Source organism: Streptomyces sp. NPDC001594, from assembly GCF_042893675.1.
Classification (GTDB): Bacteria; Actinomycetota; Actinomycetes; order Streptomycetales; family Streptomycetaceae; genus Streptomyces.
In genome coordinates this window covers 1-92010 of record NZ_JBIAVB010000025.1, presented here as the reverse complement: position 1 = coordinate 92010, position 92010 = coordinate 1, and the positions used below count along the sequence as shown (strand labels likewise).

Below are 92010 nucleotides of genomic sequence, written 5' to 3'. Positions count from 1 at the left end.
TCCCTCGCCTGGGGCCTGTGGGCCGGCGTCGGCGGCATGGGCGACACCCTCACCGACGAGGACGTCGAACGCATCGGCCGCTCCGGCGTCCGCCCGCTCACCGTCGACCAGGGCCTCGCCCTCTTCGACGCCGCCCTCGCCACCGACGAACCCCTCCTCGTCCCCGTCCCCCTCGACCTGCGCACCCTGCGCACCCGCGACCACGTCCCCGCCCTCCTGCGCACCCTCGTCGGCACCACCCGGCGCCGCGGTACCGCCGCGGCAGGAGCAGGTACCGGCTCCTCGCTGGCGGACCGGCTGACGGCGCTGGGCCGGACCGAACAGCGGGCGCTCCTGCTGGACCTCGTGTGCACGCGGGCCGCCGCCGTCCTCGGGCACGGCGGCGGCGGTGCCGTGGACGCCGAGCGGGCCTTCCGCGAGCTGGGCTTCGACTCCCTCACGGCGGTCGAGTTCCGCAACCTGCTGATGGCCGAGACGGGTGTCCGGCTCTCCTCGACGGTCGTCTTCGACCACCCCAACCCGGCCGCCCTCGCCGAGTTCCTGCGGACCGAGCTGGTCGGCGAGGACACCGAGGTGCGCTCCGCCGCCCCGGTGGCGGCCGGCGACGACGAGCCGATCGCGATCATCGGCATGAGCTGCCGCTACCCGGGCGGTGTGGAGACCCCCGAAGACCTGTGGCGGCTGGTAGCCGAGGGCCGGGACGGCATCTCCGGATTCCCGGAGAACCGCGGCTGGGACCTGGAGGCGATCTACCACCCCGACCCCGAGCACCGGGGGACCTCGTACACGCGTGAGGGCGGCTTCCTGCACGACGTGGCCGAGTTCGACGCGGAGTTCTTCGGGATCTCCCCGCGCGAGGCCCTCGCGATGGACCCGCAGCAGCGGCTGCTGCTCCAGGCCACCTGGGAGGCCTTCGAGCGGGCCGGCATCGACCCCAAGGCGATGAAGGGGTCCCGTACCGGCGTCTTCGCCGGGCTGATGTACCGCGACTACCTGACGCGGCTCTCCTCGATCCCGCAGGAACTCGAAGGCTTCCGCGGCACCGCCAGCAGCGGCAGCGTCGCCTCCGGACGCGTCTCGTACCTGTTCGGGCTGGAGGGCCCGGCGGTGACGGTCGACACCGCCTGCTCCTCCTCCCTCGTCGCCCTGCACCTCGCGGCGCAGGCGCTGCGGCGCGGGGAGTGCACGATGGCCCTCGCGGGCGGGGTGACCGTGATGTCCTCGGCCGGCACCTTCGTGGAGTTCAGCCGGCAGCGCGGACTGGCGGCGGACGGCCGCTGCAAGTCCTTCGCCGAGGGCGCCGACGGCACGGGTTGGGGCGAGGGCGTCGGCATGCTCCTCGTGGAACGGCTCTCGGACGCGATCGCGAACGGCCACCCCGTGCTGGCCGTCGTCCGCGGCTCCGCCGTCAACCAGGACGGCGCCAGCAACGGCCTCACCGCCCCCAACGGACCCTCCCAGCAACGCGTCATCCGCCAGGCCCTGGAGGCGGCCGGTCTCACCACCGCCGACGTCGACGCCGTCGAAGCCCACGGCACCGGCACCAAGCTCGGCGACCCCATCGAAGCCCAGGCCCTCCTCGCCACCTACGGCCAGGAGCGTACGGACGGCGAACCGCTGTGGCTGGGCTCCGTCAAGTCCAACATCGGGCACACCCAGGCCGCCGCCGGTGTCGCGAGCATCATCAAGATGGTGCAGGCCATGCGCCACGGGGTGCTCCCCCGCACCCTGCACGTGGACGCCCCCTCCAGCCACATCGACTGGTCGGCGGGCGCGGTCGAACTCCTCACCGAGGACCGCGCCTGGCCCGAGACCGGCCGCGCACGCCGGGCGGGGATCTCCTCGTTCGGCATCAGCGGGACGAACGCCCACGTGATCCTGGAGCAGGCCCCCGAGCAGGAGCCGGCCATCACGACCGCCCGGCCGCCCGCGGACGGCGCCTTGGTGCCCTGGATGCTCTCGGGCCGTTCGGCCGAGGCCCTGCGGGCACAGGCCGAACGCCTGCTGGCACATGTCGAGGCGCGGCCCGAGCTGGCCGTCGCGGACGTGGCGTACTCCCTGATGGGCCGGTCCGAGATGGAGCACCGCGCGGTGGTCGTGGGCCGGGACCGCGAGGAGTTCCTGGCCGGTCTGCGCACCCTCGCCCGCGACGGCGCCACCACGGCGGCTCCGGGTACCGCGAGCGCGCCGGGCAGGGGGCCCGCGGTGCTGTTCACCGGGCAGGGCAGCCAGCGGATCGGCATGGGCCGCGAACTGTACGAGGCGTTCCCCGTGTTCGCGCAGGCCTTCGACGCCGTCTGCGCCGAACTGGGCGGCGAGCTCAAGGAAGTCGTCTTCGGCGAGGACGCGGAGGCCCTGGACCGCACCGGAACCACCCAGCCGGCGCTGTTCGCCGTCGAGGTCGCCCTCTACCGGCTGGTCGAGTCCTGGGGCGTCGTCCCGCGGTTCGTCGGCGGGCACTCGGTCGGCGAGATCGCCGCCGCGCACGTCGCCGGAGTCCTGTCGCTGCACGACGCGGCCGCCCTCGTCAGCGCACGCGGACGCCTCATGGAGGCGTTGCCGGACGGTGGGGTCATGGTGTCCGTCCGGGCGGGCGAGGAGCAGGTCATCCCGCTCCTCGTCCCCGGCGCGGCGATCGCCGCCGTCAACGGGCCGGAGGCCGTCGTCCTCTCCGGCGCCTGGGAAGCCGTCGAGGAGGTCGTCGCGCTGCTCACCTCCCTGGACGTCAAGTCCAAGGCCCTGCGCGTCAGCCATGCCTTCCACTCCCCCCTCATGGACCCCATGCTGGAAGACTTCCGCACCGCCATCGCGGGCCTGGACTTCCACCAGCCGACCATCCCGTTCGTCTCCGCCCTCACCGGCGGCCTCGTCACCGACGAGATCGCACAGCCGGACTACTGGGTCCGCCACGTCCGCGACACCGTCCGCTTCCACGACGCGATCCGCACCCTGGAAGCCGAAGGCGCCACCACCCTCCTGGAACTGGGCCCCGACGCCGTCCTCACCGCCATGGCCCGCCCCTGCCTCACCGACGAGAGCACCGCTCTCGTCCCCACCCTCCGCCGGGGCCGCGACGAGGTGCAGAGCCTGACCGCTGCGGTCTCCGAGCTGCACCGCCACGGTGTGGACCTGGACTGGGAAGCCCTCTGCGGGATGTCCGTCGACTGGGACACCTTCTTCGCCGAGTCCGGTGCCTCCCGCGTCGACCTGCCCACCTACGCCTTCCAGCGGCAGCGCTTCTGGCTGGAGGACGCCGCCCCGCAGGCGCCGCAGGACGTGGAGTCGGTCGGGCTCAAGGCGGCCGGGCATCCGCTGCTCGGGGCCGCGATCGCCCTGCCCGACTCCGACGGGGTGATGTTCACCGGACGGCTGACGGTCCGGGCGCAGGCCTGGCTCGGCGACCACCGGGTGATGGGGAAGACGGTGGTGCCCGGTGCGGCCGTCGCGGAGCTCGCGGTGCGGGCCGGTGACGAGGCCGGCTGCGGTTTCCTGGACGAACTGACCCTCGAAGCCCCCCTCGTCCTCCCCGAGGACGGCGGTGTCCAGCTGCGCGTGCTGGTCGGGGAGGCGGCGGCCGAGGGGCCGGGCTCGCGCCCGGTCACGGTGTTCTCGCGGTCGGAGGACGCCCCCGAGGACACGCCGTGGACGCGGCACGCCTCCGGTTCGGTGGCCCCCGGCGGGTCGGCCGCCGGGGAGGCCTTGACCGTGTGGCCGCCGGCCGGGGCCGAAGCACTCGACACGGACGGCCTGTACGAGGCCCTCGACGCGGCCGGACTCGCCTACGGGCCCGTGTTCCAGGGCCTCAAGGCCGCCTGGAAGCTCGGCGAGGAGGTCTACGCCGAGGTCGCCCTCCCCGAGGAGGCCACCGCCGACGCCACCCGCTACGGCATCCACCCCGCCCTCCTGGACGCCGCCCTGCACGGCATCGGCCTGGGCACCTTCGTCACCGGCGACGGCGGGGCCCGACTGCCCTTCGCCTGGACGGGACTCTCCCTCCACGCCACCGGGGCCACCGCCCTGCGCGTGCGCATCGCCCCCGCCGGGACGGACTCCGTCGCGCTGACCCTCGCCGACCAGACCGGCGCACCCGTCGCCACCGTCGACTCCCTCGCCCTGCGCGCCGTCACCGCCGGACAGCTGGAGGACGGCTCCCTGCGCGACGCCCTGTTCCGCCTCGACTGGGCCGCCCCGGCCCTCGAAGCGGATGCCGGGGCGGGCGGCGGCACGTGGGCCGTGCTGGACAGCGGGGACGGATACGCCGCCACGGCCCTGCGCCGGGCGGGCGTCGGCTTCGACGTCTACGCGGGCCTCGCGGAGGCGGGTGCCGCGGCCGTGGCTCCGCAGGTGCTGGTGGTGCCCGTGGAGGGTGCCGCGGAGGCCTCGGCGGAGCAGGTGCGGGAACTGGTCGGGCGGGTCCTGGAGCTGCTGCGGGACTGGCAGGCGGACGACCGGTTCGCCGGGACCCGGCTGCTGCTGCTGACCTCGGGCGCGGTCGTCGCCCGGGCGGGGGAGGCCGTGCACGATCTCGCGGCGGCCGCCGTGTGGGGTCTGGTGCGTTCCGCGCAGGCCGAGAACCCGGGCCGGATCGTGCTGGCCGACGGGCCGCGCCCCGGCCACGCGGGCGGCGCCGGCCTCGGCTGGGACCTGCTGCCCGCCGCCCTGGCGGGCGACGAGCCGCAGCTGGCGCTGCGCGGCGGGGAGTTCCTCGTGCCGCGGCTGGCGCGGGCGCTGGCCTCGGAGGCGCTGGCCGCGCCCGCCGGTGCGGGGTCCTGGCGGCTGGACGTGCGGGGCCGGGGGACGCTGGAGAACCTGGCGCTGGTGCCCGCCCCGGAGGCGGACCTGCCGCTCGGTGCCGGACAGGTGCGGATCGGGGTCCGGGCGGCCGGCCTCAACTTCCGTGACGTGATGCTCTCGCTGGGCCTGTACCCGGGCGAGTTCGTGCTCGGCGGCGAGGGCGCGGGCGTGGTCCTGGAGACCGGCCCCGGGGTGACCTCGGTGGAGCCGGGCGACCGGGTGATGGGCATCTTCGACGGGGCGTTCGGGCCGGTGGCCGTCGCCGACGCGCGCAGCGTGCACCGGATCCCGAAGGGGTGGACGTTCGCCCAGGCCGCGGCCGTGCCGATCGTGTTCATGACCGCGTACTACGGGCTGGTGGACCTGGCCCGGGCGCGGCGCGGGGAGCGGGTGCTGATCCACGCGGCGGCCGGTGGTGTCGGCATGGCGGCGGTGCAGCTGGCCCGGCACCTGGGGCTGGAGGTGTACGGCACGGCGAGCCCCGGCAAGTGGGACGTGCTGCGGGCGGCGGGCCTGGACGGGGCGCACGTGGCGAACTCGCGGACCCTGGACTTCGAGGGCGCGTTCCTGGAGGCCACCGGCGGGCGGGGCGTGGACATCGTCCTGGACTCGCTGGCCCGGGAGTTCGTGGACGCGTCGCTGCGGCTGCTGCCGGGCGGCGGCCGGTTCCTGGAGATGGGCAAGACCGACATCCGGGTGCCGGCGGAGGTCGCCGGGGCGCACCCGGGGGTGGAGTACCGGGCGTTCGACCTGGTGGACGCCGGTCCGGAGCGGATCGGCGAGATGCTCGCGGCGCTGGTGGAGCTGTTCGAGAGCGGGGAGCTGTCGCCGCTGCCGGTGACGACCTGGGACGTCCGGCAGGCGAAGGACGCGTTCCGGTACGTCAGCCAGGCCAGGCACACCGGCAAGGTGGTGCTCACCGTCCCGGCGGGCTTCGACCCGGACGGCACGGTGCTGGTCACGGGCGGTACGGGCACGCTGGGCGCGCTGCTGGCCCGTCACCTCGTGCGGGAGTACGGGGTGCGGAACCTGCTGCTGACCAGCCGGCGCGGGCCGGGGGCGTCCGGGGTGGCGGAGCTGACGGCCGAGCTGGCGGAGCTGGGTGCGCGGGCGGAGGTCGTGGCGTGTGACGTGGCGGACCGGGAGGCGCTGGCGGGGCTCCTCGCCGGGATCCCGGCGGCGCACCCGCTGACGGCGGTCGTGCACACGGCCGGTGTGCTCGACGACGGGATCCTCGGGTCGCTGACCGGGGAGCGGCTGGAGGGGGTGCTGCGCCCGAAGACGGGGGCGGCGCTGGCGCTGCACGAGCTGACGCGGGACCTGGACCTGTCGGCGTTCGTGCTGTTCTCCTCGGCGGCCGGGGTGTTCGGCAACCCGGGGCAGGCCAACTACGCGGCGGCGAACGCCTCCCTGGACGCGCTCGCGCTGCACCGGCGGGCGCTGGGCCTGCCCGCGGTGTCCCTGGCCTGGGGCATGTGGGAGGAGGCCAGCGCGATGACGGCCCACCTGGACGGCGGCGAGCGGTCGCGGTCCGCGCGGGGCGGCGCCGGGGCGCTGGGCTCCGAGGAGGGGCTGGCCCTGTTCGACGCGGCGTTCGCGGACGGCGGGGCGGTGCTGGTGCCGGCGCGGCTCGACCTGCGGGCGGTGTCGGGGGCGGCCGGTCCGGTGCCGCCGCTGCTGCGGGGTCTGGTCCGTGCGGCGGGCCGGCGGGCGGCGGCCGCGGTGCGGCAGCGGCCCGGCGGGGTGTCGCCGGCGGAGCGGCTGGCGGGGTTGTCGCCGGTGGCGCGGGAGCGGGAACTGCTGGAGATCGTCCGGGAGAACACGGCGGTGGTGTTCGGGCACGCGAGCGGTGAGACGGTCGACGTGGCGAAGCCGTTCAAGGCGCTGGGCATCGACTCGCTGACCGCGCTGGAGCTGCGCAACCGGGTGACGGCGGCGACGGGGCTGCGGTTGCCGCCGACGCTGGTGTTCGACTGCCCGACGCCGGCGGCGCTCGCGGAGCGGCTGCTGGAGGAGTTCGCGGACGCCGGTGCCGGTGCCGGTGCCGCGGCCGGGGAGCCGGCCGGGCCGGCGGCGGTCCTGGCGGAGATCGACCGGCTGGAGGCGGCGATCGGCGCCGTGAACGCGGCCGACGAGGCGGCGGTCGGCGCGCGGCTGCGGGAGCTGCTGGCCGCCTGGAACGGCCGGACGGCGCCGGCCGCGCCGGACGCCGCCCCGGCGGACCTCGACGGGGCGACCGCCGAGGACCTCTTCGACCTGCTCGACGGCGAGCTGGGAACGCTCTGACGCCACTCCCCAAGCCGCACCCCTCGCAAGTCCGACCCCTGTTGGAGCGATCGCACGTGACGAACACCAGCCAGACCAACGAGGCCAAGCTCCTCGACTACCTCAAGCGGGCCACCGCCGACCTGCGCGAGACCAAACGCCGGCTCGCGGAGGCGGAGGACCGGGCGGGGGCCAAGGAGCGCGAGCCGATCGCGATCGTCGGGATGAGCTGCCGCTTCCCCGGCGGCGCCGGCTCGCCCGACGGGCTGTGGGACCTGGTGCGGCGCGGCGGGCACGGGCGGACGCCGTTCCCGGAGAACCGGGGCTGGGACGTGGACGCCCTGTTCGACGAGGACCCGGCCCGGCCGGGGACCTCGTACGTGCGGGAGGGCGGGTTCCTGCACGAGGCCGTCGACTTCGACGCCGGGTTCTTCGGGATCTCCCCGCGCGAGGCCCTCGCGATGGACTCGCAGCAGCGGCTGCTGCTGGAGGGGGCGTGGGAGGCGTTCGAGGACGCGTCGATCGATCCGGTGTCGGTGCGGCAGACGGACGTCGGGGTGTTCGCGGGGGTCATCCACCACGACTACGTGACCCGGCTCGCGCGGGTCCCCGAGGGGTTCGGCGGCTATCTCAGCACGGGCAGCGCGGGCAGTGTGGCCTCGGGCCGGATCGCGTACACGCTGGGCCTGGAGGGCCCGGCGGTGACGGTCGACACCGCCTGCTCCTCCTCCCTCGTCGCCCTGCACCTGGCGGTGCAGTCGCTGCGGCGCGGGGAGTGCACGATGGCCCTGGCGGGCGGGGTCACGATCATGTCCTCGCCGGGCGCGTTCGTGGAGTTCAGCCGGCAGCGCGGGCTCGCCCCGGACGGGCGCTGCAAGTCCTTCGCGGACGGCGCGGACGGCACGGCCTGGGGCGAGGGCGTCGGCATGCTGCTGGTGGAAAGGCTCTCGGACGCGGTCGCGAACGGGCACCGGGTCCTGGCCGTCGTGCGGGGTTCCGCCGTCAACCAGGACGGGGCCAGCAACGGGCTGACCGCGCCGAGCGGGCGGGCGCAGCAGCGGGTCATCCGGCAGGCCCTGGAGAGCGCCGGGCTGGGTCCGGCCGACGTGGACGCGGTGGAGGCGCACGGGACGGGGACGCGGCTGGGCGACCCGATCGAGGCGCAGGCGCTGCTCGCGACGTACGGGCAGGGCCGGGCGGCGGGGCTGCCGCTGTGGCTGGGGTCCGTCAAGTCGAACATCGGGCACACGCAGGCCGCGGCCGGGGTGGCGGGCGTCATCAAGATGGTGCAGGCGATGCGGCACGGCACGCTGCCGCGGACCCTGAACGTGGACGCCCCGTCGGCGCAGATCGACTGGTCGATGGGTGAGGTGGAGCTGCTGACGCGGGAGCGGCCCTGGCCGGAGACGGGCCGGGCGCGCCGGGCGGGGGTGTCCTCGTTCGGGATGAGCGGCACCAACGCGCACGTGATCCTGGAGCAGGCGCCGCCGGTGGCCGCTGAGGAAGGGGCTGCGGCGGAGCCGGTGGCGGGCGTGGTGCCGTGGGTGCTCTCGGGCCGGACGGGGGAGGCGCTGCGGGCGCAGGCCGACCGGCTGGCCGGGCACCTGGAGGCGGCCGCGCCGGCCCGGCCGGCCGATGTGGGGTTCTCGCTGGCGACGGGCCGGTCCGCGTTCGAGCACCGGGCGGTGCTGCTGGGCTCCGGTCCGGAGGAGTTCCGGGCGGGGCTGGCGGCCCTGGCGGCCGGTGAGGCGGCGCCGGGGCTGGTGACGGGGTCGGCCGAGACCGGCGCGTACGGCAGGGTGGCGTTCGTGTTCCCCGGGCAGGGCGCCCAGTGGGTGGGGATGGCCGTCGGACTGCTGGACGCCGAGCCGGTGTTCCGGGCCCGGATCGAGGAGTGCGCGGCGGCCCTCGCCCCGCACGCCGACTGGTCGCTGCTGGACGTGCTCACCGGCCGGCCGGGGGCGCCGGGCCTGGAGCGGGTGGACGTGGTCCAGCCGGCGCTGTGGGCGGTGATGGTGTCGCTGGCCGCGCTGTGGCGGGCGTACGGGGTGGAACCGGCGGCGGTCGTCGGGCACTCGCAGGGCGAGATCGCGGCGGCCGTGGTCGCCGGGGCCCTGTCGCTGGAGGACGGCGCCCTGGTCGTGGCCCGGCGCAGCCGGGTCCTGACGGAGCTGTCGGGGCGCGGCGGGATGATGTCGGTGGCGCTCTCGCACGAGCAGGTCGCCCTCGACGTGGCCGGCTACGCGGGCCGGATCGCGGTGGCCACCGTCAACGGGCCCGCCGCGACGGTGGTGGCGGGCGAGCCGGCCGCGCTGGAGGAGCTGCGGGCCCGGTACGAGGCCGAGGGGGTGCGGGCCCGGGTCGTCCCCGTGGACTACGCCTCGCACTCCCCCCAGGTGGAGTCGATCCGGGAGCGGCTGCTGGAGGTGCTGGCGCCGGTGCGGCCGCTGCGGCCGGAGCTGCCGCTGTACTCGTCGGTGACCGGCGAGGTGGTGGAGAGCGCCGTCCTGGACGCCGGGTACTGGTACGAGAACCTGCGCCGCACGGTGCGCTTCGAGGGGGCGGTGCGGGCGCTGCTCGCCGACGGGCACCGCTACTTCGTGGAGGTCAGCCCGCACCCGGTGCTGACCCTGGGGGTGACCGAGACGCTCGACGCGGTGGCGGGGGCGGGGGGCGCGTCCGGGCGGACGGCCGTCGTGGAGTCGCTGCGCCGCGACGACGGTGGCCCGGAGCGGTTCCTGGCGTCGGTGGCGGAGCTGTACGTGCAGGGCGGGCCGGCCGACTGGCGGCCCGCGTTCGCGGCGCACCGGCCGCGGACGGTGCCGCTGCCGACGTACGCGTTCCGGCACGAGCCGTACTGGATGCACGAGGCCCCGGGCGGCGAAGGGGCGGGCACGTCCGGGATGACGGCGACGGGCCATCCGCTGGCCGCGTTCCGGCTGGACCTGCCCGAAGCCGGTTCGGTGCTGTTCACCGGGACGGTCTCGGCGCGCAGCCACCCGTGGCCGGCGGGGGCCGAAGTGCCCGTGGAGGCACTGGTGGAGGCGGCTCTGGCGGTGGGCGGGGCGGTCGGCCTGCCGGAGGTCGCCGAGGCGGCCGCGGGGGCCGCGCCGGTGGTGCCCGAGCGGGGCGGGATCCGGCTCCAGCTGCTGGTGGGGGTCCCGGACGAGGCGGGCCGGCGCGGGCTGACGGTGGTGTCGCGGCCGGAGGCGGCGGACGGGGAGGAGCCGTGGGTACGTCACCTGACGGCGTCCCTGGCCCCCGGCCGGGCGCCGGCCTTCCCGCCGCCGGCCGGCCCGGCCGGCGGCTCCGGCGCGCCGGCCGGCGCGGGCGCGGCCTCCGGCCCGGGCGCGGGCGCCGGCGCGGTGGGAGGCGGAAGCTGGTCGCGGGTGTGGCCGCCCCGGGAAGCCGAGCCGGTGGAACTCGACGAAGAGCACCCCCTGCTGGAGCGGACCTGGCGGCGGGGCGAGGAGTTCTTCGCCGAGGCCGCGCTGCCGGCCGGGCTGGTGGAGGAGGCCGCGGCGTACGCCCTGCACCCGCTGCTCCTGGAAGCCGCGCTGCACCCCGTACTGGCCGCCGCCGAGGGGCCGTTGGCGCCCGCCGCGTGGAGCGGTACGGCCCTGTACGCGACGGGTGCGTCCGCGCTGCGGGTGCGGGCGGTGCGCGGGGCGTTCGGGGTGGTGGAGCTGGAACTCGCCGACGCCGAGGGCGGGCCGGTGGCGGCCGCCACGGTGACCCTGTCGGCCCGGGCGGAGGGCGCCGCCCGCGGCGGACGCCCCGTCACCCCGCTGCACCTGGTGTGGGAACGGGCCGCCGAGGCCCCCGAGTCGGCCTCGTCCGTGACCCGTGCCCTGGTCGGCGTCCCGGTCGGCGGCGTGCGGGGCCCGTCGATCCTGCCGGACTGCGACGGGGCACCCGCATACCCGGACCTGTCGGCCCTGCTGGCGACGACCAGGACCACAACCGCGGCCGGGCCTGCGGCCGCAGGCCCGACCGGAACCAAGGCCGGGCCCCAGCCCGGCGCCCGGACCGGGCCCGGGGCCGAGGCCGGGACCGGGGCCGGGACCGGGGCCGCCGCTGGTTCCGGGGACGGGAGCGGGGTGCCCGGGCTGCTACTGGTGCCGGTGGCCCGGGACGGCGTGGCGCCCGAGGTGTCGGGGGCTCGGGTGCGGGCCGCCGTGGACGGGGTGCGCGAGCTCGTCGGGCGATGGCTCGGCGAACCCCGGTGCGCCGGCAGCGCGCTGGCCGTCGTGACGAGCGGTGCCGAGGCGGTGCTGGACGGGGAGGGCGTCCCCGACCTGGCCGGCGCCGCCGTGCGCGGCTTCGTGCGCTCGGTGCAGGCGTGGCTCGCCGAGGAGGGGACGCGCCGCCTCATGCTGGTGGACGTGGACGACAGCGACGCGAGCCGCAAGGCCCTGGTACGGGCGCTGGGCGGCGAGGAGCCGGAGCTGGCGCTGCGCGACGGAGTCGCCTACGCCCGGCGCCTGGCGCGCGCCGAACCGGTCCCGCCGGGGCCCCTCGCCGACGCCCCGGAGCCGGTCCGGCTGAGCGGCGCCTCCGACGGGCCGTGCGCCGAGGAGGCCGCCCGGCAGCTGGCCGAGGGGCACGGCGTCCGGCTGGCGGGACCCGGCGAGGAGGCCGCTGCCATCGTCCACCTGGCCGGGCCGGACGGCCCGTCGCTGGAGGCCGCCGTGGACGCCGCGCTCGCCCTGGACGGGCACCCCACCCCCCTCGCCTTCGTCACCAGCGTCGGCGGCGCCGTAGGCGCGGGCTGCGCCGAGGAGACCGCCGTCCTGGGCGCGTTCCTCACCGCGCTGGCCGCCCGCCGCCGCGCCGCCGGACTGCCCGCGGCCGTACTGGGCTGGGGCGCGGACCCCGAGGGCACCCCCACGGGCCTGGCCGCGCTGCCCGGGGCGGCCGGGGCGGCACCGCTCGGGCACGCGCTCGCCCGGAGCCTGACCCTGGTCTCCGCCCGGGCCGACGCGGGCCCGCTGCGGGCCTCGGGCCGGCCGGTGCCCGCGCTGCTGCGCACCCTGGTGCCCGCGGCGCCGCGCCGGGCGGCCAACCGGCGGGCGGCCGACGACGGGCTCCCGCCGCGCGACCGGCTCGCGGCACTGCCCGCCGCGGAGCGGACGGCGGCGCTGACGGCCCTGGTGCGCGGCCGGGCGGCCGCCGCGCTCGGGCACGCCGACGCGGAAGCGCTGTCCGTGGAGCGGTCGTTCACCGAGCTGGGCTTCCAGTCGCTGACCGCCCTGCAGCTGGTCCGTTCGCTGCGCGAGGCGACCGGGCTGACCATCGCCCCGGTCACCGTCTTCGACCACCCGTCGGTGACCCGGCTGGCCGCCCACCTGGCCGGGCTGCTCGGCGCGGCCCCGGCCGAGGAGGCCCCCCGGCCCGCCGGGGGCACGTTCGCCGGGCTGCTGCGGGGCGCCCACGCGCAGGGCCGTACCGCCGAGGGCGCGGCGCTGCTGATGGCGGCGGCCGAGCTGGTGCCCGGCTACGACTCCCGCGCCGGGGTGGAGCACTGGCCGGCCCCCGCGGAGCTGGCACCGCACCGGGACGGCGCGGCGGGCCTGTTCGCGTTCCCGTCACTGGGCGCGGCCTCCGGCCCGCACGAGTACCTGGCGCTGGCCGGTGCCCTGGCGGGCGGGCGGGGCCTGACGGTGCTGGCGCACCCCGGGTTCGGCGGCGAGACGGTGCTGCCGCGCAGCCGGCAGGCGCTGGTCCGGGCCCAGGCCGAGGCCGTCGCCGAGGCGGCGGGTACGGCGCGGCCGGTGCTGCTGGGGCACTCCTCCGGCGGCTGGATCGCGCACGCCGTGGCCCGGGAGCTGCCGGAGATCGGCCGGGAGGCGGCGGCGGTGGTGCTGCTCGACACGTACGCGCGTGCCGAGGGCCCGCACGGGCTGGCGGTGCTGACGGAGCGGCTCCTCGATCCGGACGGCCCGCTCGGGGTGCCCGACGACGGGCGGTTCCTGGCGATGGGCGGCCACCTGCGGGTGTTCGCCGACTGGACGCCGGAGCCCGCGGCGGCGCCGACGCTGCTGGTGCGGGCTTCCGCGTCGGCGGCCTCGGCCGCGGCCGGCTGGGAGTACGCCGACCACGTGGCGGAGGTGGCCGGCGACCACTTCTCGCTGCTGGGCGCGGACGCGGGCGCGGTCGCGGCCACCGTGGACGCCTGGCTGCGCAAGGTGGCCCGCTGATGGCGGCGGCCGGGCGGCTGCTCGCCGTCTCCGACCTCCACGTGGTGTACGCGGAGAACCGGCGGCTGGTCGAGGAGCAGCTCGTGCCGACGTCCCCGCGGGACTGGCTGCTGGTGGCCGGGGACGTCAGCGAGACGGCGTCGGAGATCGAGTGGGCGCTGGGCCTGCTGCGCGAGCGGTTCGCGCGGGTGGTGTGGACGCCGGGCAACCACGACCTGTGGACGCCGAAGGACGACGCGGTCTCGCTGCGCGGGGAGGCCCGGTACGCGTACCTGGTCGAGCTGTGCCGGTCCCTGGACGTGCTGACCCCGGAGGACCCGTACCCGGTGTGGGAGGGGGCGGGCGGCCCGGTGGCCGTCGCCCCGCTGTTCGTCCACTACGACTACTCGTTCCGGGCGGCCGGGCTGACGAAGGAACAGTCCCTGGCCGCCGCCCACGCGTCGGGGGTCGTGTGCACGGACGAGTTCCTGCTGCACACCGACCCGCATCCGGACGCCGACAGCTGGTGCCGGGCGCGGGTGGCGGCGACGGAGGCCCGGCTCGACGCGGTGGACCCGGCGCTGCCGACCGTCCTCGTCAACCACTACCCGCTGGTGCGCGAGCCCACCGACGTGCTGCGCTACCCGCAGTTCGCCCAGTGGTGCGGGACGACGCTCACCGCGGACTGGCACCTGCGCTACCGGGCGGCGGCCGTGGTCTACGGGCACCTGCACATCCCGCGCACCACCTATTACGACGGGGTGCGCTTCGACGAGGTGTCCATCGGCTATCCGCGCGAGCGGCGGGTGCGCGGTCTGCCGCGCGGGGTGCTGCGGGACGTGCTGCGGCCGCACGAGGGCGGGGCCTGAGGGGTTCTCCGGGGGTTCTCGAGCGGGGGGCGAGCCGGTGCTGGTGCCCTGGGGACGCGGCGCGGGCCGCCCCGACGGACGAGAGAACGGACCCTTCCCCATGGCGGACCCCCAGGCTCTGCGCGACCTGTGGCTCAGGCAGTACCACCCGGCTCCCGAGGGCGGGACCACCCTGGTCTGCTTCCCCTACGCGGGCGGGGCCGCCAGCTACTACCACCCGCTCTCCGAGGCCCTGGCGCCCGGAGTGCGGGTGCTGTCGGTGCAGTACCCGGGCCGCCAGGACCGCCGCGCCGAACCGGTCCGCACGGACCTGCACGCCCTCGCCGACGAGATCGCGGAGGTCCTGTCCGCCTGCGAGGAGGGCCCGCTGGTCTTCTTCGGCCACAGCATGGGCTCCACGCTCGCCTACGAGACCGCGCGCCGGCTGCGGGAGGGCCCGTCCCCCGAGCAGCTGCTCGGGCTGGTCGTCTCGGGCCGCCGCGGCCCGGACACGGTCCGCCGGGAGACGGTCCACCTGCGGGACGACGCCGGGATCATCGAGGAGGTCGTCCGCCTGGACCGCGGCAGCGCCGCCCTGCTCGCCGACCCGGACATCGCCGGGATGGTGCTGCCGGCCCTGCGCGGCGACTACACGGCGGTGGAGACCTACGCGCCCCGGCCGGGGGCGCGGCTGGCCTGCCCCGTCAGCGTGCTGACCGGGGACGCCGACCCGCAGGTGACGGCCGAGGAGGCCGCGGCCTGGGCCGGGGCCACGGACGGGGCGTTCCGCCTCCGCACCTTCCCCGGCGGCCACTTCTACCTCAACGCGCAGCGGGACGCGGTGACCGCGGCCCTGGCCGAAGACCTGGCCGCGTTCGCCGCGCCGGCCCGCGTGTGACCCGCCACCCCCTCTTGGAGAATCAGTTGACCAGTGCACCCGCCCGTCCCTCGTTCGGGACGGTCATCCTCGCCGTGTCCCTGCCGATGTTCATGGTGGCCCTCGACAACCTGATGGTGACCAACGCGCTGACCTCGATCCGCGCCGACCTGGGCGCCTCGGTCGAGGACCTCCAGTGGATCACCAACGCCTACATCCTGGGCTTCGCCGGCCTGCTCCTCGCGGCGGCCGCGCTCGGCGACCGGTTCGGCCGCAAGCGCGTCTTCCTCACCGGCATCACCGCGTTCACCCTGACCTCGGTCGGGGGCGCCCTGTCCTCGTCCACGGAGGCGCTGGTCCTCTTCCGCGCCCTGCAGGGCATGAGCGCGGCCGCGGTGATGCCGCTGTCGCTGACGCTGCTCGCGATGGCGGTGCCGGCGGAGAAGCGGGGCGCGGCGATCGGCCTGTGGAGCGGCATCAGCGGGCTGGCGGTGGCCCTGTCGCCGCTGATCGGCGGTGCGATCACCTCCGGCCTCGACTGGCAGTGGATCTTCTGGGTGAACGTCCCGGTGGGCGTCGTGGCGGTCCCGCTGGTCGTCAAGGCCGTCTCGGAGAGCCGGGGCGCGCCGGTGAAGCTGGACCTGCTGGGCCTGGTCCTGGCCTGCGCCGGTGTGGTCTCCCTGGTCTGGGCCATCGTCAACGGGCACGAGAAGGGCTGGGGTTCGGCGCCGGTCGTCTCCGCGTTCGTGGCGGCCGTGGTCCTCCTCGCGGCCTTCATCGCCTGGGAGCGGAAGGCCTCGGCCCCGCTGCTGCCGCTGTCCTTCTACCGGATCCGCGCCTTCACCCTGTCGAACGTGGTCTCCCTGGCCGTGTACTTCGGCATGTTCGGCGCCACGTTCCTGATCGCCCAGTACCTCCAGACGGGCCTGGGCCACTCGGCGTTCGTGGCGGGCCTGTGGACGCTGCCGTGGGCGGTCATGCCGATGTTCATCGCCCCGCAGGCGGGCAAGCTGGCCGCGAAGGTCGGCGCGGGCCGGCTGATGGCGCTGGGCCTGGCGGTCTCCGGGGTGGGCCTGGCCTGGTTCGCACTGGTGGTCGGCGTCGGCACCTCCGACTGGGCGTTCGTCGGCCCGTTCGTCCTGGCCGGCGCGGGCATGGGCCTGGTCTTCGCCCCCACCGCGACGGTGGTCATGGGCGCGGTGGCGCCGCAGCACATGGGCAAGGCCTCGGGCGCCAACACCACGGTCCGGGAGCTGGGCGGTGCGCTCGGCATCGCGGTCCTGGCGAGCGTCTTCGCCGCCCAGGGCGACTTCACCGGCCAGCAGCGCTTCGTGGACGGGCTGGTGCCGGCCATCTGGATCGCGGTCGCGGTGGTCTTCGTGGGCGCCGTGTTCGCCCTGGCCATCCCGCGCCCGAAGGCGGCTCCGGCCCCGGCTCCCGCCCCGGCCCCCCGGGCGAAGCAGCCGGCCGACGCCACGGTGTGACCCTCCGCCGCTTCCCCACCCGTGCCACCGGATCGCGTCGATCCGGTGGCACGGCCCGTTTCAGCCGGACTTGCGGCGGAAGGTGCGGCTCTGGCCGTTGGGGCCGCTGGAGCCCTTGATCTTCAGGCGGTTCTCGTGGTGGGCCTGCTGGGAGCGGGCGCTCTGGGCCTTGCGCTCCAGTGCCTCGCGGAACTTGTCCTTGGCGTCGGGCTCGGCCGCGGCGGCCTGGTCTTCCGGGGTGTCGGTCATGGTTGCCTCCTGGGCCCGGACGTGCGGATGTACTGCCGGGACCCGTCAGTGTCGCAGCCCGGCGGGTACCCGGCGAACCATTTTGGATCAATGGCGTCATTCGGGATTCAGGAGACGGGACCCGCCGCCACCGGCTGGGACGCCGGGGCGCGCAGCACGGGCGAGCGCAGGCGGGTCACCGGGTCGCCGTCGGCGCGCAGGTCCGGGAGGGTCTCGGCGAGGGTGCGCAGGGCGGCCCGGGCGATGGGCTCGACCAGGTGCGCTGACAGCCCGAAGTGCAGGTCGGCGCAGAGGCCGAAGGGCGGGGCGGCCGCCGCCGCCAGCGGGTCGCGGTTGACGGCGGCGACGAGGAGGGTGACGCGGGCGCCCGCCGGAAGGGCGGTCCCGGCGAGGGTGACGGCGGAGCGCACCGCCCGGGACTCCAGCCGTACCGGGGGCGCCGTGCGCAGGGTGCGTGCGACGGCCTCCCCGGCCCGGTCCGGGGCCTCGGCCAGCCGCCGCCAGCCGCCGGGTTCGCCCAGCAGCAGGCGGACGGCGTTGGAGACGAGGACGGCGGTGGGTTCGGCCGCGCCGAGGGCCGTGATCCGCGCGGCGCGCAGGGTGTCGGCCGTGGGCCGGTACAGGGCTTCGGCCAGCAGGCCGGCCAGGGCGGTCTCGGCGGCCTCCCCGGCCCGCTCGGCGGCGTGGCCCTGCGGGCACAGCAGGCCGTCGAGGGTGTGGCGGCAGTCGGACAGCAGGCGGCGGAACGGCTCGTGCGCGGCCTCGGGCAGGCCCAGCTGTTCGGCGAGGACCGGGCTGGTCAGGCGGCGGGCGTAGTCCTCGGCGAGGTCGAAGCGCCCGCCGAGGTCCGCCAGGAGCCTGCGGGCCCAGGTGGCGGTCCGCTTCTCCAGCCGGCCGGCGTCCTCGGCCCACAGCAGGGGCCCGCCGAAGCCGGTGAGCGCGGCCAGCGGCCGGACCGAGGCCCGGTCGAGGGTGAGGACGGCGCTGCGGAAGGCGGGCGGGCCGCCGGCGGGGGTGGTGGCGGCGGGGCCGGGGGCGTCGAAGGCGGGGTGCGCGAGGACCTCCTCGGCGACGGCCCGGTCGGCCGTCACCCAGGTGTCCGCCAGGGTGCTGCGGTGGAGCGGGCCGAGGGCGCGGACGGCCTCCTCGGCGGCGTCGGGCGTGCCGGTGCCGGTGCGCAGGACCCGGGCGTACGGGTCGGCTTCGAGGGCGGCGAACCACTGCGCGGCCCGGGCGAGTTGGTTCCGGCGGGCCAGGCGGGCGGTCTCCCGGCCGCTGTCCCCGGTCAGCAGCTCGGAGCTCATGTTCCGCCCAGCATGCCATCCCGCCCGGCGCGGTGGCGCCGGACGCGCTGGCACCGGGTCAGGCGGCGGTGGCGGGGGCCTGCTCGGGCAGCGACTCGTACAGGCCCTGCTCCCGGGTGGCGAGGACGGCGATCTCCCGGGCCAGTTCGCGGAATTCCTCGCTGGTCACGGCGGCCCGGTGCGCGGCGGTGTCCTCCCAGACGGAGAGTTCCACGAAGAAGTTGGCGGTGCCGACCAGCCGGAGCGTCTGGTGGCTGACGCAGCCGGGCTGGGCGCTCACGAAGCGGGTGAGGCGGTCCTTGGCGTCGATGAAGCGCACGAGGTCGCCGTGGACGTTCAGCTTGTTGACGTAGGTCACCATGACGGCGCTCCTTGGATCGGTCTCCGGGGTCGGGCAGGTGGGGTGGGGCAGGGGGGCGGGCAGGTGGGGTCAGGCGGTCGCCTCGGCGGCCGCGCGGGAGCGGACGCTGCGGCGCAGCACGCTCCGTACGGGCTTGCCGACGGGGGTGCGCGGGACCGCGTCGATGGCTTCGACGCGGCGGATGCGTTCGAAGGGCGCCAGGCGCTCGTTGGCGCGGGCGGCGATCTCCGCGAGCAGGGGGGCGGGGTCGCCCGCGCCGCGCTCGCGCAGGACGACGCCGGCCCAGGTGACGGCCCCGTGCACGGCGTCGGGCCAGCCGACGACCGCGCACTCGGCGACCCGGGGGTCGGCGCCGAGGACCCGCTCGACGGCGCTGGGCGAGACGAGTTCCCCGTCGTGGAGGAAGACGTCCCCGAGGCGGTCGACGAGGAACAGCTCCCCGTCCGCGCCGATCCGGCCGACGTCGCCGGTGGAGAACCAGCCGTCGGGGCCGGCCGGCGCCTCCCCGCCGCCCAGGTAGCCGGCCATCAGCTGCGGGCCCCGCACCTGCACCTCGCCGGTCTCCCCCGGCGGCAGCGGGACCCCGGTGTCGGGGTGGACGACGCGGCATCCGGTGCCGGGCACGGGGGTGCCGACGGAGCCGGTGCCGGTCGTGCCGTCGGGGCGCTGGCAGTGGGTGAGCGGGGAGAGTTCGGTCATCCCGTAGCCCTGGACGACGGGGACGCCGAGCCGGTCGGCGAGGGTACGGGCGGCCGCCGGGTTGAGGGCGCTGCCGCCCGAGAGGACCGCGGTCAGCCGGGGTCCGGCGGGCAGGCCGGGCAGCGGGCCGCCGCGCAGCCGCTCGTCGGCGGCCAGCCGGTGCAGGCGGGCGGGCAGCCCGTAGTAGTGGGTGGCGCCGGCCTCCGCGGCGAGGGCGAAGGAGGCCAGCGGGTCGGGGTCGGGGCACAGCACCTGGCAGGCGCCCGCGTAGACGGCCGAGTTCAGGTGCATCGGCTGGTACAGCGGCAGATGGTTGAGAGTGGTGGAGTCCTCGCCGAGCCGGTGGGCCAGGGCCGTCTGGACGGCGTTGGCGACGAGGTTGCGGTGGGTCAGCCGGACGCCCTTGGGGCTCGCGGTGGTGCCCGTCGTGAACTGGACGCAGGCCTCCGCGTCGAGGTCCACGGAGACGGCGGCGCGCGGGGTGGCGGATCCGGCGGCCGGTGCGACGGCGTCGAGGACGAGGTCCAGCGGGACGGCGGCGCCGGGCAGCGGGCCGCCGTCCTCGGCGCCGGTGACCAGCACCAGGGACAGGCTCTCGGGCCGGTCGGGCAGCGCGCACAGCGCCTCGGCGGCGGCCCGCGGGGCGAAGGCGAGCTCGGCGCCGGCGGCGGCGAGCACCTTCGCCGTCCGGGCGGGCGACAGCAGCGGGTTGAGGACGACGACGGTGTTGCCGCTGCGGACGGTGGCGTAGTAGGCGGCGGCGAACTCGGCGTCCAGGGTGTTCACGACGGCCACGCGCGCCCCGCGCCGGCCCACCGAGCACTCCAGGTAGGCGGCGATGCGGTCGGCGCGGGCGTCGAGCTCCCCGAAGGTGAGGGTCTGCGCGCCCACGCGCAGCGCCGGGGCCCCGGGGGCCCGCAGCGCCGCGCGGCGCAGCAGCCCGTCCAGCGGGAGGTGCGGCAGTCGCGGCAGTTCGGGATGGGCGGGTGTAGGCACGGCTCTGCTCCCCTCTGCACTGCGTCCCGACGGGCGGCAGGGCCCTCCCACGGTCCCCGCCCCCACTCGAAACCCCCTCCAGAACCACTCGAACCCCCCTGGCGCCGGCCTGGGTCCCCTCTCCGGAACCACTCGCACCCCGCCGGGAGCCACCCCACCGAACGCCGGCCCGCCCCCTCCGGAAGCCGCCGCACGCCCCCGGACGGCGCGAACGGCGCCCACGACCGGCGAACGCCCCCGGGCCGGCCCTGAGGACGCGTCCCCTCGGGCGCCGCCAAGACCCCCGCGCGTTCACGGTCGCCGACCGCAAGCGCCCCCAGGGGTCCGTCCCGTTCCGCGGAACGCCCCCACAGCCGTCGGCGCCGCCTGGGACAAGCCCCGCATACCTACTCGGCGAGCCGTCCGGCCACCCGGGGGGCCCGCTCTACGGGCGCCGGCGCGCGGCCGCCGTCAGGGCTGCGGCGAGTTCGTGGTCGGTGGGGGCGACCGCGACCGCCGGGCGGGCCCAGCCGTACGCGGCGACCCGGCCCGCGATCTGGTGCGCGAGGTCGGCGACCTCCGGGTACCCGCCCAGCACGACGGGCTCCCCGGCGGCCAGCGCCGGGGCCAGCGCGGCCAGGGCGGCCGAGGCCCGGGGGGCCACGGACAGCAGGGCCCGCTTCCCGCGCCGGCCGCGCACCAGGCCGTCGTAGCAGTCCTCCGCCGCCCCGGGCGGCCGCAGCAGGCAGACCAGCCCCGTCCCGGGGGCGGCCGCCGCGCGCAGGGTGCGCGGCACGGGGTCGGGGCGCGCGGCCGCCAGCGGCACCGGGGCCCCGTCCAGCAGCCTCAGCGCGTCGGTGACCGTGGCCCGGGGGTCCGCGTCGGCCGGGAGGCCGCGCAGCAGCCGGGCGGTCTGCCAGAGGATCTCGGCGGCGTCACCGTCGGCGATCCGGGTCCGGTCGTGGACGAGCGTCAGCAGCAGCCCGCCGTCCGCGTCGTGCCGGGCCGTCAGCACCAACGGCGTGCCCGTGTAGGCCTCGCAGTCCTCCGCGGGGAACGCCCCCCACGGCCCTTCCGGCCCCACCGGGAACGAGGGCCCCACCCCGGACTCGGACTCCGCCCACGGCCCCGCCAGGGCCCCGGGGTCCGTGAACGGCCCCGTCAGGAACGCAGGATCCGCGGGCAGAGCCGGTCCCGGAGGGCGGATGCCTTCGGGCAGGGGGTGGGGCGGCGACGGGAGGCGGGGTTCCCGTGGGGGGAGGAAGGCCAGCAGGGACTCCGTGAGCGGTTCGTACGGGTCGCGGCCCGACCAGCGGTGGACCTGGCCCGCCGAGACCCACTCGTACGCGGCGAGGTCGACGGCCCGCCCCGCGAGCACGGACAGCAGGTCCGCCAGGGTGCCCCCGGGGCGGACCTCCACGCCCACCGGCAGCGCGCCCTGCAGCGGCCCCGGCAGCCGGTCGGCCCCGTCGAGCGGGATGCCCCGGCCGGACACGGCGGCGCCGAACGCCACCGGGACCGGCCCCGGGCCGCCACCGTCGGCCGCCCGGTACAGCAGCATCGCCCACACCGCCTGGAGGGCGGTGCTCTCCGCGGCGCCCCGGGCGGCGGCCCAGGCACGCAGCCGGGCCGCTTCGGCCGGGGTGAGCCGCTGCCGGGCCCGGCCGTGCCCGCGCTGGTGCGTGGGCCGGCCGCGGTCGCCGGCCGGGAGCGTGGCGGAGCCCGCGGGCGGGGCGGCCCGGGCCCAGAACTCCCGGGCGGGGGCCCGGTCCCGGGCGCCGACCCACTGGAGGTGGTCGCGCAGGTCGGGCCGCCGCTCACCGCCCCGGGGGCGGCCGTCGGCGGCGTGGGCGCGGTGGAAGGCGCGGACCAGCTGCTCGGCGCCGACCGGGTCGAGGAACGCCCGGTGGTACGTGAGCAGGACCCGCGTCGAGCCGTCGGGCTCGGCCAGGAGGGCGATCCGCAGCGGGTCGGGCCGGGTCAGGTCGAACTCGCGCATCCGCTCGGCGGCGATCAGCGCCTCCCACCGGGCGCCGCCCACGGGGTGGCGGACGATCAGCGGACCGGCGGCCGGGTGGACGGCGAACCCCGGCAGCCCGGCCCCCGTCCCGGCCCCGGTGCCGGAGGCGGCCGGCGCCAGCCCGGTCCGCAGCACCGCCTCCTGGTCGGTGACGGCCTGCCAGGCCCGGGTGAACCGCTCGGCGTCGAACGGCCCGGGCAGCCGCCAGTGCAGCTGCCCGGTGTGCAGGCCGCGGCCGGGGTGGGTGAGGCCGTCGAGGAGCACGTCGACCTGAAGGGGGGCGGCGGGGTGGACCCGCGGCCGGGGTGCGGCGAGGGCCCGGGAGGCCGTGGCCCGGCGCGGGCCGTCGCCGGGGCGGCCGGTCACCGCCTCGCGCTCAGGCTCGGGACGGCCGTCTCCGCGTGCCGCCGGGCCAGGTGCAGGACGCGGGTGCTCGCGCCGCCCAGGGCGCGCCGTACGTGGTCGCGGGCCTGGGCGAGGTCGGCGCCCGGGCCGAGCACCGGCTCGATGTCCTCGGCGCGCAGCAGCACCCGGTGGCTGGCGATGGCGGTGACCCCGCTCTCGTCGGGGTCGACCGACCATTCGCCGGTGTGGGCGGCGAGCAGCCGGGGGGTGCGGGTCCGCTTGTAGACGATCCGCCCGGCGTGCGGGAGACAGACGCGTACGGACTCGCTGGTGTCGGTGGTGCCGTCGGCGGCCCGGGTGTCCATGGTCAGCAGCTGGACGCCCGTCCGGTCCTCGGCCACGTGTGCGCGGGTGACCTCGGGCAGGTGGGCGGGCCAGTCGCCGGCCCGGTACAGGAAGTCGTAGACGAGTTCCGGGGGTCCCTCGACGCGCACCGAGTCCTCGAAGGACAGCAGCAGGCCGTCCAGGGCGGTCCACTGCTCGGCGGTCCGCTTGAGCTGCTCGAGTTCGGCGCGGCTGTTGGCGTCGGTGGCGTCGGCGAGCCACCGGGCGCCGGCCTCGTCCCCGGCCGCCGTCGCGAACCGGTGGTGCAGGGTCAGCCGGGAGCGCCCGCCGGCGAGTTCGGCGACCTCCCAGCGGCCGGCCATGGCGGTGGCCGGGGGCGCCGGGACCTCCTGGTGGAAGTCGATGGTCCGCCGTGCGAGGTCCAGGGAGCGCCGGGACACCCAGGACGTGACGGTCCCGCCCGCGGTCGCCCACATCCCGAAGCGGTCGCTGGTCCCGTCGAAGTCCAGCCGCTCCACGTGGATGCTGGGCGGGACGAAAAGCGGCCACTGGGTCGTGTCCGCGAGCAGCGCGTAGACCACGCCTGCGGGGGCGGCCACGTCCACCAAGTACGACGTGTGCTGCACACGCTCACCTGACATCGGTCACACCTCTCTGCCTCGGTCCACCAACTTCGCGCGACCCGGCGGAGCTCCGCTCGAAAGGCCCTGGACCCCGGCTGCACGGGCCGTCCACGGCCCCTCAGGAGGCCTTGCGGGGGTCCCACGGCCCGTGCCGGGAGGGTCAGACGGCGGCTTCGGCCTCCGCCCGGTGGTGCAGTTCGCGGCGCAGGGACCGCCGCTCGGGCTTGCCCGCGGGGGTGCGCGGCACGGCGCCGAGGACCTCGACGCGCCGGATCTGCTCGTGCGGGCCGAGCTGTCCGTTGGCGGTCTCCACGATGGAGTCGAGGACGTCGAGCAGCCCGGGCGCGGTCGGGTCGTGCAGGACGAGGCCGAGCCAGACGACGGCGCCGTGGACCGGGTCGGGCCAGCCGACGACGACGCAGTCGGCGACCCGGGGGTCGGTGGCCAGGACGGATTCGACGGCGGTGGGCGAGACGAGTTCGCCGTCGTAGGAGAAGACGTCGTCGAGGCGGTCGACGAGGTACAGCTCGCCGTCGGGGCCGATGCGGCCGACGTCCTGGGTGGAGAACCAGCCGTCCTCCCCGGCGGCGGGCCCGTTCTCCCCGAGGTAGCCGGCCATCAGCTGGGGCCCGCTCAGCTGCACCTCGCCGGTCTCGCCGGGGCCGAGCGGGACGCCGGTGCCGGGGTGCACGACGCGGCAGGCGGTGCCGGGGACGGGGGTGCCCACGGAGCCGGTGCCGGAGAGGTCCTCGCCGGGCCGCTGGGAGTGGGTGAGCGGGGCGAGTTCGACCAGGCCGTACCCCTGGAGGACGGGGACGCCGAGCCGGTCGGAGAGCAGCCTGGCGTCCGCGGGGGCGAGGGCGCTGCCGCCGGAGAGGACGGCGGTGAGCCGGTCGAGGGCGGGCGGGGCGGGCAGGGGGAAGCCGGGCAGTTCGCCGGCGCCCGGGAGTTCGCCGTGGCGCAGGTCGGCGGCGAGCTGGTGCAGCCGGGCGGGCAGGCTGTAGAGGTGGGTGGCGCCGGTACGGGCGGCCAGGGCGAGGGCGGCCGCGGGGCGCGGGGCGGGGCACAGCACCTGGCAGGCGCCCGCGAGGACGGCCGAGTTGAGGTGCATCGGCTGGTAGAGCGGCAGGTGGTTGAGGATCACCGAGTCGGAGTCGAGCCGGTGGGCGGCGGCCGTCTGTGCGGCGTTGGCGAGCAGGTTGCGGTGGGTCAGCCGGACGCCCTTGGGCCGGCCGGTCGTCCCGGTGGTGAACTGCACGCACACGACGGCGTTCGGGTCGAAGGGGGTGTCCGGGTCGGCCTCGAACGGCTGCGGGGCGCGGCCCAGGGCGACGGACAGCGGCACGGCGTCGGCGGGCACGATACCGTCGGGCGCGTCGGTGACGACGATCTCGCGCAGCAGGGGCAGCCGGTCGGCGGTCTTGACGAGCTGCTCGGCGGCGGCGGTGGGCAGGAAGGCGATCTCGACGTCGGCCAGTTCGCAGACGCGGCGCATTCCGGCGGCCCGGATCAGGGGGTTGAGGAGGACGACGGTGTTGCCGCTGCGGATGGTGCCGTAGTAGGCGGCGGCGAACTCCTCGTCGAGGGTGTTGGCGACCCCGACGCGGGCCCCGCGCCGGCCGAGGGCGTGTTCCAGGTAGGCGGCGAACCGGTCGGCCCGCGCGTCGAGTTCGGCGAAGGTCCGCGTACCGTGGGGGGAGCGGAAGGCACAGGCGGCGGGGTCGCGTTCCGCGGCTCGGCGCAGCAGTCCGTCGAGCGGCAGCTCCCTGCGGCGGGTCGGTTGCGTGCGGCGGCTGAGGCGGTAGATCGGCACGGCGCGTCCTCCTGGTCGGGCTGATCGCTGGATCTCCGGATCCCTGATCGCTGATCCCGACGCATCACGGTCCGCACCTCCGGTGGAGGCCGCTTCGAAGGTGACTCGATTCCGCCGCCGTCGAGCGTTCCTCCGGCGGCCTTCGACGCCCGGGGCGGAGCCTGCGGGGACGCGCTCCGGCGGACCCGCACGTCCGGCGCCGCCGCATCCCTCCGTCGCAAGGGAAGTCACGTGGACCAGATCGTCGAGGCCCTGCTCTCCGAGGACGCCCGCCCCGAGGACTTCGGGGCGCTCGCGCTGCCGGAGGCGTACCGGGGCAACGTGGTGCGCCGGGACGAGACGGACATGTTCGCGGGCATGGCCTCGGCGGAGAAGGACCCGCGCAAGTCCCTGCACCTTCAGGAGGTGCCGACGCCGGAGCCGGGTCCGGGCGAGGCGCTGGTCGCGGTGATGGCGAGCGCGATCAACTACAACACCGTCTGGAGCTCGATCTTCGAGCCGCTGCCGACCTTCGGCTTCCTGGAGCGCTACGGCCGCCTCTCGGAGCTCACCAGGCGCCACGACCTGCCGTACCACGTGCTGGGCTCGGACCTGGCGGGGGTGGTGCTGCGCACGGGTCCCGGGGTGAACCGGTGGAAGGCGGGCGACCGGGTGGTGGCGCACTGCCTGTCGGTGGAGCTGGAGTCGGCCGACGGGCACGACGACACGATGCTCGACCCCGAGCAGCGCATCTGGGGCTTCGAGACCAACTTCGGCGGCCTGGCGGAGCTGGCCCTCGTGAAGTCCAACCAGCTGATGCCTAAGCCGGAGCACCTGACCTGGGAGGAGGCCGCGAGCCCGGGTCTGGTGAACTCCACGGCCTACCGGCAGCTGGTCTCCCGCAACGGCGCCGGCATGAAGCAGGGCGACAACGTCCTGATCTGGGGCGCCAGCGGCGGCCTCGGCTCCTACGCCACCCAGCTGGCGCTGGCCGGCGGCGCCCACCCGATCTGTGTCGTCTCCTCCCCGGAGAAGGCCGGGATCTGCCGCTCCATGGGGGCCGAGGCGGTCATCGACCGGAGCGCCGAGGGATACCGGTTCTGGAAGGACGAGCGGACGCAGGACCCCGGGGAGTGGAAGCGCTTCGGCAAGCGCATCCGCGAGCTGACCGGCGGCGAGGACGTGGACATCGTCTTCGAGCACCCGGGCCGCGAGACCTTCGGCGCCTCCGTCTTCGTCACCCGCAAGGGCGGCACGATCACCACCTGCGCGTCCACCTCGGGCTACATGCACGAGTACGACAACCGCTACCTGTGGATGTCGCTGAAGCGGATCATCGGCTCGCACTTCGCGAACTACCGCGAGGCCTGGGAGGCCAACCGCCTCATCGCCAAGGGCAGGATCCATCCCACCCTCTCCAAGGTCTACTCCCTGGAGCAGACCGGCCAGGCCGCCTACGACGTCCACCGCAACCTCCACCAGGGCAAGGTCGGCGTCCTCGCCCTCGCCCCCGAGGAAGGCCTCGGCGTACGGAACCACGAGCTGCGCGCCAAGCACCTCGATGCCATCAACCGCTTCCGCCTCCGCTGACGAAGCGGCGTTAACGGCGTTAACGCCGTTAACGACAGACCGCCCTCCACTTGCATGAACATGCATCCTTCTGCATACTCATCCCATGTCTAAGGTCCTCACCTCCCTTCCCGTCGGCGAGCGCGTCGGCATCGCCTTCTCCGGCGGACTCGACACCTCCGTCGCGGTCGCGTGGATGCGCGACAAGGGCGCCGTCCCGTGCACCTACACCGCCGACATCGGCCAGTACGACGAGCCCGACATCGCCTCCGTGCCCGGGCGCGCCCAGGCCTACGGCGCCGAGATCGCGCGCCTGGTCGACTGCCGCGCGGCGCTGGTGGAGGAGGGCCTGGCCGCGCTGACCTGCGGCGCGTTCCACATCCGCTCCGGCGGCCGCGCCTACTTCAACACCACCCCGCTCGGCCGCGCCGTCACCGGCACCCTGCTGGTCCGCGCGATGCTCGAGGACGACGTCCAGATCTGGGGCGACGGCTCGACCTTCAAGGGCAACGACATCGAGCGGTTCTACCGCTACGGCCTGCTCGCCAACCCGCACCTGCGGATCTACAAGCCCTGGCTCGACGCGGCCTTCGTGACCGAGCTCGGCGGCCGCAAGGAGATGTCGGAGTGGCTGCTGGCCCACGACCTCCCCTACCGGGACAGCACGGAGAAGGCGTACTCCACCGACGCCAACATCTGGGGCGCCACCCACGAGGCCAAGACCCTGGAGCACCTGGACACCGGTCTGGAGACCGTCGAGCCGATCATGGGCGTCCGCTTCTGGGACCCCTCGGTCGAGATCGACACCGAGGACGTGACCATCGGCTTCGAGCAGGGCCGTCCCGTCACGATCAACGGCAAGCAGTTCGCCTCCGCCGTCGACCTGGTCATGGAGGCCAACGCCATCGGCGGCCGGCACGGCATGGGCATGTCCGACCAGATCGAGAACCGGATCATCGAGGCCAAGAGCCGCGGCATCTACGAGGCCCCCGGCATGGCCCTGCTGCACGCCGCCTACGAGCGCCTGGTCAACGCCATCCACAACGAGGACACCCTCGCCCAGTACCACAACGAGGGCCGCCGCCTCGGCCGGCTGATGTACGAGGGCCGCTGGCTGGACCCGCAGGCCCTGATGGTCCGCGAGTCCCTCCAGCGCTGGGTCGGGGCGGCCGTCACCGGCGAGGTGACCCTGCGGCTGCGGCGCGGCGAGGACTACTCGATCCTCGACACCCAGGGCCCGGCGTTCAGCTACCACCCGGACAAGCTGTCCATGGAGCGCACCGAGGACTCGGCCTTCGGCCCGGTGGACCGCATCGGCCAGCTGACCATGCGCAACCTGGACATCGCCGACTCGCGCGCCAAGCTGGAGCAGTACGCGGTCCTCGGCCTGATCGGCAGCGGCAGCCCCGCCGTCGGCGCCGCCCAGGCGGCCGCGACCGGGCTGATCGGCACCATGCCGGAGATGCCGGAGGGCGGCGCCGAGGCCATCGCCTCGCGCGGCGAGGTCTCCGCCGACGAGGCGCTGCTCGACCGTGCCGCGATGGAGTCCGGCACCGACTAGCGGGCCCCGTACCCGGCCCCGCACCACGGCCCCCGACTGCCCGTCCGCCCCGCCTGTCCTCAGGCGGCGCAGGCGGGCAGTCCGCCGTGGTACTCGACCATCTCGCAGAACATCGTCTCCACGTCGAGCCGGTGCCCCGGCTCCGCCCCCCGCGCCTCCGCGTAGGCACGGTGCAGGTTGGGCACCAGCCGCTCGGCGTCGAGGAGCTCCGCGTACGGGCCGAGGTCGGCCTCCCGCGCGGCCTCCAGCGGGGTCAGCCCGGCCGCGAGGCCGTCGGCGGCCAGCCGCTGGAGCAGGTGCAGGTAGCCGGCGGTGGCGTCGAGCAGTTCGGGGCCGCCGACCGGTCCGTGGCCGGCGACGACGGTCCGCGGGCCGAGGGCGCGCAGCCGTTCGACGGCGGCGAGGGAGCCGGAGACCGAGCCGGTCAGGCAGAACGGCGTGGCCCCGGACATCACGATGTCCCCGGTGAACAGCACCCGCTGCCTCGGCAGCCAGACCACCGTGTCACCGACCGTGTGGGCGGTCCCCGGGTGGATCAGCTCCACCGGGAACTCCCCCGGGTGCAGGGTGAGCCGGTCGTGGAAGGTCAGCCCGGGCAGTTGCACCCGGACCTCCCCCCAGGGGACGTCCGGCCACAGCCGGGTCAGGTGCAGTCCGGCCAGTGCCATCTCGGCGCGCGCCGCCTCGTGGGCGACGACCAGGGCCCGGTCGGCGAAGAACCGGTTCCCGAACGTGTGGTCGCCGTGCGCATGGGTGTTCACCACGAAGCGCGGGGCGTGCGGGGTGAGCCGGGCGACCGCCTCCCCCAGGGCCCGGGCGCGGGCCTCGGTGGCGGCCGTGTCGACCAGTACGGGCCGGCCGCCGGCCGGGGCGATCAGGCCGGCGTTGTTCAGGCACCAGCCGCCGTCGGGCTGGAGGTAGGCCCAGACGTGCTCGGCCACCTCCTCCGTCCGGGGCCCGCCGCCCCTGCCGCCGCCGCTCACCGTCCCCGGACCACCATGGCCGCGTTGAAGCCGCCCCGGCCCCGTGCCAGCACCAGCGCCGTGCGCAGCCGGGCGGGGCGGCGCACCTCGGTCACCAGGTCGACGGGGCAGTCCGCGGCGGGCGGCCCGGCGTGCACGGTCGGCGGGATCACCCCGTCGCGCAGCGAGAGCAGGGCCGCGGCCAGGTCCAGGGAGGCGCCGCCCGCGGCGAGCCGGCCCGTCATGGTCTTGGGCGCGGTCACCGGGACCCCGTACGCACCGAAGATCTCGGCGAGGGCCTCGGCCTCGGCGCGGTCGGCCTCGCGCCGCCCGGCCGCGTCGGCGAAGACCACGTCCACGTCGGCGGGGGCCAGCCCGGCCTCGCGCAGGGCCAGCGCCGCGGCGTCGCGCAGCCGGGAGGGAGCGCCCGAGCCGGGCGGCGGGTCGAAGGTGGCTGCGTACCCGGCGACCTCCCCGTAGGGGCGGGCGCCACGCTCGCGGGCGGCGGCCGCGTCCTCCAGGACGAGCAGGGCCCCGCCCTCGCCGACGACGTGGCCGCCGGCCTCCGCGGAGAAGGGCAGGTAGGCGCGCTCGGCGTCCTCGGCGGTGCTGAGCTCGCCGGAGGCCAGGTGGGCGGCCCAGCCCCAGGGGCAGAGGGAGGAGTCCATGCCGCCGGTGACGACGAGGCGGATGCCCTTGCGGAGCTGGCGGCGGGCCTGGGCCACCGCGTCGAGCCCGCCGGCCTGCTCGCTGACCAGGACGCTGTTGGGGCCGCGCATCCCGTTGCGGATGGAGATCTGGCCGCTGTTGACGGCGTAGAACCAGGCGAAGGACTGGTAGGCGCTGACGTACTGGCCGCCCTTGCTCCACAGCGCCTGGAGTTCGCGCTGCCCGAACTCGTAGCCGCCGGCCGAGCTGGCGGTGATCACCCCGGCCGCGTAGTCGGGCAGCTGGGCGGGGTCCACGCCGGCGTCGGCGAGGGCCTCGTCGGCGGCGGTGAGGGCGAGCCGGGTCACCTGGTCGGTCTGCGGCAGCAGCCGGCCGGGCAGATGCTCGGCGGCGTCGAAGCCCTGGACCTCTCCGGCCAGCTTGGCCGGGTACGGGGCGGCGTCGAAGCGGGTGAGCGGGCGGATGCCGCTCTCGCCGCGCAGGACCGCGCTCCACCAGGCCTCGGTGCCCAGGCCGTTCGGGGCGGCGACGCCGATCCCGGTGATCACGGGCGCGGCGGAGGCGGCCGCCGACGACATCACGGGCGCGTCTGCGGTCTGCGTGCTCATGCGGCGGCTCCCAGGCGCGGGCGGGTCAGGATCATGGCGCTCTGGAAGCCGCCGAAGCCGCTGCCGACGCTGAGGACGGTGTCCGTGCGGTGCTCGCGCGCGGTCAGCGGGATGTAGTCCAGGTCGCAGCCCGGGTCGGGGTGGTGCAGGTTCGCCGTCGGCGGGACGGTGTTGTGCTCGATGGCCAGGGCGCTGGCGGCCACCTCCAGGGAGCCGATCGCGCCGAGCGAGTGCCCGATCATCGACTTGATGGAGCTGACCGGGGTCTCGTAGGCGTGCTGTCCGAGGCTGCGCTTGAAGGCGGCGGTCTCGTGCCGGTCGTTCTGCTTGGTGCCGGAGCCGTGGGCGTTGACGTAGTCGACGGCGGTGGCGGGCAGGCGGGCCTCGTCGAGGGCGACGGTGATGGCCTCGGCCATCTCGCGGCCCTCGGCCTTGAGGCCGGTCATGTGGTAGGCGTTGCCGCGGCTGGCGAAGCCGGCGATCTCGGCGTAGACGTGGGCGCCGCGGCGGCGGGCGCTCTCCAGCTCCTCCAGGACGAGGATCGCGGAGCCCTCGCCGAGGACGAACCCGTTGCGGGTGGCGTCGAAGGGCCGGGAGGCGGTCTCCGGGTGGTCGTTGCTGGGCGAGGTGGCCTTGATGGCGTCGAAGCAGGCCACGGTGATCGGGGAGATCGGGGCCTCGGTGGCGCCGGTGACCATCACGTCGGCGCTGCCCTCGCGGATCAGCTCCACGGCGTGGCCGATGGAGTCCAGGCCGGAGGTGCAGCCGGTGGAGACCATGGAGACGGGGCCCTGGGCGCCGACACGCCAGGCCACCTCGGCCGCCATCGAGCTGGGCACGAAGTAGTCGAACAGGTGGGGCACGGCGAGGGTGTGGTCCACCTGCCAGGTGGAGCCGCCCCCGCTCACCGCGTTGTACTCGTTGTCCAGGCCGGTGGTGCAGCCCACCGCGCTGCCCAGGGTCACGCCGGTCCGCGTGGGGTCCAGGGCCGCGGTGTCGAGCCCGCTGTCGCGGACCGCCTCGTCGGCGCTGACCAGTGCGAACTGGGCGGCCCGGTCGAGGCGGGCGGCCTCCTCGGGGGTGAAACCGTGGGCGAGCGGGTCGAAGTCGGCCTCGGCGGCGATCCGCGAGCGGAAGCCGGTGGCGTCGAAGAGGCTGATGGCGCGGGTGGCGGTCCGCCCCGAGGTGAGCCGGGACCAGTACGCCTTGGTGCCCACTCCCCCGGGTGCGACCACGCCGATCCCGGTGATGACGACGCGTCGGTTCATGGGGTGTCCTTCACGGTGAGTCCTTCGTCGGTACTGGCGGCGAGCCGGGAACGCACGGACGCGAGCAGCGCGTCGATGACGGTGGTGACGTCCGCGTCGCTGAGACCGGGGTGCAGGGGCAGGCGCACGGTGCGGTCCACCGCCCAGTCGCAGGAGGGCAGTGCGGCCGCCGGCGGCTCCCCGTCTCCGTCGGCCGGGAACCGGTGCAGGGGCGCGTGGTGGGAGGTCGTGTAGATCTCCTGGGCCAGCAGGTCGGCGACGACCCCGTCCCTGATGGCGGGGTCGAGCTGCACCCAGTACAGGCAGTCCGTGGACTCGTGGCCCTCGGGCAGCGGCGGGGGCGTCAGCAGCCCGTCGGTGCCGGCCAGCTCGCGGTCGTAGCGGGCGGCGATCTCGCGGCGCCGCGCCACCATCTCGGGCAGGCGGCGCAGCTGGACGGAGCCGATGGCGGCGGTCAGGTCGTTGCCGGCGATGCCGCGCCCGTACTCGGGCAGGTCCGGTTCGCCGGGCAGGGTGGCGTGGCCGAACCCGCTGGCGCGGACCAGGCCGCGGCGGGCGAGGAGGCGGGTGCGGGCGGCCCGTTCGGGGTCCTTCGCGTAGACCATGCCGCCGTCGCCGGTGACCAGGACCCGGCCGGGGTCGAAGCTCCACACGGCGAGGTCGCCGAAGGTGCCGGCGGGCAGGCCGTCGACGCGGGAGGCGACGGAGCAGGCGCCGTCCTCGATCAGGGCCAGGCCCCGTTCCCGGCAGCGCGCGGCGATGCGGACGATGTCGCCGGCGCGTCCGCCGTAGTGGAGGAAGAGGACCGCGCGGGTGCGGTCGGTGAGGGCGGCCTCGACGTCCTCCAGGGACGGGTTGAGGGTGCGCCGGTCGACGTCGCAGAAGACGGGGCGGCCGCCGCGCGCGGCCACGGCCTCGGCGGTGGCGGGCAGGCCGAGGGAGGGCAGCACGACCTCGTCGCCCTCCTGGAGGTCGAGGGTCTCGACGGCCAGGTGCAGGGCGGTCGTGCCGGAGCTGGTGAACACGACGTGGCCGGGCTCGATGCCCAGGTGCTCGGCGAAGGCCGTCTCGAAGGCCTCGGTGCGCCGTCCGCTGCCGAGCCTGCGGTCGTGGAACACCCCGGCGACCGCGTCGAGTTCCTCCGCCCCGACCTGGGGCTGAAACAAGTTGATCATGGTCGCCTCTCACGTGCGGGGGTCTCCCCGATCTTGTCGACCGGCGCTCGACGAACGATGGAGGACCGGTGGTCCCCCCGGTCGCGACGGGGCGGCCGAGACGCCTTCGAGTACCGCTCCATCGCGGTGACGGATCCTCCGCGTGCGCCACCTGTCGATTCACCGAGGAGTTCTCATGCCCGACCAGGCCCAGGTTCAGGACCAGACCAAGCGCGTCGCCGTCGTCACCGGAGCGACCAGCGGTATCGGCCTAGAAGCGGCCCGCACCCTGGCCGCGCAGGGGCACCGGGTGTTCATCGGCGCCCGCGACGCCGACAACGTGGCCCGTACCGTCAAGGAGCTCACCGCCGAGGGGCTGGAGGTCGACGGCGCGAGCGTGGACGTGCGCAGCGGCGAGGGCGTCAAGGCCTGGGTCGAGGCGGCCGTGGAACGGTTCGGCACCATCGACGTGGTGGTCAACAACGCCGGCCGCTCGGGCGGCGGCGTCACCGCCGACATCGCCGACGAGCTCTGGTACGACGTCATCGAGACCAACCTCAACAGCGTCTTCCGGGTCACCCGCGAGGTCCTGAACACCGGCGGCATGCGCGCGAAGAACCGCGGCCGCATCATCAACATCGCCTCCACCGCCGGCAAGCAGGGCGTGGTCCTGGGCGCCCCCTACTCGGCGTCCAAGCACGGCGTGGTCGGCTTCACCAAGGCGCTGGGCAACGAGCTGGCCCCGACGGGCATCACCGTCAACGCCGTCTGCCCCGGCTACGTCGAGACGCCGATGGCCGAGCGGGTCCGCCAGGGCTACGCGGCCGCGTACGAGACCACCGAGGAGGCCGTGCTCGAGAAGTTCCAGGCCAAGATCCCCCTCGGCCGCTACTCCACCCCGCAGGAGGTCGCCGGGCTCGTGGGCTACCTGGCCTCCGACACCGCCGCGTCCATCACCTCGCAGGCCCTGAACGTCTGCGGCGGCCTCGGCAACTTCTGAGCCCGCCCGACCCGCCCCGCCCGCCCGACCACGTACGCCCGTACGCGCGTCACGCCCGTACGACCCTGAACCCGAGGAGCAAGACCATGCCGCAGCCCGGCCTGCGTGAAGTGGAGCACGAGATCACGGTCTCGGCCCCGGCCGCCGCCGTGTACCGGTTGATCGCCGAGGTGCGGAACTGGCCGCGGATCTTCCCCCCGACCATCTACGTGGACCACATCCCGCAGGACGGGAACGAGGAGCGCATCCGGATCTGGGCCACCGCCAACGGCGAGGCCAAGAACTGGACCTCCCGCCGCACCCTGGACCCGGAGAAGCTGACGATCACCTTCCGCCAGGAGGTGCCGGCACCCCCGGTCGCCGCGATGGGCGGCACCTGGATCATCGAGCCCCTCTCCGAGGGCGAGTCCCGGGTGCGGCTGCTCCACGACTACCGGGCCGAGGACGACGACCCGCAGAAGCTGGAGTGGATCGACCGCGCGGTCGACCGCAACTCGCGCTCGGAGCTGGCCGCGCTCAAGACCAACGTCGAGCGCGCCCACGCCACCGAGGACCTGACGTTCTCCTTCGAGGACACGGTCCGCGTCGAGGGTTCCGCGAAGGACGTCTACGACTTCGTCAACGAGGCGGACCTGTGGCCCGAGCGGCTGCCGCACGTGGCGGTCGTCCGGCTGACCGAGGACACCCCGGGCCTGCAGGAACTGGAGATGGACACCCGGGCCAAGGACGGCTCCGTCCACACCACCAAGTCCTACCGGGTGACGTTCCCGAACGAGCGGATCGCCTACAAGCAGACGACCCTGCCCGCGCTGATGAGCCTGCACACCGGCTACTGGACGTTCGCCGAGGACGCCGAGGGCGGCCTGTCGGCCTCCTCCCAGCACACGGTGACGATCAACACCGAGAACATCGCCCGGATCCTGGGCCCCGAGGCGACGGTCGAGGACGCCAAGGCGTACGTCCGGACCGCCCTCAGCACCAACAGCACCGCCACCCTCAACCACGCCAAGGCCTTCGCCGAGCAGCGGGCCCGTCGATGACGGAGGGGACGCCCCGGGTCTGGTTCGTCACCGGCGCCTCCAGGGGCCTGGGACGGGCCGTCGCCGAGGTCGTCCTGGAAGCCGGGGACACCGTCGTCGCCACGGCCCGCCGCGTCGAGGCGCTCGACGGCCTGGCCGAGCGCTTCGGCGCCCGGGTCATCCCCATGACCCTGGACGTCTCCGACCGCGCGGCGGTGTTCGCGACCGTGGCCGAGGCCGGGGAGCGGGCCGGGCGGATCGACGTCCTGCTGAACAACGCGGGGTACGGGCTGGCCGGAGCGGTGGAGGAGGTCACCGAACGCCAGGTCCGCGACCAGTTCGACGTGAACTTCCTCGGCGCCCTGTGGACCACCCAGGCCGTCCTCCCGCTGATGCGGCGCCAGGGCTCGGGCCACCTCCTCCAGATGTCCAGCATCGCGGGCGTGACCACGTACCCGAACCTGGGCATGTACTGCGCCAGCAAATGGGCCCTGGAGGCGATGGGCGAGACACTGGCCCAGGAGGTCGCCGGCTTCGGGATCAAGGTCACCCTGATCGAGGCCGGCGAGTTCCGCACCGACTGGAGCGCGAGCTCCCTGGTGCGGGCCACGCCCAAGACCGCGTACGACGCCGTGCTGGCCAAGCGCCGGCACGGCCTGTCGGGCGCCTTCGCCCACCTCCAGCCGGGCGACCCGCGCCGGGCCGGGGCGGCCCTCCTCACCCTCGTGGCGGCCGAGGACCCCCCGCTCCGCCTCCTCCTCGGCACCACCGCGGCCGACCGCGCCCCGACGGCCCTGCGCGAACGCCTGTCCGTCTGGGAGGACTGGGCCCCCCTGGCCCCGACGACGGACTTCCCGCCGGCCCCGTACCCGGGCTGACGTCACCAGGGCACCGTTCCGCCGTCGTCGAAGAATCCGCCGGTCGGCCCGTCGTCGGGCAGGGTCGCGAGGCGCAGCGCGATCGCGGCGGCCTGGTGGGGAGTGCGGACGCCCTGGAAGCCGTTGAGGTCGGTGGCGGTGAAGCCGGGACAGCCGGCGTTGACCAGGATGCCCGTGCCGTCCAGTTCCTTGGCGTACTGGACGGTGACGGCGTTGAGGAAGGTCTTCGACGCCAGGTACGCGACCGGAACCGGGCCCATGTCGACACCGGGAGTGGTCTGCAGGACGAACGAGCCGACGCTGCTGGAGATGTTCACGATCCGCGGCGACGCCGAGCCGCGCAGCATCGGCAGCATCGCGTTGGTGACGCGGACGACCCCGATCACATTGGTCTCCACGACGCCTCGTAGGGTCGCGGGATCGACCGTGGTGGGCGTCTGCGGCATCCCGCCGGTGATGGCGGCGTTGTTGACCAGGACGTCGAGCCCTCCGGCGCGCTCGGCGATCAGCTCGGCCGCGGCGGCCACGCTCGCGTCGTCCGTCACGTCGAGCGCGACGCCGAACGCGTCCGTGCCGGCCGCGCGCAGCTTCTCCACCGCGGTGTCGCGGCGCCGCTGGTCCCGCGCGCCCACGCCGACGCGCCAGCCGAGGGCGCCCAGGCGCGCCGCGATCTCGTACCCGATCCCTTTGTTCGCACCGGTCACCAGCGCGATCGTCTGTTCACTCATGTCGTCAAGCCTGCTGCGGACCCGGGTGGGACGTCCAAGACCGACCGGGTGGGCGGCGATACCGCTCGGGTATGGGTCCTGGTGGCGCCGGATACGATGACGCGGTGGAGACGCGGGAGCTGCGGTACTTCGTCGCCGTCGCGGAGGAATTGCACTTCGGGCGGGCGGCGCAGCGGCTCGCCATGGCGCAACCACCGCTGTCGCGGGCGATCCGGCAGCTGGAGCGGCGGCTCGGAGTGCTGCTGCTGCACCGCACGGCTCGCGCGGTCGCCCTGACCGAGGCGGGGTCGGTGCTCCTGCGGGAGGCCCGGGCCGCGCTCGACGCGGTCGAAGCCGCCGAGCGCCGCACCCGCCGCGCGGCTGCGGAACTGCCCGGTGTGGTGCTGGCCGCGAAGGCCGGACCGTCCGGCGAACTGTTGTCGAAGCTGCTGGCCGCCTACGCCGCCGAGCCCGGCGCGGTCGCCGTCGAGGTGGTGCTGTGCGGGCCCGGCGAGCAGGAAGGGCTGCTGCGCGACGGCCGTGCCGACGTCGCCCTGCTCCACCGGCCCTTCGACACCACGGCCGGACTCGACACCGAGGACCTGTACACCGAACGGCAGGTCGTGGTCCTGCCCGCGGGGCACCCCCTGGCCCACCGACCCCACCTGTCGATGGCCGAGGTCGCCGCGCTGACGGACCTGCCCCTGCCTCGCTGGCCCCGGCGGGACGGGAGGTATCCGGACGGGCCCGGCCCGCAGGTGCGCGACCACACCCAGCTGTTCCAGCTGATCGCGCTCGGACGGGCCTGTGCGCTCGTGCCCGAGTCCCTCCGGGCCCACCTGCGCGACGGCCACGCGACGGTGCCGGTGCCCGACGCACCGGCCGTCACGACCGTCATCGCCTGGCCACCGCACAGCAGGTCCCGCGCCGTCGCCGACCTCGTCCGCACCGCGACACGCCTCTGGTGACCTGGGTCAGAGCCCAACCGCCTCGCGCAGGGCGTCGATGCGGTCGGTGCGCTCCCAGGTGAAGTCGGGGAGCTCCCGGCCGAAGTGCCCGTAAGCCGCGGTCTGCGCGTAAATGGGCCGCAGCAGATCGAGATCACGGATGATGGCGGCCGGACGCAGATCGAACACCTCCCCGATCGCGTCCTCGATCTTCCGCACCTCGACCTCGGCGGTGCCGAAGGTCTCCACGAACAGGCCGACCGGCTCGGCCTTGCCGATCGCGTACGCCACCTGCACCTCGCACCGCGCGGCCAGCCCGGCGGCGACGACGTTCTTGGCGACCCACCGCATCGCATAAGCGGCCGAACGGTCCACCTTGGACGGGTCCTTCCCCGAGAAGGCACCGCCCCCGTGCCGCGCCATGCCCCCATAGGTATCAATGATGATCTTCCGGCCGGTCAGCCCGGCGTCACCCATCGGACCGCCGATCTCGAAGCGCCCCGTCGGATTCACCAGCAGCCGGTACCCCTCGGTGTCCAGCTTGATCCCGTCCTCCGCGAGCTGCGCGAGGACGTGCTCGACCACATGCTCGCGGACGTCCGGGGTCAGCGCGTTCTCCAGGTCGATCTCGGTGGCGTGCTGGGTGGAGACCACCACTGTGTCCAGCCGCACCGGCCTGTTCCCGTCGTACTCGACGGTGACCTGGGTCTTTCCGTCCGGACGCAGATAGCGGAGGGTCGCGTTCCGGCGGACCTCGGACAGCCGCCGCGAGAGCCGGTGCGCGAGGTGGATCGGCAGCGGCATCAGCGCGGGCGTCTCATCACACGCGAAGCCGAACATCAGCCCCTGGTCCCCCGCCCCCTACCGGTCGAGCGCATCGCCATCACCCTCCACCCGCCGCTCGTACGCCGTGTCCACGCCCTGGGCGATGTCCGGGGACTGCGCGCCGATGGACACCGACACGCCGCACGACGCACCATCGAAGCCCTTCTCGGACGAGTCGTAGCCGATCTCCAGGATCCGCTCGCGCACCAGCTGCGCGATCGGCGCGTACGCCTTCGTCGTCACCTCCCCGGCGATGTGCACCAGACCGGTGGTGATCAGCGTCTCCACAGCCACGCGCGAGGTCGGGTCCTGGCGCAGCAGGGCGTCGAGGATCGTGTCGCTGATCTGATCGGCGATCTTGTCGGGGTGGCCCTCGGTCACGGACTCCGAGGTGAACAGACGACGGGACATACGGCTTCCTCCTGTGCACGGCCGAAAGCCCGACCGTCCCCGACCCCCCTGGAGCCCCGCTCGAACGCGACGCCCCGGCGCAGCCGGCACGGCGTCAGGCGACAACGTCCGTGACCCCGACCGGCGGTGGGCGGCCAAGCGGGCCGGGGAACGGCGCTAGCCTCTGGGAGCTGTTCCCCGGCCCCGCACGCGAGGCCCCTCCCGAAGTGAGAGTCAAGGAATGCGCGTTTCAGTGATCGGCTGCGGACACCTCGGCATCCCGCACGCGGCCGCGATGGCCGAACTCGGCCATGAAGTCATCGTCCGACTACCAGCAGACCGACCCCGCGGCCCTCGTCACGCGCCCCGCCACCCCCCTGCTCGTCGACTGCCGCACCACCCTCGACCCCGAGCCCTGGCGCACCGCTGGCTGGACCCTCCACCAGCTCGGACGACCCGGGAAGTAGCCGGGCCTGGCGGCTCAGACGGCCGCGCTTACCGCGAGGCGGTCGCCGCGGGAGGGGCTCAGGAGGCGGCCGTGCAGGTGTCTGAGCTCCGCGGAGGGCTCCAGGCCCAGTTCCTCGGCGAGCAGCCGGCGCACCTTCTGGTAGGCCTGGAGGGCCTCCGCGCGGCGCCCGGCGGCGCCGAGGGCGGAGATGAGGCGGCTGTGGAACCACTCGTTGAGCGGGTAGTCGTTGATGAGCTTGCGCAGCTCCGGTATGGACTCGCGGTGCCGGCCGAGTGCCTCCTGGGCCTCGATCCGGGTCTCGAAGGCCCTGATGCGCAGCTCTTCGAGGTGCACGATGTGCCCGGCGAGCACGTCGCCGGCCGGGAAGTTCGACAGGGCGGGCCCGCGCCACAGGTCGAGCGCCTGGCCGACCGTGCGCAGCGCCCGCTGCGGCTCCTCCTCGGCCAGTTCGTAGCGGGCCCGGGTGACGAGCCGCTCGAAGATCCGTACGTCGACCTCGGAGTCCTCGACCCGCATCACGTACCCGGACGGGCCGGTGACGATCAGGCAGCGGCCGGCGGGCGCCAGCTGCTCCTGGGTGAACATCCGGCGCGCGTGGTACACGTACGTCTGGAGCGTCGTGACGGCGCTGCGCGGGGGGTTCTCGCCCCACAGCTCCCGGATGAGGGCCTCGGCCGTGACGACCTCGCCGGGCCGGGTGAGCAGCAGCGCGAGCGTCTGGCACACCTTGGGCGTGCCCGGCTGGTAGGTCCGGCCGTCGTCGGTGACGATCTCGAAGGGGCCGATGAGATTGAAGCGCATGGAAGATGACTCCTCATCAGCGAGAAGAGCAAAAAAACAGGACGGCTGGAATCAATAGAAGTGTCTTGTGTGGGGAATGCGCACGTCAACGGCGGCGATGTCAGAACGCGGTCAAGCTGCGTCAGAATTGAGCCACCTACTGGCCGGTTTTTCCTCCACCGCCCAGAAGCAGAAAACACGAAAGACGGCCGCCCCGCCGGAATTATCCGGCGGGGCGGCCGTCCTCATTCGGGCCGCTCTCCCTTACTCAGGCACTCACTCGCCGAGCAGGTAGCGGATGTGCTTGACCAGCTCGCCGATGTCCTCGCGCAGCAGGCTGTAGTGGTCGGCGTCGAGGTCGATGACCGTCGGCGGCTCGGCCGAGTAGCCGCTGCTGTTCTCCAGGAACGAGTAGTCGTCGCCCACGGCCTTGAAGATGCTGATCGGCGCCTGGAGGGTGCGCTCGGCCAGCTCGTGGAAGGAGTACTCGAATTCGTAGGTCTGGCCCACGACCGAGATGATCCGGCGGGCGAGGTCGACGTCGATCCCCTTGAGTTCGCTGATGAACTCGGCGAAGGACGCCTCGTCCGTCACCGTCTCAAGGCACCGGTCCAGGTCCGGACCGGAAATCGTGCCGGTGAAGACGGAGAAGAGGATCGTGGTGTAGCCGCGGTTGGCGAAGGACGCCTCACGGCCCCACACCTTGCCGTTCTCGGCGCGCACCTTCGGGGAGCCCGGGGCGATCAGGAAGAGGTTGTCCACCTTCTCGCCGGCCTGCTCCAGCTGGTAGGCCGTCTCGAAGGCCACGCGGGCGCCGAAGGAGTAGCCCCACAGGGTGTAGGGGCCGGTCGGCTGGATCTCCTTGAGGGCCTCGATGTCCTTCTTGGCCATCTCGGTGATGGTCTCGTACGGGGTCTCGCCCTCGTTGATGCCGAAGGACTGGACACCGTAGAACGAGCGGCCGAGGCCGATCTCGCCGGCCAGGCTGCGCAGGTTCATCGGGTAGCCGCCCAGACCCGGCCAGCAGATCACGGGCCGCGCCTTGCCGGTCTCCGCGTGCAGGCGGACGAAGCGCGAGGACTCCTGCGCGACCTCGCGCTCCAGGCGGCGGGCCAGCTTCTCGATGGTCGGGGACTCCAGGACGCTCTGCAGCGGCAGGGAGACGCCCAGGCGGGAGTTGAGCTCGCGCACCAGGCCGACGGCGATCAGCGAGTTGCCGCCCGACTCGAAGAAGTCGTCCTGAACGGAGGCGTTCTCGCGGCGCAGGGCCTTCTCCCAGACGCCCGCGATCTCCTTCTCCGTCTCCGTGCGCGGGGCGACGAACGGGCGCTCCACGAGCTCGGCGTTGACCTGGTCGGAGGCGTCGAGCGCCTTGACGTCGATCTTGCCGTTGGCGGACAGCGGCAGCCGCTCGAAGACCACGACCCGGTTGGGGATCATGTAGTCCGGCAGGAAGCTGACGAGGTCGTCGCGGATGAGCTCGGCCGGACCGCGCATGTGGACGCTGTCCTCGCGCATGCCCTCGTGCTCGACCTGCTCGTCGCTGATGCGGCCGCCGACGAAGAAGTACATCGGGCCGCCCTCCACGCCGTTCTGGGCGAGGACGGCGTCCATGCGGCGCGAGGCCGGCAGCGGGTTGCCCGTCTTGGAGCTGTAGCCGGAGGACATGAAGCCCAGGTTCAGCCCGTTCATCATCAGGTGCTGGAGCTTCTTGCCCAGGGTGACGTACTTCAGCCACTCCTCCTCGGCGCGGCTGTAGACGCTGATGCCGAAGCTGGCGGCCTGGTACACCGACTGGTTGATCGCGATGACGTGCTTCTTGAGGACGATGTCGTCCGAGAAGCGGGTCAGCTCGCCGTTCTCGTAGCGGTACTGGCCCTCGGGCAGGCCGGCGATCTTGTTGCCGTGGGTCTGGACGTAGACCTCGGCGTGGTCCTCGCGCGGGCCCGCGTGCGGGACCAGCTCGAAGGTGCCCAGGTAGTAGTCCTCCTCGGCGACGTCGAGCAGGTCCTTGACCGCCGGCTCGTAGGCGCGGTCGTGGATGTCCAGGCCGTAGGCCGGCAGGATCTGCTCGAAGAGGCCGACCATGTGGCCGGTCTCGATCTCGAGGACCTCGACGATGTTGTTCTTGTAGACCGGCTCGATGCCGCTCTTCTTGCCGATGAAGTGGATCTGCGCCGTGGCCTTGCCGGTGGCCTCGCGCTCGCTGATCAGCACGAGCTGGTGGCGGACCGGCTGGTAGTAGTAGTAGCCCGGCTTGAGACCGCCGACGCCCTCCAGCTCGAAGTACATCTGCGTCGCGTACAGCGCGCCCGGGGAGGCGTAGCCGTACTTCGGCAGCAGCCGCTCCTCGCTGATGTACTGGCCGAACCAGCGCAGGATCTGGCCGAGTTCGGCGGGAGCCAGGTCGGCCGCCTTGCGCGAGTAGCCGGCGGTGACCGTGGCGCCGAGCAGGCCGAGGAGGTCGGCCTGGGTGACGGGGCCGCCCTCGTAGAAGCGGTACGTCTTGCGGGCGAAGACGCGGGCGCGCTGCTCGGGGGTGGGCTCGGAGCCCTCGAGGTCGAAGGCCGGGCGGGCGGCCAGCTCGGCGTCGTCGCGCAGGCCCGGGTTGGACAGCTGCGCCTTGACCTGGAGCTTGCTCTTCTTCGACGCGTGGTGGGAGCCGTGGTTGCCCTGGTCCATCAGGGCGGCTTCCTTCTCGCTGAGCTCGATGCAGGCGATCAGGTTCTGGAAGCCGGTGCGGCCGTCGTTCTTGACGATGACGGCGGCGTTGCGGACCCAGTCGTGGTTCTCGATCGCCAGGGAGATCTCGTCCAGCTCGACGCGGTAGCCGCGCAGCTTGACCTGGTTGTCGGCGCGGCCGGCGAACTGCACCGTGCCGTCGGCGTTCCACTGGCCGAGGTCGCCCGTCTTGTACAGGCGGACGGGCTCGGCGCCCTCCTCGATCTCGATCTCCAGGAAGCGCTCGGCGGTGAGGTCCTCGCGGTGCAGGTAGCCGCGGGCCAGCTGGATGCCGCCGATGTACAGCTCGCCTATCTCCCCCACGCCGACCGGCTTGAGGGTCTCCTTGTCCAGGATGTGGTAGGTGGTGCCGTGCACCGGGGAGCCGATGGAGATGGACTGCGGTCCCTCGTCCAGGTCGGCCGGGTCCACGGGGAACGAGGACGAGTTGATGGTCGTCTCGGTCGGGCCGTAGACGTTGATGAGCGCCCGGCCGGGCATCTCCTGCGTGGTCTGGATCGCGAGCAGGCGCGAGAGGGCCTCGCCACCGCTGAAGATCTGCTGGAGCGAAACGCACTCGGGGAACCGCTCGGTGTCGATCAGACCCTGGAGCAGCGTCGGGACGCACTGGAGGGTGGTCACGTTGTGCTTGACGATGGTCTCGATGAGGCCCTCGGGGTCGGCGTAGACGCCGGGTGCGCCCATGACGACGGTGGCGCCGTTGGCCGGGGAGAGGATCTCCCACTGGGCGGCGTCGAAGCTCATCGGGGTCTTCTGCAGGATGACCTTGCTGCGGTCGATCGCGTAGGTCTCGCGCAGCCAGCCGAGCTGGTTGACGATGCTGCGGTGCTCGATCATCACACCCTTCGGCTTGCCCGTGCTGCCGGAGGTGTAGATGACGTAGGCGAGGGTGTCCGGGCGGGCGCCGTCGCGGGCCGGGGCCTCGGTGCCCTCGGGGCGGACGAAGGCCTCGGACTCGCGCAGGGTCACGATGGTGACGTCCTGCGGGGCGAGCTCGCGCAGGCGCGACACCAGGCGCTGCTGCGCCAGGATGATCTTCGCCTGGCTGTTCTCGATCATGTAGCGGAGCCGGTCCTCGGGGTACTCCGGGGACAGCGGCAGGTAGGCGGCGCCGGCACCGAGGATGCCCCACGCGCCGACCATGAGGTCGATCGACGGCTCGACGAACAGGCCCACGCAGTCGTCCGCGGAGACACCGAGGTGCTCCAGGTAGTCGGCCAGGGCCGAGCTTCTGGACGCGAGCTCCCGGAAGGTGAGCTTGTCGTCCCGGTAGGCGACCGCGATCGCGTCGGGGTGCTCCGCCACACGCTGGGCGAGCAGGCCGGGCAGGGTGTTGGTCCCCTGGAGGGTGGGCTCGAGCACGCTGGTCTCCTGAAGAGTCATTTCCCGCTTCCTAACGTTCCGTTGTGGAGCACGGGCGCGGTCAGCGCCCCGGCTGCCGGGCTCCGGTGTGGAACGGGCCCGGCGGACGGCGCCGCACCGCGAAGCGTGGGGGGTGGCGTCCGCACGGGGCGGACGCCGCTTCGAACGCGGTGGGGCGTCGGTTGGCCGGGCTGCAGCCCGGCCGGGAGGTACCGAAGAACTGAGGGGCGCAAGGGCAAAGCCTCACCACCCGGAAAGACCGGAACGGCGCGGTGCGTGCGGCCGCCTCCCCCTTCGGACGGACGGGCCCCCATCGGGCCCGTCCGCCCGGGCGATCACCGGCTCTGCAGGAGCCGGGTTACTGATCCGTTCTCGAACACGGCCCGCGAGGCGCCCGCGATGAGCGGGGCGATGGACAGGACGGTGACCTTGTCCAGTCCGAGGGCCCCGGGCACCGGCAGGGTGTCCGTGAACACGAACTCGCTCACCCGCGAGTTCTTCAGGCGGTCCGCCGCGGGGCCCGAGAGCACCCCGTGCGTGGCCGCCACGATGACGTCCCTCGCCCCCTGGGCGAAGAGGGCGTCGGCGGCGGCACAGATCGTGCCGCCGGTGTCGATCATGTCGTCGACCAGGACGCAGACCCGGTCGTGCACGTCGCCGACCACCTCGTGGGCCGTGACCTGGTGGGCCACGTCCTTGTCGCGCCGCTTGTGGACGATGGCCAGCGGAGCGCCGAGGCGGTCGCACCAGCCGTCGGCCACGCGCACGCGGCCGGCGTCGGGCGAGACCACGGTGAGGGCCTCGCGGTCCACCTTGGAGCCGATGTAGTCCGCGAGGACCGGCATGGCGAACAGGTGGTCCACCGGGCCGTCGAAGAATCCCTGGATCTGGTCGGCGTGCAGGTCGATCGTCAGGATCCGGTCGGCGCCGGCGGTCTTGAGCAGGTCCGCCACCAGACGGGCCGAGATGGGTTCCCGGCCGCTGTGCTTGCGGTCCTGTCGCGCGTATCCGTAGAAGGGCAGGATGACGGTGACGCTCCGCGCGGAGGCCCGCTTCAGCGCGTCGATCATGATGAGCTGTTCCATGATCGACTTGTTGATGGGGGCCGTGTGGCTCTGGACCACGAAGCAGTCCGCACCGCGCACGGAGGCGTGGTACCGGATGTAGATCTCGCCGTTGGCGAAGTCGATCGCCTTCGTCTCGACCAGCTCCGTGCCCAGCTCCGCCGCGATGGCCTGGGCCAGCTCGGGGTGCGCGCGCCCCGAGAAGAGCAGCATCTTCCCGGAGTCGCTCACGCGGCGGTGCCGTCGAGCGTCGGGTAGTCGGTGTAACCGGTGTGGTCACCGCCGTAGAACTTGCTCTGGTCCGCCTCGGCCAGCGCGGCGCCGGTGCGGATGCGCTCCGGCAGGTCCGGGTTGGCGATGAAGGAGGAGCCGAAGGCGACGGCGCACGCGACGCCGGCCTCGAGCGCCGCCTCGGCGATCTCGGCGCTGACCGCGACACCGTTCTCCGGGTGCGGGCACAGCACGATGGTGCCGGTCCACTGGGCGCGCAGGGCCGCGATGTGGTCGCGGTTGGCGCCCTCGAGGATGTGCAGGAAGGCGATGGGCGGCAGGGCCGCGACGAGCGCCTCGTAGATGGCGTGCGTGTCGCCCTCGACGATGTCGTTGTACGGGTTCGACGGGGAGATGCGCACGCCGACGCGGTCGGCGCCGATGCGCTCGGAGACCGCCTCGATCACCTCGATCGCGAAGCGGATGCGGTTCTCGACGGAGCCACCGTACTGGTCGGTGCGCAGGTTGGTGTTCTCCGAGAGGAACTGGTGGAGCAGGAAGCCGTTGCCCGCGTGGATCTCCACGCCGTCGAAGCCGGCCTCGATGGCGAGCTCGGCGGCGTCCGCGTGCTCCTTGACGACCTCGGCGATCTCCTCGACCGTCAGGGCGCGCGGCTCGGGGTAGTCCAGCGGGCCCTGGGGGCCGTAGGCCTGGCCGGCCGCGGTGACGGCGGACGGGGCGACGGACTGGTGGCCGCTCGGGTAGAGCGAGGGGTGGCCGATGCGGCCGCAGTGCATGAGCTGCGCGACGATCAGACCGCCGTTCGCGTGCACGGCCTCGGTGACCGGCTTCCAGGACTCGGCCTGCTCCTGGGTGTGCAGGCCCGGGCTGTTGCCGAAGCCCTGACCGGTGACCGAGGGCTGGATGCCCTCGGTGATGATCAGACCGGCGCCCGCGCGCTGGCCGTAGTAGGTGGCCATCAGTTCGGTGGCCAGGCCCTCGGCGGTGGCCCGGTTGCGGGACATGGGCGCCATGACGACCCGGTTGCGGAGGGCCAGCTTCCCCAGGGTGACCGGCGCCAGCAGCTTCTCGGACATGTGTGTGTCTCTCCAGACTGAGTTCAACGCGTGGTGCGGTGGTGGTTCGAAGGGGCGGGTCAGCGCCCCGCGCGCTCGGCGAGGTGCGCGGCGTGCGCCACGGCCAGCCGGCCCGCCGCCTCGGCGCAGGAGGCGAGGACGGCCATGTTGGCCTTGGCGCTGCGGCCGTCGGTGGCGGCATCGACGGCGCGCATCAGGTACTTGGTGATGGCCTGGCCGGAGACTCCGTCGCGGGTGGCCTCGGCGACCGCGGCGCGGATGGCCGTGTCCACCTCGGTGGAGTCGATGGCGTCCTCCTCCCGGACCGGGGTGGTGATCAGGAAGGAGCTGTTGTTGCCGAGCGCCCAGTGCGCCTCGACGGCGCGGGCGATGACCTGTTCGTCGTCAAGGCGGTGGGGCGCCTTGTGGCCGCTCGTACGGCAGTAGAACGCGGGGAAGTCGTCCGAGCGGTAGGCGACGACGGGGACGCACTGCGTCTCCAGGTACTCCAGGGTCAGTCCGAGGTCGAGGATCATCTTGGCGCCGGCGCAGACCACGGCGACCTTGGACCGGGTGAACTGGATCAGGTCCGACGAGACGTCCCAGGTCTCCTGGGCGCCGCGGTGCACGCCCCCGATGCCGGCGGAGGAGAAGAAGGGGATCCCCGCGAGCTCGGCCGCCACGACGGAGGAGGCCACCGTGGTGGCGCCCAGGCCGCCCTGCGCCAGGATGACCGGCAGGTCCCGGCTGGACACCTTGGGGATGTCCGGCAGGGAGGCGAAGCGCTCGATGTCGGCGTCCGACATGCCGACGCGGATCTCGCCGGCCTCGATGCAGATGGTCGCCGGGACGGCGCCGCCGGCCCGTACCGCGTCCTCCACCTTGCGGGCGGTGGCCGCGTTGTCCGGGTAGGGCAGGCCGTGGGTGATGACGTTGCTCTCGAGGGCGACGACGGCCTTGCCCTCGTGGAGGGCCTCGCGGACTTCCTCGGTGTAGACGACGGGGATGCCGCTGCTTGCGCTCATCGGGTCTCTCTCAACTCTCGTTCAGGTAGCCGGGTCGCTTGACCAGCAGATCCGGGCGGGCCGCTATCTCGGAGAGGACCTGCGCCTCCCAGTCCTCCGGGCTGACGGGCTCCACGGAGATCGAGACGGTGTCCTCGCCGGTGGCGAAGGTCTTCGTCACGGCGGCGGTGACCGCCTCGTCGATCGCCCGGAGCTGCTCGGCCGTGAAGTCCCTGGGGTAGTGCCGGATGTGGATGTGGGGCACCGTTGGGGTCCTCTCACGAGTCGTTCGTGCAGGGGGGTTGGTGGCACACCGCGGACGGGGGAGGCCGCGGTGTGCCACCACCGCTCCCCGCCCGCCTCGGGGGCGGGGGCGGGCGGGGAGTCTCGGGCGGGCGTCGTCCGCGGCTTACGCCTGGACGGACTCCCGCGAGGTTTGTGGGACCGGGGCCGCTTCGGGCTTGGGCTTGCCCTTGCGCGGCTGGGCCAGGACCACGGACGCGACCACGGTCGCCGCTCCGAGGAGCTGGATCGGGGAGAGCGACTGGTCGAGGACGAAGTAGCCGAGCAGCGTGGCCGCCAGCGGCGAGGCGAAGCTCAGGAACGAGACCGCCAGCGCGGGCAGCCGGGCCACACCGCGGAACCAGATCGCGTAGGCGAACAGGGCGCCGATGATGCCGAGGTAGGCGAAGCCCAGCAGGTTCTTGCCGGTGATCTCGCTCGGCAGGCCCTCGCCGATCAGTGCGATCGGGAGGAGGACCAGGCCGCCGACGGTGAGCTGCCAGCCGGTGAAGGGCAGCAGGCCCACGCCTTCGGGACGGCCCCAGCGCTTGGTCAGCACGATGCCGGAGGCCATGCTGAGCGCGCCCAGCAGACCCGCGATGACACCGGTGGCGTTGAGCCCGGCGTTCGGCTGGAGGACCAGCAGGGCCACGCCGGCCGCGCCGAGGGCGCAGGAGATCAGGTGGATCGGCTTGATCTTGTCCTTCAGCAGGGCGGCCCCGAGCAGGAGCACGATCATCGGCTGGATGGACATCACCAGCGCCGCGACGCCGCCCGGCAGGTGGTAGGCGGCCACGAAGAGCAGGTAGAAGAAGGCGCCGATGTTCAGCACGCCGAGTACCAGGGCGCGCCACCACCAGATGCCCTTGGGCAGCTGCCGGCCGATGATCACGAGGATCAGGCCGGCGGGCAGGGCACGGAGCAGGGAGGCCAGCAGCGGCCGGCCCTCCGGCAGCAGCTCCGTGGTGACCAGGTACGTGGAACCCCAGATCGCCGGCGCGAGTGCCGTCAGCGCGGAGTCGACAACGGTACGGCTGCTCTTCATCAGGCGACTGCCGAGTCGGTCGTTCCGAAGTAGCGGTCACCGAAGTCGCCGATGCCCGGGATCATGAACGCGTTCTCGTTGAGGCGCTGCTCGATCGAGGACGTGACGATCTTGACGAGCGGGTACGCGGCGTGGACGGCCTCGATGCCCTCGGGCGAGGCGAGGAAGTTCACGAAGATGATGTTCCCTTCCTTCACGCCGGCGTCGAGGAGGACCTCGATGGCCGCCTTGGCGCTGCCGCCGGTGGCGAGCATCGGCTCCAGGAGCAGGACGTGCCGGTCGGCGATGTCCTCGGGGAAGTTCTTGTAGAACAGGTGCGGGAGCTTGGTGGTCTTGTCCCGCTGGATGAGCAGCTTGCCGACGGTGATGTCGGGGATCACCTGGCGGAGCTCGTCGAGCATCGAGTCGCCGGCCCGGACCACGGGCACGGCGCACAGCTGGGGGCCGAGTCTCAGGCCCTCGTACGTCTCTCCGACCGGCGTGATGGCTTCGTGCTGGTCGAACGGCAGCTGGTTGAGCGCCGATTCGAGCAGGAGGCGGATGATGCGCCGGGAGTAGAACACGAAGTCCGCGCGGGAGGCTCTGCGGTCACGGATGATCGTGTGCATGGCGCGGAGCTGGTTGGTCTGCGGCAGCGGGTGGACATTGTGGTGGCCGGTCGCCATGAGAAACCTGCTTCTCGTCGGTCGTGGAGACGTGCTGCGGCCGGGCCCGGGGCCGTGTGGGCCCCGGGAACCGCAACCGTGTGGGTCGGGTGCCGAGATCAGGCGTTGGCGATCTCGGCGAAGGCCTTGCGCGACTCGGCCACGAACTTCGCGACCTTGGCGCGGTCCTTGCGGCGGTCGTCGCCCTCGAGGAGGCTGTGCGCGTCGACGGCGGCGGGCTTGACGAAGCGGATGGCGTCGGCGACGTTCTCCGGGCTCAGGCCGCCGGCCATCATGAGCGGCTTGGGGGAACGGCGCACGAGCTCGGCGCTGACGTTCCAGTCGTGGGTGAGGCCGGTGGCGCCCTTGGCACCGGTGGCCGGGTTGAAGGTGTCCGTGATGAACATGTCCACGAACTCGGCGACCTCGTCGACGAACTGGAGCAGCTCCTCGGCGTTGTCCTCCTTCACGACCAGGCTCTTGAGCACGTAGAGGTCGGGGCGGATGTCCTTGAGCTTGCGCAGCTCCTCCGGCGTGACGTCGCCGTGCAGCTGGACGGCCTTGACGCCGAGCTGGGTGGTGAACTCGCTGATCTCGTCGGCGTCCACCATGTAGCTGATGAGGACGCCCTCCTGGGGAGCCGTCAGGCCGGCGATGATCTCCGTGGCCTCGGCCTCGGAGATGTCGTCCTTGCCCGACGGGAGGCGGAGCGGGAAGCCGAACCAGTCGACGCCCTCCTCGGCCAGCAGCTTGGCCTCCTCGGCGTCGATGATGCCGGCGACCTGCACCAGGTCCTTCACGTCACTCATGTGTGTTCCTTTGCGGAATGATCTGATGAATCAAACAGTTTGATGAATCAAACAGAATTGCGAGAGGCCGAGTGGACGTGTCCCGGTATGACGGACTTCGGTACACGTCACGGGATGCTCACGAAAAGCCTCGTTGGTGCCCATCTGTTGGTCAACGGGATCTATGTCAGATTCCGGTCAACCTTCTTCATTTCCCGGTCAGTTGGGACCGGAAGCCGCCCGGCCCCCGGCTCGCGGGCGAGCAGGCACTCCTCCAGGAAGGCCATGACCCGCAGGTGGTACGAGCGGGAGGCCCAACCCAGACTGGTGTTGTGTCCAGCATGGGGCTGGATGACCACTTCTGTAGAGGCCCCGATCAGCGGACTCAGCAGTTCCTCCACCGCCGCGCTGTCGCTCCTCCACCACAGCTCCTGCTCGGCGAAGGTGAAGCGCACCGGAGCCCGTACACCGGCCGCCACGGCGGGGTACATCCGCGGCCACAGCGGGGTCTCGCGGGCCTCCTCGGCGGGAACCGGACACACCAGGTCGGTGCAGGCCCGGAAGGCCTCCGGCGGGTAGAAGCGCAGCGCGCCCCAGTGCCTGCGCCACTGCCCGGGGAAGTCCGTCCCGGGCAACTGCCCGGGGTCCACGGCGAAATGGCGTCCGACGCCGCACAGGTCCACCCCCAGCGGGGCGCTGCGGCCCCGGGCGGCGGCCGCCGCGGACAGCGCGAGTCGGCCGCCGTTCGAGTGCGCCACGAGGAAGAAGCCCGCGCCCAGCTCGTGCCCGCGGGCGTACCCGTCGAGGGCGGCGAGCAGGGCCGCGGTCTGCCCGGCGAGGTCCAGGCCCCGGGGCAGGAGTTCCGCGGAGGCCCCGTAGCCGGGCCGGTCCAGGGCGAGCACGGCGAAGCCCAGCGAGGCGCCGAGCTCCAGCAGGGAGAACCCGGGCCGCACCCGGCTGTCGAAGTAGCCCGCCCGCATCCCCGCCCCGTGCAGGGCCACCACCACGGCCCGCGGCACGGGGTCCGCGGGCAGGGCGAGCAGCCCGGACAGCGGGATCCCGTCAGCGTCGAGGACGACGGGCCGTACGGCGCTCATCCGCAGCTCACAGGCGCACGCCCGCGAGCTCGGGCAGCCGGACGCCGGAGTCCCACACCACGCGGAACGAGACGTGGCTCAGCCGCCAGCCGTCCGCGGTGCGCACGGCCCGGGCCTCGGTGTGCCCGCCCACGTCGAAGTGGGCGGCCGGCCCCGCGCCGGCGTGGTGGACGTGGGTGGTCACCTGCTGGGCCCGGACGACGGCCCGGTCCCCGTCGAGGGTGATGGAGTGGTTGGCGCTCACGTGGTGGGTGCGCGCCCACCGCCCCCGCGCCTCGCGCTGGAGGGCGGCGAAGGCCTCGACGCCCGTGCACACGCCGATCGGGAAGGCGAAGGTGGCGCCCTCGGTGAACAGCGTGGCGAACCGGGCCTCGTCCGGACCGGTCCCGTCGAAGGTGTCCAGGGCGGTGACGTAGCGGTCGAACAGCTCCCGCAGTTCGGCGCGGTCGCGCAGGATCCGTATCTGGTCGCGCAGCTCCGCGATGTCGTCGTAGGTCGATGGCATGGCCCTCTCCTGTGGGCGGACTCACGGGATACCGCGGTCTGGAGCGTCCGCCCGCGAACTCCTTGACCGGGTCGGCGATGTGGTCGGGCGTCCACGGGGGGCCGCGGGGCGGTACGGCCCCGGGTGGTGCCCTGCCGGACCCGGGGACCGGGACGGGGCCGCGCGGGTGGCGCGGCCGGTTCCCGGCCCGGATCAGACCGGGCGCGTGCCGGCGGGGTTCTCCCGCCAGGTGCGCGCGCCGTGGAAGGCCCTGGGCTGCTGTGGGCAGCGCCAGCCCGCCAGGGTGGGACCGCAGCCGGCCGTGCCGCCGTGCTGGCCCTCGTACGCCGCCGCCCGGGCCAGGACGACGGCGGTGAGCGCCGCCAGTTCCTCGGCGTCGGGCCGCCCCTTGACCACGTGGATGAGGCGGCCGGCCTCCGGATGCGTGTCCATGGACTGCTCCTCGTCTCGTGACCTCCCGCCGGCCGTCGGCGCGGCGGGTCTGACGTGCGTGCGGGTGCGCGGGGGCGGGGCGGCCCGGTCAGACCGTGGTCGCGCTCAGCTCGTCCACGACCCGCGCCAGCCCCTCGGGCGTGTGGGTGCTGTGGACCCGGGCCCCCGGCAGGATGCGGCGGACCAGCCCGCCGAGCACCCGGCCGGGGCCCACCTCCACGAACCGGTCCGCGCCCGAGGCGGCGAGCGTCTCCACCGCCCCGGTCCAGCGCACCGGGGTGGTGAGCTGGCAGCGCAGGGCGACCACGGCCTCGGCGGCCGTCGTCACCCACCCGCCGGTGACGCCGGAGACCAGCGGCACGGCCGGGTCGCGGAACTCGGTCGCGATCAGCGTCTCGGTGAACTCCGCCTCGGCCTCGCCGAGCAGGCTGGAGTGGAACGGGCCGCCGGTCCGCAGCCATTCCACCCGCGCCCCGGCCGCCCGGGCCGCCTCCGCCACCCGGGCCACCGCCTCGGCCTGCCCGGACACCACGGTCTGCCGGGGCTCGTTGTCCCCGGCCACCTCGACCACCTGGCCGGTGGCCGCCCGGGTCTCGGCGCACAGGCGCGTCAGGTCCGGGCGGCTCAGGCCGATGACCGCGGCCGTGGCGCTGCCGACCCGGTCCCCGACGGTCGCCACCAGTTCGCTGCGCAGCCGCACCAGCCACAGCGCCTCGGTCCACTCCAGGGCGCCCGCGGCCACCAGCGCCGCGTACTCGCCCAGGCTGTGGCCGGCCACCGCGTCCGGCTCCAGGCCCCGGCCGCGCAGCACCTCCAGTACGGCCATGCTGGTCAGGAAGGCGGCCGGCTGCGCCACCGTCGGGTCCTCCAGGTCCCGGGGGGACCCGTCGACGCACAGCCGGGACAGCGGGATGCCGAGGAGGTCGTCGGCCGTGCGGTAGTAGGTGTCGGCGAGGTCCGGCCGCAGGGCGAGCAGCTCCTTGCCCATGCCGGCGCATTCGGAGCCCTGGCCCGGGAAGAGGAAGGCGGTACGGGTCATCCGGTCACGTCCTTACTTGCGGTTCAACTGGCGAGGACCGTGTCGCTCGGTCCGGGGGCGGCTGCGCCGCACACGGTGTTGCCTGCGGCCAGCCAGGTGTCGGGCACCCACCTGACGTTGACGACCCTCGGGGCCTGCCCCTTGACCGCCACCGCGGCGGCGTGGGTGGTGTCCGCGGGAACGCCGACCATGGTCCAGCCCTCGGGGTGCCGGTCCAGATCGGTGCCCAGGTAGTCCTCGGCGGGTGAGCGGCTCAACCCTGTCCCAAGCCCCTTGAGAAACGCTTCCTTGCGGGTCCAGATCTGCCCGAAGAGGTGCCGGCGGGCTTCCACGGACCCGGCTTCGGCTATCTCGATCTGCTCGTCGGGGTGCAGCGCCTTGGAGCAGATGTCCACGGTCTCGGCGCCCGGGAGTTTCTCCACGTCAACGCCGAGCGGAACCGTCCCGACGCCGACCATGGCCACTCCCCCGCTGTGCGAGAGCGAGTAGTGCAGCGGCGGCGGCGGGGGCGACAGCGCCGGGCGGCCGTGCGCTTCGCCGCAGCCGGGGCAGGGCTCGCGCATGAAGCGGACGTCCTGGGGCAGAGTGGCCGTGTAACGTCCGAGCAGCCGGCGCACCGCGACGTGCGCGGCGGCGTAGAGCATGCCGTCCGAGCGGCGGATGAAGGCGTCGGCGCGCTTGCGCTCCTCCGCGTCGAGTTCACCCACCGCGAGGGCGTCGGCGTCCGGCCCGGTCGGGCGGCGGATCAGCCAGAGGTCGACCCGGTCGGCGGAGAGGGTGAAGTCGGGCCGGTCCAGGCCCTGGTGGTTCACCACCGGGCGGGCGGCCGGCAGCAGAGTCGTAGTCGTCATGCCGGCACCGCTGCCCCGTGCAGGTGGGCCTCGGGGCCGAGCTGACCGGCGAGGCAGTCGATGAGCTCCTGGGCGCTGTTGGCGAGCAGCAGCCGCTGGAGGTTCACGTCGACGCCGAGGGTGGCCTCCATGCGGTACTGGAGTTCGATGCCGGAGATCGAGCCGATGCCGAGGCAGCCCATGGGGCGGCCGGTGGTGTCGACGAGGTGCGGCTCGATGCCGAGGATGCGCCCGAGCTCCTCGCGCACGTACTGCTCCAGGATCCGCGTGCGCTCGCGCAGTCCGGCGGTGGCCAGGACCGCCATGTCGGGCCGGGTCATGTGGACCAGGCCGTTGTCTGTCTCGTATGTCTGTGACATGTGAAGTGTGGTCATGATGCTTTCCTGGTCGAGGTGGGCACCGCGGGAGGGAGAGGGAGCTCCGGCGGTTTCTCAGGACGGGTCGGTCGAAGGGTGTGCGAGTCCGGCGAGGGCGACGCCCGCGCCGGCCAGGCCGACGGCGGTGACCAGCCAGAGCGCCGCGCTCCGGCCGGAGGCCGCGTACAGCGCGGACGCCAGCGCCGGGGTGAGCGCCGCGCCGAGCTGCACGCAGGTCTGGTAGAGCCCGCCGGCCGCCGCCTGGAGACCGGAGGGGAGGGAGCCGGTCGCCTGGAGGTGCAGCGCCGTGAAAGCGAGCACGAAGGCGAGTCCGACGAGGGACAGGGAGGGCAACAGTTCGACATACGTCACACCGCCCGCGCCTGAGCGCGGGTAGAGCGCGTATCCGGCCGGGGCCGAGAGCGCCCCGGCGGCCACGGCCCGCGCCGGCCCCAGCCGGGCGGCGATCCGCCCCGAGTGCAGGGCGGTCAGCGCCAGGGGCGCGCCGGCGGGCAGGAACCCGAGGGCCGTCTCCCACGCGCTCCAGCCGCCGCGTCGCAGATCGAGCGCGGCCACCAGCAGGAAGCCCACGTAGGAGCCGTTGAGCGCGGCCGCCCCCAGCGCGGAGCGCACGAGCGGCCCGTGGCGCAGCAGCACGGCGTGCACGAGGGGCCGCGGGGAGGCCCGTTCGGCCCGTACGAAGACCAGCGCCGCCGCCGCGGCGGCGAGGACCCCGCCCCACCACCGGCGGGCCAGGGCGTCCACCAGCAGCAGCACGGCCGAGGTGAGCGCGCCCCCGGCCACCACCGCCTGCCACCGCGCCCCGCCGCCGGACACGGCCGGCTCCCGCGGGACCACCCGCAGCGCGACGGCGAACAGCAGCAGCGCGAGGGGCGCCGGGAACGCCAGGGTCCACCGCCAGCCGGCCGCCCCGGTGAGCAGCCCGGACAGCAGCAGCCCGGAACAGAACCCGGCGGCGCCGAACAGCGTGTACACCGACACGGCCCGCCGCCGCGCCCCGCCCTCGGGGACGGAGGCCACGATGATGGCGAGCCCGGTGGGCGCGGTCAGCGCGACGCAGAAACCTTTCACCACCCGGGTGGCGACGAGCAGGTCCAGCCGGTCGGCCAGGGGACCCCCCATGGAGGCGGCGGCGAACACGAGCAGCGCGACGAGGAAGACCCGCCGCCGCCCGAACCACTCCACCAGCCGCCCGCCGAGCAGCACAGCCCCGGCGAACCCGGCGGCGAACCCGGTGACGATCCACTGCACCCGGGTGACGGAAGCCCCCAGCCCACTGCCGACGGCGGGCAGCGCCACCAGGGTCGCGGACACCTCCAGGGCGTCCACCAACATGTTCGCGGCAAGCACGGCCACCAGAGCCCAACGGGCCCCGGCCCGCGTGCCGGAGGCAATGCTCATCGGGAAGTACACACTCGCATTCGAAGAAAGGGGGCGGAACCGCCCGGGGAGGGATCCCCGGGCGGTCCCGCCCACCGCCGGCGTGGCGGCGTGGGATACACACGCCGACGGAGTCAGAGGACCGGCGGGGCAGAAATAGCCCCGCCGGCGTTTGAGGCGCTGGGGGCACCTCCCAGCGGTAGCTGGGGGAGGGTCTGGGGGCGGAGCCCCCAGGGGTCCGGGGCGGAGCCCCGGGGAACGGAGGAAGGGCGGGGCGGGGAGACGTCACCCCAGCAGCGTGCCGCCAGTGGCATCGACGAACGACCCGGTGATCCACCGCGCCTCATCGGTTGCCAGGAACGCCACCACGTCCGCGACGTCCTCCGGCTCACCCACCCGCCCGAACGCCGACAGCCCCGCCATCTGCTCCACCACCTCCGGGATGTCGAACACCGGGTTGCCGTTGCGCGTGATCCCCGGCGCGACCGAGTTGATGGTGATCCGGCGCGGCCCGAGCGCCTTCGCGAAGTGCAGTGCGAGCTGCTCCAGCGCGCCCTTGCTCATCGCGTACGCGATCTCGTCCGGGTTGGCGAACCGCGTCAGCCCGGACGAGATGTTGATGATCCGCCCGCCGTCCGGCATGTTCCGCAACGCCCGCTGGATCAGGAAGAACGGCGCCTTCGCGTTGACCGCGAAGATCCGGTCGAACTGCTCCGGCGTGATCTCGTCCGCACCGACCCCGCCCATCACCCCGGCGTTGTTCACCAGGATGTGCAGGTCGGTGGAGCCGGTCCGCTCCCGCAGGTCCTCCTCGAGTACGGCGAACAGGCCGTCCACGTCACCGTCGACACCCAGCTCCCCCCGTACCGCGAAGGCCCGCCCGCCGTCCTTCTCCACCGAGGTGACGACCTCTCGCGCCGCCGCCTCGTCCCGGTGGTAGTGGACGGCGACCAGCGCGCCCTCCTGGGCGAGCCGGATCGCGGCCGCCCGGCCCATGCCCCGGCTCGACCCGGTGACCAGCGCGGTCCGCCCGGTGAGCCGTTCCCCGCCGACGCCCCGCCGGACCCCGGCGAGCACCTCCGGCGCGGCCTCCGTACGGGCGGCCGGCTCCGCGACGGGAACGGCGGCGACGGCGACGGCGGGGGCACCGGATTCCCCGGCCCCCGCTCGGGCGCCCCCGGCTCCGAACCACCGCGCGAGCGCCTCGTCCAGCGCTCCCGCCCCCGGCCCGTCGGCCCAGACCACGTACCCGTCGGGCCGCACGAGCACCGCGCCCTCGGGCGCCCCGCCGGGGGTCGCCGACACCGACACGGCCCGCACGACCCGGACCCGCTCGCCCCAGGCCCCCGCCGTCCGCGCGAGCTCCGTCCGCCGCGCCTCGTCGCCCGGCGGCAGGAGCAGCAGCCCCCGCCCCGGCCGCAGCAGCGCCAGCGTGGTGGTGCTCCCCTCGGCGGTGGTGACCTCCCAGGCCGGCACGCGCGAGCCGGTCAGCCCGCGGCCGTCCCCGGAGGCGTCCCCGGCGGCGCCCACCTCGTGGCGGACCGACAGCCCGGAGATCAGCCCCGCCAGGTGCGTCCGTACGTTCTCACTGGCGCTCAGCTCCGCGAACACCTCCCGTACCGCGTCCACCTCGGGGCCGCCGAGCAGCAGCAGCGCCTGGGTCCTGACGTTGCTCTGGACGCCCTGCCCGACCGCGTGCCGCTCCTCGTGGTAGGTGTCCAGCAGCGCGTCCGTGCCGTGCCCGGCGATCCGGGCGCCCAGCTTCCAGCCGAGGTTGAAGGCGTCCTGCAGCCCGAGGTTGAGGGCCTGGCCGCCGATCGGCATCTGCTGGTGCGCGGCGTCCCCGGCGAGCAGCAGCCGGCCCCGCCGGTACTCGGAGGCCTGCCGGGAGGCGTCGCCGAACGAGTTCACCCACAGCGGGGTGCCGCCGCCGATGTCCTCGCCGGTGATGCGCTTCCAGCTGTCGGCGACCTCCTCGAACGAGGGCTGCCCGGGCCGGGGTCGCGCCCCGAACTCGTGCACCATCACCCGGGTCACCCCGTCGGGCCGGCGGGCGGCGATGACGAGACCGCCCTCCAGGCGCTCGAAGCGGCGGGCCGGGATGTCGATCCCGGCGACGTCCGCGCGCAGCAGCTCGCGTTCGGCGTCGGTGCCGGGGAAGTCGAAGCCGCCCAGCCGGCGGACGGCGCTGTTCTCGCCGTCGCAGCCGACGACGTACGCGGCCCGCAGGGACAGCGTTGCGCCCTCGGTGCGCACGGTGGCGACCACCCCGTCCCGGGTCTCGTCCAGTCCGGTCAGCTCGTGGCCGCGCCGGATGTCCGCGCCCAGGTCGGCGGCCCATTCCCCGAGGACTTCCTCCAGCCGGGTCTGGGCCACCTTCCACTGCCCCGGGTAGGGGCCGGGCAGGCCGAGGTCGAGGGGGATGCCCCCGAAGTGTCCGGCACGGTCGTGCGGTACCTCGCCGATCGGCTCCAGCAGGCCGCGGCTGTCGAGGATCTCCATGGTGCGGGCGTGGAGGGTGGACGCCCGCGATTCGGAGGTGGGGGCGGTGAGCGTGTCGAGCACCACCACGTCCGTGCCCGCCAGCCGGAGTTCTCCGGCGAGCAGCAGTCCGACGGGGCCCGCGCCGACCACGATCACCTGGGTCTCGGTGAGGTCCTGATCGATGGCCATGGGCGTACTCCCTTTCTGTGGGCGGGGGTGGGGGCGGAGGTGTGGTGGCGGGGAGCCGGAGCCGCGGTCCTCGCGGGGGTGGCGCGGCTCCGGCCGGTCCGGCCGGCTCAGACGTCGGCCGGCTCAGGCGTCGGCCGCTCAGGCGTCGGCCGCTCAGGCGTCGACCGTGACCTTGAGGCTCGCGTTGACGGCCTCGACGAGCGAGCGCGGGGTGGTGTGGTCGGCGAAGATGTCGTCGTCCAGCGTGATGTCGAACTCGCGCTCGATCCGGCTGCCGGTCTCCAGCAGCGCCAGCGACTCGTAGCCCAGCGACTCGAAGTCGGTGTCGAGGATGTCGCCGTCGAGGTCGATCTCCTCGTCGGCTCCGGCGCCCTCCAGGAGGATGCGCTTGAGGTCGTCGAAGGTGAATTCCTGCTTGGACACGTGGGGTCCCTTCATCGGTGTACCGCACCGGTGTTTCCGGCTGCGGGAGTTCGGTGCGGGGCATGGGGGCGCCCGTCCCCGCCCCGGGAGGGGACGGGGACGGGCGCGGGCCGGACGCGGCGGAACCGCTCAGTCGAGCGCGCGCAGCACCACCGCGGAGTTGAAGCCGCCGCGGCCGCGCGCGAGGACGAGCGCGGTGCGCACCGACGCCGTCCGCGGCCGGACGGCCACGAGGTCGATGTCGTACGCGGGCGAGAGCTCCACGTTGGTGGTCGGCGGGATCAGTCCCTCCCGCATGGAGAGGACCGCCGAGACCACGTCGACGGGGGCTCCGCCGGCCCCCATCCGCCCGGTCGTCGTCTTGGGCGCGGTGACCGGCACGCCGAACGGGCCGAAGACCGCGGTGATGGCCTCGGCCTCCTCCCGGTCGAGCCGCGGCACGCCCGCCCCGTCCGCGAAGACCACGTCGACCTCGGCCGGATGGCAGCCGGCGTCGGCGAGCGCCGCCAGGGCGGCCCGGCGCAGACCGGGTTCCCGGCCGCTGCCGGGGCGGGGGTCGAGCGTGGCGCCGTATCCGGCGAACTCGGCGTAGGCGTCCCGTGCCCCGCGGGCGACCGCACCCTCCTCGTCCTCCAGGATGATCAGCGCGCCGCCCTCGCCCGGGACGTAGCCGCGGGCGGCCTCGTCGAAGGGCAGGTAGGCCCGTTCGGGTCCGTCGCCGGTGGACAGGTCGCCCCCGGCGAGGTGCGCGGCCCAGCCGAGCGAGCAGATCGGGGCGTCGAAGCCCCCGGCGGCGATCAGCCGGCTGCCCTTGCGGAGCCGGCGCCGCGCCTGGGCGAGGGCGTCGAGCCCGCCGGCCTGGTCGCCGACGAGGACCCCGGTGGGCCCGCGCAGGTCGTTGCGCACCGCGATCTGGCCGGTGTTCACGGCGTAGAACCAGGCGAACGACTGGTACGCGCTGACGTGCTTGGGCCCCTGGCTCCAGAACTTGCGCAGCTCGTTCTCGCCGAACTCGGCGCCCCCGGAGCCGGCCGCGGTGACCACCCCCATGTCACAGGGGTGGAGGTCGCCCGGGTCCAGGCCCGCGTCCTCGAACGCGCAGTCCGTGGCGACGAGGGCGAGCTGCGTCACCCGGTCGGTCTGGGGGACGAGCCGGCCCGGGAGGTGTTCCGCCGGCTCGAAGCCGTGGATCTCCCCGGCCAGCCGCGCCGGGTAGGAGGAGGCGTCGAAGCGGGTGACGGGCCCGATGGCGTTCTTGCCGATCCGGGTCGCCGCCCAGAAGTCCTCCACACCGAGGCCGCTGGGGGCGGCCACGCCGATGCCCGTGACCAGGGTTCGGGCGCTCATGCGGTCCTCCTGTCGGGCCGGGCCAGCACCATCGCGCTCTGGAACCCGCCGAACCCGCTGCTGACCGTGAGGACGGCGTCGGTGCGGTGCTCCCGCGCGGCGAGCGGGACGTAGTCGAGGTCGCACTGGGGGTCCCGGGTGCGCAGGTTCGCCGTCGGCGGCACGAGGTGGTGGCGCATCGCGAGGACGGACGCGGCGATCTCGATGGAGCCGACGGAACCCAGCGAGTGCCCGATCATCGACTTGACCGAGCTCACCGGCGTGCGGTGGGCGTACGGGCCGAGCGCCAGCTTGTAGGCGGCCGTCTCGTGGGCGTCGTTCTGCCGGGTGCCGGAACCGTGGGCGTTGACGTAGTCGAGGTCGGACGGGTTCAGGTGCGCCTCGTCGAGCGCCACCGTGATGGCCTCGGCCAGCTCGCGGCCGTCGGGGCGAAGTCCCGTCATGTGGAAGGCGCTGGAGCGGGAGGCGTAGCCGGCCACCTCCGCGTAGACGGTCGCGCCCCGGCGGCGGGCGCTTTCGAGTTCCTCGAGGACGAACACGGCGGCGCCCTCGCCGAGGACGAAGCCCCGGCGGGTGGCGTCGAAGGGCCGGGAGGCCCGTGCCGGGTCGTCGTTGAGGCTGGTCGTCGCCTTGACCGCGTCGAAGCACGCCAGGGTGAGGGGCGTGATCGGGGCGTCGGTGGCACCGGTGACCATGACGTCGGCGCTGCCCTCGCGGATGAGGTCGACGGCGTGCGCCACCGAGTCGATGCCGGAGGTGCAGCCGGTGGAGACCACCGTGGCGGGGCCTTCGGCACCGACGGCCCAGGCCACTTCGGTGGCGAAGGAGCCGGGGACGAAGTGGTCGTAGAGGTCGGCGGGGGCCCGCATGTGGTCCACCGCCGCGAGCCGGCCGTGGTCGGTGGCCGTGCGGTAGGCCTTGTCGAGGCTGGAGACCGCGCCCACGCCGGTGCCGATGCTGACACCGGTGCGGTAGGGGTCGAGGGCGGCGAAGTCGAGGCCGCTGTCCTCGACCGCCTCGCGCGCCGCGACCACGCCGAACTGGGCGGCGCGGTCCATGCGGCGGATCTCGTCGTCGGTCAGCCCGTGCAGCTCCGGCAGGAAGTCGGCCTCGGCCGCCACCCGGGAGCGGAAGGGGGAGGCGTCGAAGTGGGTGATCTCCCGCGTGGCCGTGCGCCCCGAGCTCAGCAGCTCCCAGAACTCCCGGACACCGATGCCCCCCGGCGCCAGCACCCCGATGCCCGTGATGACTACCCGGCGGCCCACGGTCGGTGCCCTCCCGTCATCTCTGCGGTCGCGGACATCACTCCGTCGCCGTCCAGTCGTAGAAGCGGGTGGCCATCGCGTCCGCGGGGGAGCGCCAGGTCTCCGGGTCGTAGGGCTGGATGAAGGGCTGGAGGTCGTAGCTGATGCGCATGAACCGCGGGTCGTTGCGGGACTGCTCGATGCGCTCGCCGCCGTCGTCCTCGGCGAAGTCCTGGAGGTGGAAGTAGAGCCCGTTGTAGGAGAACAGGCGCCGGCGGAGCGTGCCCATGCGCTCCGGCATGTCGGTGCGGTCGAACTCGGCGAAGATCTTGGCCACCTCGGCGCTCGAACGGACGTCCATCCGCGCCACGATCAGGTTGCTGTGCATTGTTTCCACTCTCTCCGGGAATCAGCGGGGTCGGCGGGCCGGCGGCCCTGCGGTCAGCGGGAGGCCGGGCCGTACAGGCGGATGAAGTCGTCCACTCCGTCGGCGATGAGCGCGTCCTCCTCGGCGCGTCCGAGCGGCAGCGCGCCGTGGAAGGAGCGCTGGACGACGGACGAGGGGACCAGCAGGATGAAACGTTCCGCCGCCTGGTCGGCGTCGGTGATGTCGAGCAGGCCGCGGCCGGCGACCTGCCGCAGGCGCCGGGCCAGTTCGCTCCGGGCCTGGCGGGGGCCGGTGGCCTGCCACTTGTCGACGGCCTCGGCGGGCAGGTGGGTGACCTCGGCGCTGATGTGCCGGACGATCGCGAAGTGCTCGCGGAAGGCCTCCAGCGGCGCCAGCCAGGCCCGGCCGAGCGCGATCAGGTCCTCGCGGAGGTCGTGGATCTCCGCGAGGTAGCTCTCGGCGACGGCCGCGAGGGAGGCGGCGACGGAGGCGGAGCTGTCCAGCAGGACGCCCAGCAGCAGCTGCTCGTGGTCGGGGAAGTGCCGGCCGACGGCGGCCCTCGGGAGCCCGGCCTCGGCGGCGGTGGCCTCGGCGGTGCAGTGCCTCCAGCCCTCGCGGGCGAGGACGGTCCGGGCCGCCCGGACGATGTCGCGGCGCTCCCCGTCGGGGCCGTCCGGGGCGGCTCCGGGCCCTGCGGGGGCGCGCTCGATCGTTGCTTGCGGCGTTGCCATGTGTGGTTCCTCCGGTTGACGTGCTCGTCCGGCCGTCGGGTGCGTCGGCCTCAGGGGGTGCCGGTCGCCGGGGCCCCGGTCGTCAGGGGGTCCCGAACCAGCGGTCGAGCGCCATCGGCAGGTCGTGGTGGCTGCCGGGCGCGGCCCATGCCACGTATCCGTCGGGCCGGATCAGCAGGGCGGTGGTGTCGTGCAGTCCGTCGGCGGCCCCGCGCGGCCGGGCGGTGACGGTGTCGACCCGTTCCGCCCAGGCGGCCGCGCGGCCGCGCAGCCGCGGGTTGTCCGCCAGGTCGAGGAGCACCCCGCGGCCGGGGCGCAGGAGCGCGGTGCTGGAGGTGGTGCCGTCGGCGGCGGCCAGCTCCAGGTGGGGCATGCGCCGGCCGAGCAGCGGGTGGGAGCCCTTGCCCACCTCGTAGGTGATCTCCAGGCCGGTGACCATGGCGGCGAGGTGGCGGGCCACGTCCTCGTACGCCATGAGCTCCTTGAGCGAGTCGCGCAGCGGCTGCACCTCGGCGCCGCTCAGGAACAGCAGCCCTTGGGCGCGGGTGTTCATCAGCAGCCGCCGGCCGACCGCGTGCCGTTCGGTGTGGTAGGTGTCGAGCAGGCTCAGCGGGGCCCGCCCGTGCACCACGGAGGCGAGTTTCCAGCCGAGGTTGAAGGCGTCCTGGATGCCGGTGTTCATGCCCTGTCCGCCGGCGGGCAGGTGGATGTGGGCGGCGTCGCCGGCCAGCAGGACGCGGCCGCGCCGGTACTCGGTGACCTGCCGGGCGGCGTCGCCGAAGGCGCTGACCCACACCGGTTCGGCGGCCGAGATGTCGTCTCCGGTGAGCCGCTGCCAGGCGGCGGCGACCTCGTCGAAGGAGGGCGGGCTCTCGCGCCGCCGCGGGGGCGCGCCGCGCTCGCAGACCACGATGCGGGTGGTGCCGCCGGGCAGCGGGCCGACCATGACCATGCCGCCGGGGAGGGTCTCGCCGATCATCCGGGGCTTGAGGTCGATGCCCTTGATGTCGGCGAGGAACATCTCCATGGTGGCCGGGGTGCCGGGGAAGTCGAAGCCGGCGGCCTTGCGCACGGTGCTGCGTCCTCCGTCGCAGCCCACCAGCCAGGCGGCGCGCAGGGTCCGCTCGCCGTCGGGCCCGCGGACCCCGACGTCGACGCCCTCGCCGTCGTCGTGGACGGAGAGGACCTCGTGGCCGCGCCGGATGTCGGCGCCCAGGCCCGCGGCCCACTCCTCCAGGTGGGTCTCGGTGACCGACTGGGGGACGGTCTTGGCCGCCTGGCAGGCGCCGTCGAGCACGCCGAAGTCGAGGGGCAGCCCGCCGAAGTGGCCGAGCGTGCTGCGTTCGATGTCGCCGAAGCGGGCGAGGATGCCGCGCTGGTCGAAGGTCTCCAGCGTGCGTGTGGTGAAGCCGAGGCCGCGCGACTCTCCCGTACGCCGCTCAAGGCGTTCCAGGACGATGACGGCGACTCCCGCCAGCCGCAGTTCGCCCGCGAGCATCAAGCCCGCGGGGCCCGCGCCGACGACGATCACAGGGGCGTCCATCGCGTCTCCTTGAATTCGCCTCCGGAGACAGTGCACCGGATCTTGACTACAAGGTTCTTCGGGCGCGAGCGGCCGTTCAATGGCGCGGGGTTCAGGAGTCGGTCAGGTTCCACAAGGGCCGGTCCGCTGCTTCGCGAACCGGCCAAGGAAATGTCAAACCGCGGTCAGACTCCTCGATCCGGCTCCTACCGGATCGAGTGCGGACCGCTGTGGAAGGTCGTGCGGGAGAAGACCGTTTCAGGTGCGCGCGGCCGCCCGCCGGTCGAAGCAGGTCCGGACGTCGGTCTCGTTGTAGTAGGTACGGCCCGCGTGGTTGCGCCGGCGCCACCGCTGCTCGCTGGCCAGCCGGTAGACGGTGCCGGTGGGCGTGTGCCACAGGCGGGCGATGTCGGCGGCGGTGAGCCAGCGCTCGGTGGGCGCGGCCGCGGCGGTGCCGGGCGTGCGGCCGGCGTCCATGGTGCGGCTGAGCTCGCTCCACTGGTCGCTGGTCCAGCGGTGCGCCGGTTCGGCGTCGCACACGACCGGCTGGCCGCTGTCGTCCCCGGAGTGGCGGACGGCGACGGTGAGGGAGCCGGAGCAGCCGGATTCGGGGCAGGCACCGAGGCGGATGCTGCGGGCCGGTTCGGGGAAGGCGGCGCGGCGTCCGGCCCGCACCAGGCGGGCGACCTCCTCGGTGGCCTCGGCCGCGGCGGGGTGGGCGGCGAGCCAGTCCCCGTTGCGGCGCAGGAAGGCGGTGAGCGCGGCGACGTGGCGCGGCGGGGAGGCGAAGCCGCGCTCCTGCGCGACCAGTCCGCTCCAGGATCCCAGGACTGAGACCATCCTGGCCCGTACGTCGGCGGCGGCCCCGTTGAAGGGCAGGCCGGGCAGGTCGCCGCCGGTGGTGCGCTCGCGCAGGCTGCCGGGGGCCGCGCCGGCGAGCATCCTGCCGCACTCCTCGTAGAGGTGCGCGAGTTCGGCCAGGCCGGCGTCGAGGTGTTCCCGGCAGGGCCGGCAGAGCCGTCCGGTCGCGGCCGTGCGCCGGCGGGAGCGTCCCTCGGCGGTCCGGCGGCGGCAGCCCTCCCCCTGGCACGGTGCCGTCACTGCCATGGTCTTCCCCCCTCGGCTCGTATCGGTGCGGACGGTTCAGCCCTGGCCGAACCGGAAGCCGACGCCGCGGATGGTGATGATCCAGTTGGCGCCGATCTTGTTGCGGAGCGTGCTCACGTGCGTGTCGACGGTGCGGCGGGACCAGGAGTCGCCCCAGACCTGCTGCATCAGCATCTTGCGCGGGATGACCGTGTCGGGGTGCGAGGCGAGGAGGTAGAGCATGTCGAACTCCTTGCGGGTGGTCTCGACGGGCTCCCCGTTCAGCGTCACCTCCCGGGTGCCGGCGTCGATGCGCAGCGGTCCGCAGGTGATGGTGGCGGCGGCGGGTCTCGACGGCCGGGCGCGGCGCATGACCGCCTCCATACGGGCCATCAGCTCGCGGAAGCCGTAGGGCTTGACCAGGTAGTCGTCCGCGCCGGCCTGCAGGCCCAGGACCCGGTCCAGCTCGCTGCCGCGGGCGGTGACGGCGATGACGGGGATCTCGTGGGCGGCGCGGATGCCCCGGCAGACCTCCAGCCCGTCGAGGTCGGGGAGTTCCAGGTCGAGGAGGACGAGGTCGGCGTCGGCGTAGCCGCGCAGCGCCTCGCTCCCGGTGCCGACGATGTCCACTTCGTGTCCGTGCCGGCGCAGGCCGCGCGCCAGCGTCTCGGCCTCCATCGTGTTGCTCTCCACGATGAGGACCCGCCACAGTGCCGACGGGGCCGCCGCGTGCGGTGGCACCCTCAGTCCCTCGGCCGGTAGGAACCCACCGTTCGCCCCCGCGGCGGTTGTGTGAGGTTCCAGTACAGCGAACGTCCGCTGGTTCATCTGCCCCCCTCCCTCAAGCTCAGTCGAGCCAACGTCAACGAAGATACAAACCGCTTCGTCGGTTTGTCAAAGCCTGCAAATCGCGGCAAGGTTCGCGATAAGTGGATCGAATCAGGCCACAGCGGGGCAGGAATCGCCGTTGATCAAGCCATCAGAGGCAGGCGGCGCGCTCTTCCAATACCAACGGGGCGGTTTAATAATAGAAGGAAACTGATACAGGAGCTATGCGTGATGAAACAAGAACGCGCCGTCCGAACCCGTCAAGCACTGCTCGAGTCAGCGGCCACGGTGTTCGGACGGCGCGGGTACGCAGAGGCGACGCTGAACATGATCAGCGTCGGCGCCGGAGTGAGCCCGGGCGCGCTCCACTTCCACTTCGAGAACAAGGCGGCCGTCGCCCAGGCCGTCGAGGCCGCAGGGGCCCGGACCCTGCGCGCGGTCACGCGCGAGGTGTACACCCGGCGGACGTCGGCCCTCCAGGCCCTGGCGGACAGCTCCCAGGCGCTCGCCGGGCTGCTGCTGTCCGACGTCGTGGCCCGGGCCGCCTTCCAGCTGAACCGGGAGCCGGCCTACCCGTCGTCGTTCGCCCTGCCCAGGGAGTGGCACGACTACGTGTACCGGCTGCTCGTCGAGGCCGCGGAGGAGGGCGCCCTGCTGCCCGGGCTCAACCACCGCAACGTCGCGACGACGGTGGTCGCGGCCACGCTGGGCTTCGAGGCCCTCGGCCGTGACGACCCCCAGTGGCTCGCCCCGCGGACGCTGGCCGGGTTCTGGCGGGTGGTGATGCCCTGTCTGGCCGCGCCCGCCGTGCTGCGCGAACTCGACACGGCCGGGCGCGGGAGCTGACGCGCCCGTGGCCCGCCGCCGCACGCCGCGGCGGCGGGCCACGGACCCGCGCGGGAACACCCCGAACACCCCGAACATCCTGAACACCCGGCGCAAGCGGCAGACGCGACGCACCCGGACGACCACAGGACCGTACGGGCTCACACCGACCGCAGGGCCCTGACCGGCTCCCCCGCGTACTGCCCGGCCGCTCCGAGCACGGCCCGGCCCTCCTTCCCGAGCAGCTCGCGCACGTACCGGCGCGCCCGCCCCAGTTCCGCGCCGGGCCCCAGCACCCGCTCCACCGCCCGCTCGTCCAGCAGGACGTCGTTGCGGCACACCAGGGTCAATCCCGCCGGATCAGGCTCCACCGACCACTCCCCGGCGTGCGCCACGAGCAGCGGGTGCGGCCGGGTCCGCTTGAAGACGATGCGCCCGGCCGCCGGGAAGCACACCCGCACCTCCTCCACCGGGTACGAGGAGCCGTCCTCGGCCAGGTGCGCCAGCCGGGCGCGCTGCACCCCGGGCCGGTCCTCCACCACCTCGGCCTCCGCGACGTGCGCCACCCGGCCGGGCCAGGAGCCCGCCTCGTAGAGGAAGGAGTGCACCGGCTCGGCGGGCCCCTGGATCCGTACGGACTCCTCGAAGGACAGCAGCAGCCCCTCCAGCCGCCGCCACCGCTCGGCGACGGCCCGCAGCCCGTCGGCCACCGCCCGCCCCCGCGCCCCCGCCTCGGCGAGCACCCGCTCCGTGCCGGGCCCCTGCGCGACGGTGAGCTCCTGCTCCAGGAGCAGCCGCGACCAGCCCGGCGCCAGCTCCTCCACGCGCCAGCTGCCGCCCGCCCCCGTCACGGGGCCGGCGGGCCGCTCCTCGCGGAAGTCCACGCGCCGCCGCCCGGCGTCCAGCGCCCGCCGCCACATCGACCGCCGCGGACGGCCGTCCGTCCCCGCCCAGTGGGAGTACCGCTCGACGCTGCCGTCGAAGTCCAGCCGCTCCGTGTGCACGGTGTCCGGCAGGAACAGGGGCCACGGAGCGGTATCGGCCACCAGGGCGTACAGGACACCGGCCGGCGCGGCCGCGTCGACCGCGTACGAAAGCCGGTGCACTCGCTCGACAGACATCGGACACCCTTCTCTCGGCGCTAGCCACAGATCCTGTCGCGGTCCGCCGGAGTCCGGACGGACCGCCGCTGGAGCATCAGACCGCGGCCCGGCTGCCCAGGACGCGGTTGACCAGCTCGAGGAAGCGCCGGGGGGTGTCGCCCAGTTCGAGGAGCTCCCCGTCGAGGAGGACGTCGAACTTGCGCTCGATGGAGCCGGTGGTCTGCAGGACGGACAGCGAGTCGTAGCCGAGCTCGTCCCAATAGAGGTCCTGGACCTCCTCGGTCAGCTCGACGCACTCCTCCTCGCCTCCCCAGATCCGCAGGATGCGGGTCAGGTCGGTGAGTTCCAGCCGGTGCATGGGTGTGCCTCTCTCCAGGTCCGCCGGCGTGGCGACGCATACCGGGTCGCCAGGAGCCTGGCCGAGGGTTCTGGAGGGACACTCACACCGGGCCCCAGCCCCGCTGGAGCCCCGCCACCACACCGCCCGGCCGTCAGGCCGTCCCCTGATATACCTAGGCGGCGTACAGATCGAAGGTGGAGCTGCGACGCGGTCCCGCGACCACGTCCAGCGCGGGGTCCACCCGCAGCATCGCCTGGTGCAGGCGCTGGAGCTGCTGCGAGGGCTCCACCCCCAGTTCGCCGATCAGCCGGGCGCGGAGCCGGCGGTAGACGTCCAGGGCGGTCGCCTGCCGGCCCGAGCGGTACAGGGCCACCATGGCCTGCGAGTGCAGGCCCTCGTGCTGCGGGTTGCGGGCCATCAGCTCGGTGAGCTCCGCGAGGAGTTCGGTGTGCCGGCCCAGCCGGAGGTCGACGTCGATGCGCCGCTCGGTGGTCACGAGCCGGCTCTCGGCGAGCCGCAGCACCTCGATCTCCAGGATCGGCCCGACCCGTACGTCGACCAGGGCGGGGCCCTGCCACAGGTCGAGCGCCTTGCGCAGCAGGTCCGCGGCGCGCTCGTCGTCCCCCTCGTCGAAGGCGTTCTGGCCCGCGGCCGCGAGGGCCTCGTAGCTGTGGACGTCCACGGACTCCTGCGGGATCTGGAGCAGGTAGCCCCCGTGCCGCGTGGCGAGCACGTCCTTGGCCGTGCCCGGGGCGCCCGGCCCCATGGCGGTGCCCAGCCGGCGGCGCAGCTGGAGGATGTACGTCTGCAGGGTGGTGAGCGCGCTCTCGGGCAGCTTGGTGCCCCAGATCTCCTCCATGAGGGTCGGTACGGGCATCACCCGGCCCGGGTAGAGCGCGAGAAGCGCCAGGATCTGACGCGGCTTGCCCGCCGTAGGAACGATCGATGCCCCGTTGACCTCGGCACTCAAAGGACCCAGAACCTGAATCTCCACGGTCTCCCCGTCTCCCCTCCACATTTCGTCGAGATACCCTCGGTTATCAGTATTCGACCCGATGACGGTAAGGCAGCCCAGGGCAACATCACCGGGCACTCAAGCCGACGTCGAGCGGACCTCCGAAACGGGCGAACAGACGACGGATTCCCAGCACAAGATTCCGACAGGACGTCAAACCCCGTGCTCAGCCCATGGATCGAGCTCGTCGCAGCTGTTCCGATTCCCGGCTGTGCAAAATGCATCTCAGGTTTTCCGGCAGCTTCTGCAAAAGACCTGACAAAGATTTCTCATATCAGCTGCCGGTATTCGTGCTCCGCCGGGCTCAGCCGACCCGCGCGAGCCGCTTGCGCGCGGTCTCGGGAGATTCCGCCGGGCTCTCGGGGCTGCTCATCAGGATCGAGCGCTGCAGGCTGCGCAGCGCGGCGGACGGCTCGATGCCGAGCTCGCGCACCAGGGTGGAGCGCAGCCGCTGGTAGACGCTGAGCGCCTCGCCGCGCCGGCCCGAGCGGTGCAGGGCGAGCATGAACTGCCCGTGCAGGTTCTCGTGGATGCGGTAGCGGCTGGCCAGCACGGTCAGCTCCGCGAGCAGCTCGCGGTGCCGGCCGAGCCGCAGGTCGGCCTCGATGCGCTGGTCGAGCGCGCACAGCCGGGTCTCCTCCAGCCGGCGGGTCTCCATGTCCAGCTGCACGCCGCCGTCGACGTCGGCGAAGGCCGACCCCGACCACAGGGCGAGGGCCTCGCGCAGCAGCCGCGCCGCCGTGGGGAAGTCCCCGGCGTCCATGGCCCGGTAGCCCATCCCGGCCAGCCGGTCGAATTCGCGGACGTCACTGGTCCCGCCGCCGCTGTTGAGCATGTAACCGCCGGGCAGCGTCACCAGCACGTCCTTGGCGGTGCGCGACCCGTCGGTGCCCTCCAGCGCGGTGCCGATGAGGCCCCGCAGCTGGAGCACGTAGGTCTGGAGCGTGGTCCGGGCGCTGCGCGGCGGCTCGTTCCCCCACAGCTCCTCGATGAGCGCGGCCACCGGCACCACCTGGTCCGCGTGGAGCGCGAGCAGCGCCAGCACCTGGCGGGGCTTGGCGGCAGTGGGAGTGATCGAGACCCCGTTCTCCCGCACGGTCAGTGCGCCCAGTACATCGATGTCCACGCCGTACTCCCCTGCTTCGTCCTTGGATGAGCCCTCGAAGTTCGCTGGAACGAGGAAAAAACAGCTGAGCCGGTTTGTCAATACCAAACCGGCTGTACCGTTTTTCTTCGACGGCCCCTCCCTGAATCACCCTCGCAACCCGTGTTGACCTGCGGCTTCAATGGTCACAGGGAGTCGGCCAACGCCTGTCTCCGACGTAACGATCAAGGAAACCCCCCACTCCGAGGCCTGGAGAGTGGCGCGAAACGGCAGGAAACAGACCGCAAAGTTGGCTGATTCTCGCTGTTGAAGGGGTGCAGTGGGGCGGTCGGCCCGCATCCAGGACCCCTCAGGGGCCAGCAGTATGCAATTTCGGGCCCAGTACAAACCGCTTTCGCGGTTTACTGAAGCGCAATCTTGGTCGCCTGACGACGGAGCCCTGCCAGAGCACCGCTGGAGCACGGCTTGAAACGGGGGGAGGCGCCCCCCTCCGCACGAGGGGCCGCCGCGCGCATTCGGGCCATGCCCCGCACGCCACAAGGCCGTTCGCCGGTACGGCCGGCCCCTGCGCACGGAGCCGGCCAACGGTCCGCCGATGGCCGGTTTTCAGGTGTCCGGATGCCGGACCGTCCCACGGCGCCGGGAGCCCCCCGGACATCACCTTCACAGAGGTAAACGATTGGATGCCCTCACGAACGCTCGCGGCCCCACGGGGACCCTCCCCGACGCCCCCGCCCTGCGCGCCCGACCCGAGGCGGGGCCGTCGCAGGCGTCGGCCAAGGTGGAGCAAGTCCGTACCAGCGGCGTGACGTTCGGCGGTGGTCGGCGGCCCGCCCGCCGACCCGCCCGGCGGGGCCGCCCCCACTCCGCTCCCGAACCACCCCTCTTCGGTCCGCAAACGGAAGAACCCCCTCACTCCGGCACCCACCGCCTCCCCTCCTCCCCGGCCGCCCCCCCGCCCGCAGCTAAAGGATCACTCTTGACGCGCTTGAGATGCTTCTCGGCGTGTGGCGGAGATTCACCTGCGGTCAACTGGCGGAGACCTGGGGAAACATGTGACCGAAGGTTGGCCGGAATCGACTCCTCCGCATATTTCGCCACCGATGCTCCGGCTACCCCTGGAGAAAAAACCGGTTGGTATATATTTTTCTGACCAGTCACACCTGTTTCTGGTCAGCGCTGTCTAGGGGGAACAATGAGCGCGAGCACGTTTCATGCCGAGCGCACTGCGGTCTACGACCCGGCATGGCGGGCTACATCTTCACCAGCGAAGCGGCCCAGTTTCCGCTTCCCGTCACTCACGGCCACCGTTCCGAAGGAACTGGTGCATCGCGCGTCCGTGGCCGAAGTCCTGCTCACCGACTGGCAGCGCGTCGACGAGGCCCGCTTCTCCGTCACCGCCCAATGGCCGCGGAGCCACAGTTTCTTCACTCCGGTCGCGGGCGGTCACTACGATCCGCTCCTCTGCACAGAAACGATTCGTCAGATCGGCAGTCTGCTGGGGCACGCCGAGTTCGCGGTCCCGTTCGGCCACCACTTCCTGTTGTGGGAGCTGAGCCTCACCGTCCACCCGGAGCACCTGCTGGTCGGTCACACGCCGGCCACCCTCGACATCGACGTCACGTGCACGGAGATCAAGAAGCGGGCGGGCCGCCTGTCCGGGCTCACCTACGAGTCGGTCGTGCGCCGCGACGGACACGTCCTCGCGACGGGGCGGGTCTCCTACACCTGCACCAGCCCGGCCGTCTACGAGCGGGTCCGGCCCGAGCACACCCTGCGGGCCGACCACCGACCGCTCCCGCTGACGGCGCCCACGGCGCCGCAGAGCGTGGGGCGGCTGTCCCCGACCGATGTGGTCCTCTCCCCCATCGGCGAGGCGGACCGCTGGCAGCTGCGGGTCGACACCCTCCACCCCGTCCTCTTCGACCACCCGGTCGACCACGTGCCGGGCATGGTGCTCCTGGAGGCCGCCCGGCAGGCCTCCGCCGCCGCGCTGGGACGGTCCTCCTTCCTGCCGCTCGGCATCGACAGCGAGTTCAAGCGGTACGTCGAACTCGACGCGCCCTGCATGATCAGCGCCGAGCGGCTGTACCAGGACGACCTGCCCGGAGCGCAGGAGGCCGTCCGCGTCACGGGGCGGCAGAACGGCGAGTTCGTCTTCGGCGCCACCGTGACGGCCGCGTCCTACGCCGGCTGACCGACCACGTCCGAGGGCGGCATGAACGCGGCCAGCTGCCCGGCCGCCCATGCCCGGAAGGTTCCCGCCGGCCTCCCGGTCACCTCCTCGACCGTGTCCACCACCCCGGCCTTGGCCCCGTCACGCTGCCGTTCGGCACTCCGCAGCAGCGCCTCGACGACGGGATCCGGATACCGGGTGCTCCAGAGGGAACGGGCCCCCTCCGGCCCCATCTCCTCATAGCGCAGCGCACGGCCCAGCAGCTCGGACAGCTGGGCCGTCTGTTCCACCGCCGTGAGCGCCGCCGGCCCGGTCAGCACGTGGACCCGGCCGGCGTGCCCCGGCTCGGTGAGCGCGCGCACCGCTACCTCGGCCACGTCCCGCGGGTCGACGCAGGAGTTCGCCGACGTCCCGTACAGCGCGCGCACCACCCCGGCCGAGCGGACCGAGGACGCCCAGGACAGGGTGTTGGACATGAAGGAGCGCGGGCGCAGCAGCGTCCACTCCATCCCCGAGCCGCGCAGCAGGTCCTCGTTGCCCCGCTGCCACCGGGTGATCAGGTCGTCGGCCCGGCTGTCCTCCACGGCCGCGGCCGAAAGCTTCACCACGTGCCGGACACCGGCCTCCCGCGCCGCGCGCAGGAACCGCCGGTCGTCGTCGCGGCCCACCCGGCTGGTCACGAGGAACACGCTGTCGACCCCCTCCAGCGCCCGGTCCAGAGATTCCGCTTCGTCGTAGTCCCCTGGAACGATTTCGGCCTTCGCGGGGGCGTCCGTGACGCGTGCGGGCTGCCGGGCCATGACCCGCACCGGCACCTCCGGGGCGAGGTGGCGCAGCACCTCGCGTCCGATCGTTCCGGTGGCACCCGTCACGAGCATCATGGTCTATTTCTCCTCATATCGGGCTTAGAGAGCGACTACGGGGTTGGCGTCGGCATTACCCGCTGTAAGCTACGTACGGGACGGACGGTTTGCACAGCGCTTCCGACGCTCCGAGGATTCTTGTGGAGAGGAGCCATCGTGGCTGAGCAGGTCCGCGCCATCCGTACGCGCCAGGCGATCCTGAGCGCGGCGGCCAAGATCTTCGAGGAGCGGGGCTACCAGGCGTCCACGATCTCCGAGATCCTCACCGCGGCGGGTGTGACCAAGGGAGCCCTCTACTTCCATTTCCAGTCGAAGGACGACCTGGCGCAAGGGGTCCTCAACGCGCAGAACCAGAATCTGGTGCTGCCGGACCGTGCGGCCAAGCTCCAGGAGGTCGTGGACATCGTGATGCTCCACACCTACCGTCTGCAGACCGACCCCATGGTCCGGGCCGGAGTCCGTCTGACCATGGACCAGCTGGCGGGCGACCTCGACCGCAGCGGCCCGTTCCGCAACTGGGCGGTTCCCGTCCGGGACCGGCTGGAGAAGGCACAGGCGCAGGGCGAGCTGCTGCCCCACGTGATCCCGTTCGAAACCGCCGACGTCATCGTCGGCGCGTACGCGGGCGTCCAGTCGATGTCGCAGGCCCTCAGCGACTACGAGGACCTGACCACCAGGGCCAGCGCCCTGCTGCGCCACCTGATGCCCAGCGTCGCCCAGTCCTCGGTGCTCGCCTCCCTGCACATGGGTGAGGAGCGGGCGGCCGAGGTCTTCCACGAGGCTTCGGCCGCGGCGGCCGGCGAACCGGCGTAGCCCTCGGCGGACGCCGGGCGCTCCGCGTGTACCGGCGGGGCGTCCGCGCTCCGCCGGCCCTTCGAGCGCCGTTCACAGCGCCCGGCCGTCCGGTCCACCCGTCTGCCGTCGGCGGTTCGCAGACCGCCGCCACTCCTGCCCCTCAAGGTGTTCCCCTCCCCTGGCTGCAGGCCTAAAGATACCGCACGCCCCGTTCTTTTCAAGCGCTTCTCACGCACTAGGCTGCGCGCATGATCAGCTCATCGCTCCGCCTGGTGCCGGTCACCCCGGACAACTTCGACGCGGTCTGCGCCGTACGGGTCCACCCCCGCCAGGAACACCTCGTCTCCCCGGTCATGAAGTCCCTTGCCGAGGCCTACGTCCACGGTGAGACCGCCTGGCCCCGCGCCGTGGTGGACGGCGACGAGGTGGTCGGTTTCGTCATGGCCTTCCTGGACTACCAGTGGGACCCGGCGAAGGACCCGGAGGACATCCGCTCCGGCCTGTGGCGCCTGAACATAGCGGCCGACCGGCAGGGCAAGGGCTACGGCCGCTTCGCCGTCGAGGCGGTCACGGAGGAGATCCGCCGCCGCGGCGGCACGCGGGTGTACGTCACCTGGAAGCCGGCCGAGCACAACCCGGAGCCCTTCTACCTCTCCCTGGGCTTCCGTCGTACCGGCGAGGTCAACGGCGGCGAACCGGTGGGCGTCCTCGACCTCGGCTAACCGAGCACCACGGTCCCCGCCGCCCCCACCGGACCCCCCGCCTGCCCCGCCCCCGCCCGGAACTCCCGCGGGCTCACCCCCCGGACCCGCTTGAAGGCCGCCGACAGCGCGAACGCGCTGCCGTACCCCACCCGCCGCGCCACCGACGCCACCGTGGCGTCCGGCTCCCGCAGCAGGTCGGCGGCCAGGGCGAGGCGCCAGCCCGTCAGATAGGCGACGGGCGGCTCCCCGACGAGCTCCGTGAAGCGCCGGGCCAGCGCGGCCCGCGACACCCCCGCCCGCCGCGCCAGCTCGGCCACGGTCCACCCGTGGGCGGGGTCCTCGTGCAGCAGCCGCAGCGCCGCCCCCACGACGGGATCGTCCTGCGCCCGGCACCAGCCCGGGGCCCCCGCCCCCGGCGCGGCCAGCCAGGCCCGCAGCACCCCGATCAGCAGCAGGTCGAGCAGCCGGTCCAGCACGATCTCCTGGCCCGGCTCGTCCCGCGCCACCTCCGTGGCGAGCAGCGTGATCAGGGTGGCGTCGGCGGCCCCCGCCGGGCGGACCAGCACCGCGGGCAGCGCGCCCAGCAGCCGCCCCCCGATCTCGCCCGGCGCCTGGTACGTCCCGCTCAGCATCACCGCCGCACCGGCCCCCGGCCCCGGCCGGCCCCAGGTCCGCACCCCGAGCGCCAGCCGCTCACCGAGGTACTCCCCCTCCGGCGAGACGCACCGCTGGTCGGGCCCCACCGTGACCTCCACCGGGGTGTCCGGCGAGTCCGCCAGGGTGTACGCCCCGGGCCCCCGTACGACGGCCACGTCACCGGGGCCGATCAGCACCGGCTCCCCGTCGTCGGGCAGCAGCCAGGCCGGACCGCGCACCATCGAGACCACCGACAGCGGCGCCCGGTCCTCGATCCGCACGGCCCACGGCGGGTCGAAAACGGACTTCAGCAGGACGGCACCACGGGCCTTGGGCCCGTCCAACAGCCCGGTCAACGCGTCCATGGGCCCCCCTCCCCATCCCATCCTCGTCCCCACGGCCCCTCAGGCCCCCCACTTCCCCCAAGACCCCCACGATCCGTCACACGTCCCAGACCCCGGTCGCCGCCGCCTCCCGCGCGTAGTCCGCGAAGTCCCTGGACCGACGCCCGAGCACCTCCTCCACCCCGTGGACCAGGTGTGCGTTGCGCCCGTCCAGGATCAGGGCGAACAGCTCGGCGAACTCCTCCGGGAGCCCCTCCTGCCGCAGCGCCGCCCGGAACTCCCCGTCGGAGACCGGGACGTACGCGATCTCCCGCCCGGTCGCCTTCGACAGCTCGGCCGCCACCTCCCCGAAGGACAGCAGCCTCGGCCCCGACAGCTCGTAGGTCCGCCCGGCGTGCCGGCCGTCGGTCAGCGCGGCCACCACCACGTCGGCGATGTCACCGGCGTCCACGAAGGGTTCGACGGCGTCCGCCACCGGAAGGGCGATCTCCCCGGCCCGCACGGACTCCAGGAAGAAGCTCTCGTCGAAGTTCTGGTTGAACCAGCTGGCCCGCACGACCGTCCAGTCGGCCCCGGAGTCCTTCAGCCGGTCCTCGGCGAGCCGGGCCGCCTCCTCACCGCGCCCCGACAGCAGCACCAGCCGGCCCGCCCCGGCCGCGACGGCCGCCTCCGCGAAGGCCCCGACCTGGTCGGCGGCCCCGGGGAAGGCGAGGTCGGGCTGGTAGGTGACGTACACCCGGTCCACGTCACGCAGCGCCGGCCCCCAGGTGGCGGGCGCGTGCCAGTCGAAGGCCGGCTCCCCGGTCCGCGACCCGATCCGCACCTCCCGCCCCTGGATCAGCAGCCGCTCCGCGACGCGCCGCCCGGTCTTGCCGTGGCCCCCGATGACGAGGGTCTTCTTCGTCCCGCTCGTGTTCGTGTTCGTCTTCGTCGTCATGAGAACCAGTCAATCCCCCCGCGGCGAGACGCGACATGGCCCAGACGCTCGCTCCCATACGCGTGCGTCCAGCTCACCCACGCTTCTCGGCGAGGGTGTACGCGACGAGGGCGTTGGCGTGTCCGTGCCCGATCCCGTGCTCGCTCTTGAGCCAGGAGACCAGCTCCATGTGCCTGGTCAGGGGAGAGGTCCGGATCAGTTCCGTCCACTCGGCGACGGGACGGCCGTACTTCTTCTCGATGGAGGGGAAGTAGCTCGTGGGGCCCTTCACCGGCTCGCTCATGTCGTGACTCCTCGTAGGTGTTCCGTGCGAACGGCTCCCGTCCACACAGGGGTAGACCGCCCCTCACCCGAAAACTCATCGCGGATCCCGAGCATTTTTTCCAACGCCCCCACCCCCGGTACCACCAGGCTCCTGCCGATCTGCCGGACCCTCAGGACACCCCCGCGCCGGGCATGTGATCCCATGATCCACATGACGAGGACTCTCTACCTGTTCTGCTCCGCCGCCCCGCCCGTCTTCGACGTGGCCCACGTGATCGAAGACGCCCAGTCGCGCGGCTGGGACGTCTGCGTGGGCCTGACGCCGACGGCGGCGCAGTGGGTGTCCGGGAGCCTCGACGGCCTCGCCGCCCTGACCGGCAACCCGGTCCGCTGGCAGTACAAGCTTCCCGGGGAACCGGACGTGTGGCCGCCGGCGGACGCCGTGCTGTTCGCCCCCGCCACCTTCAACACGGTCAACGCCTGGGCCCTGGGCCTCACCGACCGGTTCACCGTCGGGGTCGTCGCCGAGGCCCTCGGCAAGGGCGTCCCGGTGGTCGCCATGCCCTGCACCAACGCGGCGCTCGCCGCGCACCCCCAGTTCGAGCAGTCCCTCGCCGTCCTGCGCGGCGCCGGCGCGGAGCTGCTGTTCGGCGAGGGCGGCTTCGTCCCCGGCCCGGCCGGCCAGGACGCCCCGGCGCACTTCCCGTGGCAGACCGCCCTGGACGCGGTGGACCGGGCCGCCGCCGAGCGGGCCGTCTGAGCGGGGGGCCTACTCGCCCGTGACCCCGTCGATCGCCTCGCGCAGCAGGTCCGCGTGCCCGTTGTGCCGGGCGTACTCCTCGATCATGTGGGCCAGGATGTAGTGCAGCGAGTACGGCTGGTCGCCGAAGTGCCCCCGCACGTCGAGGGATTCGGCGGCAGCCACGATCTTCCGCGAGCGCTCGCACGCCTCCTCCCAGATCCGGAAGGATTCGCCCGGGTCCGCGTCCTCGACGTGGAACTCCGTCCACTCCCCGGCCTCGTTCTTCGGGAAGAACCCGCGGACGTCCTCCCCGGCCAGCACGTTGCGGAACCAGCTGCGCTCCACCTCCGCGAGGTGGCGCACGAGCCCCAGCAGGCTCAGCCCGGACGGCGGGACGGCCTTGCGCCGCAGCTGCTCGTCCGTCAGGCCCGCGCACTTCATCCGCAGGGTGTCCCGCTGCCACTGCAGGACGCTGGTCAGGGTGGCCCGTTCGTCGCCCACCAGCTCGGGCGGGGTGCGCCGTTCATCGCTCATCGGCCGATGATCACACCACGGACCGCACCCCACCGGCCTTTCCACATACTGGACGACGCCCCACCCTGCGGCCGGCCCACCCTGCGCTCCGCCCAACAGCCCGTCCCCCAGCCCGCCACCCGCCGCCACCGCAGCCGCCCGCACGCCCTCCCTCGCCGATCGGCGCCCCGCCGCGCTACGCCGCGTAGAGGTCGAAGGTCGACCCCCGCCTGGGCCCCGCCACCACGTCCAGCGCGGGGTCCGTCCGCAGCATCGCCTGGTGCAGCCGCTGGAGCTGCGGCGACGGCTCGACCCCCAGCTCCGCGATCAGCCGCCCGCGCAGCCGCCGGTACACGTCCAGCGCGCTCGCCTGCCGCCCGGACCGGTACAGCGCGACCATCAGCTGCGAGTGCAGCCCTTCGTGGCGGGTGTGCCGGGCGCCCAGATCGGTGAGCTCGGCGAGGAGTTCGGTGTGCCGCCCGAGCCTCAGATCGGCGTCGATCCGTCGCTCGACGGTGACGAGCCGGCTCTCCTCCAGCCGCATCACCTCGATCTCCAGGACCGGCCCCACCCGTACGTCGACCAGCGCCGGCCCCTGCCACAGCGCGAGCGCCTCCCGCAGCAGCGCGGCCGCGCCCGCGTCGTCACCGCCTTCGAAGGCGGCGTGTCCCCGGGTGACCAGCCCCTCGTACACGTGGGCGTCCACGGCGCCGGGCGGCACCTGGAGCAGGTACCCGCCGTGCCGTGTCGTGAGGACCTCCTTCGCGGCCCCCGGCCGGCCGGGCCCCATGGCCGTGCCGAGCCGCCGGCGCAGCTGGAGGATGTACGTCTGCAGCGTGGTCAGCGCGCTGTTGGGCAGCTCCTGCCCCCAGATCTCCTCCATGAGGGTGGGCACCGGCATCATCTGCCCGGGGTGCAGCGCGAGGAGGGCCAGGATCTGACGCGGCTTGGACGCCGTCGGCACGATCGAGTCCCCGTCGACCTCCGCACTCAGCGGACCCAGAACCTGAATCTTCATGGTCTCCCCTCCTCAGTCCGTCGCTTCGCCCCGCTCCTCCGCATCCCGCCGCGCCGGCTCCCGCCCGGCCCCGGCAGGACCTCTTGCCGCCAGGACCGGACCGGTTCCTCCACGGCCCGGCCCCGGCAGGTCTCACACCCGGGGTCCTAGACCCCGCTCCCGAGGAACTCGTAGCTCCGTTCCCCGTCCGCCACCCGCACGTCACGGGCCGCCCGCGTCCGGTAGTCCCGCGCCCGCTCCGCGCCGACGAGGCTCGGCAGCAGCAGCCCCCACAGGGCCGCCACCTTCCGCTGGAGTTCCACGTAGGACAGCCCGGTCCCGGCCAGGACCTCGATCCCGCAGACGGCCGCGGCCACCAGCGCCTCGGCGCTCTCCCACCGGTCGGCGGCCCGGCCGCCGTCACCGGCGCGGTCCCCGCCGTCCAGCCCGTCGGCCGGCGGGTCCAGCGGGAGCTCGCCCACGTCCCGTGCCATCCGCAGCAGTTCGCACACCGCCGCCAGCCACGCCTCGTGGAAATCCACCGCGGGCGGCTGCTGACCGGCGCACTCCTTCGTGATGCGGAAGCTCGCCGGGATCGCGGGATCCTCGTGCAGCGTCCGCGCCAGCCAGTGCGTGGTGTCGATGAGGGCCTGCAAGGGCGAGGCCCCGCTCTCCCGCAGCCCCCGCACCGCCTCGTGCAGCAGGCCGCAGCCGCGCTGCTGGACGGCGTCCGCGAGCTCGTCCTTCGAGGCGAAGTGGAAGTACAGCGCGCCCTTCGTCACCCCGGCCGCACCCGCGATCTCGCCGAGCGTCGCGTTGGCGTAGCCGTTGCGGTGGAACAACTCGGCCCCGGCGAAGAGCAACCGCCTGCGGGTCCGCTCCGACCTTTCCTGCACCGCTCCGTCTCCTTCCGCCCCCCGCTGCGTCCTTGGCCGCCCCCCGGCCGTCTCCCGGCCGGCGCCGTCGGCCTGGGACCGGCACCGGCCGCGCGGGTCAGGCCCGAACGAGGTGGTCGGCCCGCGCACCCGTTCCGGCCACCGCGGCGGCCACCGGAGCCGCCTTGCCGACACCGCCCTCCGGACCCGCCATCAGGATCGACCGCTGCAGGCGGCGCAGCGTGGTCGACGGCTCCAGCCCCAGGTCCCGCACGAGCGTGGCGCGCAGCCGCTGGTACACGTCCAGCGCCTCACCGCGGCGGCCCGAACGGTGCAGGGCGAGCATGAACTGCCCGTGCAGGTTCTCGTGGGTGCGGTACCGGCTCACCAGCACCGTCAGCTCCGCGAGCAGCTCGCGGTGGCGGCCCAGCTTCAGGTCGGCCTCGATGCGCTGGTCGAGCGCGCACAGCCGGGTCTCCTCCAGCCGGCGCGTCTCCATGTCCAGCTGCACGCCGCCCTGTACGTCGGCGAAGGCGGGCCCGGACCACAGGGCGAGCGCCTCGCGCAGCCGCTGGGCGGCGACCGGGAAGTCACCCGCGTCGATCGCCCGGTAGCCCAGCCCGGCCAGCCGGTCGAACTCCCGCACGTCGCTGGTCCCGCCGTCGCTGTTGAGCAGGTAGCCGCCGGGCAGCGTGACGAGCACGTCCTTGGCGGTGCGCTCCCCCTCGGTGCCCTCGAGGGCGGTCGCGATCAGGGCGCGCAGCTGGAGGACGTACGTCTGCAGGGTGGTGCGCGCGCTGCGCGGGGGCATCGACCCCCACAGCTCCTCGATCAGCGCCGACACCGGTACGACCTGGTCGGCGTGGAGGGCCAGGAGCGCCAGGACCTGCCGGGGCTTGGGGGCGGTGGGAGTGATGGAGATCCCGTTCTCCCGCACGGCGAGTGCGCCCAGTACATCGATGTCCACGTCGTACTCCCCTGTCCTTTGGATGAGTCGCAAGAGTCAGTAGAAAACAGGCCGGACGGTTTGTCAATATGAAACCGGGCAGCCAGTTTCCGCCTCGGCGAGATCGCAACGCCGCTCAGCAAACCCGCCTGACCTGGCGTTTTATGGGCTCACACACCCACACGTGCCAGTACGGCTCTCAACGGCCGCCTCGCAACAGCAGCCATATAACACCCCCAGAGACCAAAAAATCAAACCAGTCAGTCTGTTTCCTCTTCATCAAACGCCTCGACAAACGCCTCGACGAGGACCGCAGCCGCCGCCTCACCACCCGCGATCCCCGGCAGGACCACGGTCCAGATCCGGTGCAGCAGCTGCCGGGCCTCCTGGTCGGCCTCGAACCCTCCCAGCCCGTCGAGCCCCACCGTCAACGCCACCACCAGGTCCGTCGCGTCCTGCGGGGACACCCCCTCGGCCAGCAGCCCCGCCCGCTCCGCGCCGACCAGCAACTCCTCTACCCACGCCCGCCACTGCCGGCGCAGGTCCATCCGGCCGCTGTGCGTGGTGTCCGCGCACAACGCGAACGCGGCCCGCACCGCGACGTCCTCGGCCAGCAGCGACAGCATCGTGTAGGTGGACCCGACCAGCACCCGCAACGGCCCGCCGGCCCGGTCACGCTCCCCCTGCACCGCGGCCGCCTCCCGCAACGCCCGCCCGGCCCGCTCCTCCACGGCCAGGGCGAGGGAGGTCTTGCCGTCGAAGTGGAAGTGCAGGGCGCCGGAGGTGACCCCGGCCCGCCGGCTGATCTCGGCGATCGACGCGGCGGTGAACCCCTCCTCCGCGAACACCTCCGCGGCGGCGTGCACCAGCGACTCCCGCGTGCGCGCGGCACGTTCCTGCTTGACCATGGGGGGCTCTCCACACATCCGCCGCATCAGCGGTCCGCCCCGCAGAAATGGGGTACAAGACATCCTCCGCCACAGCCGGTCCGCCCACCGGAGCCGGACCGGACTCCCACCGGAGCACACCCCCCGTTAACGCCGTTAACACCCACCCGCACCCCGAGCACCCTGCCCCCTGAACCATTAACGCCGTTAACGCCCCCACCCACCCGGGGTCAGGACCGAGCCCGCCGCTCCACGAGCAGCCCGACCCCGTCGAGGATCCGCTCCAGCCCGAACTCCAGCCCCTGGTCCTGCCCCCCGTGCACGGCCTGCGACCCCAAGGCCGCCGCCAGCGCCGGATAATCATCCCCCCGCTCGCGCACCACCTCCCCGAGCACGGCCCCCAACTCGGCGTCCACCCCGCCCGCGCCCCCCGAGGCCCGCTCCTGCTCCACGATCCCCCGCACGTGCCCGGCCACCAGCACCACCACGTCCATGGCCTCCGCCCCGCTCAGCCCGCGCCCCTCCAGCGCCGCCAGCGCCCGCTCCAGCCAGCCGACCTCCCGCGGCCCGAGCACCCGCGCCCCCACGGTGGCGTCCAGCACCCACGGATGCGCCCGATACCCCTCCAGCAACTCCCGCGCCCACACCCCGAGCCGCTCCCGCCACCCCGCCCCGGCCCCGGCCAGGGCCACGTCCAGCGCCCCGCCCGGCTCCGGCAGGGCCGCCTCCACCATCAGCGCGACGAGCTCCGCCTTGCCGGGCACATACCGGTAGAGGGCCATCTTGGTGACCCCCAACCCGGCGGCCACCCCCTGCATGGAGACCCCGCCGAGCCCCTCCGCATCGGCGATCCCCACCCCCGCCGCCGCGATCTGCTCCAGCGTCAGCCCCCGCCGGGGCCCCCGCGCCGGCGTCACCGGCGGCCCCCAAAGCAACCGCACCGCCATCCCCCGCTGCCCGTCCGCCACCCCACGCTCCCTCACCCCGAACACCAAAACCGCGTCCACGGTACACAAACAGGCGACCCCCCTCTACTAACCGCCTTAAAAGTACTGGTCGACTGGTTTTTTTTCGCAGCCTCCTATTAGATTGATCTTCAATACCGCCGGACGAAACCGACATCAGGAGACACACGTGGCGAGGGTCAGGCAGGAACGGGCCGAGATCACCCGACAGGCGATCCTCGACGGCGCGGCCATCGCCTTCGATCACGCCGGCTTCGGCGGCACGAGCCTCAGCGACGTCGTCAAGCACGCCGGAGTCACCAAGGGCGCCCTCTACTTCCACTTCCCCTCCAAGCAGGCCCTCGCCCGCACCCTGGTGGAGGAGCAGTTCCAGGTCTCCGCAGGCGTCCCCGAAGCCCTCGACGACCCCGGCCTCCAGACCGTCATCGACCTCACCCACCAGATGGCCTTCGGGCTGCGCACCAACGTCCGCATCCGCGCCGGCATCCGCCTGGTCATCGAGTTCGGCTCGTTCACGGACCCGGACCCCTCCCCGTACAACTCCTGGATCGAGACCTGCCGCAGCTGCCTGACGCCGGCCCAGGAACGCGGCGACCTACTGCCCTCGGTCGACGTCCACGACCTGTCGACCTTCCTCGTCGGCTCGTTCACCGGCGTCCAGGTCACCTCGTACGTCCGCACCGGCCGCGAGGACCTGCACGCCCGGCTCGTCGACCTCTGGACCTACCTCCTCCCCGGGATCGTGCCCCCCGACCGCCTCCCCCTCTTCGACCCCGAGGGCTCCCCCGAGTGCCGCAGGCAGCTCGAACTGCCCACCGCCCCACCCCTCCCCCTCCCCTGACACCCCCTCCAGGGCGGCCCCGCACCCCGCGGAGCCGCCCTTTCGCATGCCCGGGCCCATTTCGTTAGCAAAACCCAAGCGTGGCGCCTCCACAGACCCAAGAACGTTAGTAAAGTCCCTCTCATGACTTCGCCCTCGTCCCCGAACGACCGAGAGAAGGTCGTCTCCAAGCTCCCCCCGTGGCTCCGCCAGGAGTTGAAGATCCGCACCGCCCAGCTGCGGGTCGACATCCAGGACGCCGTCCACCAGGGCATCGCCCACTGGAGCGCCCTCGCCTCCGCCCCCTCCCCCGTCGACACCTCCGGCGCCGAGTCGTTCTCGACATGGCTGCCCGCCGGCCAGTGGGACTCCTTCCGCACCGGCTCCAAGGACCGGGGCGTCTCCCTCATCCAGGGCCTGGCCCAAGCCGTGCACCTCTGGCTGGAGATGAACCCGGCCCCCACCGTCCAGCGCCCCTCGGTCGTCCGCCGCATCGTGGTGTGCAACCAGAAGGGCGGCGTCGGCAAGACCGCCATCACCGCCGGCACGGCCGAGGCCCTCGCCGAGGACCCCGCGACCCTGCACCCCGTCCGCATCGCCCGCCAACTGGCGAAGCTCGCCGATCCCGACGCAGCACACGCCACCCCCACCACCCCCCTGGACCTCGAAGACCTCCCGGGCCTGGGCATGCGCGTCCTGCTCGTCGACTTCGACCCCCAGGGCCACCTCACCAAGCAGCTCGGCCAGCAGCCGCTCCCCATCGGCGGCGACAGCCTCACCTGCCACATGGCCGGCGAGGCCAAGGGACCCCTCCAGGACCTCATCGCCCGCATCGAGCACGACCGCTTCGGCGACCGCCTCCACCTGCTGCCCGCCTGCACCGACGCCTTCCTCCTCGATGTCCGCCTCTCCACGGTGCGCGCCCGCGAAGCCGCCCTCGAACGGGCCCTCGCCCCCGTCGAGTCCGACTACGACGTCATCCTCATCGACTGCCCGCCCAGCCTCGGCCTGAGCATGGACGCGGCGATCTACTACGGCCGCCGCCGCGACGCCGAACAGCCGGGCGCCTCGGGCGCGCTGATCGTCGTCCAGGCGGAGGACTCCTCGGCCGACGCGTACGACCTCCTCACCTCCCAGATCAACGACCTGCGCGACGACCTCAGCCTGGACATCGACTATCTCGGCCTCGTCGTGAACCTCTACGACGGCCGCCGCGGCTACATCGCCACCAGCTCCCTCCAGGCCTGGATGGACATAAAGGATCCGCGGGTCGTGGCGATCGTCCCCGACCTCAAGGAACAGCGCGAGTCCGTCCGCCTGAAGCAGCCCCTCTTCGTCTACGCCCCCAACGGCGACCAGGCCGTCGCCCTGCGCGCACTCGCCCGGGAGATCTCATGAGCAGCAAGGCCGACAAGCTCGGCGTCTCGGCGTCCTTCGCACGGGCCCAGCCCGTCGGCGTCAGCTCCCGCCGCGCCGCCATCGCCGAAGCCACGGGCGCCCCCACCTCCGGTGTGGTCCCGCCCTCCGAGGTCCCCATCGAGGCCCTGGCCCACAACCCGTTCAACCTCCGCGAGGACCTCACCGACCTCGACGAGCTCGCCCAGTCCCTCGCCGTGCGGGGCCAGCTCCAGCCCCTGGCGGTCGCGACCCGCATGGCCTTCATGGAGGCCCACCCGGGCGCCACCGACGGCCTCGGCCGCGCCCCGTACGTGGTCATCGACGGCAACCGCCGCCTCGCGGCCGCCCAGCTGGCCGGGCTCAAGACGATGCACATCCACGTCAACGACGCCCTGTCCGCCTCGGCCGCCGACATCCTCGAATCGGCACTCATCGCCAACGTCCACCGGGTCGACGTGGCCCCCATGGACCAGGCCCGCGCCCTCCAGGAGCTCGTCGACGTCCACGGCTCCCAGGCCCAGGTCGCCAAGCGGATCGGCAAGACCCCCGCCTGGGTCTCCCAGCGCCTGACCCTCCTCAACCTGACGCCCGAGCTCCAGGACAAGGTCGAGACGGGCGAGCTGAAGGTCGAGCCGGCCCGCCGCATCGGCCGCCTCCCCCAGGAGCAACAGGCGGCGGCCGCCACCGAGAGCATTAACGCCGTTAACCCCCCGCGCCAGCGCACCCGCCCGGCCCCCCCGACCGTTAACGCCGTTAACACCCCCACCCCACCCCCCTCCCCCACCCCCAACCCCCGTATCACGATCTCCGCCCAATCCCCGGAGACCATCGCGGACGCCCTCACCGCCCACCTGACCCCGGACGACCTCAAGGCCGTCACGGAGCTCCTGATGCAGCGCATCTGAACCGCACCACACACACGCCGGGGGCGCTGACGGCATTAACGCCGTTAACGCCCCCACGTGCGTTTCATGTGCGTTCAACCGTGCGGTTCACATAGGGTGACCCTGGAGGTAGCAAGCAATGAGCGAGACGAACGAGCAGACCACCCTCTTCGCGGCGGTCGACGCCCTGCTGGAGGAAGCCGCGGCCCAGGACGGCCTCCCCGTCCCCGACGAGCGCAAGCGCCTGCGCGAGGCCGCCGGCCTCAGCCAGGACCAGATCGCCAAGGCCCTGTCCGTCCGCCGCGAAACCGTCACCTCCTGGGAGACCGGCCGCACGGCCCCCCGCCCCCCCAAGCGCGCGGCCTACGCCCGCCTCCTGGAAGGCCTCGCCGCCCTCCACCCGGCCACCCCCACCGTTAACGCCGTTAACGCCCACGCCCCCACCCCCCAGCCCACCGTTAACGCCGTTAACACCGAGCCCCCCACCCCACCCACCCCCCAGCCCACCGTTAACGCCGTTAACGCCGAACCCCCCACCCCCCCTGCCACCGTTAACGCCGTTAACGCCGTTAACGCCCCCCCAACGACCCACCCCACCCCACCCCCCACCCGCCGCCCCTCCCCCCTCCCCCTCCAAGGCAACGGCCCCCTCGCCGTCCTGGACGGGGCCGGCCACGCCCACGCCGCAGGCGGCCTCCTCCTCACCCACCCCACCACCGACCTCCCCTCCCTCATCACCTGGGCCCTCAGCCCCGAAGCCGACCTCCGCGCCCCCCGCCTCCACCGCAACGGCAAGGACGGCGACCCCCTCCTCGTCCTCACCGCCCCCGCCGCCGAAAGCCTCGGCCTCCCCCTCACCCTCGAAGACCGCCGCAACCTCCGCCTCCCCGACAACCACCCCGTCATCAAGCAGCTCACCAAGGCCAAATGGCAGCTCACCCGGCGCGGCTTCGGCCCCTGGGCCCGCATCTACCGCCCGGCCTCCCCCACCACCGGACGCCAGTGCGTCCAGCTCGCGGTCCTCCCCTGGGGCGCCCTCGACTCCCGCGCCTGGGGCGAGGACACCGGCGACCTCCCCGCCCCCGAACTCGCCGAGCTGCTCTCCACCTACGCCACCCGCGTCCTCACCCCCCGCGGCTCCACCGCCGTCACCGGCCTCGAACTCATGACGGCCCTGCGCCCGCCCACCCGCGCGGTCCGCAACCCGGCGACCAACGCCTGGGAGTCCGCCCCCGTTCCCGGCTCCCTCACCCGCCCCGTCGACCCGGCCCCGCCCGAGGCCCCCGACGAACACCCGGTGGTCGCCGCCCTCTACCCCCGCTCGCACCAGCGCACCCCGGACCAGGTCCTCGACGAGGAGGCTTACGACTGGATCCGCGACCCGGAGCTCCTCACCGACGCCGAGTGCGCCCGCACCCACGCCGTGGGCATCGACGTGAACATGGCCTTCGCCGCCGCCGCGAACCGCCTCACCGTCGGCACCGGCCCCGCCGTCCACACCACCGCCCCCCGCTTCGACCCGAAGCTCCCCGGCTGCTGGCTCGCGGACCTCTCCTCCCTCTCCCTGGACCCCCGCCTCCCCAGCCCGTTCACCCCGCACGGCAGGCCCCCCACCGGCCCGGCCTGGTACGCGACCCCCACCCTGGCCTACGCCCAGGAGCTCGGCCACGACGTCCGCCCCACCGAGGCCTGGATCCGCCCGGAGCACGGCCCCTACCTCGACGCCTGGTACGCACGCCTCCGCGACGCCTACCTGGCCACGATGGCGGACCTCGGCATCACCACGGACCTCACGGAACCCGATTTCCTCACCGCCATGGAGACCTACAAACAGCGCGACCCCCTCCCCACGGCTGTCCTCTCGGCGATCAAGTCCACCGTCAAGGGCGGCATCGGCAAGCTCCGCGAACGCCCCCAGGGCGCCGGCTACCGCCCGGGCGAGCCCTGGCCCGCCCTCGAACGCCCCACCTGGCGCCCCGACATCCGCGCCGCCGTCATCTCCACGGCCCGCGTCAACATGCACCGCAAGATGCAGAAGCTCGCCACCGCCGCCGGCCTCCACCCCATCGCGGTCCTCTCCGACTGCGCGGTCTACCTCTCCGACGGCCCCAGCCCCCTGGACTTCCTCCCCCGCACCCCCGAGGGCAAGCCGCTCCCCGGCGGCTTCCGCCTGGGCGTCAGCCCCGGCATGGTCAAGCACGAGGGCACCCAGCCCCTCCTGTGGGCCGTCCAGCTCCTCGACGAACACCTCAACCCCGCCCGCCACATCAAGGGCCACGACGCGTCAGCAGACGGCGAGTAAGCAATGTCCGACATCTCCGACAGCCTCACCAAGGCCGACGAACAGCACTTCACCCGCCCCATCCCCAAGTCCGCGGGCGCCCAGATGCGCTACCTCGTCAAACAACTCAAATCCACGAAGAACGTGGCCACCCTCCTCGGCATCTCCCAACGCACGGTCGAGCGCTACGTAACGAACAAGATCAAGCAGCCCAAGCCGGCCCTGGCAGCCCGCCTGCACAACGAAGTACGCCGCCGCTGGCAGCCCCTGGTCCGCAAGCGCGCCCGCGAAAAGGCCGCCCGCACCACGGGCCTGGTCATCGAGACCCGCGCCCGCTTCGGCTTCACCGCCGCCCCGGGCACCACCGACGACGGCCGCATGCGCCGCATCACCCAGCACCTCCCCCCGGAGTACGCCGGACGCCTCCTCGCAGCCCAGGACACCGGCGCCACCGAAGCCCAACTCCGCCAGATCACGGCCGAAGCCCTCCAGGAGATCTACTTCAAGGACAACGGCACCCGCGCCGGCACCCTCCTGGTCGAGTTCACCGACATCGACTACGTCGACTTCGCCTTCTGACCCCCCCCTCACCCCCTGACGGCCCCCGCGATCCGCGCACGGAGCACGGCGGTCTCGACCACGAGCGGCCGCCACGGCGGCCAGTGCTGGAAGCGCGAATCCGGTATCAGCCACTGCACGAGCGCAGCCGCGTCCTCACCCTGATCACGGACCGCGCCAACGCCGAACCGACCGGCTGACCCCCAAGCCCCAGAAGCCCCCACAAGCCCCTCAAACCAATCGAGGGTCCCGGGATATCACCGGGACCCTCAAAGCCTCCTGAGAGGCCATCAGAGGCCTTCTCGGCCCCTCCCTCAAGCCATCTACCCCACAGCGTGCAAGGTCCGCCGCCGCTTCGACTCCGCAGCCTTCTTCGCCGCGGCCTGCGCCGCCCGCTTCTTCCGCTGCTCGGCGAGCTGGTCCTGATACTCCGCCACCGCCTGGTGGTAACTGGCCACGTACCCACGCGCGTCCAACCGCTCGTCGGCAGCCATCTCGTTCACGGCCGCGACCGCGTCCTCGAACGAGTTGTACCCGGCCAGCATCGGATTGATCTGGTACACGCCGTTCCTGACCTTCCGCACGAGCTTCGCCAGCTCCAGGCTACGCAGCGCGGCGTTGACGCTCGGCCTGCTCAGCTCCAGCAGCCCCCCGATGGTGGCCTGGTCGATCAGGATCCGCCCACCGGGCTCGCTCAGCGAACGCAGCTTCAGCAGCACACGGTACGCGGCAGGCGGAAGGTCCAGGTCGGAGAGAAGCCCGTCGGCGTTGACCGCAGCGAATCGCAAGGTGCTCACTGAGCTGTCCCTTCTTCCTTGCGCTGCGCCCGGCTCAGCCGGCGCGCAGCGCGCTCTTTGGACCGTTCGGCCCGCAGTTCCTCGATTGCCTGCCGCATGTGGTCCAGCGACGGGAACCGCACCAGGTCCGGCAGGCTCGTGTCGCTGCGAATCTGCGAAATGGTGCTGTGCTGCTCCACCTTCACGAACTCACCCGCCGTCTCCGTTCCCGGGATGAACTCGGCCACCCGGTAACTGTAGGGCGGGTTGAACTGGTACACACCCCGCCGCACCTTGAAGACGATCCCATGAGACATGACGGTGTGCAGCGCCTCCGACGTCTTTGTCCGACTGACATCCAGGATCGTAGCCATCTCCTCCTGGGTAAGTGGAATCCGCCCTCCCGCCCGCTGGCACGCGATCAGCAGCAGGATCAGCCTCAGGGGCAATGCTTCCCTGAAGTACTGGGCGATCACCAGGAAGAACTCCAGGCTGTCCATCGAGAACGCGTTCGGCTGGCTCTGCGTCCCGTAGAACTCCAGCGGCTTGCGCTCGCCGTCCAGGGTGAGCTTCCGGCTGGGGTACCGCTTCGCGAGGCTGTCCAGATCCTTGACCGGAGCCAGCGGCTGACTCCACGCCGAGATCGCGTCATCAACGGGGAGATCAGGACGCGGCGCGCGCGACGGACTCGGCCGGCGGCGCTGTGCTTCTGATGACACGAGGATGCTCTCCACTTCGTTGATCTGCAGAGAGAGTATGTCAACAAGGGTGACACTAATGTCACGCTCGTTGACGTTCGGCGTGTCTTGTGTCCCCCCAGGGGGGACACATCTCGGCCACGGCCTCCCCGGAGCGCCTCAACGACCCCCCTCACCCAACGACACCCCCCTCCGGTGCAGTTCACCGACACATCTCCGCAGAAACGTCAGTCTCCCCGACGTTTTAAGCGAAAAAGCGTCAGCCACGCTGACGTTTTGCAGCCGTTGTGTCCCCCCACCAGCGACACATCCCCCGAGTTATGTCCCTTCTGAGGGGACATAACTTTCCCCCCGCACCCCCTCTGACCTGCGGCAACGCATATCCGTACCCTCTATAGGCCGTCTCCTGCCGCGCTGCGCGCACTCAATGCCGTCGTGAACCCCCAGCACGAGCGCATTTCCTGACACCGAACCAGTCCAGCCACTCCACCGTCAGGGACCGGACACCCTGTCCGTAACCACGCAGAATCTGACTGATTCCTATCTCTATCCCCACATCACTTTGAATCACCCACCCAACCAACCATTAACGCCGTTAACACCCACGCCCCACCTCCAGACCACCTCCACCCACTTTCAACCACCCCCACCCCAACCCCTCAAGCCAACACCCCACACCCCACCCCACCTTCACCCCAACACTTCACCCAACAAGCCCCTCCACTAACCCCAAACCCCTCGAAAACCTCCAACCCCTAAAAACACCAGATCCCACCACCCACTACGCAAAAATGGAGCCCCACCCACCAGCCCACCCCCCCCCAGCAACCAGCACCCCTCACCTACCCCAGGACTCACCCCTCAAGGCCGGCAGCACAGCACCAAGGCTTCACGTACTCCAGAACCAAACTGCCCCCACAGAGCCCAGCGAGGCTGACTCTCCTCCATGCTCCGGAGCGAAGCGGAGGAACTGCTCGCCGGAGGCGAGCCCATGGTCCGCGAAGCAGACCACTGCCGAGCGCAGCGAGGCGGGGTTCCCTCATTCTGGAGTGAAACGGAATCGCTCACCAAAGGCGAGCCCCTGGCCTGCAAAGCAGGCCAGGCCCAAGCTCAGCGAGGAGTTTCCCTCCTCATACCGGAGCGAAGCGGAGGAATCCTCCCACCGGAGGCGTGGCTTTGGCTGGCGAGGCCGGCCCCCGAGCGCAGCGAGGGGACCTCAGTTCTCATTCCGGAGCGAAGCGGAGGAATCCCCCGCCGGAGGCGGGGCTTTGGTCCGCGAAGCGGACCACCCCCGAGCGCAGCGAGGGGGGTCCCTTCGATTCCGGAGCGGAGCGGAGGAAACCCTCGCCGGAGGCGGGGCTTTGGTCCGCGAAGCGGACCACCCCCGAGCGCAGCGAGGGGGGTCCCTTCGATTCCGGAGCGAAGCGGAGGAAACCCTCGCCGGAGGCGAGGCCTCG

General features: G+C 73.4%; 74 protein-coding genes and 2 pseudogenes. 22 read left to right on the top strand and 54 right to left on the bottom strand.

Translation table 11 applies throughout. From position 1 onward, the window contains the following. The 5 genes and pseudogenes from ACFY0O_RS35235 to ACFY0O_RS35215 all read left to right on the top strand — a co-directional run. On the top strand, positions 1–7080 hold a 7080-nt coding region (locus ACFY0O_RS35235), incomplete at its 5' end, for an SDR family NAD(P)-dependent oxidoreductase (protein WP_388954579.1). A 71-nt stretch (positions 7081–7151) separates the two neighbouring features. Further along, positions 7152–13259: pseudogene (locus tag ACFY0O_RS35230) on the top strand (acyltransferase domain-containing protein); the annotation flags it as partial. Continuing rightward, a complete protein-coding gene (locus ACFY0O_RS35225) occupies positions 13259–14107 on the top strand; it encodes a metallophosphoesterase family protein (protein ID WP_388954577.1) in 849 nt (282 codons plus the stop codon). The pseudogene ACFY0O_RS35230 and the gene ACFY0O_RS35225, both read left to right, overlap by 1 nt. A gap of 100 nt (positions 14108–14207) precedes the next feature. After that, the gene (locus ACFY0O_RS35220) at positions 14208–14984 is read left to right on the top strand and encodes a thioesterase II family protein (protein WP_388954575.1); all 777 of its coding nucleotides are present in this window, start codon (positions 14208–14210) and stop codon (positions 14982–14984) included. A gap of 26 nt (positions 14985–15010) precedes the next feature. Beyond that, positions 15011–16447 carry a DHA2 family efflux MFS transporter permease subunit gene (locus tag ACFY0O_RS35215; protein WP_388954572.1) on the top strand — a complete coding sequence of 479 codons (1437 nt, stop codon included), beginning with the start codon at positions 15011–15013 and terminating at the stop codon, positions 16445–16447. 60 nt (positions 16448–16507) lie between these two features. On the opposite strand, the gene ACFY0O_RS35210 is transcribed toward ACFY0O_RS35215, so the two are convergent. The 7 genes from ACFY0O_RS35210 to ACFY0O_RS35180 form a co-directional block, all read right to left on the bottom strand. Further along, entirely contained in the window at positions 16508–16696 is a 189-nt protein-coding gene (locus ACFY0O_RS35210) for a DUF5302 domain-containing protein (RefSeq protein ID WP_358894364.1), read from the bottom strand. A gap of 107 nt (positions 16697–16803) precedes the next feature. After that, entirely contained in the window at positions 16804–18000 is a 1197-nt protein-coding gene (locus ACFY0O_RS35205; protein ID WP_388954569.1) for a hypothetical protein, read from the bottom strand. Between the two features lie 58 nt (positions 18001–18058). Continuing rightward, the gene (locus ACFY0O_RS35200; protein ID WP_388954567.1) at positions 18059–18361 is read right to left on the bottom strand and encodes an antibiotic biosynthesis monooxygenase family protein; all 303 of its coding nucleotides are present in this window, start codon (positions 18359–18361) and stop codon (positions 18059–18061) included. 69 nt (positions 18362–18430) lie between these two features. Further along, entirely contained in the window at positions 18431–20056 is a 1626-nt protein-coding gene (locus tag ACFY0O_RS35195; protein ID WP_388954564.1) for a class I adenylate-forming enzyme family protein, read from the bottom strand. A 424-nt stretch (positions 20057–20480) separates the two neighbouring features. After that, entirely contained in the window at positions 20481–22421 is a 1941-nt protein-coding gene (locus ACFY0O_RS35190) for a condensation domain-containing protein (protein WP_388954561.1), read from the bottom strand. Next, on the bottom strand, positions 22418–23386 hold the full coding sequence (locus tag ACFY0O_RS35185; RefSeq protein ID WP_388954558.1) for an aromatase/cyclase: 969 nt from the start codon (positions 23384–23386) through the stop codon (positions 22418–22420). The genes ACFY0O_RS35190 and ACFY0O_RS35185 overlap by 4 nt, the downstream gene beginning before the upstream one ends. 142 nt (positions 23387–23528) lie before the next feature. After that, a complete protein-coding gene (locus ACFY0O_RS35180) occupies positions 23529–25181 on the bottom strand; it encodes a class I adenylate-forming enzyme family protein (RefSeq protein WP_388954555.1) in 1653 nt (550 codons plus the stop codon). A 231-nt stretch (positions 25182–25412) separates the two neighbouring features. On the opposite strand from ACFY0O_RS35180, the gene ccrA reads away from it, so the two are divergent. Continuing rightward, positions 25413–26750, top strand: a complete 1338-nt coding sequence (gene ccrA / locus ACFY0O_RS35175; RefSeq protein ID WP_388954552.1) for a crotonyl-CoA carboxylase/reductase — start codon at positions 25413–25415, stop codon at positions 26748–26750. Positions 26751–26835: 85 nt separating this feature from the next. Continuing rightward, complete coding sequence (gene argG, locus ACFY0O_RS35170) at positions 26836–28290, top strand: argininosuccinate synthase (protein WP_358899514.1); 1455 nt, start codon at positions 26836–26838, stop codon at positions 28288–28290. 59 nt (positions 28291–28349) lie between these two features. Here argG and ACFY0O_RS35165 read toward each other — a convergent pair whose 3' ends face one another. Genes ACFY0O_RS35165 through ACFY0O_RS35150 form a run of 4 tightly spaced genes read right to left on the bottom strand, consistent with a single transcriptional unit; the run spans position 28350 to position 32972 of the window. After that, on the bottom strand, positions 28350–29231 hold the full coding sequence (locus tag ACFY0O_RS35165; RefSeq protein ID WP_388954549.1) for an MBL fold metallo-hydrolase: 882 nt from the start codon (positions 29229–29231) through the stop codon (positions 28350–28352). Between the two features lie 38 nt (positions 29232–29269). Beyond that, positions 29270–30529 carry a ketosynthase chain-length factor gene (locus ACFY0O_RS35160; RefSeq protein WP_388954547.1) on the bottom strand — a complete coding sequence of 420 codons (1260 nt, stop codon included), beginning with the start codon at positions 30527–30529 and terminating at the stop codon, positions 29270–29272. Continuing rightward, complete coding sequence (locus ACFY0O_RS35155; protein ID WP_358899512.1) at positions 30526–31797, bottom strand: beta-ketoacyl-[acyl-carrier-protein] synthase family protein; 1272 nt, start codon at positions 31795–31797, stop codon at positions 30526–30528. Before ACFY0O_RS35155 ends, ACFY0O_RS35160 begins: the two co-directional genes overlap by 4 nt. Further along, a complete protein-coding gene (locus tag ACFY0O_RS35150) occupies positions 31794–32972 on the bottom strand; it encodes a DegT/DnrJ/EryC1/StrS family aminotransferase (protein WP_358899511.1) in 1179 nt (392 codons plus the stop codon). Before ACFY0O_RS35150 ends, ACFY0O_RS35155 begins: the two co-directional genes overlap by 4 nt. A gap of 175 nt (positions 32973–33147) precedes the next feature. On the opposite strand from ACFY0O_RS35150, the gene ACFY0O_RS35145 reads away from it, so the two are divergent. The 3 genes from ACFY0O_RS35145 (at position 33148) to ACFY0O_RS35135 (ending at position 35848) form a co-directional block, all read left to right on the top strand. After that, complete coding sequence (locus tag ACFY0O_RS35145; RefSeq protein WP_344161405.1) at positions 33148–33951, top strand: SDR family NAD(P)-dependent oxidoreductase; 804 nt, start codon at positions 33148–33150, stop codon at positions 33949–33951. A gap of 86 nt (positions 33952–34037) precedes the next feature. Beyond that, positions 34038–34991, top strand: coding sequence for an aromatase/cyclase (locus ACFY0O_RS35140; RefSeq protein WP_388954542.1), 954 nt, complete (start codon positions 34038–34040; stop codon positions 34989–34991). Continuing rightward, positions 34988–35848: an SDR family NAD(P)-dependent oxidoreductase gene (locus tag ACFY0O_RS35135; RefSeq protein ID WP_388954540.1), complete on the top strand. Its 861-nt coding sequence runs from the start codon at positions 34988–34990 to the stop codon at positions 35846–35848. Before ACFY0O_RS35140 ends, ACFY0O_RS35135 begins: the two co-directional genes overlap by 4 nt. A 2-nt stretch (positions 35849–35850) precedes the next feature. Here ACFY0O_RS35135 and ACFY0O_RS35130 read toward each other — a convergent pair whose 3' ends face one another. Further along, positions 35851–36576, bottom strand: a complete 726-nt coding sequence (locus ACFY0O_RS35130) for an SDR family oxidoreductase (protein WP_388954537.1) — start codon at positions 36574–36576, stop codon at positions 35851–35853. A 104-nt stretch (positions 36577–36680) separates the two neighbouring features. Between ACFY0O_RS35130 and ACFY0O_RS35125 the strand changes: the two genes are divergently transcribed. Continuing rightward, a complete protein-coding gene (locus ACFY0O_RS35125) occupies positions 36681–37523 on the top strand; it encodes a LysR family transcriptional regulator (RefSeq protein ID WP_388954535.1) in 843 nt (280 codons plus the stop codon). A 6-nt stretch (positions 37524–37529) separates the two neighbouring features. Here ACFY0O_RS35125 and metK read toward each other — a convergent pair. After that, positions 37530–38738, bottom strand: a pseudogene (gene metK, locus ACFY0O_RS35120) (methionine adenosyltransferase). A gap of 290 nt (positions 38739–39028) precedes the next feature. On the opposite strand from metK, the gene ACFY0O_RS35115 reads away from it, so the two are divergent. Continuing rightward, positions 39029–39184 carry a hypothetical protein gene (locus ACFY0O_RS35115; protein WP_388954533.1) on the top strand — a complete coding sequence of 52 codons (156 nt, stop codon included), beginning with the start codon at positions 39029–39031 and terminating at the stop codon, positions 39182–39184. A gap of 14 nt (positions 39185–39198) precedes the next feature. Here the strand turns inward: ACFY0O_RS35115 and ACFY0O_RS35110 are convergent, their stop codons facing one another. The 25 genes from ACFY0O_RS35110 to ACFY0O_RS34990 form a co-directional block, all read right to left on the bottom strand. After that, a complete protein-coding gene (locus ACFY0O_RS35110; protein WP_358898490.1) occupies positions 39199–39987 on the bottom strand; it encodes an AfsR/SARP family transcriptional regulator in 789 nt (262 codons plus the stop codon). Positions 39988–40242: 255 nt separating this feature from the next. Then, a complete protein-coding gene (locus ACFY0O_RS35105; RefSeq protein WP_388954530.1) occupies positions 40243–44091 on the bottom strand; it encodes an amino acid adenylation domain-containing protein in 3849 nt (1282 codons plus the stop codon). 314 nt (positions 44092–44405) lie between these two features. Next, positions 44406–45347, bottom strand: a complete 942-nt coding sequence (locus ACFY0O_RS35100; protein ID WP_045946982.1) for a ribose-phosphate diphosphokinase — start codon at positions 45345–45347, stop codon at positions 44406–44408. Positions 45348–45361: 14 nt separating this feature from the next. Next, a complete protein-coding gene (locus ACFY0O_RS35095) occupies positions 45362–46441 on the bottom strand; it encodes an alkene reductase (protein ID WP_388954528.1) in 1080 nt (359 codons plus the stop codon). 59 nt (positions 46442–46500) lie between these two features. Continuing rightward, the gene (locus ACFY0O_RS35090) at positions 46501–47445 is read right to left on the bottom strand and encodes a pseudouridine-5'-phosphate glycosidase (RefSeq protein ID WP_358898484.1); all 945 of its coding nucleotides are present in this window, start codon (positions 47443–47445) and stop codon (positions 46501–46503) included. 10 nt (positions 47446–47455) lie between these two features. Further along, positions 47456–47689 (bottom strand): tautomerase family protein, encoded by a 234-nt coding sequence (locus tag ACFY0O_RS35085; RefSeq protein ID WP_045946979.1) that lies wholly within the window; start codon positions 47687–47689, stop codon positions 47456–47458. A 144-nt stretch (positions 47690–47833) separates the two neighbouring features. Further along, positions 47834–48751 carry an EamA family transporter gene (locus ACFY0O_RS35080; protein WP_388954524.1) on the bottom strand — a complete coding sequence of 306 codons (918 nt, stop codon included), beginning with the start codon at positions 48749–48751 and terminating at the stop codon, positions 47834–47836. Then, the gene (gene upp / locus ACFY0O_RS35075; RefSeq protein WP_388954522.1) at positions 48751–49416 is read right to left on the bottom strand and encodes a uracil phosphoribosyltransferase; all 666 of its coding nucleotides are present in this window, start codon (positions 49414–49416) and stop codon (positions 48751–48753) included. The genes ACFY0O_RS35080 and upp overlap by 1 nt, the downstream gene beginning before the upstream one ends. A gap of 98 nt (positions 49417–49514) precedes the next feature. After that, on the bottom strand, positions 49515–50204 hold the full coding sequence (locus tag ACFY0O_RS35070) for a phosphoribosylanthranilate isomerase (protein ID WP_388954520.1): 690 nt from the start codon (positions 50202–50204) through the stop codon (positions 49515–49517). A 161-nt stretch (positions 50205–50365) separates the two neighbouring features. Beyond that, positions 50366–51280 carry an alpha/beta hydrolase gene (locus ACFY0O_RS35065; protein ID WP_388954518.1) on the bottom strand — a complete coding sequence of 305 codons (915 nt, stop codon included), beginning with the start codon at positions 51278–51280 and terminating at the stop codon, positions 50366–50368. Positions 51281–51287: 7 nt separating this feature from the next. Further along, positions 51288–51785, bottom strand: coding sequence for a nuclear transport factor 2 family protein (locus ACFY0O_RS35060; protein ID WP_388954516.1), 498 nt, complete (start codon positions 51783–51785; stop codon positions 51288–51290). Positions 51786–51977: 192 nt separating this feature from the next. Continuing rightward, a complete protein-coding gene (locus tag ACFY0O_RS35055) occupies positions 51978–52217 on the bottom strand; it encodes an acyl-CoA carboxylase subunit epsilon (RefSeq protein ID WP_388954514.1) in 240 nt (79 codons plus the stop codon). A gap of 88 nt (positions 52218–52305) precedes the next feature. Further along, complete coding sequence (locus ACFY0O_RS35050; protein ID WP_388954512.1) at positions 52306–53256, bottom strand: ACP S-malonyltransferase; 951 nt, start codon at positions 53254–53256, stop codon at positions 52306–52308. A 23-nt stretch (positions 53257–53279) separates the two neighbouring features. Beyond that, a complete protein-coding gene (locus ACFY0O_RS35045; RefSeq protein WP_388954510.1) occupies positions 53280–54107 on the bottom strand; it encodes a 4'-phosphopantetheinyl transferase family protein in 828 nt (275 codons plus the stop codon). Beyond that, positions 54104–54481, bottom strand: coding sequence for an acyl carrier protein (locus ACFY0O_RS35040; protein WP_123996004.1), 378 nt, complete (start codon positions 54479–54481; stop codon positions 54104–54106). The genes ACFY0O_RS35045 and ACFY0O_RS35040 overlap by 4 nt, the downstream gene beginning before the upstream one ends. A gap of 57 nt (positions 54482–54538) precedes the next feature. Then, a complete protein-coding gene (locus ACFY0O_RS35035) occupies positions 54539–55885 on the bottom strand; it encodes an MFS transporter (protein WP_388954508.1) in 1347 nt (448 codons plus the stop codon). A 264-nt stretch (positions 55886–56149) separates the two neighbouring features. Then, a complete protein-coding gene (locus ACFY0O_RS35030) occupies positions 56150–58537 on the bottom strand; it encodes an SDR family oxidoreductase (RefSeq protein ID WP_388954505.1) in 2388 nt (795 codons plus the stop codon). A 153-nt stretch (positions 58538–58690) separates the two neighbouring features. Further along, positions 58691–58960 (bottom strand): acyl carrier protein, encoded by a 270-nt coding sequence (locus ACFY0O_RS35025; protein ID WP_358898465.1) that lies wholly within the window; start codon positions 58958–58960, stop codon positions 58691–58693. A 129-nt stretch (positions 58961–59089) separates the two neighbouring features. Beyond that, positions 59090–60307, bottom strand: coding sequence for a ketosynthase chain-length factor (locus tag ACFY0O_RS35020; protein ID WP_388954502.1), 1218 nt, complete (start codon positions 60305–60307; stop codon positions 59090–59092). After that, complete coding sequence (locus ACFY0O_RS35015; protein WP_358898461.1) at positions 60304–61572, bottom strand: beta-ketoacyl-[acyl-carrier-protein] synthase family protein; 1269 nt, start codon at positions 61570–61572, stop codon at positions 60304–60306. Before ACFY0O_RS35015 ends, ACFY0O_RS35020 begins: the two co-directional genes overlap by 4 nt. 37 nt (positions 61573–61609) lie before the next feature. Continuing rightward, entirely contained in the window at positions 61610–61939 is a 330-nt protein-coding gene (locus tag ACFY0O_RS35010; protein WP_100865011.1) for a TcmI family type II polyketide cyclase, read from the bottom strand. Positions 61940–61992: 53 nt separating this feature from the next. Further along, positions 61993–62670: a TetR/AcrR family transcriptional regulator C-terminal domain-containing protein gene (locus ACFY0O_RS35005; protein WP_388954498.1), complete on the bottom strand. Its 678-nt coding sequence runs from the start codon at positions 62668–62670 to the stop codon at positions 61993–61995. Positions 62671–62752: 82 nt separating this feature from the next. After that, a complete protein-coding gene (locus tag ACFY0O_RS35000) occupies positions 62753–64213 on the bottom strand; it encodes an FAD-dependent monooxygenase (protein ID WP_388954496.1) in 1461 nt (486 codons plus the stop codon). Between the two features lie 237 nt (positions 64214–64450). Then, positions 64451–65299 (bottom strand): hypothetical protein, encoded by an 849-nt coding sequence (locus ACFY0O_RS34995; protein ID WP_388954493.1) that lies wholly within the window; start codon positions 65297–65299, stop codon positions 64451–64453. Positions 65300–65335: 36 nt separating this feature from the next. Next, complete coding sequence (locus ACFY0O_RS34990; protein ID WP_358898453.1) at positions 65336–66106, bottom strand: response regulator transcription factor; 771 nt, start codon at positions 66104–66106, stop codon at positions 65336–65338. A gap of 231 nt (positions 66107–66337) precedes the next feature. On the opposite strand from ACFY0O_RS34990, the gene ACFY0O_RS34985 reads away from it, so the two are divergent. Beyond that, positions 66338–66952, top strand: coding sequence for a ScbR family autoregulator-binding transcription factor (locus ACFY0O_RS34985; RefSeq protein ID WP_257790384.1), 615 nt, complete (start codon positions 66338–66340; stop codon positions 66950–66952). 140 nt (positions 66953–67092) lie between these two features. Here ACFY0O_RS34985 and ACFY0O_RS34980 read toward each other — a convergent pair whose 3' ends face one another. The 4 genes from ACFY0O_RS34980 to ACFY0O_RS34965 all read right to left on the bottom strand — a co-directional run bounded on the left by ACFY0O_RS34980 (position 67093) and on the right by ACFY0O_RS34965 (position 70515). Next, positions 67093–68052, bottom strand: a complete 960-nt coding sequence (locus tag ACFY0O_RS34980) for an SRPBCC family protein (RefSeq protein ID WP_388954490.1) — start codon at positions 68050–68052, stop codon at positions 67093–67095. Between the two features lie 76 nt (positions 68053–68128). Beyond that, the gene (locus ACFY0O_RS34975) at positions 68129–68392 is read right to left on the bottom strand and encodes a phosphopantetheine-binding protein (RefSeq protein ID WP_365153191.1); all 264 of its coding nucleotides are present in this window, start codon (positions 68390–68392) and stop codon (positions 68129–68131) included. A gap of 154 nt (positions 68393–68546) precedes the next feature. After that, complete coding sequence (locus ACFY0O_RS34970) at positions 68547–69368, bottom strand: AfsR/SARP family transcriptional regulator (protein WP_045946957.1); 822 nt, start codon at positions 69366–69368, stop codon at positions 68547–68549. Positions 69369–69693: 325 nt separating this feature from the next. Continuing rightward, positions 69694–70515: an AfsR/SARP family transcriptional regulator gene (locus ACFY0O_RS34965; RefSeq protein WP_358898448.1), complete on the bottom strand. Its 822-nt coding sequence runs from the start codon at positions 70513–70515 to the stop codon at positions 69694–69696. A gap of 1174 nt (positions 70516–71689) precedes the next feature. Between ACFY0O_RS34965 and ACFY0O_RS34960 the strand changes: the two genes are divergently transcribed. Further along, positions 71690–72691, top strand: a complete 1002-nt coding sequence (locus ACFY0O_RS34960; protein ID WP_388954487.1) for a ScbA/BarX family gamma-butyrolactone biosynthesis protein — start codon at positions 71690–71692, stop codon at positions 72689–72691. On the opposite strand, the gene ACFY0O_RS34955 is transcribed toward ACFY0O_RS34960, so the two are convergent. Next, entirely contained in the window at positions 72679–73551 is an 873-nt protein-coding gene (locus tag ACFY0O_RS34955) for an SDR family oxidoreductase (RefSeq protein WP_388954485.1), read from the bottom strand. The genes ACFY0O_RS34960 and ACFY0O_RS34955 overlap by 13 nt on opposite strands. 138 nt (positions 73552–73689) lie before the next feature. Here ACFY0O_RS34955 and ACFY0O_RS34950 point away from each other — a divergent pair, with 138 nt between their 5' ends. Both ACFY0O_RS34950 and ACFY0O_RS34945 read left to right on the top strand, forming a co-directional pair. Next, entirely contained in the window at positions 73690–74346 is a 657-nt protein-coding gene (locus ACFY0O_RS34950) for a ScbR family autoregulator-binding transcription factor (protein WP_388954483.1), read from the top strand. Positions 74347–74576: 230 nt separating this feature from the next. Then, the gene (locus ACFY0O_RS34945; RefSeq protein WP_358898443.1) at positions 74577–75050 is read left to right on the top strand and encodes a GNAT family N-acetyltransferase; all 474 of its coding nucleotides are present in this window, start codon (positions 74577–74579) and stop codon (positions 75048–75050) included. Here ACFY0O_RS34945 and ACFY0O_RS34940 read toward each other — a convergent pair. From ACFY0O_RS34940 to ACFY0O_RS34930, 3 genes are all read right to left on the bottom strand, one after another. Further along, positions 75047–76033 carry an AraC family transcriptional regulator gene (locus tag ACFY0O_RS34940; protein ID WP_388954479.1) on the bottom strand — a complete coding sequence of 329 codons (987 nt, stop codon included), beginning with the start codon at positions 76031–76033 and terminating at the stop codon, positions 75047–75049. The genes ACFY0O_RS34945 and ACFY0O_RS34940 overlap by 4 nt on opposite strands. Before the next feature lie 76 nt (positions 76034–76109). Beyond that, complete coding sequence (locus tag ACFY0O_RS34935) at positions 76110–76949, bottom strand: NAD(P)H-binding protein (RefSeq protein WP_388954476.1); 840 nt, start codon at positions 76947–76949, stop codon at positions 76110–76112. A gap of 73 nt (positions 76950–77022) precedes the next feature. Next, entirely contained in the window at positions 77023–77232 is a 210-nt protein-coding gene (locus ACFY0O_RS34930) for a DUF4287 domain-containing protein (protein ID WP_388954474.1), read from the bottom strand. Positions 77233–77424: 192 nt separating this feature from the next. Here ACFY0O_RS34930 and ACFY0O_RS34925 point away from each other — a divergent pair, with 192 nt between their 5' ends. After that, the gene (locus tag ACFY0O_RS34925) at positions 77425–77973 is read left to right on the top strand and encodes a flavoprotein (protein ID WP_388954472.1); all 549 of its coding nucleotides are present in this window, start codon (positions 77425–77427) and stop codon (positions 77971–77973) included. Between the two features lie 9 nt (positions 77974–77982). Here the strand turns inward: ACFY0O_RS34925 and ACFY0O_RS34920 are convergent, their stop codons facing one another. The 6 genes from ACFY0O_RS34920 to ACFY0O_RS34895 all read right to left on the bottom strand — a co-directional run bounded on the left by ACFY0O_RS34920 (position 77983) and on the right by ACFY0O_RS34895 (position 83141). Next, entirely contained in the window at positions 77983–78489 is a 507-nt protein-coding gene (locus ACFY0O_RS34920) for a DinB family protein (RefSeq protein WP_388954470.1), read from the bottom strand. A gap of 175 nt (positions 78490–78664) precedes the next feature. Next, positions 78665–79486 (bottom strand): BTAD domain-containing putative transcriptional regulator, encoded by an 822-nt coding sequence (locus ACFY0O_RS34915; protein ID WP_388954467.1) that lies wholly within the window; start codon positions 79484–79486, stop codon positions 78665–78667. Positions 79487–79632: 146 nt separating this feature from the next. Beyond that, positions 79633–80361, bottom strand: coding sequence for a ScbR family autoregulator-binding transcription factor (locus tag ACFY0O_RS34910; protein ID WP_388954465.1), 729 nt, complete (start codon positions 80359–80361; stop codon positions 79633–79635). A 97-nt stretch (positions 80362–80458) separates the two neighbouring features. Continuing rightward, positions 80459–81307, bottom strand: a complete 849-nt coding sequence (locus tag ACFY0O_RS34905) for a BTAD domain-containing putative transcriptional regulator (RefSeq protein WP_388954462.1) — start codon at positions 81305–81307, stop codon at positions 80459–80461. 239 nt (positions 81308–81546) lie between these two features. After that, positions 81547–82194, bottom strand: coding sequence for a ScbR family autoregulator-binding transcription factor (locus ACFY0O_RS34900; RefSeq protein ID WP_388954460.1), 648 nt, complete (start codon positions 82192–82194; stop codon positions 81547–81549). 209 nt (positions 82195–82403) lie between these two features. Then, positions 82404–83141 carry a TetR/AcrR family transcriptional regulator gene (locus ACFY0O_RS34895; protein ID WP_388954458.1) on the bottom strand — a complete coding sequence of 246 codons (738 nt, stop codon included), beginning with the start codon at positions 83139–83141 and terminating at the stop codon, positions 82404–82406. Between the two features lie 166 nt (positions 83142–83307). Between ACFY0O_RS34895 and ACFY0O_RS34890 the strand changes: the two genes are divergently transcribed. The 5 genes from ACFY0O_RS34890 (at position 83308) to tpg (ending at position 89100) form a co-directional block, all read left to right on the top strand. Next, on the top strand, positions 83308–83979 hold the full coding sequence (locus ACFY0O_RS34890; protein ID WP_388954455.1) for a ScbR family autoregulator-binding transcription factor: 672 nt from the start codon (positions 83308–83310) through the stop codon (positions 83977–83979). Positions 83980–84102: 123 nt separating this feature from the next. Then, positions 84103–85356 (top strand): AAA family ATPase, encoded by a 1254-nt coding sequence (locus tag ACFY0O_RS34885; RefSeq protein ID WP_388954452.1) that lies wholly within the window; start codon positions 84103–84105, stop codon positions 85354–85356. Then, on the top strand, positions 85353–86261 hold the full coding sequence (locus ACFY0O_RS34880; RefSeq protein ID WP_388954449.1) for a ParB/RepB/Spo0J family partition protein: 909 nt from the start codon (positions 85353–85355) through the stop codon (positions 86259–86261). Before ACFY0O_RS34885 ends, ACFY0O_RS34880 begins: the two co-directional genes overlap by 4 nt. Positions 86262–86379: 118 nt before the next feature. Then, positions 86380–88542 (top strand): telomere-associated protein Tap, encoded by a 2163-nt coding sequence (gene tap, locus ACFY0O_RS34875; protein ID WP_388954446.1) that lies wholly within the window; start codon positions 86380–86382, stop codon positions 88540–88542. A gap of 3 nt (positions 88543–88545) precedes the next feature. Continuing rightward, positions 88546–89100, top strand: coding sequence for a telomere-protecting terminal protein Tpg (gene tpg / locus ACFY0O_RS34870; RefSeq protein ID WP_388954443.1), 555 nt, complete (start codon positions 88546–88548; stop codon positions 89098–89100). A gap of 302 nt (positions 89101–89402) precedes the next feature. Here tpg and ACFY0O_RS34865 read toward each other — a convergent pair whose 3' ends face one another. Beyond that, positions 89403–89876, bottom strand: a complete 474-nt coding sequence (locus ACFY0O_RS34865) for a MarR family transcriptional regulator (protein ID WP_123996001.1) — start codon at positions 89874–89876, stop codon at positions 89403–89405. Continuing rightward, a complete protein-coding gene (locus ACFY0O_RS34860; protein ID WP_260614478.1) occupies positions 89873–90589 on the bottom strand; it encodes a hypothetical protein in 717 nt (238 codons plus the stop codon). The genes ACFY0O_RS34865 and ACFY0O_RS34860 overlap by 4 nt, the downstream gene beginning before the upstream one ends. Positions 90590–92010: the final 1421 nt, after the last annotated feature.

Bases quoted from the DNA above. Each gene is read 5' to 3' on its own strand.
- ACFY0O_RS35225 (WP_388954577.1), top strand. From the start codon at position 13,259: ATGGCGGCGGCCGGGCGGCTGCTCGCCGTCTCCGACCTCCACGTGGTG.
- ACFY0O_RS35220 (WP_388954575.1), top strand. From the start codon at position 14,208: ATGGCGGACCCCCAGGCTCTGCGCGACCTGTGGCTCAGGCAGTACCAC.
- ACFY0O_RS35210 (WP_358894364.1), bottom strand. From the start codon at position 16,696: ATGACCGACACCCCGGAAGACCAGGCCGCCGCGGCCGAGCCCGACGCC.
- ACFY0O_RS35205 (WP_388954569.1), bottom strand. From the start codon at position 18,000: ATGAGCTCCGAGCTGCTGACCGGGGACAGCGGCCGGGAGACCGCCCGC.
- ACFY0O_RS35200 (WP_388954567.1), bottom strand. From the start codon at position 18,361: ATGGTGACCTACGTCAACAAGCTGAACGTCCACGGCGACCTCGTGCGC.
- ACFY0O_RS35185 (WP_388954558.1), bottom strand. From the start codon at position 23,386: ATGTCAGGTGAGCGTGTGCAGCACACGTCGTACTTGGTGGACGTGGCC.
- argG (WP_358899514.1), top strand. From the start codon at position 26,836: ATGTCTAAGGTCCTCACCTCCCTTCCCGTCGGCGAGCGCGTCGGCATC.
- ACFY0O_RS35160 (WP_388954547.1), bottom strand. From the start codon at position 30,529: ATGAGCACGCAGACCGCAGACGCGCCCGTGATGTCGTCGGCGGCCGCC.
- ACFY0O_RS35155 (WP_358899512.1), bottom strand. From the start codon at position 31,797: ATGAACCGACGCGTCGTCATCACCGGGATCGGCGTGGTCGCACCCGGG.
- ACFY0O_RS35150 (WP_358899511.1), bottom strand. From the start codon at position 32,972: ATGATCAACTTGTTTCAGCCCCAGGTCGGGGCGGAGGAACTCGACGCG.
- ACFY0O_RS35145 (WP_344161405.1), top strand. From the start codon at position 33,148: ATGCCCGACCAGGCCCAGGTTCAGGACCAGACCAAGCGCGTCGCCGTC.
- ACFY0O_RS35140 (WP_388954542.1), top strand. From the start codon at position 34,038: ATGCCGCAGCCCGGCCTGCGTGAAGTGGAGCACGAGATCACGGTCTCG.
- ACFY0O_RS35135 (WP_388954540.1), top strand. From the start codon at position 34,988: ATGACGGAGGGGACGCCCCGGGTCTGGTTCGTCACCGGCGCCTCCAGG.
- ACFY0O_RS35130 (WP_388954537.1), bottom strand. From the start codon at position 36,576: ATGAGTGAACAGACGATCGCGCTGGTGACCGGTGCGAACAAAGGGATC.
- ACFY0O_RS35115 (WP_388954533.1), top strand. From the start codon at position 39,029: ATGAAGTCATCGTCCGACTACCAGCAGACCGACCCCGCGGCCCTCGTC.
- ACFY0O_RS35110 (WP_358898490.1), bottom strand. From the start codon at position 39,987: ATGCGCTTCAATCTCATCGGCCCCTTCGAGATCGTCACCGACGACGGC.
- ACFY0O_RS35105 (WP_388954530.1), bottom strand. From the start codon at position 44,091: ATGACTCTTCAGGAGACCAGCGTGCTCGAGCCCACCCTCCAGGGGACC.
- ACFY0O_RS35100 (WP_045946982.1), bottom strand. From the start codon at position 45,347: ATGCTGCTCTTCTCGGGGCGCGCGCACCCCGAGCTGGCCCAGGCCATC.
- ACFY0O_RS35095 (WP_388954528.1), bottom strand. From the start codon at position 46,441: ATGTCCGAGAAGCTGCTGGCGCCGGTCACCCTGGGGAAGCTGGCCCTC.
- ACFY0O_RS35090 (WP_358898484.1), bottom strand. From the start codon at position 47,445: ATGAGCGCAAGCAGCGGCATCCCCGTCGTCTACACCGAGGAAGTCCGC.
- ACFY0O_RS35080 (WP_388954524.1), bottom strand. From the start codon at position 48,751: ATGAAGAGCAGCCGTACCGTTGTCGACTCCGCGCTGACGGCACTCGCG.
- upp (WP_388954522.1), bottom strand. From the start codon at position 49,416: ATGGCGACCGGCCACCACAATGTCCACCCGCTGCCGCAGACCAACCAG.
- ACFY0O_RS35070 (WP_388954520.1), bottom strand. From the start codon at position 50,204: ATGAGTGACGTGAAGGACCTGGTGCAGGTCGCCGGCATCATCGACGCC.
- ACFY0O_RS35065 (WP_388954518.1), bottom strand. From the start codon at position 51,280: ATGAGCGCCGTACGGCCCGTCGTCCTCGACGCTGACGGGATCCCGCTG.
- ACFY0O_RS35060 (WP_388954516.1), bottom strand. From the start codon at position 51,785: ATGCCATCGACCTACGACGACATCGCGGAGCTGCGCGACCAGATACGG.
- ACFY0O_RS35055 (WP_388954514.1), bottom strand. From the start codon at position 52,217: ATGGACACGCATCCGGAGGCCGGCCGCCTCATCCACGTGGTCAAGGGG.
- ACFY0O_RS35050 (WP_388954512.1), bottom strand. From the start codon at position 53,256: ATGACCCGTACCGCCTTCCTCTTCCCGGGCCAGGGCTCCGAATGCGCC.
- ACFY0O_RS35045 (WP_388954510.1), bottom strand. From the start codon at position 54,107: ATGACGACTACGACTCTGCTGCCGGCCGCCCGCCCGGTGGTGAACCAC.
- ACFY0O_RS35040 (WP_123996004.1), bottom strand. From the start codon at position 54,481: ATGACCACACTTCACATGTCACAGACATACGAGACAGACAACGGCCTG.
- ACFY0O_RS35035 (WP_388954508.1), bottom strand. From the start codon at position 55,885: ATGAGCATTGCCTCCGGCACGCGGGCCGGGGCCCGTTGGGCTCTGGTG.
- ACFY0O_RS35030 (WP_388954505.1), bottom strand. From the start codon at position 58,537: ATGGCCATCGATCAGGACCTCACCGAGACCCAGGTGATCGTGGTCGGC.
- ACFY0O_RS35020 (WP_388954502.1), bottom strand. From the start codon at position 60,307: ATGAGCGCCCGAACCCTGGTCACGGGCATCGGCGTGGCCGCCCCCAGC.
- ACFY0O_RS35010 (WP_100865011.1), bottom strand. From the start codon at position 61,939: ATGCACAGCAACCTGATCGTGGCGCGGATGGACGTCCGTTCGAGCGCC.
- ACFY0O_RS35005 (WP_388954498.1), bottom strand. From the start codon at position 62,670: ATGGCAACGCCGCAAGCAACGATCGAGCGCGCCCCCGCAGGGCCCGGA.
- ACFY0O_RS35000 (WP_388954496.1), bottom strand. From the start codon at position 64,213: ATGGACGCCCCTGTGATCGTCGTCGGCGCGGGCCCCGCGGGCTTGATG.
- ACFY0O_RS34995 (WP_388954493.1), bottom strand. From the start codon at position 65,299: ATGGCAGTGACGGCACCGTGCCAGGGGGAGGGCTGCCGCCGCCGGACC.
- ACFY0O_RS34990 (WP_358898453.1), bottom strand. From the start codon at position 66,106: ATGAACCAGCGGACGTTCGCTGTACTGGAACCTCACACAACCGCCGCG.
- ACFY0O_RS34985 (WP_257790384.1), top strand. From the start codon at position 66,338: ATGAAACAAGAACGCGCCGTCCGAACCCGTCAAGCACTGCTCGAGTCA.
- ACFY0O_RS34980 (WP_388954490.1), bottom strand. From the start codon at position 68,052: ATGTCTGTCGAGCGAGTGCACCGGCTTTCGTACGCGGTCGACGCGGCC.
- ACFY0O_RS34975 (WP_365153191.1), bottom strand. From the start codon at position 68,392: ATGCACCGGCTGGAACTCACCGACCTGACCCGCATCCTGCGGATCTGG.
- ACFY0O_RS34960 (WP_388954487.1), top strand. From the start codon at position 71,690: ATGAGCGCGAGCACGTTTCATGCCGAGCGCACTGCGGTCTACGACCCG.
- ACFY0O_RS34955 (WP_388954485.1), bottom strand. From the start codon at position 73,551: ATGATGCTCGTGACGGGTGCCACCGGAACGATCGGACGCGAGGTGCTG.
- ACFY0O_RS34945 (WP_358898443.1), top strand. From the start codon at position 74,577: ATGATCAGCTCATCGCTCCGCCTGGTGCCGGTCACCCCGGACAACTTC.
- ACFY0O_RS34940 (WP_388954479.1), bottom strand. From the start codon at position 76,033: ATGGACGCGTTGACCGGGCTGTTGGACGGGCCCAAGGCCCGTGGTGCC.
- ACFY0O_RS34935 (WP_388954476.1), bottom strand. From the start codon at position 76,949: ATGACGACGAAGACGAACACGAACACGAGCGGGACGAAGAAGACCCTC.
- ACFY0O_RS34930 (WP_388954474.1), bottom strand. From the start codon at position 77,232: ATGAGCGAGCCGGTGAAGGGCCCCACGAGCTACTTCCCCTCCATCGAG.
- ACFY0O_RS34925 (WP_388954472.1), top strand. From the start codon at position 77,425: ATGACGAGGACTCTCTACCTGTTCTGCTCCGCCGCCCCGCCCGTCTTC.
- ACFY0O_RS34920 (WP_388954470.1), bottom strand. From the start codon at position 78,489: ATGAGCGATGAACGGCGCACCCCGCCCGAGCTGGTGGGCGACGAACGG.
- ACFY0O_RS34915 (WP_388954467.1), bottom strand. From the start codon at position 79,486: ATGAAGATTCAGGTTCTGGGTCCGCTGAGTGCGGAGGTCGACGGGGAC.
- ACFY0O_RS34900 (WP_388954460.1), bottom strand. From the start codon at position 82,194: ATGGTCAAGCAGGAACGTGCCGCGCGCACGCGGGAGTCGCTGGTGCAC.
- ACFY0O_RS34885 (WP_388954452.1), top strand. From the start codon at position 84,103: ATGACTTCGCCCTCGTCCCCGAACGACCGAGAGAAGGTCGTCTCCAAG.
- ACFY0O_RS34880 (WP_388954449.1), top strand. From the start codon at position 85,353: ATGAGCAGCAAGGCCGACAAGCTCGGCGTCTCGGCGTCCTTCGCACGG.
- tap (WP_388954446.1), top strand. From the start codon at position 86,380: ATGAGCGAGACGAACGAGCAGACCACCCTCTTCGCGGCGGTCGACGCC.
- tpg (WP_388954443.1), top strand. From the start codon at position 88,546: ATGTCCGACATCTCCGACAGCCTCACCAAGGCCGACGAACAGCACTTC.